This is a genomic window from Nostoc sp. C057, assembly GCF_013393925.1.
Classification (GTDB): domain Bacteria; phylum Cyanobacteriota; class Cyanobacteriia; order Cyanobacteriales; family Nostocaceae; genus Nostoc; species Nostoc muscorum_A.
This window is the reverse complement of sequence record NZ_CP040288.1, coordinates 115,343-230,685: the sequence shown is the minus strand read 5'-3', so window position 1 is coordinate 230,685 and position 115,343 is coordinate 115,343. Positions and strand designations below refer to the sequence as shown.

Below are 115,343 nucleotides of genomic sequence, written 5' to 3'. Positions count from 1 at the left end.
TTGAAGAGGCTCTCACCAGTTATGATAAATATGACCAAGTTTGTCCAGACGACTCCGACACTTTTTATAGTAAGGCTTGCTGTTATGCTCAGTTGCTTCATATAGAGCAAGCAGTCTTTAACCTGCAACAAGCTATCAATCTGAGTCCTAACCAATACCAAGATGTGGCGAAAACTGACTCATATTTCCATAAGATTCGTTCAAATGAACAATTTCAGGCGTTGATAAAGTCGTTGTCAGATGCGAATTTCAGCAGATTAGGCAATACATCTGCGCTTGAAAAAATGTTCTTGTGGTAGTGATAGCGATCTCACAAGTCAACTCATCCACTCAGTCCACTGTCGCGTATGGACAAGCAGTTGAGCAAATTTGTCAGGGCAAGCGTCTTCAAACTCCAGCATCACGCCGCAACGCTCATCACTCATTATCATACTGAGTAATTCTTTAACAAGGTTTCCCCCGAACTCAAATACAAGGGTGTGTTTCTCAGCAATAGGAGTAGCCAAGAAGTTACGTGATTTGTCACAAAATTGCTCCTTAAACCTAGCCCCTAGTTTTTTTTTGCTGTCACCTCTATCTTAATCCGCATTCTAGGATCTGAAAGTCCTGCAACAATCATTATTGTTGCTGGTCTGACATCTTCTAAATATATACGAATTACTGGTCAGCTTTATTTAAAGTCTTCTGGAATGGGTAAGATGTTTATATCTTGATTATTTTTTCACAAATAGATTGGTCATCGGCTTAACTCCTTTAGTCGTGTCATTAGCAGAGTTTAAGTATTCATAGATGCCAAAAGCATCTTCAGTAGTTCGTAGCAATGAGTAGTGATTATAGGGTGTGTTATCTACAATGCCCCGTGAGGCGTGATTAGTAATCACAATCGTTGCAATGTGACCGCCGCCAAAGTTAGCCTTGCTATTAGGGTCGAAACCACAGCAACCTTGAATTTGAGCTTTGTCATGAGGATTACTATCTTCATCCCAGGTAATAATAATTGCATTATTGCCAGACTCAGCCCACAACTTAGAAGTGGTAATTTGATTCACAACTTTTCCAATCATCGTGTCACCGATTTGAATCAATTTTTGCAATTGGGGACACTCTGCTAAACCGTGCATTTCATGACATTGGTTGAAGATGATGTGGCTGTAGTTGGGAACTTTATTACTTTTCAGGTCGGTAGTAAGTTGGTCAATCCCGACTATTTTACTGGGTAAGTTCGGGTCATCTTGCACGTTTTTGAAGTTCATAAAACCATTATGTTTGACCGCATATAATGCACGATTGAGACTGGGAGCGACAACGGACTTAGAGCCTGGAGAAGGAATATCTTCAAAATACCCTTTCCAAGTCAGCCCCTTTTGTGACAATTGGTCGATTAAACTAAAAGAGGTAATGGTATGGTTGGCATAGTCAACTTGACGAGAGTTGTGGCAAAATTGCTGATTACTATTAGCAAAGCAATAGAAAGCATCATCATCATGAATCCCAAAAGTACTACCGCTTAAAATGGCAACATAGTTAGCTTCGCTGGGATGTACTTCGCCATAGAAGTTACTAGCCAAACCATAGGTTTTTGCCAGTTGATTGATGATGGGTGCATTGGGATTGCCAATAATCTGGTCGTAGGATTTATTTTCTTCAACAATCACAAAGATATGGTCATATTTAGGGATGGCTTTGTCGTCTGGTGTCGGAGTTGAAACTACTGCTGCTGTATTTTCAACTGCTTTCGGTGGGTTAGTAGCTGATTGACTAGATTTTTGTGAGTTGGATAAGCAACTATTGAGTGTGAGGCTCAAGCTGAATAAGCAAATATGATGAAGAGTTGTTTGAAATCTAGAGTGTAATAACATAGATACTGAGTATAAATGTTAAGTATATGTCGAATGATTTGTCGGATCAATAGAAAAAGAATGGCTAACTACCGAAACACCGATTCGCTCTAAGCGCAGGAATTACTAGAAACTGATGTGGTATTTAACACATCAGTTTCTTCATTTGGTGTTTTTTTAGTCCTCGTACTCCCTGCGCTCTTTATCTATTCGGTATTTTTCTATTTGCAAGTCCCTACAGTCCAGTGGTAATGTCTGGGTTTTATCAATCTGAACACCTTGCAGTCGTTGAGGATTTAAACCTAGAACCTGTAATGTAGTTGGAGCAATTTGGGTGGTAGAAACGGTTCGACTGATAGTTTTACCTTGCAGATTGCGGGAAAATCCAGTGCTACCGACAATTAGGGCTACGTGGGTGTCAGCATTAGTAAATCCACCATGCTCTGCACGCTTCTTGGTAGCATTACCAAAAAAATAGCCAGTTTTGAGTGGAACAATAATATCAGGGGTGCGTTCGCTTGTCCTTGGATCTCCCAATCCAGCATTGATGATGCTCTGACCATACAATACCTGACCCTGAGCAGCAGCATCCTCAGTTGAAAACGCCACCCCAGTATTTGGATCAATCGTATTATCAAATGAGTAATTTTTGGACTTCAGCAGGGCTACTGCTTTTCGGACATCAGATGGATTTTTCAAGAAGATCAGCGATGAAGTATCCTGACCTCGCTCAGAAGCAATCTGGATGCCGTTTCTTACTAAGAGAGCGGCAACAGCAGTCAGGTTTCCATCGCCACCAGCAACACCAGTAATACTATCAAATGTACTGCTCAAACCAACAGTTGGATCTTTGACGGGATTTTGCCCGTGCTTGGCGGTCAAAATCACCAAAGTTGAACTGTCTAATCCTTTCTTTTTCAGTTCATCCAAAATCAGACCAATGCTGGCATCAGTGTGAGCTACTGCACTTACGAGGTCAGGACGAGCATTTCCATCTTTGTCAATTCCGCCACCATTAAACTGAGAGGCAGTCTCTTTCTCGCCGACGCTCACAGCTTGGAAATTCAAGCCGAAAATTGCCGGAGTGCCTACTCTTATAGAGCCGGAATCGTTCAATCCATCAATCTCGTTTAATATCTGCTTAACCTTGAGATCGTCATAGGCTGAGGTTGTTGCTACACTTGTGAATTGGTGGGCGCTAAAGCCAGCAGGTGGAGCCTTAAACAGAGCCGGATTACCCTTTGTCCCGTCATTAAAGAAAGTAGACGTGATTTGAGAGTTGGTGTTGGAGTAAGGAGTACCTGTTGATTGATCGACTAAAGCCCCAAGGGTGTTGGGGAGAAGTCCTGGCTTAGTTGGATCAATCGCCACTGCTGCGTTAATTTCTAGTGAAGAGTAATCGCTAATGCTACCGACTAGACCCGTTGCCAAATTAAATTTAGTTGGGTCTTGTGTATTTCCAGCTAGGATGGTGTAAGCTGCGGGATGCTTGTCAGACCAAGCAGTACGGAGTCCTGCCGCGCTAGCTACGTCAAAAATGGTATTTACTTTCAGGTACTGGTTGGGGTAAACAGGGTTGCCATTGCGATCAATAGGCAATTGGGTTTGATCAAATCCCTGACCGCCATCTAAGGTGCCACCCTTACCATTAGTCCAAGATGCATCAACGTTTTCAGCAAATTCTACGACAGTACCCGGTTTAGCGATGCCTGTGGTGATTTGGGCAACAGTAGTGCCTGGGGCATACAAGGCGCGACTGTAGGATTTATCATAAAATACACCTGTCGTACCGGGGTTAGCACCAGTGATATAGTTTAGCTCCCCAGGAAAGGAATCTGATGGTGCAGAAGCGAAAGCATTAGTGTATGTCACACCTTCTCTCTGCAACCGCTTGATATTTTTCAAAGAAGCTTGCAGATTAGCAACTGATAAATCGGAGTTGTGCAATCCATCAATCGAAATAATCAGAACATGACTAAAGTGGGCAGTTGTATTTCCGGGAATGATTGCTTGGACACCAGGAATCAGGGTGTTGCTAACAATCGCCGTCATCAACACCCCAAAAAGCGTTTTCTTCATTGTGTGTAACTAAATTGGAAAAATGGCTTGTAATTTCAAAAATCTGCAAAAATTATGAATTCAAGGGTTACTTCTTTTGGCAATGGCTCTCGCCTAGCATTTATCAAAGACTCCAAGAATCAACCCATTGAGAGCATTGAAGAGACAGAGCGAAATATATTCACAGATATTGATTACAAATATGCGCGGGTAATAAATGCTTGCAGTGGGTTTTACGTGATTTTGCTGATTATTGGTCAGCACAAATTTGATTAAATCAATAACAACGTAAGCAATGCAAGTAGACTGAATCTTGCTTTACCAAGTCTTTATAATTACTTCAGATGTAGCAAAAATAAATTCAGGACTATTTTACCCCGTTTTAACAATCATCCAGATGATCAATAATTGTTAATCCCGCTTTTTATAAGGCTTTCAGAGTTATAGAATTTCAAATTTCGGTAATAATTTTCTGCCTGAGTTTTTAAATTTTCAGTAAAGTTAAGGTTTTGTTAATGTTTAAGTAATGTGATAATGCAGACACCAATGGCGTTGTTGTACGAATCGGAAAGTGAAAAATTTTGGGGGAAATGGCCAATACTTTTCGGATAAACCCAATAATCTCTCTTTTGGTCTGGAGAAAGGTTATTGGGCTTTGGGAAAAGGGAAATTCAAACCCTTTCCCCAAAAATCCGAAAAGTATTGGAATCACTCGCTTCTCTGCGGTAGGGAATATTAGGGCAATTCAAGTCTCCCGAATTGGGTGGAATGTAAATATCCGGTAAGACGGATCGCACTGTTGCACTTGCGGCGATCGCTTCGTTGTAGGCTAGTATTTTTCTTACCCCGCCGAAAATACCAAGGCATCACGGGCTGTGATTGATTCCAAAAGCCCAGTTTCTTACTTTTTTGTAGGGTGACAAATTAAATGGCATTGAGACAAATTCCTGTCATCAAGCTAACGCTTACCTGCTTTATGTTTGCAACAATTTGTGTTGGTATACCCTGTAAGTTTTCTGTGCTGGTTCTAAGCTGAACGCTAGAGAGTTCAGGTTTCACATCCTCTATGACATTAATTTGGTATTACGACAAATAAAAAGTCACTGTACAATTTTTCTCCAAAAACTCACACAAGAGCAAAAAAGTTACTTATTGCCAGGAATCAGTAATTGGGGTTGCATTAGTGGCATTATTCAATCCAGGTAATCCATAGCTTGCTTCAATCGTGCGTAACACATTGTAGTGATTGATATTCTCACTATATTGTCCCGTTATAACGTGAGCGCCATAAAAGATAGTTGCAATCCGATTGCTGGTTGTGCCATTATCTTCATCAAAGGTAACAATCAGCAAGCTGTTGTGAGTTTTAGCCCACTGTGCATAGGCATCCAGATTATTTTTCAGCCAGGTATCACCTTGTTGAATCGTGCCATTGTGCATATCATCTAGTTGGTTAGGAACAACAACGGAGACAGTAGGCAGATTAGCAAAATTCGCAGACGAAGGAAAACTTGTAAACGGTTGATTTAGGGAACTAGCAACATTAGTGAAATCAACCCAAGGGTTGTGTTTACGATAGTAACCATTAGACCCGCCGGAGTTACAACCTATATAACCAACACTGGGCAGACTCTCCGAATAACCTATAAAAGTCTTGCCAATGCCCAATAACTGAGTAGTCAGATTAGCTCCGCTAAATGTTAATGGACAATTATCGTTTGTCACACCTTGTGTAGAGCCACTAAACAAGGCTAAGTAGTTGGGTTGGCTTGGGTGTGTCACACCGTGGGAATTTGTGAAGAGAGCGCCTTGCTTTGCTAGTGAATTGATATATGGAGCGCTACTCGAACCGATAATTTGTGAATACCCGTGGTTTTCTTCAATGACGAGGACGATGTGATCGAAAGTTGGCACTGTGGCTGCTAACGCTGCTTGGCTGCTTATAGCGACGCTCGTTAATACTGCTAATCCATTACTAATTCCGGCAATCAATTGCCAAGGATATCTAATTGTTCTCAACATATATGTATGCTCATTTTCTCAAATTTATCAACAGACAATTAGCCCCTTTTTAAGTAAGAAGCTAATAATTTACGTTACCCATTTTGAATTGTTATTAAGCTCAGTTCTTTCTCGGAAGCAGAGTAACCACTGTAAATTACATTGTTAAATTTAAGATGAAATTAAATTAGCATTAATTCTGAGATTTAATTTATCTAGTTGAAAAAGAAATATTTTCGGTCGAATTCCCTTATTCTAGTTTCTCCTATGCTGTTTTCTCCATTTACTAGGGGGGATACTTGACGAATCTTCCCATACTCCTAAGTGTTTGTTGTCATATTCAGATTCTCAAACTCCAGCATTACGCCGCGACGCTCACCACTCTTGCCCAAAGTATTGCCCATCTCTTCTTTTGAGTGATGGCGCTGTTTCGCCCGCCTTCTTGCGATCGCAAGCAGAGGTTAAAAATGCTTTTCAAAAGCTCAAAGTAAGAAACTTTAGAGCTTAAGTTTTTACTTGGGTTGCCACAGTGGAGTGATATCAAGGTTTTCAGCAGCAGATACGGCATTTCTAACCTACGTCGGTACGGTTTACACACCTTTGGTTTTTGTAAAGTTATCGTAACATTTATTTATATAAAACAATATTTGCTTAACTTAGCAAACTCAAATAAAAGCAATGAATCAACCCATTGAATTATCTTTAGAACAAGAATTTAGCCTTAGAACTTTCTCTGATCAAGTGCAGCAGATGTCCCGTGAACAAGCTCAAGAGTTTTTGCAGATGCTGTATAAGCAGATGATGATAAGGGAAGCGACTTACCAAGAATTGCTCAAACATCAGTGGGAAGTTGGTTCAGGTTCAATCTTGGATTAATACAAACTTGTTCCCGTTACTTTAAGCGACTCAGAAGATAACGAACACAAAATTGTCTTTTTCAATGCCTGCGGCGGGCTACGCCTACGCTTTACACTCAGCAGTATACAATTCCTGACTTGCTGCTTTAACCGACTCGATTACTGCGCTAGTCTCATCATCGTCGGCATCGTCGGCATCAACTTTAAATAAAAATATCGATTACAAACTCTGTACCTTTGCCTGGTGCGGAAGAGCAGGTTAAATGACCTCTATGTTGTTCCACTACAATGGAGTAGCTAATCGATAATCCCAAACCCGTACCACTGCCCACAGGCTTGGTGGTAAAAAAAGGATTAAATATTCTCTTAAGTGTTGATTCACTCATGCCTAGACCATTGTCAGCAATGCGAATCAGCACTTTATCAGTATGAGAAATTTCAGTGCGAATGCGAATTGTCGGGAGGGAAAATGTTTCACTTGTGATTCCCCACTTGCTAGTCCCCATTTCTAAAGCATCAATTGCATTACTCAAGATATTCATAAATACCTGATTGAGGGCACCGACATAGCAGTTAACCAAAGGCAGTTGACCATATTCTTTAATCACTGCGATCGCTGGGCGGTTAGCATTAGCTTGGAGTCGGTGTTGTAAAATTAACAGAGTGCTTTCAATGCCGGAGTGAATGTCTACTGGTTTAATTCCCGCTTCATCTAAGCGGGAGAAGTTACGCAGTGATTCAACAATATGTTTAATACGCTCAGTTCCAGCTCGCATTGAGTCGAATAGTTTAGGTAAATCCTCCATTAAAAACGGTAAATCAATAGACTCTGCTATAGTTTGGATCGCCTCCACTGGAGTAGGATAATGTTCTTGATAAGTTTTGATGAGTTTTAACAGAGACTGCACATAAGTTTCTGTATGAAACAGGTTGCCATAAATGAAGTTTGTGGGATTGTTAATTTCATGAGCAACGCCTGCAACCATTTGCCCCAAAGACGACATTTTTTCTGCTTGAATTAGTTGAGCTTGAGTTTGTTGAAGATGGTCTAGGGCTAGGGTTAGTTCAGAATTTTGGTTCTCTATTTTGAGGATATTACCGTAGGAACGAAGGGAAGAAATCACGACTGTAATCAGCTTTTGCCGTGTCAGTTCTGTTTTGAGCCGATAGTCGTTAATATCGTAGTCCAGAATCACTGAGGCTTCCGGCGCTTCTCCAGGCTGACCTGTACGTAAAATAATTCGTACTTGGTGGTTGTGCAATTCTGCACGAATATACTGAACCACTTGCAATCCAGCATCATCTGTTTCCATAACGACATCGAGCAAAATTAACGCCGTATCGGGATGTGTCTGGATTAAGTACTTTGCTTCTGTAGCAGAGTGGGCATGGAGAAACGTCAGAGGTTTACTTTCAAAAGTGCAATCTTCGAGTGCCAGGATTGTAGCTCGATGGACTAATACATCGTCATCCACAATCAAGATTTTCCAAACTGCTACAGGTGCTGGTGGAGAGTTTGGAACCGCTTGGGAACCCCTATCAACTTCATTGATTGGTTGTCCACCATTGTCATCTGCAAAGATAAACGTATCATCATTGCCTGCAAAGACAAAAAAAGCATCAGTTTCTGAGTTGGAAACCCTTTGATTTTCGCTGGACATACTCGCTCATCCCTAATTCTGGCGTTCATGGAGTAACCTGTGGCTCAAGTGGAAGGGTTACTATAAATAGAGTTCCCTTCCCCACTTCGCTTTGCACATTGATTCTTCCCCGCAATTTTTGGGTGACTAGATTGTAGACAATATGCAATCCTAGTCCTGTTCCACCGCGATGCCTTGCTGTAGTAAAAAAGGGTTCAAAAATGCGGCTGTGATACTCTTCAGGAACACCACAGCCATCATCACGGTACTGAATAATGACTCGATCGGCTTGCCGTAACACATGAAAGTGCATTTCCCCAGCTTCTTCGGGCTGATATGCGTGCATGAGAGAGTTCATCACCAAATTGGTGACAACTTGTGCCAATGCTCCTGGATAAGTGCTGATAGTTACAGTATTATCGCCAGTTATAGTTACTGTATGTAGGGTTTTTCTTAAATTTGGTGCCAAACTAAAAAGCGTTTCTTCCAGATAAAGTTTAACCCTAATAGTGCGTCGCTCCAGGTTGGTTTGATCGACAGCAACCTGTTTGAAACTTTGCACCAATTCTGCGGCACTATTAAGGTTTGTCAAAATAATGTCTCCACATTCTTTAGCAATGTTCAGGTAGTTGGTTAAATCTGCCCGTTTCAGCTGTCCCTGCTCAACTGTTGTGATGAGAGCGGTAGTTTTATCAATCAGGGTTGATACCAGTGTGATGCTAGTACCAACAGGGGTGTTGACTTCATGAGCAACCCCTGCTACCAAGCTACCTAAAGCAGCCATTTTCTTGGATTCTACAAGCTGATCTTGAGTCGTTTTGAGTTCTTCTAGGGCTTGGGAAAGTTGTTGAGTGCGATCGCTAACTTTCTGTTCAAGAGTATTGTAGAGATTAGCATTTTCAATCGAAATGGCAGCTTGGGATGAAAGAAGCTTGACAATTTCCAAGCGATCTGGTGTAAACGCTTCCGTAGCCAGGTTATTTTCCAGATATAAAATTCCCAGCAGTTTACCCTGATGCACGATGGGATTACACAGTAGGCTTTTGGGCTGGTGCTTCGTGATGTAGAAATCAGCCACTAGAACAGCCTCTATTCTGGCATCAGCGATCACAAGGGATTGTAGACTGCGTTTGACAGTGTAAATCAGACTGACAGGAATATCAAAACTTCGATCTATTGGCAGTGCTAGTCCAATGCTGGGTTCAAGTCCAAGTTGAGCGATCGCTTCTACTCGCAAGTCATTCTCCTGCATCAACATCAGTACACATTTACTGGCTCCAGCATTGGTCATAATCGCATTAAGCAAGCCTTGGAGCAATTTGTCTAACTGAATCTCGCTAGAAAGGCTCTGGGAAGCTTTGAGGATGGTGGCAAAATCTAAGGCTTCAGAGATAGAAGTGCTACTGGAGCTAGATGTTTGCGCTGGTTGATGAATCGTGCGGGCAGGTATAGCAAGGGTTTCTAAGGGTTGGAGAGTGAATTGCTTTTGTTGCAGAATAGATTGTAGTAATTGGGGATAACGTGTTTCCAAATGATCAATTTTAGCTTTGGCATCCCAACGAGCGTAGCAGTAGTAGGCTTCTTGGATGTAGGCTTGGGCCACCTTTTCTTTACCCCACTTGAGGTAGAATTTGGCTGCTAATTCATTGCTAAGTGCTTCTTCGTTGAGGTAGCCGTTTTCTTTAGCTACTGCAATGGCGCGATCGTAATACTCCATTGCTTTAAGTGTATCTCCCATCACCCGCGCTATCTCTGCTTCAACTAAATCATACTTGTGCTGGTAATTACTTCTAGCAAGATCAGCCCAGTAGCGCATGAGTTTTTGGTTGGTAGCTACTTGATTTAAGCAATCTTCCTTTTGATTCTTATCGCGCTCAGAATACCATGCAAGTAAGGACAAAGAGTAGTAAAAGTTATGTCCGGCAACAAGTAGTGGGCCAAAGGCTCCATCTACAAACTCAGTGGCTTGCTCTGCATTAATTACAGCCTGTCCATACTTTTCAAAGTTATAAAGCACAATTGTTTTAGCTACATAGGTGGCAAATAGTGATTGATGATTATGAGTTTTATGAAAATGTAGTAGCATTTCCGTCTCATTAAAATCAGTACCAGTCAATTGAAAGTGGTCAGAAGTTTGTCCGAGGAAGTTTAAAGTGAGTTGTCTCCAAATCTGGGCATAATCAAGACAATGCTTTTGTTTGAAGTTTAAAAGTAAATCAATATATTTTGCTTGCCTTTTATCAACAGAATTTAGAGGTTCTCCAATCAGGAATAAATGCGTACACTCAGCCATCATTGAATAGCTAGCGTATTCGATGTCTCCGACCTCTAGACCACACTGCATACCTTCTCGTAACAATTTAAGTGTATTTCGACCATGCTCCTTACAAGCACAGATAAAAACACCAAAGAGCATATAAATTTTGGAACTGAGTTCTTTAGCATGGTATTGCTCTAGTAGCTCTAGAGATATCTGACCTGAGTGATAAGCAGTGTCTACATCTTTAATTACAGCAGACAGAAATAAGCCATAAATACCATAGACATAAGCAGCCAAGGATGAATGTCCCTGCTCAAGACAAAGATGGTGCATTGTCAGCGCTACTGACGGAAACATCTCCGGTTTGACATGGTGAACAGGAGGAGTAATGCTAATCAGCAATCGCAGTGCAGCCAGAGATTCAGGATTGCTCATTTCTGGAATATTAGCTAAACTTGTCAACTCTGGTAGTCGCTTTAAATAATTTTCCTGCTCCACTTTAGGTAATATCAATGGAATTTTTAATTGCTTTAATGCTTTTAAACCTGTTTCAATAGCTTGAACTTGCTGATCTTGAGCGATATAAATTTGAACTTTTAGCTCATAGGTCTTAATTCTGTCCAACAGATGCGTGGTTTGCTGCAATATCAAATCTGCTAGACTGATAGCTTGTTCAAAGTGGGTGTTTAAATATTCTGCTTCTGCGGCTTCCTCATACAGTGCTAGCGTCAAAGCATACTGATTTTGCCATCTGTCTGCTGCTAACAACTCTATTCCTAGTGTTAAATATTGAACCGCAGCAGTGTAGGCAGTAGAAGCTTTGGCTTTCCGTCCAGCGACCAGATTTAATTGAGCTAGTTGATTGCGTTCGGTCTGTTGAGTAAGTAACCCCAAACCCATATTCAATTGACTAACAATTTGAAAAATTCTCTCTTGTTGATCGCTTGGAGAAATATTATTTAATAGTAGCTGCCCCAGCCTTAAGTGAGTAGTCTGTTTCTCATCGTCAGGTATCAGGGAATAAGCAGCTTGTTGGACGCGATCGTGGGAAAACTTATAAGTAACTACTTGTGAGTTTTGCCCTGCAATTGTTTGAGTCTCTTGACCTATATAAAACTTATAAACTTCAGTTTGAGGTAGAATTAAGCCCTCTTGTAAAGCTTTCCATAGGGCTGTTGCAGTTTCAGCTTCTGATGTTGTGGGCAGATTATTTGAGCCTGCGCCTCGTGCGATCACCAAGGTTGCTAAGTCAAATTCATTACCAATGCACGCTGCTAATTTCAAAACATCCTGGGTCGATGTTGGCAACTTCTGCAACTGCAATGCCATGAATTCAACAACATCATCCGTTAGAGCTAACGCTTTCACTTGAGGAATATCACACTGCCAAATTCCCCGATCAAAATCAAACTGAATTAGTCCATCTTCATGCAGTGCTTTGAGAAATTGCGTACTAAAGAATGGATTCCCTTTGGTCTTTTGATACACCAGTTGACTTAGTGGTTGTGCGACTTCTTGCGAACAACTTAGGGTATCGGCAACTAGTTGATTTAAGCTGACTGTACTCAATGGTGCTAGTGTAATAATGTTAATTGTGACTTTGGCTTTAGCAATCTCTTCTAGTGTCAACATCAAAGGATGAGCAGCAGAAACCTCATGATTTCGGTAAGCTCCAATTAATAATAAATATCCCCTCACTGAATCATCTATCAGCAACTGCATTAACTTCAAAGATGCTGAATCTGCCCACTGTAAATCATCCAAGAAAATCACCAGAGGATGTTCTTTGGTAGTGAATACTTGGATAAAATTTTGAAAGAGTAAATTAAAGCGATTCTGTGCCGCAGTTCCAGATAAATTAGGTGATGGTAGTTGTTGACCAATAATTTGTTCTAGTTCTGGAATTACCTCAATAATAACTTGCCCATTATCACCCAGCGCTGCTAATATTTTGGTTTTCCAAGCTGATAATTGAGTATCATTTTCACGTCTCAATTGCCCCATTAAATCTCGAAACATCTGTACAAAGGCAGAAAAAGGAATATTCCGATTAAATTGGTCAAACTTGCCTTTGATGAAATAGCCTCGTTGTTGGGCAATCGGCTTATGAACTTCGTTAATAATCGCTGTTTTCCCAATCCCAGAAAACCCTGCGACTAACATCAGTTCCGTTTGATGATTAGTAACACGGTCAAATGCTGCTAGCAAAGTTTTGACTTCCTCTTCCCGACCATAGAGTTTTTCGGGGATAATGAAGCGATCGCTAACATCCCGTTGCCCAATAGGGAAACTTTCAATTTTGCCCGTTTGCTGGAGTTGATGCAAGCAAGTTTCTAAATCATATTTCAGTCCGAATGCGCTCTGATAGCGGTCTTCGGCATTTTTCGCCATCAATTTGCTGACAATTTCTGAGAGTATCGGTGCAATTTCTGGATTAATTTCATGTACTAGAGGTGGAAGTTTGGCAATATGGCAATGCACTAACTCCATTGGATCGTTTGATTGAAAGGGTAATTGCCCTGTCAGTAACTCATAAAAAGTTACACCCAGAGAATAGAAATCAGTACGGTAGTCTATACCACGATTCATTCGTCCGGTTTGTTCCGGTGACAAATAACCGAGTGTTCCTTCTAACACATTGGGACTTTTCAGGGTTTGGGTTTCTCGTGGTAGCAGAGATGCAATACTAAAGTCAATGAGTTTGATATCACAAGTTTCTGGATTAATCAGAATATTGGCAGGTTTAATATCTTTGTGAATAATCCGATGACGAATGAGAATATCTAATATATTGCACAGGGCGATCGCTAAAAGCAAAAATTCAATGACACTTGGTACAGTTCCCCATTGCTTTAGGGAAATTCCTCCAAAGTCTTCCATTACCAATGCATAGCCATTCTGGTACGTTTCCAAGCTATAGGTTTGAATGATTCCAGGTAAGTTGAGATTTTTAGCTATGGTGTACTGATTGCGAAACGACAAAAGTTCGATGAAACTAGGGTAAGGATTTTTCAGCAGCTTAATGACCACAGGCTGTTGGTCAGTCTCTCGAACTGCTTGATAAACCAAGGTTCTAGAACCGTTGTAGAGTTCTTCGCTGACTTGATAGCCGGGAATGGTAACTACACTGCTAATCATAATTCTTTTGAATTTTTAAGACCTTAGCATTTAGTATTCCCAGATTCGCCCCCATCAGTGAGAGATTAGGGTAATTGCATTTTTTCAAGAGGGCGCAGCCCAAGGAGACAAATCTAGCTTCGAGGCTAGAAATTTCTTAGCTTTGACTACTCCTAAATTTTGATTCTCTTTGGCAGCGAAATATTTAATCGAGTCATCTACTATCCTTTTGTAACAGATAGCGATCGCTATTTGTGCCCGACAAATTATCTCATCCATTCCATCCAATCGGGCGCTCCTTTGCCCCTCTGCGTAATTGCAAGTCCATACTGAGTTATATATTTTATCTGCGTAAGCCGCATCTCGTTCAAGTTACTCTTGGGGACGTACTTCTGCCTTTATAATTGTCCTCTTTTTACTACGATTTCCAACAGATGGATATTATTAGAAAGAGGAATGTTACATTACCTAAAGAATAGGGAATCCTAGATTTAAGTACCAAGCAAATATATTAGTCAGTTAGAGCAGGATGAACTTTCAACAGCAGGGCATTCAATCCGGTAACAATTTTTCTGTCAAGCAAGTGCTAAAAGTTGATAAAGTCAGTAGAAATGGTCAGGAGATTGAAAATCAATTAGCAGAGCCAGATTTGAAACAGTTGCAAGATAAACTTTTATTACTTATAGAACGAAATCCTTTGCCTTTAATTGAGTGGAATACAGCATTTCAAGTAATAGAATGGAATCCGGCTGCTGAACAACTATTTGGATACAGCAAAAGCGAAGTACTTGGTTGTCAGGTATCAGAAATAATTGTGCCAGAAATTGAGAGAGTAGAAGCCATCAAAATAATGGAGTTATTAATTGAAGAGAAAGTGGGAGGTAATAATCTTAGTAAGAACCTGACAAAACATGGAACAGTGATTATTTGTGATTGGTGTCACACTCCGATAACTAACGTGGATGGCAAGGTAATTAGTATTGTTTCAACAGTGCAAGATATTACAAAAGTAAAGTCTTTTGAAAGCGCTCTGCGCGAAAACGAAAAAACCTATCAGCAAATTCTTGATGCAATTACAGATATGGTACTGGTTAAAGGTGCTAAATCTCGAATTATTTGGGCAAATAAGGCATTTCGTGATTATTACGGGATGAGTGAGTCACAGCTTCAAAATATGATTGATGCACCTTTTAGCGAACCAGATCATACCCTGCAATATATCAAAGATGATGCTTACGTATTTGAAAGTGGACAGACCCTAGAAATTCCCCAAGAGCCAGTAAATCGGTACGATGGCGAAGTCCGCCTATTCCATACAATCAAATCTGCGATCCGTAACGAACTGGGTCAAGTGATAATGACTGTTGGTGTATCTCGTGATATTAGTGAGCATAAACAAGCCGAGAAAGAACAGGCGAAGTTGTTGGCAATTCTAGAAGCAGCACCAGACTTTATCAGCACTGCTGACTTAACTGGGCAGGTTCTTTATTTTAATAAAGCAGCTCGCCGAATGTTAGAAATGGGGGAAAAAGAATCGCTTCAGGGGAGAAATTTGTGCCAAAATCATCCGAAATGGGCAAATGAAATTATCCAGAATCAAGGATTACCAGAATCAGTTCGAGTCGGTGATTGGGTCGGGGAAACGGCTCTTTTAAAAGCAGATGGGCGAGAAATTCCCATATCCCAACTAATTGTTGCTCACAAATCACCTGATGGAGAAGTTGAATATTTCTCGACAATCGCAAGGGATATCAACGAACTCAAAGCAAGCGGAAGAAACTTTACGGCAAAAAGCGAAAGATTTAGAGCAAACTCTTCAAGAACTACAAAACACCCAAGCTCATTTGCTCCAAAGCGAAAAAATGTCCTCTATTGGTCAATTGGTTGCGGGAGTGGCTCACGAAATGAATAATCCTTTGGGCTTTATTGCTGCCAGTATCAAACAAGCTAAACCCACCTTTGATGATATTGTTGAACACTTAAAGCTTTATCAAGAAAAGTTCCCCACTCCCGGAGATGAAATTCTCATCCATGCTGAAGAAATTGACTTGGAATATAGCTTATCAGATTTACCAGAAATGATTGATTCGATGACGATAGCCTGTGACAGACTAAAAGATATCAGTACCAGTCTCCGCACTTTCACCCGTTCCGATCAAGACTACAAAATACCTTTCAATATCCACCAAGGCATTGATAGTACCATTCTAATTCTTAAACATCGTCTGAAAGCAAATGAGCAACGTCCGAAGATTGAAGTTATCACAAACTACGGGAAATTACCGGAAGTAGAATGCTTTCCAGGGCAATTAAATCAGGTATTTATGAACATACTAGCGAATGCTATTGATGCCTTGGATGAATCAAATACAGGCCGGAGTTTTAGGGAGATTAAAGCCAATCCTAATCAGATTATGATTACCACCTCATTGAAAAACAAACAGGTTGAGGTGAAGATTGCTGATAATGGTCAAGGGATGAGTGAATCAATTAAACAAAAAGTATTTGACGACTTGTTTACTACCAAAGGTGTTGGTAAAGGAACAGGATTAGGATTAGCGATCGCTCAGTCTATTGTTGTAGAAAAACATGGCGGAACTTTGGATGTGAATTCTACCTTGGGTGTTGGAACAGAATTTGTGATTACCTTACCGATTCTGGCTCAGGCTCAAAGTGAACTTGGTCGAAAGTGTGATTTCAGTTAAGCACAGCCAACCAATCGCACACCACAGACCTACACTCGTCTGCAAACTTAACCCAAATCTGCCACTGCCCCAGATAGCCATTCCAGTAAGGCTCACCATCAGCAACGCCAACAGCCTCACCAAGCTGGGAAACCAGCTGTTGGTAGAACTGTTCAACACTGTCGAGTCCTTGGCGCATTTTCAGCTTCAGCCCCTTCCATCCTTGGACAGTCGGACTTTCTACTGGCGTAAATGTTTGAGTAATATCCTGGGATTGGGTGTCAATGACTGGTGTAGTTGTACTTATATTATTGCTGACTGACACCGAATCACAGTTTAACGCTTCATCCCGATTTAACCATTGTCCAAAAATCGAATCACGCTGATCATCAGGGGCAACAAACTGGTAAACGCACTCCCGATTTTCACGCTTACCCAACCGACCAACATAATCCAACTTCAAGTCAATTTTGGCAAGTAGTTTCTGTGTGATCGCTATCGGTGTGTGTTTTTCAGAAATCGTTACATTCAAGTAATTCTTGATAACGTGCCTGTGTTGAACAGCCAGCGCTTTAAACTCCAGCATCTTCTCATCAGACCCCCGCAACTGAACGTCTGGCGTAAGAAACTGTAACAGATTCAGATTTTCCAGTAACAGTACAGCAGGTAATAGCTGCCCCTTGTTAAAATCCGGTTTCCAAATCGAATTCTCTCCTGCCTCTAACTGCGCTGCTGCCCGTTTAGTATCACGGTTCCTCAGAAACTCTCGCCCCAGCGTCAAATAGTAGTGCATCCGCAGTTGAGGATACCACCCGTCATCATCCTTCTCAACCAAATCAGGGGTTACGTCAATTTCGTAGCGACGGGATAATTCAGCTTTACGCTGCTGATGTCGTTCAGTTTTCGTTTTCGCCCTTGTGTCAAGGAGCTTCTTGAGTTCGGCATCAGAGATGGTTGGAGAATCCGCGATCGCCTGACACTCAGCAGTATACAATTCCTGACTAGCCGCTTTAACCGACTCGATTACTGCGCCAGTCTCATCATCGTCAGCATCGTCAGCATCAATAACGGTGTATCCATCCTCGACCAAACCCGCAAGCACAGACTCTCGATAGCGCCGCATCTCAACGTTAATCACAGAACCACGCTTACCCCAAGTCTGCAAAGATTCGGGCTGGAAGTTCTGGTCAACATAGCTGTAGTCATCATTATCTGCCGCCGATAACAGCGCAATGTTCGCCCTTGTTGCGACGTGCTGACTTCTGAGCAATCCTCCTATTGTTGTGGAACCATTCCCTACAACCGACATCCCCCACTCTCTCACCCAAATGTGGCGGTCAACTGTCTCACGTAATCTTGCCAACATCTGCCGCACAGAGTTAACCGGTTGCACTCCCTGAAAAATTCCCCAAACAGCATCAAAATGTCCTCGAATGTCAATTGATACCCCAGTTTCTAAACTTGGGGAAGCGATAACCAAATCATACTGGGTGAGAATTTCGTTCAAGTGAGCGATACAGCCAAACGCTGGATGTGATGGGTCAGTAACAGATTCACTGTCAATTCTGAGGATTCGCAGATGTGGGAATTTGCGACGAAAGCGTTCCTCCAATGCTTGCGTCCCCCATTTGGACTTGGCTTTCTGAGCAGAGCAGCATAGTAAATGATGCCCCCCTTTGGAAATGGCTTTATCCAACGCCGCGATAAGATTCTTTGGGTTACTGCCAGAGTAGTTGTAACAGTTTCCAGCTACGTGGCGATAATTGTTGACAATTACAAACGGGTTAACTCGATATTCCCCAGCGAGTGATAAAACATACTTCACATCAGTATCTGACACATCCGCACTAGATAGATAAATCTTTCCTTGACTACTGCCCAAAACATTCTGTACCAGTTGTTTCAAGTTTTTGAGAACGGACACGCGACGCTTCTGCACTTCAGTACCAGAGTTGAGCAAATGCCAGAATACTTGGTCACACTCGTCAATAATAATCACATCATTCGCCCAGTCATTAGGGTTGAATCGCGCCTGACTCTCTTGATGCAAAGAGTCTACACAGACCCCGTATCCTAATAATGTGCCTGTTTCATTCGTGCGAACTTCGGTAACATAGTTAACACCAAACCGATTACACAACGCCTCACCCAGTTGAATACGGTGGGTGATGATTAATACCCTACGTCCAAGGTCATGTGCTTTTGCCACCTGAGTTGCCAGCCATTCAGTTTTCCCCGTGCCTTTGGGAGCCTTGAGGATAATCAGCTTTTCACCCTCTGGTACAAGCAGATGGCCGAGGAATCTTTGGTTGAGAGCGATCGCAGGCGGATAAGTCAGCAGAGTAAACAGCTTAATCTCCCACAACTCCAGTGCAACGGCTGTATTGTAGAGTGCGTCAAAAGCTTCCCCCCCTTTGGCAACGATAAAATCATCAACCCCTTTCTCTGCCCCGAATGGTAAATCAATCACTCGCAGCGAACAACCCTCATTTACTAGCAGCCGTCCCATGCGACTGATGGCGGTTCTGACACGTTGTACAGTTTCGGGCTTATTATCTTGGTCAAAGCAAATGTTAACCTGTCTCCCCTGTGTTGCAAAATGTTTCAAGTCGGGAATCAGAAAGGGTTTCCCGATGGCAGTACCGTACTCATCAGTAGGTGTGCGGTATCCAGCGTTAACACCGGGGATAGCGATCGCTGCATAACCCGCAGTCAGTAACGCCCCTGCTTTTTTGACACCTTCCACGATTGTGACTGGTACGTTATGCCTCCAAACCCAGTGCCAGAAACCACCGGGATGCTGCAAGTCTTCTTCAGTAATGGGAATGCCGCTACGATTGGACACTTTTACCCAAATGCGATTCGGAACTAAGAGGAAGAAAGCGCGTGTCTCTTCTCTGAATGGGTGTTCATACTTGATGAACTTGTGGATCTTCTGGCGGTCGCGTCGGGGATGGTCAGGTTTGAAACAGCCCCACATCATACTGACGTAGTTGTTGAGGGGGTCAATTCCACTGCACCACCAGCCGCCTAATTCAATGTGCTGGTATTTCTTCAAATCGCGATCGCGTAATCGTCCATCGTTGCGACGGGAGATTTTGGGACTGTAGAGCAAGTATTCGTAAGGTGTTGTGCCGTAGAGCGAACGCACATTCAGGGCAATGATTTCTTCGTCAACGCCACTATCCAACCATTCTTGTTGATGTTTAGCTTGAGAATCAGATTCAATTATACGCATATTCCCTCTGTTTTTTGACGCATGGAAATGAAGCGGCACTTGAGACTGTGCCGCCGATTTAAGTTTTTGCAATACTTGTGCTGGCTATGAAATCATCAACACGCCAGCTACAGCGTTATCTCCCGCCTCCGGTGTGCGGTCGAAATGTAAGATTAATTCGGGTACTAACCACTTTGTTAGTCTTGGGAACTTGATGCAGATGAGTCGATTGACAGCCAGGGTGCATCACAAGCAAACTCCCGTGTTCCAGCCAGAAGTCCGTTGCCCTGCCATTTCTCGGTTTGATTTGAAATTTGCGACATGAACCCAGGCTTACCGATGCGATTGCAGGGTTAGATCCCATCGATGCTTCATTGTCAGAATGCCACCCGATAGAATCAGTCCCCGTGCGGTATTGATTGCCGATGACGATGCGGAATTTGTAACCAGTTAGCGCAGTGATTCTGTCCCGCAAGTAAGCGAGTTTTTCTGTCCAAGTCAGGGGTTTCAAAAATACGCTGTTGGAGTAGAGATAATCGCAGCCGTAGTCCCCGTAAATGCACTCCAGGCGGGGGACAGGCATTGTTTTACCCATGATCCTGATTTGGTTCTGCTGCCACTCCAGTTTCAAGCAGTGTTGGTAGAGTTCGTTTGCTTGTTCTAGAGTTAAGAAATCAGGATAGTAAGTGACTGGAAGAACAGGAATTGATTCAGTGAATAAATTCAGTTGTTGCATGGTACTTTTCTCCAATTAAAGAAAGTATTCTGAAGACCATTGCTGTTAGTTTTGACCACTAGAGAAAACCTCAATCAACACACTCTCTGGATACAAACCAACTTTTCCAAACCGTGGGTCATGAATGCGTTCTATTTCTATGCCTTGTTTCCGACACAATGCACTTGCCTTTCTACCTTTAGTACCGGCTTCTTTAACCGATATTTCTAAACCTTGAAGATTTGCGAAACCGACAACACTATATTTGTGGCCGCATGGGGTGTTTACTCTGTCTTGCTCAACTTCAACAGCTTTTAGCCGGTGCAAAATTTCGGTCTGTTGCTGCTGCTGTTGGAGTAAATGCTGTTCTTGCTCTGCCAAGTGTTTAGCTAGAGCAGCGAGTAACTGTATTTCTGTCATTCCTGTTTTGTTGTCAGTGACAGGTTTAGTCCAGCCCAATTTATCTTGAATCCATGCCCGAATGCCGATGGTGTTGAATGAACGGCATACCAATCTGGCTTGTTTAGTGCAGTATCTACCAGCTTCGTAAGCGTAGTACTCTAAGATAATTGCGATCGCAATGTCGGGGATACCGTCGGTTCTCCACTGGCTGAGGTCGGCGGCTGAAAATCCTTGTAGCATAAGCTCTTTAGCTAATTTCGAGGGTGCTAGGTCGGCGCTTGATTTCAAAGCTTTTCTGATCGATTCATCATCAACCCCAGCCAGTCTTGCAGTTGCTCTAACACTGGCTTTCGCTTGACCATTAGCGTCAACTTCAATCTCTTGAGAGATTTGTTCGATGATTTCGGCGATTTGAATTGCTGACATAATTTTTCGTTGTGTAATGATTTGTGGTTGTGTGATTAGAAAAACTCAAGTATTTACCCGCACTAAACTTTTTTCACCAAGCAGGGAGAAGCGATTCGATATAGTTGGTGTCTTAATTAACGTTGGTGACATCAATTCAACAAGGTAAAACCAAGAATTATGTACCAGCGCAATCCCTAGAATCAGCCGTTGTTTTGTTCCTTTATCGTGAGAGCAGAGGATCACTCTTTCACCCAGAACAAAAGTAGGTTTTTGCACGTTGAGGGCTTCTAACTCTCCAGTGGCGATAATTTGGTTTTGTGTAGCGTGGAGTATTTCATTACGGCAATCAATTGAATAAATCCAACATTCGTGTTTCCATTGCATACCGCAGCAGTAACCAAATCTCCTTGTAGTTCGTAGGAAAACTCTCTCCAGTAAATTAACTGCAACAGGCGGAATTGTTTGTCCCCAAGGCGGGGAGAGATACCAGCTTGTTTGAAGTGCGTTAATGTGGTCAATCATGCTTGTTTCCCTAATAGGTAATTAATCGCTTCAACATCAAGAGCAGCAATACGTTTTTTAATGGATTGTGGGGGATTCTCAAAAAACTGTTTTAAATCCCATTTCCGAATTTGGTAATGTCTGGCAGAGCGTCTTGTAGCTTTGAGCCATCCTCTTTTGACCCATCTTGTGACAGTTGAGAAATTCAATTGAAGAACCTGAGCAATTTCTTTACAAGAATAGTTATCAAGAGTGGGACGGGCTGAATAACCTAAGTTGTTTAACTTCAGGTAAATTGCAACTGGTGTGCGTTGATATCCTCGCCTTTTTAGGATTGAAGCTATTTGTTTGACTGTATAGACTTCAGCTTTTTCTTCAATAATTGCGAGTTCTTCATCAGTCCATTTGATACTCATCTGATTACTTTCCCTATTGATGCAGATTTAGTAGAAGAATGTTCTGGTACAATCCGAGCGCTGATAGATTCAAAATCTACTTGGAAGATGTTCATATCTGTGGACATTTCCCCAGCGTTGTAGCAGTTTACGATGTGCTGTCTAATTGCGGATTGATTCAGCCCATCAGGGATATCGATATGTGCTTCGCTGGTGATTCTTTCAACAACTGTAACGATGACTTTCATGGTTAATTCCTATCTGATTAATTGAGGATTCAGAAGTCAGAATGATTCTGAATCCTGATTTCTGATTTACACTGCTCCGGCTTTTGCTGTTTGCAACTGTTGCATCCATGCGTTGATTGCTGTTAACTCATCCGCACCACTAGCAACAGCATCAACAACGAGATTTTGATACAAAGATTCGGCATGATTGGGATAGTCGCACTTATCTGCTGCCCAAGCCAAACACATTGTTTTTACTAATTCATTAATCTTGCTAATATGAAGTAGACTTGGGCGGTCAACATCCTGAAATTGCAACCACTCTCTGACTAAATCAAGAGGATAATCAAGCAAAGTGCGAATATTTTTAACTCGCAAGTCTTGAGGATGTACTGCTTGAGGGACTACGCTAAGTTTTGGTGTAGATGAAATGGTTGAGGAATTACCACCTAAAACAGATTGAATGTCACGAATGATTGTTGCCCAATCCAAATCTCTACTCCATTCTCTGTAAATCTTGGTTTTGGTTGCAGCATCGTAAAGATTACAAAAAACTGTGTTTTCGTCGCCAGCAGTAGCAACGATAATCAGTGGTTTGGAGAAATCTTGGATTAATGAGGCAGCTAAAAGGAAGCTTTTAGCAAAATTGGTTTCAATGCCAGTTCTCACTACATAAAGTTCATCAGCACTGACAACAATATCCAGCTTCAAGTTGTCCTTGCCTTTAAACTCTTTAGTCGTTAGGCGGAGTTCAGACAAATATCCAGTTAATGCTCTCTGGGCAACAGGGATTTTCTTCTCCTGGCTGATATTGAACTTGTACCAAACGAAAGATTCTCCATCTACTTCACCCTGATTGACATATAAATAGATGGGTTCGGGAGGGTTGCATAAACCTAGTTTAATTTCAGTAAGCATATTTTGCTGGGGTGTGTGATAATTAGTGGTTTGTAACGTAAACTTTCAGTGCTTTACGATTGCTTGAAGAAAAGCTGATATTCAAGCAATCGCTTTTTTACTAAACAGAAAGTTATCGATTCCGCTCTAACTCCCATTGCAGATAAGTCAAAGCAGTTTGAGCATCAGCAATGTTTAAATCTGGCTGATACCCTGCTGACAAGAGTTGTTTGTAATCTGGGTGCGTAGCAATCTGGGATATCAAATTTTGGGCTTGTTCAACTAAGTAGTGTAGATTTGGGTTAGACATTTCTATACCGAGCCTGGAACATAAATCTTCCGCTTTAACTCCGAAAGTCCCTGGTTCAATCTCGGTTTCTAACTCTTCAAGCAGAGATTGAAAATTAGGGTGTTCATCATTAATTTCAACCTCAAATAAATCTGTACTCTTTGTAACGAGAGTTGCCCAATCGGGTAAAGTCTGTGGAATGGTTTTTGCGTAAAGTTTCATCATTGTGTCCTCTGGTATTAATAACCTAAAAATCCTCGGCAATCTCCAACAAAAAGCCGCGTCCCGTGTTCTGCACTTTCACCAGTTCTTTATCCAGCAAGGTTTGAATAACTGAATCGGAGAATTGGAATTGCAAACGGTGCAATGGAACGCAACCACCACAAAGCTGAATCGAACGCAGCAAATGATTGGCTCTACGGTCAAAGTTTTCGTCAACCGTATTAGGCATTTGTGAAACCTCCGGTGACTATGGCTAACTGTTGTTGCAGAATTACTATTTGCTGTTGATCAATACCTTTGCCAATTTACGAGGGTTCAACGCCTGTAGAAACGTTATGAATCCGTCCCAAAGAAGTAATCTTGGCAAAAATCTGGGTTAATAAAATAGGCTCAGGCATTTCCGGAAGCATTTTTAAGATTTCACGGACATATCGAAAACCACGATAATGAGTCTTCAGGTCAATAATGCCAGAGTCGGGATTAAGGAGACGAAAATCCAAGAGAAGATGATGGGACAAGTTGACCATGAAAAATGCTAAATTAACAGCATTAGTCACAGCAGTTTGGCTTAAGTTCATGAAATCTTCCAGTCCCCAAAACTGCTTGGCATCACGGAAATTAAACTCGATTTGGAAGCGCAATTTGTAGTAATCTATTATTTTTTCGTAGGACAACTTTAGGTCACTAGAAAATAGAATTACATGACTACGAGCATGAGTTTTAAGATTAATTTTAACTAAAATAACTACATTTAGTGCTTGGGCAAATTCCTTGTGAAGGAGAGTGCATTGATAAACATCAGTTTGAATTTCATCCTCTATGCTACTTTTACGCAAATACTTATCAGGTATGTTATGGTAGTCAATCTTATCACCGTATTTACGACGAGAGCGTTTATGGGAGTCAGGATGTTGATATGGGATATACAATGCAGAATCGTGGCGCAACTTAGAAATTATGTGTAAGTTAACAAGACGTGCCATCTGCAAAGCATTATTGTTACCAAAATGCCCATCTAGCACTAAGTAAGTAAGCGGCACAAATCCAGCTAATAATTTGAACAGCGAATTAATCATCTTTTGAATTCGCACTAATTCAGATGTTAAAATCACCTCGGCTTTATTCTTATTCTTACTTCCTTTTGGTCGTCCACGCTTACGTTTTTCTTTAGGCTTTATTTCTGAGGCTAATGTTGAACTACTTTTTTCTACATCGCTCTTAATCACCTGTTCTATTTGAATGGGAAATGAGTGCCTTTGTTCAACACTTACTAATGATAATGTAAAGAAAGACAGTCCTAATATCGGTTTACTTACTAGGCTGGAAAAGAATCTATCCAAACCATAAGTTTTTTTACCTGATTTACTCACTACAACTTCATCTCCTGCAAGCAAATACACCTCATTTGCACGGAATAAATGCTTACGGAAAAATAGCCAAAACAACGTCGCCCAAGGTATTACTGTCTGAAAGAATCTTAATATCGTCCGATAACTACCACCAGTGCCTGCCCAACGCGAGATTCCCAACATCGTGACTCGCCCGCTCATCGTTAACATAGCCAGGATTATTTGGTTAAATTGCCGCATTGTTGTCGCGTTGATCTGCGGTAGCAGGCATTGTAGCAGTGATAAGATATCAGGCATGGGCTGCTTGTAGTGTTTGATTTATCGTTGTGAGAGACAATAAATCTACTACGAAATGCCCTACCTCTTCATACTCTTATTTTGGCAATGGTATTGGTTGATAAAACTCAATTTCTGCGGTAATTTCTGAGAATAATTCCTGTGGGGAAAGCGGCTGAATTTGATTCTCTTGCAAGTACGATATCTCCTCAGAATTCTTGTTAGGCATCAATACGTAACGCCATCCTTCATCAAATTGTTCAGCCAACTCTGTGCCAGAGGGATAGTAGTAAAGTCCTAGAATCGTGCCTTGTTCTGTACGCTGATCCAAAGCAAAGCGAGGGTAGCCCCAGTGTTGAGGGATTGATATCGTGGGTTGCATAGATTTAATTGGGGATTGGTGAATAAATAATTAGGGGAAGGGAATGAAGAAATTTACCTTTCCCCTTTCCCCTTTAACCTTTTCCCAGGCGAAGCCCAAGACTTACGCTGTGACTAACTCCGTTCTCTCCAGCAGCCGTTGCAATTTATTGCCAGTTAGCTGTTCTAACGGCTGATCTAAAAAATATTCCTCAAAAATGGATTTACCATCAGTAGACATGTCCACCATCGACAATGAGCGCACAGCATCAAGCACCGAATTAGAATACTGTTGCTGGACTGAATAACGCCTCTTCACCCACCAGTTCCCGTCAGTGCATCCGACTTGCCCCAGTTTCACGCCGTTGTTGTTGTAAATGCCATCATCGAGAATTTCAAACCCGTAATTCTGGCACTCGTTGAAGATATGCGCCATGATTTGGTTTTCGGTCGAAGAGGAAAGCATGGGGGCAGAGGCGCAGAGGGGCAGAGGAGAAAGTTGTTGTAAGTTTTTCCCCTCTGCACCCCTGCTCCCCTGCACCTCTGCTTCTTCTTGCACAGGTAATGAGCCGTCTTTGTGGTGAGTACAGATGAAGCGATCGCAACGCATTAGAGTGTTGGCACGAAATATTTCTTTACTGTTGACCATTACTACCCAGCGTTGGGTTAAGTGGTTGTCGTCATGGCTGATGCTGGCTACCAGTTTGTCATCAGCGTAATATTCGTGATGGTCAAACGAGATTTCGACTATTGTGAGGAGTTCGGGAGCTACGGCTTGGGCTTGGTCAGCGATGTAGTTGTCGAGTTCAGCTTGGGCTTTGCTTTGTTCGTCGGGGGCAGCAAGGGTGACTTTCTGAATCTTGCTTGTCTGATATTCAGCGATCGCAGTAATCCAAGAATCCTTACAGCGTTTGTCGCTTACTTCGACTGTGCAGGCGATTTCGCTGTAGATTTGCTTGAGTCGGGCAATCGATTTCAGTTGCAGCTGTTGTTGGCTGTAGATTTGGTATGTCATGATAAGTAAACTCCTTGAAATTAGGATTAGAGAAGCGCTCTAGATTGGTAGTCGGGGGCGCTTTCTCTACATCTTTATAGTACACTACTAGTTTACAGTGTGTCAACTAGTAGTTGGTAGTGTATAGTAAAACTAATAGTTAACGCTTTACTCTAAGGAGGTGGTAGTGTGATTAGTGCAAAAATGCGAATAAGACAAGTCAAGGAAGTTGAAATTGAGGGGCTAGGAGAGCGGATTAAGCAAGCTCGATTAGATTCGAGTAAGTCTCTAGAGCAAATATGTGATGAAGTTGGTTTGTCGCGCACTTACTGGTACGACATCGAAAAGGAAACTCTTAAAGGGGCGCTTTCAATTGAAAACCTTCGCAAAATCGAAGAAGTTTTGGGAGTTTCCTTTGGTGTAAACCTGGAGGAAGATTGTGATATTTAATCATGCTACTGCTAATCCACAGGTTTTTTTGATGAGTACTTTGGGAGAGATTATCGCAACTAAATATCACACTTTGAGCAAATGCCATTGAACTAAAAGAGGTGGAAACATGAATAAACCAACCTCTAAGCGTAAAAAGCCCACCCCTGCTTCATCCAGTGATGACACGCCACCAGATAACCTGACCCAAGAAGAAAACCCAGCTACAGCAACAATTACGGTTAGTGCTGTTGAAATTCCTGAATTAACCGAGCAGGAGCAAAGCGATCGCCTACTCCTGGAGAGGAAAGTGGAACGGGCGTTTTTTGAGGCGGGGAAAGCGCTGACGGAATTGAGGGACAGACGGCTTTATCGCTCCACGCATAAAACATTTGAAGATTATTGCCGCGATCGCTTTGGGCATAGTCGTCGGCAATCTTATCTTTTAATGGATGCGGCAGTTGTTTTCGATAATTTGATGAAAAAATGTGATCCAATGGATCACATTTTGCCAACTAACGAACGTCAAGTCAGACCAATGACAAAGCTTGAACCCCACCAACAGCAAGAAGTGTGGGTAAAAGCAGTGGAGCAGTCAGGGGGTAAGGTGCCACCAGCTAGAATCGTTAAAAACGTAGTGCAGCAAATAATGGAACGCACCCAAGTACCCAACACCTACCAGCTAGGAGAAGTGTGCCAAATCCTTACCAAAGACAATCCCGAACTCAGAGGCAAAAGTGGCTGTTGGGCTATTGTCAGCGCAGTGAATGACTTTAGTTGCACGGTGAAAATGTGGGATAGCGAGTACGCCGTTGGGTTGCAACACCTGAAGTCTTTCAACTACCTGCCCGAAGAATGTCAGCAGATGCAATTAATCAGCGATCGCATCAGTCGAGTGTATTCCGATTTACTGGAGGAGACAGTCAAAAGTCTGTTGCAGTCGTTGGGGAAACTGAATCGACCCTATCTTACTGCGGTGGAAGAGAAATTGTTGAGTGTTGTGGAGTTGGAATATGGGAACGAGATAAAGTTTTAAGAATTATGGTCGTTTTTATATAGTAAGTGTGCAACAGGTTCTCGTTAGGCATCATGGTTGAAGTGTAATGCCAGATGCTCCTCATCAAAATATCTACCATCAATAAATAAAGCATCACGCTCTAAACCGAAACGCTCAAAACCCCGTGAGCGATAAAGAGAGGCGGCTGGTAAATTGTTTGTAGTGACCGTGAGAACGATCTGTCGCAGACCATCAAGCCGTCGAGCATGGGATAATGCCTCATCAAGAAGCGCGGCTCCAACACCTCGCCCTCGATTCTCAGGTAAAACATACATACTCCAGAGAGAACCAATGTGAACACGCTTCAAACGGTTCTCGCGTGAGAAGCCAAGCATACCAATAAGTTTGTCTCCATCGCTGAAAGCACCGAAAATGCCGTTAGCAGAATTATCGTGAGGGCGAAGTCTGGCAGCAAAGTCGCTCAAAGAAAAACAGGATTCCTGCTCATAACTCGAACCAAAAGCCGTTGGCGACTCTCTCAATGCGAACAGACGCAGATCACGGTAAACGCCGATATCTTGGGTGTTTAAAAATCTGATTTCCATAGATTTATGCACCATCTTTTAAATTAATCTGGCACTCAATTAATTCAAAGAATTGCGAAATTTCTTTAGTCGAGCGAATATGATAAACATTTTTCATGCTTTGAGTCTGCTCGATAAACTCACGATATTTTGGGGTCAAATATTTGTGACATAACCAAAGCGTGCGGTAGCTAGTAAGCGAACTCCTCAATATTGGACTATTGTCAGGCCAGCCTGATGGCGGTTTAAAGTAACCTGTAATGAATCGTTTAGTTACCAACCATCCATGCACATATAGAGGTAGATCGACAAAAATTAGAGTATCTGCCTCGTTCAGTCTTAGCCAGAGAGTTTCCATGCAGCCAAACCCGTCAATAATCCATCGGTCAGTAGCTAAAATTTGCTGATGGACGCGCTTATAATCTTCATGTGGAACCTCAGTTCCCCCTGATTGATATTTGATCTTGTCCAAGATGTGAAGTGGTAAATCAGTAATTTGGGATAATCTTTTGCTTAGAGTTGATTTACCGCCTCCAGCATTGCCAAACACCGCTACTTTTTTCATTCCCACTCTCCTTTTAGGGCGATCAAGTTCAAGCTGGCACAAGTTTGTTACGAAAGAATAAGAGCTTTACTTGTATTACCTTTATAATACAAGATATATTACAGAAAAAATGTATTACTTTGCCCTGGTATCATGCACTGTCAAAACCTGGGGTGGCTAGTACGCTGTTGGTTTGCAGCATCTCAAATCTTACAATTACCTGCCTGCCGAGTGTGAGCAGATGCAGGTGATTTGCGATCGCCTGGGTCGGGTGTATTCGAGTGGGCTGGAGGAGTCAGTGCAGAGGTTTTTGGAGTCGCTGGGGAAGCTGAATCGGGCTTATTTGACGGATTTGGAAGAGAAAGTGTTGAGTGTTTTGGAGTCGGAAATTACACATAAGGAAGCCTGGGGGTAAGGCAGGGATTTATGTGAGCGATTAAGTCATTGTCAATGAAGTCTGCTGTTCGAGCCGACTTTGTAAATCTACAATCAGGTTTTCTCCACTGCGTCGGGCTTCCCATACACCAGAATACTGCAAACCTATATTCCACTCTCCTTGCATATAATCTTCATTTTCTGAAACCATGCCTGTATATCTAACTGGTACAGGTGAGGTAACTAAATAACGTTTAGTAAAACTGACAGTGCGCCCAATTACCTCGCCATTGACCTGAGCTTCTCCTAAATAGTTGTCATCCAAAATGGAACCACTAAAAGTATTTCCACTCTGAACAAAGGTTGCTTCAAAGCGACTAGGAATGTCATCTTGCCAGTAAGTTCCTAACCAATTACCATTAAGGTCTGCCATATTGTTTCCTAGTAAGGATGTCTATGCGCTCACCCGAATTGAAGTAATTGACGCAGCAGGTAGTTTACTCACTATTGTTAAGCTGAAACCGTCAACCGCCCAATTGTATCGATATTATCGCTGTTGAGTATCGCAGTAAACCCTAGTAAAATACGACAGTAGAAGGGGGAAGATAACGGCAGTATTCATTGGTGAACGATTATTAGGAATGGCAAGGATTACTCACAGGCGTACTATCATTATGAATTTTAGAGTCAGGGCAATCGCTTGGTCGAGTCGTGGAAGTACATTCCCAAGCGGTTACTGAAGCGGATTTAGGAGATGGAGTGGGAAAAAACGGCAGTGAAGGAGATATTGCAGTTATTGGGAGCGAAAAAATGATAATTCTGAAGCTGTCACCCTAACGGCTGTTGAAATCTCTGGGCTAATCAGCCAAAACAGAGCAATCACTTTTTATTAGAGCGAAAAGATATATCCCGCTTGAAAACGTGAAACTCCTGCTGTGGCTGGGTGTAGACGGTTGGGTGCAGGGTGTAGGAAAAAAAATCAGAAAAGCCAAAACTAAGTGCAACCTTAATAAATTCCTTTATTACTAAACCCCACACCCATAGGTCTTATAGTCGATTTAGCTTTAAGGGGCGTGCCATTGGGTTTTATGACAATGTGCTAAGGATGAATAATGCCGAAGTAAATAGCGACGACACTTAAAATAATCACGCTAGTAATCAGGGTGAGGGCAATACGAAACCCCCTGTTAGGCAATTGTTCACGGGTCAGCACGCTATCTGCTTGTACCTGAGTTAATGGCTCAGTTTTTGATTTGGACTGAATAGGGGAAGTAGTATCCTTTGACAAAGGAGCTTTACTCTCGAATTTTGTTGTTTCCGCTTCTGGTGATTGCATAGATTTTTGTTGATTTTTTGGGCTATCTTTACAATTGTTAATAAAATTTTTAATTAATACCTCTTTCTTAAGAAAAGTTTTGCTAGAGAATATACTTCTACTAAAGGATTAGTAAAGCTAAACCTAATTAATGTGATCTGGGCGAAAACAAGAGGTTTAGCAGACGGTGTACAACGAGCCGATGGTAAAGTACCACTTATCGCATTGTTAAATATGGGTGTAACAAATTATGGAACGCACCCAAGTACCCAACACTTACCAGTTAGGCGAAGTATGCCAAGTTTTAGCCAAGGACAACCCCGAACTCAGGGGGAAGGGTGGGTGTTGGTGTGAGGTAAAGGTTATTTGCAGCCGCTCAAGCGAACCGTTAGCAGTAGTTACGATGCACTTCAACAGACTAAGGACAAGCAACTAAATCGAAATTACAATCATTACGAGACAAAGTAATCATGGAATTCAACCCAAACAACAATGTTGTTAAACTCTGTCTTCAAGGTATGGGCATGGAAGAAAAAGGCAAACCAGAAGAAGCAAGTAAACTGTTTCTTCAAGCCTGGAACGAAGCGACACACGACTTTGAAAAATTCATTTCAGCCCATTATGTAGCTCGATATCAGAAAAATATTTCTGACAAATTAAAATGGCTCGAAACGGCTTTGCAGTTTGCATTAAAAATAAATAACAACACTGTTAAGAGTGCAATACCTTCTCTATATTCAAACATTGCCAAATGCTATGAGGACTTAAGCGACCCTGACAAGGCAAGAAAGAATTATGAATTAGCAACTTCGTTTAAGGATAAACCTTCTGACAAAGGCCCCTTTTATCATGGAACGAAAGCAGATTTGCAGGTTGGCGATTTGCTGAGGGCAGGGGGCAGTTCTAATTACAAACTTGAACTCAAAATGAATCACATTTATTTCACAGCGCTTGTCAATGGGGCGGGACTAGCTGCTGCATTAGCAAAAGGCGATAACCGTGAACGTGTTTATATCGTTGAACCAACAGGGGAGTTTGAAAATGACCCGAATGTTACAGACAAAAAATTTCCGGGCAATCCGACACGCTCATATCGCTCCCAAGCACCATTAAAAATCGTTGGCGAAGTCACAGATTGGGTGAGACAAACACCTGAAGAACTCCAAAAATGGCGTGAAAAGTTGGCCAATAACAAAGGAGAAATTATTAATTAATTTCTAAGATTCCCACATCCTGCTCACCGATTGAAATCAACGGCCTTATTTAACGGCTGTCGAAGAGAAATTGTTGACGCTTCTAGAGTCGAAGTATGGAAGAATACCCTGAAAATTTTGGCAATTTGGCATCCAATGTCTTTGGGTTGCAGTTTCAATGGAGTTAGCAACGCAACGGGACAGTCAAAAAGTTGTACGAGGGAAAAGATAAAACTTCCCGCTTCTTGACATCCAGCTATGCCAGTTGTTTAGTTGAGTGCTGTAAAACCCCTCTACATGATTGATTCATACAGCGTTCAACAGAGTTCAGTTCCCACTCTACAACTGGCTAGAAATGAACAAAACTCAATAGAATCTCAGAAGATGTAAATAACTGGCATTTCTCTAAGAGCGATCGCACGGCTGCGGGAAAACGAGGACTTGGAAGATGCCCCAACTGCTATGCTGAAGCATCTGGGGGAACTGAAGCGACCGTATTTGAAGGCTATAGTGAAGAAGCTGTTGAGTGTGATTGAAAAAGAATACGGCATCATAGATGAGATACCACGTAATTTTCAATCAACCAAGGACTAGGAGAAAACAGTAATGCAAAGTATTAAGTTATGTTCTCATGTTGGGGCTGATGGCATTTTGCACCTTGAGATTCCTGTTGGCATAACAGACAAAGAAATGGAAGTCGTAGTGATTTATCAACAAATAGAACCATCAGCACCCCCAAAAACACCCGAAGAATTGGGATGGCCAGCCGGATTTTTTGAGCAGACTTACGGTAGTTGTCAAGACGATCCAATTGTTATTGACTATGAAGGTGATTTTGAGACAAGGGAAGAAATTGTGTGAGGTACTTATTAGATACCAATGTTTGTGCTCGTTATCTCAACGGTAGGTCACTCTTGATTCGAGAACGCTTACAGTCAACAAATGTAAAAGATATTGCTGTGTGTTCGGTCGTCAAAGCAGAACTATTTTATGGTGCAATGAGAAGCAATAATCCCCAAAGAACATTAGCTAGACAGCAAGAGTTTCTTAACTTATTTGTTTCTTTACCATTTGATGATTCTACAGTACTGGTTTACGGTAGAATTCGTGCAGAATTAGCAGCAAACGGTACTCCAATAGGCCCCAATGATTTTCTTTTCAAATAGCTGCGATCGCTTTGACGCATAGCTTAACGCTAGTCACGCACAACACCAGAGAATTCAGTCGCGTCAGTGGATTGGTGATTGAAGATTGGGAGTAAGAGCAATGAAAACCAATGCTGCTCGACTACTGGATAAACTAGGTATTCCCTATCAAATCCTCAGCTATGAAGTAGATCCTGATGATCTGGCTGCTGAGAGTACAGCCCAGAAACTGGGTCTTCCGCCAGAGCAAGTTTTTAAAACTCTAGTAGTCAGAGGTGACACAACAGGTATCTGTTTTGCTGTTGTGCCAGGAAATGCTCAGTTAGATTTAAAAGCTTTGGCGCGGATTTCAGGAAACCGCAAGGTTGAGACAGTTGCTCTTAAGGAAGTCCAGCCACTAACAGGATACATACGTGGGGGTGTAACAGCTTTAGCTAGCAAAAAAGACTATCCAGTTTACCTTGATGAAACAGCAACCCTATTTGAGCAGATCACTGTTTCTGGTGGGATGCGAGGAATGCTGCTTCTGCTATCCCCATCTGACTATTTACGTGCGGTTAATGGCACTTTGGGAGCAATTGTATAAAATTAGTACAGAAATTTTCGTAAGTTAAATTCTAAAAGCATAAGGCGATCGCTACTTGAAGAAAGCTACACCGCAAAGATTCCGTGGGTAGATTGTGACTGCTCGAAAGCAACTAAGGTTAAGGTCAGTTATATGCTTAAATAGTCGAATTAAATGCGATTGATGAGTACTTTTAAGAAAAACTATTTAGTCAATATTACTGTTGTTATGTATGAAACTCTGTAGTTAAAGTGTTAAGTGTATGAAAAAGCAGCAAGCAAAAAATAGTCTAGGTTTTGAATAAGTTACTTAAAAACCGTGTTAAAAATCATTTGGTGCTTGATCGATGTTTGATTTTTTCTGCTGTTGCATATTCATACAACAAACCTTTTTTATTATAGAACCGAGCATGACTAAGAAGAATAGAGGATTTCTGAAACCAGTAGGGTTAGTAGTGGCAGCTTTACTTAGTACAACTCCTTTACCAGGAAATGCCGCTTCTAGTGAACGTTTGAGTAATGCTTTTAGTAAATTAAGTGTAGAGAATGCACAGGTTACTAAAAGTGATAACTTAGATGAACAGCTTGTGATCGCACCATCAGCAGGAATAAACAAAGAACAACTAATAGCAAGACATTACTCACACCGTTCTCATAGCTCTCATCGTTCACACAGCTCCCATTATTCCAGTAGCAGGTAAGTAGCTTGTTATGAGAATTTATGTATAGAAATCATATTTGATTTTTGTAATCTACGTAGGGTGAGTTATGCTTTGCTATAACCCACCCTTGTATTTTATATTTAAAAAAAATTTAATCGGATTGTTATTGAATAATCAGTGTTGCTAGGTTGATAGTTGTTTACTGTTAGACATATACATCCCTGCGTATTGTCTCGTATTTTTTTGCAGAAATCAAATATGGTTCCTATATTCAGCAGACTCACTTACCTGTGTATTTAGTATAAGTAGTAATATTACTGAGGGCAAATGTTGTTTTTCACTACTATGCTATTAGCCTGAATCCCACAAGTAAAAACAAAAAATAATTAGCCAATTATGACTAAGAAAAACCAAGAGTTTTTGGAATCTGTTGGATTAGTATCGGTAATTTTACTTATACAACTTCCTTATTATCTGTAAGTAGAAATTGAGGACAGTTAATAGCAATAACTTACCCACAAATTTTTTCCTAGCTCTCAGTATTATCACTATTCAAATTGTTAGTAAATATGGCATTATCAGATAACAGTTTTATCTTAGAAGGTAATCAGGCAAAACTATTTATCAATTTAGATTTATACAGTCTGAGTGCTATTAAAAAGACAGCTTATAAGTTTGCCTCTCAATGTTCTGTGTTTTTACAAGATAAACAGGAACAAGAATTATGCGTTCTATTCACTTTTGCTGAACCCACAGTTTCTGAGAAAATACAACAGGTCATTGCTGATTTTTCGGATGAACTTATGGATCAAGACTTGCGAGAAATCATTGCTAAAGAAAGCGAGGCAGTACGCAACTTAATACTAGCTCAAGCATTCTCCAAAACTTCATTAATAGCTTAATTAAAATAAAATGGGATTACCCGTTTCGCAACGATTTAAACCTCTAGATTTTTACAACCAGAGCTTAATATCAGGGTATCAACTCTTACCGTTTCGCTTTATCCGGCTTGATGCCAAGCGATACGTACTGACTAATGAAGTAGGGGAATATGTTGTCCTGCCCCAAAACCTATTACAGGACTTTGTACATAAACTACTGGTTCCCAATTCAATAGTCTATAACCAGCTTAAATCAAAACATTTTCTATTAGATGCTGATTCATCGGTTGCTTTAGATTTACTAGCTTTAAAGTACCGGACTAAAAGTATGCAGATTGCTAACTTTACCAGCCTGCATATGTTCGTTGTAACCTTGCGCTGTGATCACTCTTGTCCTTATTGCCAAGTTTCTCGCCAAAGCCATGATAGAACTGCTTATGATATGTCTGCTGCTCATGCCCACAAAGCATTAGAGTTTACGTTCCAAAGTCCAGCGCTAAACATCAAGATAGAGTTTCAGGGTGGTGAGCCGCTACTTAATTTTGATTTGATCAAAGAGATTGTTTTGGCAGCAAAACAAAAAAACTTGACTCACCAAAAGAACCTACAATTTGTTATTGCTACTAACCTCTCACAGATTAATGAAGAAATCTTACAGTTTTGCCTAGAACACGATATATTAATTTCTACTTCTCTTGATGGTTCGGAAGACTTGCATAATGCGAATCGTCCTCGTCCCGGAATGAATAGTTATCAGTTAACCATTGAAGGTATTCAGCGAGTACGGTCAGTTTTAGGTATAGATAAAGTTGGCGCACTTATGACTACTACTAAAGCCAGCTTGCCCAGAGTAACAGAAATTATTGATGAGTACATTCGTCAAGACTTCCACAGTATATTTCTGCGGCCTTTAAGTCCTTATGGTTTTGCAATCAAGACTAAAACATATGAAGCTTACACTACTTTAGAGTGGTTGGAATTTTATAAGAAGGGACTTGATTATATCCTGCAAATCAACAAACAAGGATACCAATTAGTAGAGGATTATACTAGCATCTTTTTAAATAAGATGCTGACACCTTTTGGAACTTCCTACGTTGATTTGCAATCACCATCTGGTATTGGTATTAGTGCCATCATTTTCAATCACGATGGAGAAGTATACGCTTCAGATGAGTCTAGAATGTTAGCAGAGATGGGAGATAAAACATTTAGGCTAGGTAATTTACAGACCGACACTTATGAGCAAATGATGCTCTCAGATGCGCTTCTCGACCCACTAGAGCAATCCCTGTGTGAAAGTAGTCCAATGTGTCAAGATTGCGGTTTCCAAGCTTACTGTGGCAGCGATCCAGTTTATCATCATGCTACCCAAGGAGATTATGTTGGACATAAGGCTTTTAGTGGTTTTTGCAAGAAAAATATGGAGATTTTACGGCATATTATCACTTTACTAGAAGATGATCCAGAAGCCAAGGAAATATTATTTAGTTGGGTAAGCCATTAAGTATGCTAAAACTTTACTCTCGGAAAATTGAATCTATCAGTAAGTGGACATCTGAGCCTTTTATCGCTCGTTTAACCGACAATATTAACCTTCCATTTGCTTTAAGGCATGAGGCTATTTTATTAGTGAAACAGCCCCTCTCTGGTGGACTACCCACAGGTTTCAGGGCTTACTTTTTGATTGATAATACTAAATATGATACTAATCAAGTTAATAATTGTTTTCGCCTAAGTGAAGAACTGCATTATTTGAGTGCTGAAGATGTAGTTCGCTTTGACCCAGAGCAGCATACTTTGAGTGTTATGTACCGCCGTCATTCAACTTCTAACTCTTTGTTAGTAACAGAACGTTGTAACAACTATTGCTTAATGTGTTCTCAGCCTCCTAAAAATATAGATGATGGATACTTAGTCAAAGAGCTATTGACTGCTATTCCTTTAATAAGTAGAGAAAGTAAGGAAATTGGTATTACAGGAGGTGAACCCACCATGCTTGGGGAGGATATGTTAATTTTGATAAGGGCATTAAAAAACTATTTGCCTGAAACTTCTGTGCATATGCTTTCCAATGGTAGAAAGTTTGCCTATGAGCAGCTTGCTTCCCAAATTGCTCAAATCAAGCACTCTGATTTAATGATTGGGATACCCTTATATTCAGACATTTCTAATATTCATGACTATGTTGTTCAGGCAGATGGAGCCTTTGATGAGACAATTCGCGGAATTCTTAATTTAAAACGCTATAAACAAAAAGTAGAAATTCGAGTTGTTATTCACAAACAAACTTATTCTCGTCTGCCGGAATTGGCTAGCTTTATTGCACGTAACCTTCTATTTGTTGATCACGTCGCTTTTATGGGTTTAGAGATGATGGGTTTTACCCGCCCTAACATTGATGACTTATGGATTGACCCAACTGAATATCAGCTACAGTTGGTGGAAGCGGTTGAAATTCTTACACGAAACAAAATGGTTGTTTCAGTTTACAATCACCAGTTATGCTTACTTGATCCACGTCTATATCCTTATAATCGCAAGAGTATTTCTGATTGGAAAAATGAATATATGTCAGAATGCAAGGCTTGCGTTGAAAAAGACCACTGTGGTGGCTTCTTTAGCTCTGCAATGTTTAAATATAGTGAAAATATAACACCTTTCCTTACTAAATAGTAGATAAGCAATGTTAGAAAATAGTTCCAATAATGAATCTGTTAATCTATCAGAAATCGGACTAAAAAACACTAATTTAATAGATGAAGCTTTTGGACAAGGCATTATTACCGTTAATGAATATCGGTTGCTTCTAGGGTTGCCTGCATTTGTTGGAGGAGATGTGACCTTAAAAAAGAAAAGCTTGGTAGAACAGTGGAAATCTTAGGTTTTATAAAACAGGCTTTTTAGCATACGGTAGTAATAATGCCATTTCTTTGTGAGGCTGCGCCAAATTTTCTTTCTTCCTTTGCACCCTTTGCGGTTCGTTCCTTATATAATTTGGCGCATCTTTATACAGAATTGGTATAAGGCGCAAAGAAGTAAGATTACCAAGTTTTAATGATCATGCTGGCAATAATCTCAAGGGAACTCTAAGTTGCTTTGGCTCCACACTCCAGCCTTTGATGTGATCGCTATCCTCTGGGCATTCTCGAAAGCTATTTGATTAGGGCATTCCACTTCACCAAGCCGCGTTTTAGCCAAGCCGCTTTTAAGCAGTTCTTCCTGAAAACTAATCTCAGTATCGCCCTGTCCGTGAGCCATCACTTCAGCAACAGTGTGCCCATCGCTGTCTTTTGCTACTGGAATAATCATCAGTTGGTTATCGGCAGCAGCGACTAGCTTGAGTAGTTTATCTTTTGCTTCATTGCTCAATGCTTGTGCTGGCACTTCACCTTGTTTCAATTCCGGGGCATCAATTCCACAAAGCTCAACTGACATTTGGCTGCCATCGGTTTGGCGGACTGTAATGCTGTCCCCATCTGCCACTTGAATAGCTATCCATTCTTCAGTAAGCGCGATGGATGGCTGGTTAGCTTTTTGGAAAATCGAGATAGCGCTGATGGTAGCTCCAGCGATCGCAGTTAAAATTATGCCAGTTATCCACGATGGCTTCATGTTGCTAGCTCTGTTATTGCAATATAAGAAACCACAATTTTAACCGGGAATATTTCTCCGGGACAGTTGTCACTGTTTGCCGAAAGGAAATGTTAGCTAAAATTTAGCGATTTCAGGCGTGAGCGCTCACTAAAACTTGCTTTTGTTGTTGCGATCGCTTCTAGGGGGTACTTTGTGTCATCGCTCAACTAGGCAATTTTTAGTTGCAGTCTGCTAAAGCTAGATTTTAAACACTAAGTAGACAAAGTAAAAATAAGTTTCTCGGCTCAAAAACTCCATTTGACTGTGAAAACTGCGATAGCGAGTAGTCGGTGTAGGAGACGAATGTGCATCCATTCCTAAATTTCGCGCCATCAATACTGCTCGTTTCATGTGCAATGGATCGCTAACAATAAGAAACTTGTTTAATTGGTGAGCTTTCGCTACTTCCAAAGCATTTGTGAGGTTCTGGTGAGTTGTACGAGATTGAGTTTCAGTGAGAATATCAGCAGCTTTTACCTGTTGCGCGAGTGCATAATTTTTTCCAACTATAGCTTCAGGTGGTTCATTACTCTCGCCAACTCCGCCAGTAAAAATGATTGTTTTAACAGATCCATTTTTATATAAGTTGATGGCGTGGTTAATTCGCTCTCTGAAAACAGGAGATGGTTCTTCTCCCCAAACTGCCGCTCCTAAAACAATTGCTGCATCTGCCTTGATATTATTAGTACTGCTGCCATATAAATAAATACTTGAGGCAGAAGAAGCGATCGCCAGCAACAAGGCAGATATCAAAGCTAGTGTCACCAAAATTAACCATTTTTTGGAAATTTTGTAATTGAGCATGGGGCGTTGTCTTATTTTTCATTCTTAGTTTCAATATCAAGTTAAGTGCTTAAGTTCTATACTGTTATATGCTTCACCATTAGATGCAGTTGTGAATCTGGTTTCTACCGTGCAATCAAAAACTGCCCTAGACGGAAGCTAGAGCAGTTTTTGATAGAAGTAAATTATATAGGAGACTTTTAGTGTTGTCCCCAGTTTATCCATAATAGATACCGTTATATAATACTATTCACCTCAAGTTTCGTGCTTTACGCAAAAAACGAATAATCTTGAAGTTGGCATTACAAAGGTTAGAAATCAGCACAAGCTAGCGTATTACAGACGGCATCCGCTTCTCTACTGTTTACCTCTGATTTTCCTCGATTGGGCTAGGACTTACAGATAGGGAGCGATCGCACTAAGCTCACTGGCTTCAGGCGATCGCAACTGGGATATTTTTATTGTGGAATGCGTTCAGCTCCGAACTTGCGCTGATGCCAGTAAGGATAGATTGGCGCGGTGGCACTAACCTGATTGAGCCGATTTACTTCCAAAGAGTGTTAGCTCCCACTGAGCAGCCCCAAGGTTGTCTCGAAAGTCAAGTGAACATTTTCTCACAATGGATAGTTTCTGTGGAACAGCTTATGATATCTTCTCAAGAATCTGATTACTCATCTGAATTTGGTTTTTTCCGATATTACGTTTGAGTAAAAAAATACCCGCATCATGTGCTTGCTGACCACCAACACTAAAGCAAGCATCCTCGATAATTACTGGTTCAATACCGCGCTCAAAAGAGTCAATTGCTGTCTTCAAAATGCAGCTATCAGTTTCAACTCCACAAAGATATATTTTACTGATTTGATTAATCAAAATAAAACTCGAAAAACAGTCCGTAAATGCAGAGTAATAAGGTTTATCAAAAATATTATGTATATATGGCTGAAGTTCATCAATAATGTTCGTTTCTGGTTCATGTATCAAGCTTGACCAATGAATTAGCTTCACATAATTACTGTCAGCAGTATTGATAAATTTTGTGAATTCAACGAGTTTACCAGCCTCTAAAAAACGCTCAATTAGTTTAATGACAGTAGGAATAATATGTCTGCATTTCTCAGGCATAAAACCATTTTGCATATCTACTACAAGAAGTATTTCGCTCATTTGTGCCAGAATTTATTTAGATTAAGAGTTAAGACATTAAATAAAGCAATATTATAAAAGATGACAGCGACTTTGAGCTTCTTCCTTGGTGGCCCACAGAACGTGATTGCTGGTGATGGGGTAGTGAGTAAGGAAATCTGGGGATGGAGAAAGTAGCGATTGCTAGACGGAGCGTAGTCATCGCCTCCCATCGATTCTTTCTCTTATTGCCGAAAGCCCTGCTGATGTGGGCAATTGGAGTGATGAGTAACGTGTTGTTTATTCAAGTTAATCAGGATAATATACCTCGATTAAGAATAGGAAACTTCAAATGAGAATTTTTGTTCCAGGCCGTCTTTGTTTGTTTGGAGAACACACTGACTGGGCAGGAGAATATCGCAGTGTTAATCCTCTTCTCGAAAAGGGCTACACCTTAATTGTTGGTACTAATCAAGGAATTTATGCCAATGTCTTGCCTAATTCTACTGAATTAATTATTCGTACTTCTCTCAATGATGGCAGGAGTTATGAACCGTTGAGATTACCTATGGAATCTAATACCCTGAAATCCATAGCGGCAAAGGGTGGTTTTTTTAGTTATGCTGCTGGTACAGCATATCAAATTCTGAGTCACTATGATGTTGGCGGACTTGAGGTTGATAATTATCTAACCGACTTACCCATCCAAAAGGGATTATCTTCGAGTGCTGCCTTTTGCGTTCTGATTGCGAGGGCTTTTAATCGTCTGTATGGTTTGAAGATGACAATTCGTTCAGAGATGGAGTTTGCCTACAAAGGAGAAAGAACCACTCCTAGCCTTTGTGGTCGTATGGATCAGGCTTGTGCTTATGGAAATCGCCCAATATTGATGATATTTGATGGTCAAAAAATCGACCTACTTGAATTGAAAGTGAGTCATGATTTGTTTTTTGTGATTGTCGATCTTGGCGGGAGCAAAAACACACAAGAAATACTAAGACGATTGAATCAGTGTTATCCTTTGGCTACTAATTCAATAGAGCAAAATGTCCAAAAATATTTTGGTTCTATTAGCTCTGAAATTACCCAGGCAGCAGTTGAAGCAATACAACTCGGAGATGCCCAACTTCTTGGAGCTTTAATGACAAAAGCCCAAGCGGAATTTGACCGATACGTAGTTCCAGCTTGTCCCGAGCAATTAACTGCAAAAAAGCTACATCTGCTTCTCCATCACGAGCCACTTAAGCCTTATATCTTTGGAGGAAAAGGCGTAGGTTCTCAAGGGGATGGGACTGCACAACTGATAGTTAAAAATCAAGAGAGTCAAAGAAAAGTTATCGAAATTATTAAACGTGATTTTCCTCAAATGCAAGCGTTACAGTTAACTATTTCAAGACTAGCAACTCCAATGATTGACTTTAAGTAAACATCGCTAATTAAATTTTCTTATTCTTCCTGTACTGATTGAGTAAGTATTGGGGATTGCTGATATACATTTCTGTATAACCGCACTGACCACAAATATATGCTGTTAATGTCCCAGTGTGAGTTCCTTTAAATATGAGCGCTTTTGGATTTTCGTAAATTTCTACTTGCAGATCCTTTTTAAACTCTTCTGTGTGGGTGACAATACGAACGTTTGGAATTATATTTTCAGAACCACATTTAACACACGCCAAAAGTTCAACTTCTTGTTGATCTGGATACTCGGCTAGCCCTGTTGATGTGACTAAGACTGGCTGACCTTTAATGCTAGAAGGAGCAATTTCGTCAACTCCCTGGAATGACTTATCCTCGATTCCATCGTTTGAGGTACCACAATTCCAGCAGAAAGAGAAAGTTTCTTCATTCTGCTCATGGCATTTGCAACATTCCCACATCTGTATTACCTCTGCAAAACAGTTGACGTGAGACAAGTTTAAACCAATAACAATTTTACTCACATCAAGCGAAGCAAAAAGGTTAGAAAAATTTTTGATAAGTTGAAAACAGGCAAGCAGTCAGCAGCCAAGGTAATTGACACTTTTATTGAGAAGCTGGGTGCTGTCAAGGAGCAACAACAGCCAGCAACAGTGGAATTAGATGTAACGAGTTAGGATTTTTGTGCTGGCGACTATTAACCAGTCAACTTAATCACACCTTGGCTGAGTAAATGTTCAAGCTGAGAATGATGCTGTGTTTGCTCCCGTAGCAACTTGAGTTGCTCGTAAGTGAGAATGTGTAATCCGGGACGGACAACATAACCTTGAATAGTAATGCTTTGTGGTTACTGGCTATCGGTGCGGTTGTAGGAAATTGAAGGCATATTTACAATTACGTAAGTTAGAACTGATTAGTAGAAGAAAGTTTAACGAACAGAATTCAGGAGTCAGAAGCCAGAATTCAGAATTGAATTCTGTGCGAGTGGCGGATGAATAAACGGCGTTTTTGCTCCCCCACTAAATCGGAGATTTAGTAGTGCAAGAATCGAGTGGTGGGTCTGAATCCCCCACTCATTCATTCTGACTCCTGAATTCTGACTTCTGAATTCTTCTTTAATTCTTCATTCTCTTACAGCTTCACACAAGTTCCTCTTAAAAGGTGACAATAGGATGAATCGATGCCAAAGTATACATAAAATTCCTAATAGAAGCGCCCATATTATACAGGTTCTGTAAAAAAGAGGATCAAAGGATTAGGTTACGATAAATTTATACAACAAGGCTGTTATATTATAGCGTGGCAAAACTAGCTAGAGCAAAAACTTAAACGTAGTAAATTCGTTATTATTGAAAATTTTGATTTACCTATTTACGCCTATTTCAATCATGAAAAATCTACTCTAGCGAGTTTTACCACTCTAGGGAAAAGTTCAATCACTTGATAAGCGTTCACTAATTGCTTTAATCATTCCTGCCTAAATTACTTTTTAAGTATGGCTTGATATTCAGCACTTATTTCAATCATAAAATCAACTTGTGGAATGTACACACCAGCCGCGATCGCTATGTTCAAAATCTGTTCAAAAGTGAGATAATTCGGGAATTAACCCCAGACTTACGCGTTTTAGCCACCCCCATACAAGCAATTCTTGTTGAAAGCTGACACGGAGGTACTTTCATCTCAGCAATGCCAAACGCGCAGAGCGTCTCGTAGAAAAGGCTGGCTGCGCCTACGCATTCTACTTTAAGTATTCCTGTTTCATCCTCTGTACCCACTCATTCACAGTAATATGTTTTCTAGAAAACTCCAGTTTTCAAGCTGGATGAGGTTTAGATAAATTCTCATGCAATTGCAACCGAAACAAGTTAATACAAACAAGCAACGCCTTGAATGCGTGATTTGTCATTATCATCTTGATGCAAATGATAAATCTGCATTTTTTACGTTCCCTTGTAATGTTAGAGCTTTTATAGGCGAAAAGTTTAAGGTTTGGAGATGTCCGCACTGTAAGACGATTCATTGTCTAGATACGGTGGATCTCGACCATTACTATGCAAAATACCCTCTTTCTCAAGCTAAATTAACACAGGGATATCGATCTTTGTGTAGCAATGTATATCGTCAGTTGACTAAACATGGGTTTTCTAAAACTCACTCTTTGCTCGATTATGGTTGTGGTGGCAACGGTCTGTTTGTACAATATTTTCGGGAACGCGGCTTTACCAACTCCTACGGTTATGATCCTTATGCATCAGAGGATAGCTTCGGCAATCCGGCAGTTCTTGGGCATGGGCAATTTGATTACATTTTGCTCCATGAGGTCATCGAACACGTTGAAGACCCTAATGCATTATTAAGCCAATTAAACAGCCTGCTATCTTCTAAGGGTTATATTCTAATCACTACACCTAACGCTGCTAATATCGACCTAAATCGACCCGACTTACCCGATCATTATAACCCTGTGCATGTCCCCTACCACCTTCATATATACACGCATGAAATCCTCGAATTTTTAGGCACTAGTCAGAGATGGGAGCTTGTAGATTTCTACGAGCGCAGATATGGCGATACACGCAGGTTCGGCTTTAATGTTCGAGCTTGGAACGCTTACGTGAGTCTCTTTGATGGCTCATTGGACGTTCTTGTTGAGCCGCTCCAAATAGTGAAAGCATTGACCTCTTATAAATTTCTTTTTTACGCTATTTTCGGCTATTGGCTAAGTCTTCATTGTGGGATGGCTATCATGTTCCGCAAAGGCATTTAATCAAGCGACACCGGACAGCCTGTCGTAGACATCGCTCAAGCAGAGCATAGTCTATCATCTCCCCAATCGATTCCCTCTCTTATTGCCAAAAGCCCTGCTGATGTGGGCTATTGGAGTGATGAGTGGCGTGTTGATGGGAAATCTGGCGCAAAGATCCAGTTTGGGAGCTTTTGTGTTAGAGAAACCATTGCTGAGGGCAAACTTAAAGAATTAATTTTAATGGTAATAAATCACGAGAGAATAGCGTTTAGAGATATGTGCATAATAAATGATAGCTCTACTAAAAAGATAACAGGAAAAGTTAGGCTTCTGTTTGGCAGGATTAACGACTTGATACTAATCTCAGTCCCAGTACACCTGCACAAATTAAGCCAATGCAAATAAAACGCTTTACAGAAGCAGGTTCACCAAATAAAAATACTCCTAAGAAAGCCGTACCCATTGCTCCTATGCCAGTCCAAACGGCGTAAGCAGTACCTACTGGTAATGTGCGTAGTGCTATCGATAGAAAGAAAAAACTCAATATCATACAAACAACTGTGGGAATGCTGAAAGCCAGTTTAGTAAAGCCTTGTGAATATTTCAAACCAATTGCCCATGCAATTTCTAACAACCCTGCAACCAACAAATACACCCACTCCATTATTTATTCTCCTGCACATTGTAGAAATTAAAACTTTTATTTTTTAACGATTTTTCTTGTATTAAATATAAAGAAATATGGCGGCTTTGCCAGATTCAATTAGCTGCATAAATTCCAAAGACACAATTAATTGAGTCCTATAGTATCTCTCTGTTAATGCTAGAAGTTTTATAATGCAGCCAGGATTTAACTAATTGATAGTTAAATCCTGGCTGCATTGTAAATTATGAATCCTCTGCTCGTTGTCGCTCAATAGGTAGAGCTTCTAAATTTGGAAAAGGTAACATAGTTGCTCAAGGCATAGCCTCTATATGCTGCGATTGCTGCCAGAGGAACGAAGTATCGATTGCCTATTGAACGTTCCCTGGCTATTTATAGTACTTGTGTACTAAATAGATGTCCTATCTCTTGTGGCTGAATATGAAGATGGATTTACCTAATCGAAAACAAAACCGTTACACCAATTAGACGGTTTTGGAGCAAAATAGCGATTATATATCGTGCCAAATCGACACAGTAACAGTCGTCGTGCTTTGTTAATTTTCGCGTGTTGCTAGAAAATTATTCCTTTTCCCCTTTCTAGATAAGAGGTAATAATGCTAGATTTCGATTACTTGCAATGATTCAGGGTGATTTATGAACAAAGGTGAACTAGTGGATGCTGTAGCAGCAAAGACCAACATCACAAAAAAGCAAGCTGATGAAGTAATCAGTGCTTTTTTGTCAGTTGTTACCGAGGCTGTAGCGAATGGAGATAAGGTAACGCTGGTAGGGTTTGGGTCATTCGAGCGACGCGAACGCTCAGAACGTGAGGGGCGTAATCCCAAAACCAATGAGCCAATGACTATTCCAGCTACTAAAGTGCCTGCGTTTTCTGCTGGGAAACAGTTTAAAGAAAAAGTAGCGCCATAGATGAATTGCTTTACCACTAGCAATTCAATCACTCCAAAGCTGTAGCGTTCGCTGTTCTCAAGGCAGCGTGGGGCAACGTTAGAGGAAACGTGAGTGTTGAATTGCAGATGTTACACAAGTGCGATGGCGTAACCGCCCGCCGTAGGCGATCGCTGCATTTATTTTGGGCATTCTGAAAAGATAGCGTTTACTAAAGAAAGTAATGTTTAAAGGATTCGGTGGCCCAAAAAAGAAAGCAGTACTTGAGGACAATGAACTGACCACAGGGATTGTTCAGCATCCAGTTACGGGACTTTGGCAGACATGGATATCATTTACAGGTAATGATATTCAATGTATTACCGCCCATGCCAATCGAGATGATGCTGACCAGGTAGCGAAACAGATGGCTTCAGCTTGGAGTGAGGGGAAATACAAAACTGGGCAAGAGATAACAGCTTTTATTAAATCTCTGCCGACTGATGCAGTCATAGACCCATTACCCCAAAATATTGTGATGCAATTAAGTCAGCAGGCATTAAGCGCAAGGAAGTAAGAAAGAGCGAACGCTCTAAATTGAATCATCCATCCAACCACACTCACAATCCCAATGCACCCGTGCTGTGTAGTGTCGGTCAAACTCAACATTGCACCGGGGACATCTACCAGTAAACATCGGATGCCAATCAAGTAACTCCAGTTTTTGCTGTTGTGTCCACCGCTGTTGTGGTTGCACAATTAACTCGCCGTTGTAATAAGTGGCTCCTTCTGGTTCCCATAGTTCTACTGGTTCGGCGTTGGGGTTTTCTCGAAAGTCCAAGCAGATGTCAGCAACTGATCCATTAGGATGGACGGTACAGACAAGGTGAGGATTATGTGAGTATAAGAGACAGCAATCGCACTCTCTTTAGTTTCGGCATAGTACCAGTTTACTTCCTGATCCAAGCGATCGCTTGTTAGTTTGACTGTATGGTTGTTTCGAGCGTCACAAAGAAAAAGGGAATTGTTGGGTCACGAATCAACTACAGGTAATCCTGCCAGGGCCATTGCTACTTCTTCTGCACTATATTCAGTATCAACAAGCCGTCCAGCTTGATAATCGATATAAGCTTGCATATCAAAATGTCCATGACCGCAAAGATTAAACAGGATAGTTTTGCTTCTTCCTTCTTGTTTGCAGAGCAGAGCTTCGTCAATTGTTGCTTTGACAGCATGATTAGCTTCCGGTGCTGGCAAGATTCCTTCAGAAGTCGCAAAAGTTAATCCAGCAGCAAAGCAAGCGAGTTGGTATTCAGCACGTGATTCAACTAATCCCAAATTCACAATATGGCTAACAAGGGGAGCCATACCGTGATAGCGCAAGCCTCCAGCATGAATTCCTTCGGGAACAAAACTACTACCTAAAGTATGCATTTTGGTAAGTGGGGTTAAGTGGGCAGTATCACCAAAATCGTAAGCATATTTTCCACGAGTCAATGATGGACAAGCAGCAGGTTCGACAGCTATTACTTGTATATCTCGTTCTCCTCGCAGTTTAGCACCGAGAAATGGGAAGGCAATTCCGGCAAAGTTGCTACCGCCACCAGTGCAGCCAATAACAATATCAGGATAATCTCCTGCCATTTCTAATTGAGTCAATGCTTCTTGACCAATCACAGTTTGATGTAGCAGTACATGATTGAGAACACTACCTAAAGCATACTTAGTTTGTTCATCAGCAGCAGCTACTTCTACAGCTTCACTAATAGCAATCCCCAAACTGCCATTACTATTGGGATTTTGTGCAAGAATTTTACGTCCGGCTTGGGTTTGAGTACTTGGGCTAGCAACGACCCTCGCGCCGTAGGTTTCCATTAAAGCTCGGCGGTAAGGCTTTTGCTGGTAGCTAACCTTTACCATATAAACTAAGACTTCTAAACCGAATAGCGCACCAGCAAAAGCTAGAGATGATCCCCACTGTCCGGCTCCCGTTTCAGTAGTTAGCTTTTTGACTCCAGCTTGTTTATTGTAGTATGCTTGGGCGACCGCAGTATTGGGTTTGTGGCTTCCAGAGGGGCTAACACCCTCATATTTGTAGTAAATTTTGGCAGGTGTATCTAAAGCTTGTTCTAAACGACGGGCACGATAAAGAGGAGTTGGTCGCCACTGGCAATAAATAGAGCGGACAGCATCTGGTATTTCAATCCATCTTTGTTGGCTAACTTCTTGCTCAATCAGTGCCAATGGAAACAAAGGTAATAATTCATCTGGTGTAATTGGCTTACCAGTACCAGGATTTAAAACTGGTGGTAAGGCTTGTGGCAAGTCAGCTTGGATGTTGTACCAAGCTTTTGGCATTTGGTTTTCAGTCAGAACGTATTTAATCGTGTCCATATCCATATAATTAGGTGATGCCCAACAGTAAAATTGTACATTTACGATTCTCCAAGAAAAAAGTTAACTTTTATTGTTCTTCAAGAGGTTAGTTATGACAAAAGAATATATGGAGTCTTTAGAGGCAATTGTTGATCAATTAACATTAGCCGCAGTTCTAGAAATGTTAGAACGAATCAGTCATAAAAAAGCAGAAAATCTCAGAAATCATTGGAAAGATGAGGCTTCTGCAAAGCTTTGGGATAAAGCTGCCAGACAGATAGAACAGATAAATATTGATATCTAATTAAAATTTTGGTTGTATTGCAAAGCTTTGCAGAAACCTTACAGCCCTTCTCTAGAATTGAGGCACTGTTCGCATTCGGGTATCCTGCGGCAGGCGGTGGCGCAGCTATCGCTGTATTAAATAGAAGCTGTGATTTATGGCAGGTTCAACCGCTTGCGGGCACCAAATCGAAACAAGTTATCTGGCAATATTGCTTTCAATCGAGGCAACCATTGTGCCTCATTACCAACACGATACCGTAATCGTGGCGAACGGCTACGAGCAGCAAAGGCAATGGTCTGTGCAACTTTCTCAGGATCATCGCCCTGTGCAATTGATTGACTAACAGTTGAGCGAATCACATCACGTACATTGTCGTAATCAACATAATTGAAGGTGGGTGGTAACATAGCATGGTTGAAGTTAGTCTTAAAGTAACCAGGCTCAATTAAAGACACTTTAATCTTAAAGGGGTCTAGTTCCACGCTCAGTGCTTCGCTATAACCTTCGAGGGCAAACTTACTTGCACTGTAAAAACCTTGACCGGGTGCGCCAATCAATCCTGCGACTGAACTGATATTGATAATATGTCCACTCCTCTGCTGTCTCATAATTGGTAAAACGGCGTTAGTGAGGCGGACAACCCCCCAAAAGTTGGTTTCAAAGATTTCTTTGGCTTGTTGTAAAGAAGTTTCTTCCAGCATACTGGCATGAATTTGTCCAGCATTATTAATCAGTAAATCAATGCGATTAGTCCGTGTGAGCAACTGTTTAATACATAATTGTACTGAGTCATCAGAGGTAACATCGAGCTTCAACATTTCTACATCACCTGATGCTGGATATGACTTGCGACTGGTACCGAAGACCCAATAACCTACAGCAGCAAGCTTTTTAGCAGTTAATTGCCCAAATCCAGATGATGCTCCTGTAACTAACACGACCTTTTTATAAGTCATCTATTTTCCTTTTTAGAATATAAATACGATTTCATGCAACTTTTTATAGCTAAAGAAAGATTTGATTTTTGTATCAATTTAGCTTTTTTACACTAGCTTTAGTGAAGAACAGCTAAATTCTTCCTAGTGAAACTTTTAAAATAAGCTGCTACGCAGCTTGATTGTATAATATAAGATCAAGTAACTAAGCTATTATCGGCGACGTATGCCAGCAAAAAACCATCTTTCTCAAGAGCAGAAGGAAAGGCTACTGAAAACGCTAAAAGAGCATGAAAATCCTTATGTAAGAGAGAAGATTCTGATTATTTTGTTGATAAATGATGGAAAAACCTATCAAGAAATTAGCAACTTTTTAGATGTTGCATATCCAACAGTAGCTTATTGGGCGGTTCACGGAGACCCAGATAATTTAGAAAGTTTTTTGGATGGTAGAAGAGAAGGTAACTTCCGCAAAGTCACTAAAGAATATGAGGAATTGCTATTAGAAGTAATTGAGAAAGAACCAGTAGAATATGGATATGAATTTGGTCGATGGACAGCGGCAAGACTAGCGACATATCTCGAAGAGATAACAGGAATTAAGTTAAGTGGCTCTCAAGTCAGGAGAATATTAGAGCGAAAAAAGTACGTTTACCTTTGGGCAAAGTATAGCCTAGAGGACAAACAGAATCCTGAAAAACGTAAGGTATTTAAAGAAAACTATCAGAATATTTAAGAATAACTAAAGATACTCCAGAACGTTTACAGGTATGGTTTTGGGACGAAAGTGGATTTAGTTTAAGAGTGATAAGAAGAAAGAACTGGGGTAAGAAAGGTACAAGGAAACAAGTCACAGGACAAAGGAGAAGAGGAAGAGTAAATATCATGGGAGGTCTACGTTATCACGACAAGAAGAGAATAAACTTTGTGATTAAAAAAGGAAATGCAGATGTATTTTATGAACAGATTAAATCTTTGAACGATTTCCTATTACAAGAATGGATAGAGCAAGGAAAACCAATTGAAGAATTTAAAGATGGTTCGGCGAAAATAGTTATTATCCTAGATAATGCTAGCTTCCATAAAAGGAAAGATATTTTAGATAAAATTGAGTCAGAAATGCCAAATATTATTCTAGAATTTTTGCCGCCATATAGTCCAGATTATAATTTAATTGAATTGGTTTGGCATTCAGCAAAAGAATATATAGCTCATAGATTATTTGAATCCGTATCACAGCTAGAAGAATTATTAAATAAATTGCTAAATGAAGGAGGTCTTATTATTAAATGGGAGCGCAAGATTAAAAACAAAGGTAATGCTGTTTATTAAATTTAGCTGCGTAACAGCTTATCATCTTAAACTAAATTAAAAATTCCCAATATTCAGAAAGTGTAAAATATGTTGAGATGTGATTTGTGGCTGTTCAATTTGAGGGGTATGACCGCAATTTTTGAGCAATATTAGTTGAGAGTTAGCAATAGATTGCTGAAATTTATCTGCATCTTCAGATGGCAGCATATCATCAGTTTCTCCCCATAAAATAAGTGTTGGTTTGTCAACTTGGGCAATTCTATTTGCTAAATCACTATAACCACCAGATTTTACATAAGAAATCATGGTATCATTCCAACCAGGCATTTCTTGGTGTAACATGGCGCATTGAATAGCCAAAAGTATTTTGGTATCTAGATTAGGTAAGATACTACATATATTTAATGCCAAGATGTGGCGTTGACGTAGATATTCCACAGCCAAGAAATCAAAAGGAGGAAGCAAGTATTTGGTAAAGACGGGAGAACTAGTGTAACCTAAACTATTAATCAATATTAGTGATTTTACAACTTGAGGGTAAGTAAGAGTAAAATCAATTGCAGTTGCACCTCCCATTGATGCGCCCACTAGTGTTATTGGTCTGTTGATTAAAGTTTTCCAAAAATCGTAAAGGTGAGTTCTGATTGTAGTTGGACTGTAGGTTATTTCTTTTTGCCTTTGTGTAAAGCCAAAACCTAACAAATCTACTGCCCATGTTTCATTTTGAGTAGCAAGTAATGGCAACAGAAGACGGAACTCTAGGATGGAACTGTCGAAACCGTGTAGCAGCAGAATTGGTGTTCCCCCACTACCTTTTTGAATATAGGTTGTGAGGATTTGGTGTTCGCTCAGGGAGGTTGCAAGAGCAATTCTCTCAATACTTTGGGCAAAAGCGATCGCTTTTGGGTCTGTTAATTGATTAACTTGTGATGGGAGAAAATTAGTCAACATTACTTTTCACTCCAAACTAATTTTCCACAACCCATCTAGTGCATTGGATTGGGGAGCAATGCGGTTTTGTCAGATCCAGTAAACAAGGTGCGATCGCTAAATTATTTTCCCCGTAATACAAATAAAATTATACTTAGTAGACCGGATTAACACTTAAAAAGTTAAGATGAGTTTGAGTCACAAGTTGCAAGACTCTCTTTTTTGACCCCAAAAAAGCTAGGATTCCCTTTGAGCAATAATTTTGAGACAGGGATTATCTAACTTAATGGAAAAAAGTATATGTGCAACTCTAGATTTGAGCAAATCATTATCAAACTTTTCTTCCGAGGTGACAAAATGTTTAGAATTGACGAATATCACGGAGTGGAATGGGAAAATTCTTGAAGAAAGAGAAGGAAAAATTAGAGAGATTGCACTTATTTTAGCTGGTCAATGTATTTCTATTTTGTTGTATAACCTTTCACAATCTCAGTCAGCCAATCAAACAGCTATGATTCAAACAAGAGGCTGGTGGGATAGTAAAATGCAAAAGCATGGTTATAGAAAACGGCAAATATTAACAGTTGGGAACGTTTTAGTTACTTTAAATTTACCATATATGGTAAGAAAAAAGTCAACAAACAAGTCCACAAATAAAATAGCGATTCAAGGATTCTGTCCCTTATTAAAGTGGTTGGGAATGTCATCCGGCTTAACCCCATTAGTATGGGCAACAGTTGCCCAATACGGCGCAATCACTAGCTCATTTGAAGCCGCCTGTACAACTTTGACAGGTTGGGGAATTAACCTTAGTTTAAAACGAATTGAACGTTTAACATATAAATTTGGTCAAATTGGGATCAACTTACGTCAATCTAAAATCTTAAATCGCCAATTAGGGAATTTAACCGAAGGTAATATTCTTAAAGGTCAAAGAGTTGTCATTGCCGTAGATGGTGGTCGGAGTCGAATCCGACTTAATAAAAAGGGAAGAAAAAATTCCAAAACCAAGCGACACGGGTTTACTGGCAAATGGGTTGAGCCAAAGTTATTCACAATTTATGTTGTTGATGAGCAAGGTAAAAAAATAAATAGTTCTGAAATTCCTATTACGAATGATGGCACTTATGAAGGATATAAAGCGCTTTTGGAGATTTTAGAAGCGGATTTAGTTGACTTGGGAATTAGTCAAGCAAAACAAGTCTTATTAATTGGGGATGGAGCGGAGTGGATCTGGATACATATTCCCCCACTTTTGGCAAGATTAGGATGCCCAGTTGAAACTTATCAGCTATTCGATTTTTATCATGTTACGGAAAATATAAAAGTATTTGCAGACGCGGCTTTTAATGAAGAAGCACAGTCTAAGGAATGGTTTGTAAAAGTTAGAAAGAGTTTAAAAAAAGGTAAAGCTAAATCCTTAATTAGCCAGATGGATGAGTTAATTGCTATAGCTACTGGAGAGCGGTGTAAGATTATGGTAGTTAAGCGGAATTATATTTTAGATGCTTATCGTAAAGGGCGTTTAAATTACGATAAAGCAATAAATAAAAAACTACCTATTGGCAGTGGTGCAATTGAGAGTTTAATCCGCCAAGTTGTAAATTTAAGAATCAAAGGAAACAGTAAATTCTGGTTGAAAGAAAATGCAGAAATTATGTTACATCTGCGTTGCCAATGGATAGCTAAAAGTTGGGATAATTTTTGTGCTTCCATCTTTAATTCCTTTCTCAAACCAGAAACTGCTTGATAAATTTTATACTTTAGTTCTCCTCTCAACTTATTATTTGGTTGAATTAACACTAAGTATAAAAGCTTAATTGTAGATATTTTTGTTAACAATCGTCAAATGACTTGCTAGTAATCTTTTTGAGATATCTCATCAAGATGAATTCTCGTGGCTATCAGCATCTTATTAGTAAATAAAGTTACTTCTTACTTAGATTTAATTTTTGCGTAGGCGTAGCCCGCCGAAGGCATCGCTTGTTTTTTACCGGATCTGACAAAACCGCATTGCTCCCATTGGATTGTTGCAATTGACTATCATTGCTACCAAGCCAATTATTGTCATACACCAATCCAAGACTGAACGTGCTATTTACAGGATATTGCCCTATTTTTCCAAAACCTTCAATATTGTTTGAGTCAGTAATTACCTGTTGGTTCAACTGTATAGTTGTTTGGTTGCCGTCATCAAAGTAAATTGTGGCCCGCTTGTTGTGAAAGCTGACCTGAACTTTGTAGACCCCACCAGTTGCATAATAGTAAGCTTTGGCAGGCAGCTTTTGACCATCAATATTTTGCCCTTTGAACTCAACTGCCATTGCAGGCGTGCCTAGCAGCAACAAGGCTGGTAGGACTAACCTTAAAACTTTCATTGGTACTAACAATCACTTTCAATAAAACTATTTTCTACTTTAAAACATAAAAATAATTTGTGAGTTAACTAGCGATCGCTTGGCTGAAATTGGGAATCCTAAAAGAAGAAGTTAAGAGTGATTTTTAGTACAAATGGTTTTTAAATTTCGCTTGATTGGTGTTGCGGCTTTGCTTCTAGCTCAAATGTCGTTACCCGTATTTGCCAACAATCTTACCGCTACAGTTGTAAGCGTAGGTGACGGTGACACCATACGGGTGAGAACTGGTAACAAAACTGTAACAGTCCGTCTTGCTTGCATTGATGCACCAGAGATGAAGCAAAACCCTTGGGGTCAGCAATCATCAGCAAGACTTAAACAATTGCTGCCAGTGGGACAAGGAATTACCCTACGTGCTATTGAAACTGACAAATACAAGCGCTTGGTTGCAGAGGTGTTTGTCGAGAATCGCAGTGTCAATGTGAGTATGGTGCAAGAAGGGCAAGCTGTTGTTTATCGCCAGTATCTCAAAGGCTGTCCAGAGTCTAAAGATAGTTTGTTGCAGGGTGAAAACACCGCCAAACAACAACGTTTAGCATTTTGGAGTCAGTCCAATCCTGTAATGCCTTGGGACTTCCGCCACAGAGCTACCCAAAAGACAACTTCACAGGCGATTCAACCGCAGCAACAGAATAACTGTGATCCTGCTTACCCAGATTTTTGCATTCCAAAGAATTCACCAGACTTAAATTGCCGAGATATTAGCCAACGAAGGTTTAAAGTGCTGCCACCAGATCCTCATGGGTTTGATCGAGATGGTGATGGGATTGGGTGCGAACGGTAAAAACGAAAACAATAGTGCAATTCTCAAAATTTAGTAAAAAGTAATTGAGAACAGAAGGGTTGTAGGGCGATCGCACCATTTAAGACTATGCACTTATAGATTCAGAAGTCAGCAAACCAGACAAAGCCAATATTTGTTGTGACCAAGTAGACGCAATATCTGCAATATTTGCAGTTTCGCTTGAGTTATTCCAAATATTGAGCCAGTTTTGTTTCCAGCCTTGCAACAAGCCAAGAAGTTGATCTAATTCAATATTAATTTGGCTTTCTCGCTGGATCAAAGACAAATACAGTAAAATTTCGTCTAACAATACGGGAACTACTTCAAGGCTTGCACTTTTTTGTGACCAAGAGTTAAGACGTGCCAAACTAACGGCCAACTCTCCCAACTGTTGTGCGTGGGATAGGCTTAGAAAACTAGCTTCAATTGTACTCCAGTTGGGCATTATAATCCTCCTAGCAATTGCTGGGTAATCTGGGTGACGCGTTCTCGAATTTCGGGGGATCTAATTACCATACTACGGTTATTTTGGCTGGGGCGGATGTTGATGATTGACTCAAAGACAATTTCCTGAGTCGAAGGAGACCAATCAGCACCTCAAATATCTCGTTGTCTGCTTCCGTCTTTGAGTAACTCTTGTTCACATTCGTAATGGCGAACGCCACCACCTGCAATAACTTTGCGTTCGATGTCTACTGCTATTTTAATAAAAACCTCCCAAGTTTTCAGCATTTCTTCTATCTCTTCACTCGTAGCAGGCTCACAGATGATTAAAATCAATTGAAATTAGTCCTACTTAGCAATCAATAACGTTAACTTATACACTACTTGGTTATGTCAAACAAATGAAGGTAAGCAATTAGTAATTAGTTGCTCTGGTGCTAAAGCGCCAAGTCAAGATTATTGCAGCGAGGGCTAAACCAATAGCCAATCCCCACCAAAGACCAATAGCTCCATAGCCCGACGTGATTCCAAAAGTATAACCAGTGAATAAGCCAACACACCAATAAGCAAAAATTCCAATCAACATCGGGATTCGAGTATCTTTAAGTCCGCGTAATGCTCCCGCCGCAGTCACTTGCACACCGTCAACTATTTGAAAAATCGCTGCCACTCCCAGCAATTTCGCTGCTAGGGCAACCACCTGTGCATTGTTCTGGTCATTAATGTCAATGTAAAGAGAAATAATCGACTTTGGCACTAACCAAAATGCAATAGCTGTTACAGCCATAGATAAAGCTGCAATGGCAATGCCGACATATCCAGCCAGACGAGTGCCAGCTAGGTCATTTTGTCCGGCTAACTGCCCAACACGAATTGTTGTCGCAATAGAAACGCCCAGTGCAATCTGGAATGACATAGAAATAGTTTGTAAAGCAATTTGATGAGCAGCAAGGGCATTTGTTCCTAATTGCCCGATCAAGAAAGTGACGACAGTGAACAGTCCTACTTCTACTGCAATCAGTCCGCCGATGGGCAGCCCAACCTGAAAAATCTCGCCAATAATATGGCGATATTCTAAGGTAAAAGCCTTGTAAAATGAGGGTTGAAAAATACCATACACTGCAAGTTGAGGTTGATTACATATATAAACTGTCAAAGCAATAAACATACTCCAAAGTGAGAATGTGCTTGCCCAACCGATACCAGCTAACCCCATTGCTGGAAAACCTAGCTTGCCAAACATCAGCACATAGTTAGCAGCGATGTTGAGCAAAGTACCCAAAACTACAGTCACCATCACTAATCGCGGTTGCAACAGAGCAGAAAGAAAACTTTTAAGTACCGCAAAGCCTAAAGCAGGAATGAAACCCAGTGCGATCGCTCTTAAATAAGTCTGTGCTAATGCTGCTGTATTAGCATCCTGCCCTAGCAGCAGGAGTAAACTACCCCCATTGCAAAACAATAAAGCAATCGGTATTGCTAGTATCAGAGATATCCCTAGTCCTAGCCGTACAATTGTCCCGACTTTCTCTTGATTTCCAGATCCGTATGCTTGGGCAGCTAAGGGGCTAACAGCAGAAACAATACCAGTAAACAGTAGCAGACAAAAGCCAAAGATACTAGCTCCTAAACCTCCAGATGCAATGGTCTGGCTTCCTAGCCAACCCATCATTACCGTATCCACAAAACCAGTCGCTCCCTGAGCCACTTGTGCCAAGGAGAGAGGTATGGCCAACAAGAGGCATTTCTTTATTTCAGAAAACATCATAACCCAATGGGAAAAACAGAGGGTTTTTGAAAAATGTAAACCTGATGAGTGGAAATGTTGCTTTTTTGAACTAAAGCCTTTGCTGTAACTGCCATGTGCGTAAAGAGTGAAATACGGATTATATAGCAAGCAATCGCCTTGGCTCAATTCATCCTACTAATAGTTGCAATAATTACTTGTAAAGGAAAAGCGAACTGCCTGCACCTGAACGCAAAAAGGGATCGCAAACTAATTCAACGAACATTGACGAACCAAAACTGAAGTGCCGCTATTTAAAGTAGCCAGAGCTAAAACCGGAATAGCCGGAAGTAAACTTCTAACGCTGGAGCCGCCAGGGAGATCCCGATGACCAAACCAAGTCTGAAAACTGGTTGCAAAAACTTCATTCAATCGTTCCAGAATCAAAGCGTAGTTTACCGCCGCAGGCATCGCACTCTGGCATTGCCCTCAATCAGCAATCGTGTACAAGCGTATGCGATTGCTCTGGCACTGCTCAAGGAGCGTAAGACGTTTGGTGTTATTGGCAATCGCTTTTCTGTCGAATACCAGTCTAAGTTCGAGGAAAAGCCTTAGCGGCCTTAAGTCGATCTGTCACTAAAGCAATTGTCCATAAATAATTTTGGGCATTATCAACCAGGACAAAAGCTTTTAGCACCATAAATTTATGGTGTAACACGAGTTTATTTGGTTGAATTATGGTTGACACCAATATATTAAAGCGAGTAGGATTAAATGCCAACAGGTGAGCGCAATAACAAGGTAGATTTACAAATGAAGATTAAAATAGATGTTACTCCGGTAGCATCTTTCCGTTGGAATGAAGAAAACGCGCAGAAATTAAGAGAATTAAGGGAAAAGGCTGGATATAGCCGGAAAGCACTATCAGAGATAGTAGGTATATCTGCTACTTACATTCAGCAATTAGAAGCTCCACACTTGTTTGTTAATCGTCCTAAAAAGCCCAAAGAAGTAACTGTTAGTACTGAAATCCTACAAAAGCTTTGTGTTGCATTAAATGGTGACGTATCTTCTTTAATTTGGGATATAAACTGCACTGTGCAGTAGTTGCGCTGCGTTACTAAATAGTCTTGACAAATTACAGGTGTGCGTTATAAAATACTAAATATAAGGGCGAAGGAGAGTAAATCACCAGCGCCCCCAATACCAAAGACTTACAAACTAAATCAACTAAATCGAGTACTGATACCAAACCAATAAAACTAGTAGCCACCGGGACTAGCAGCCGGAAGCCTTAAACTTGTAATGGCCAAGCCACCGCGAGATGATTCCGATGACCCACCAAGTCTAAAAACTGGTTGTAAAAACTTCAATCTTTTCAAAATTAAGGCGATTATTACTCCTCAGTATGTAATCGCCTTTTCAATTGTTTCGACATGGCTGTACAGAGGGCACGATAAATCCAATATCTTCTCTACAGCTTAGTGCTGTCTAGTGTTTTGACCATCAGTTAATACGCTTTACCCTTGAACACTTTTATAAGGCTTCGCCAATTCTAGATTGAGAGTGTTGTGCTGAAGGCACAACAAACTGACCAATAAAATAGGGCGATCGCCCCGTCGGGAAAACTGTGCGATCGCCCTTTTACCCATTTAAGAGGTATTTGCTAATGATTACACAAGTTTCAGCCCCCACGCCAACAAAAGATCCGTTAACCACGCGCGATCGCCAAATCATTGCAACCATCGTCAATCAGTCGGACTACTCAAAAGAGTGCCAGCCCGAAGATGTAGTGACTATCTGGATCAACAGTGATGATATTGTGTGGGTAAAAATGATCCACGGCTATGCTCGTTACCACAAACAATCATTCAAACGCGCTGTTGCAGAGGTAAAAGCGAGTATTTCTGCTCCAGTAAAGTGCAATCACAAAGAAGAAAAGGAATTAAAACAAGCTTCTGAGAAAATTGGCTTGTTAGGTGATTGTGATTGGCTATCGTTGAGCGTCCAGTACCATTCTGATAAAGTAATCGGTCACGCTGGTTGTTATATCTCTCACAAGGCTCGAATATTAACCCCACCGGCTGAATGGGATTTCACCCTGCCAAAGTGGAATATGCCTGCTGCTATCTGCCCAGACTGCGAAGGACATGGGTGCGGAAACTGCTCCTATCGCGGGACTCGTGCAGAAGACTTGTGCGAACCAGTGGACAACTATCGTTTGATGTATGTGGGTAAGAATAACATCGAGACTGCTCACAACGTATATCTAGATGGTGAATTCTTGGGAATTATCTTCAAGGTCAGAAATGCTGATGAGTTATGGGAAAACGACCCTAAAACTTATTATTGGCGGTGTGGCGATGGAGTGCAGCATTGGAGCGTCAAGGAGGCTGTTGAATCTTTTTCCATAGCTCCGGCGACTAATAAAGTACCACAGGTTAGCTTAGAGTTGGCGGTAGCGTAAAATTAAAGAAATCTGAATAGTGGACAGGACAAATTAGAAAAACTGTCCACTTACTGATTTGAAAACGAGATCCTTTATTTAAATATAAAGATAGAAGCAAATCTGAAATTTTTGCGCGTTCAAACATTCCGTTGGCATCAGTTCAAACTTGAAGAGATAATACGATGTTTCAAGCTTTACCAGAACCAGTTACTTTTGAAGAATTTCTAGAGTGGAAACCAGAAAATGGCAGATATGAACTATACAAAGGAGTAATAGTAGAAATGCAACCAACAGGAGAACATGAGCTAGTTAGAGCATTTTTGATTAGAGAACTCAATTTTGAGATTCGCAGGTTTAATCTAGCTTATACTATTCCTGGTCAAGTATTAGTCAAATCAGTTGATAGGAAATCTGGTTATATTCCAGATGTATTAGTATTGAATCTTCCTAACTTGGTCAATGAACCCCTCTGGAAAAAAGCATCAACAGTTACTCAAGCAGAATCAATTCCATTAGCCGTGGAAGTTGTAAGTACAAATTGGCGTGATGATTATTTCCTTAAATTTGGTGAGTACGAGGAAATTGGGATTCCAGAATATTGGATTGTTGACTATGCTGCTCTTGGTGGAAAGCGGTTTATTGGGAATCCTAAACAACCGACAATATCAGTTTATGCTTTAGTCGAAGGTGAATATCAAGTTACTCAATTTCGAGGAAATGATCGGATTCAATCACCTACTTTAAGAGAGCTAAATTTAACTGCTGAACAAGTTTTTCAAGCTGCTTTAGGACAGTATTGATTTCTGCAAGCCGCACACTCGTGACTTCCAGTCATGAGTTAGGCGATCCATATTTCTATATTTAGATGCTTGTGTATTATGGTAAAATCATTGTAGCGAAATATTAAAAGACAAATGCAGAGAGCGTTTAAAGTTACACTTATCCCTAACCACAACCAACAAGTCTTAATTAACAAGACAATTGGTTGTGCAAGATATGTGTATAACCGCTTTTTGGCACTAAGACAAGAGTTATATGCCACGGAGCAGAAGACTTTAAACTACAATGCTTGTAGCCAGCAGCTAACTCTACTCAAAAAGGAGATTGAGTGGTTAAATGTTGTAGATAAATTTGCTCTGCAAAACTCACTCAAGAATTTAGAGACGGCATACAAAAAGTTTTTTACTGACTTGAAGAAGTCTAAAAATAAAAAAGGTGTCGGTTTCCCCAAGTTCAAAAAGAAGCATGGTTGCAAGCAGTCTTACAAAACGAATCTTACTAACGGTAACATCCAGGTAATAGAGAATCGTTTAAAGCTTCCGAAGTTAGGATGGATAAAGTTTCACAAATCACAAGATATTAGCGGGAAGCTTACAAACGTTACGATAACCCGGACTTCTGAGGGTATTTATATTGCTAGTATTTTGTGTGAAACTGAGATAGAGAAATACCCTCAAGTCACGCAAAATATTGGATTAGATTTAGGTATCAAATCTTATCTGGTTACTAGCGATGGTGAAGTTGTAGAAAATCCTAAATATTATAGAACCCAGAAGAGGAAGTTACGCGCATCTCATAAAAAACTATCTCGCAGTCAGAAAAGTAGTAGCAATCGAGTCAAAGCGAAAAACAAGCTGGCTCGTACATACCAACGCATTACCAATCTCAGAGATGACTTTTTGCACAAGTTGTCAACTCGATTAATTAAAGAAAACAGCATTATCTGTATAGAAGATTTACGAGTTGCCAATATGGTGAAAAACCATAAATTAGCCCTGAGTATTTCAGACGCTAGCTGGTCAAAGTTTGTCGCCATGCTTGAATACAAAGCTCTGTGGCATGACAGAATCGTACAGAAAGTTGGCACCTTTTATCCCTCATCTCAGACTTGTAATGACTGTGGTTTTATCAACCCATTGGTTAAGGATTTAAAGTTGCGCGAATGGTCTTGTCCTAATTGCACTAATTACAACTTGAGGGACAAAAATGCAGCGTTAAATATTTTGAGTGAAGGGTTGAGAATTCTAACAGCGAAAAGCGGGGGTGTTAATACTGCTGGGGTTTCCCCAGCAACCCCCCGACTTTTCAAGACAGCAGCCGTCGGTGCGCCGGATGCTATATACGCCTGTGGAGAACTTGTTAGTCCTGAATTTCTTCAGGCAAAGATCGTTGAAGCAGGAATCACGCGACTTTAAGTCGTGTGAGGTTCAATAAGACTAATACTTTCCAAGTCAACGAAAGCGATTTTGGTATTGGTATAAACTATCCTTTGCAATTTGTCCTTTGAATGACCCAAAAATTTTATAGTCTGTTTGTTGAGCATTATCTTGAAGGCTTGCTTTCACCATTAGGTAGCGTAGAAATTAGTGGCGTAATAACCGGTTCAGAAAGGCGGGGAATTGTTCTGTTTTTTCCGAAAGGGACAATTCAAACCGAAAGACACTCACTTGGATTACTTGCTAAAGTTGCTCAAAGTGATTGTTCAATAGAAGTTTATTATGAGCAAATTGGTGAAACAGAAGTCCGAAGCTGCCTACATAAACTTTTAAATGTCTTTTCAACTTTGAACTGTCGGGCATCGGCAGAAGGAAAAACTTTAGATGATGATGATGATGATTTACCTCGTTTGTGGATTTTAGTACCATCAGCTTCGCCAGATTTACTCAAAGGTTTTGGCGCACAATTAGAGCTAGAAAACTGGTCTACTGGAATATACTTTCTGCCTAATGTTTTTAGAATTGCAATAGTAGCTATTAACCAACTACCAGTTACTTCAGAGACGCTATGGTTGAGGCTTTTGGGACGGGGAAAAGTACAAATTCAAGCAGTAAGTGAACTGGTTGCCCTTCCACCAGAGAATCTTATCCGCCGTAATATTCTTGAAATGGTTTACAGATGGCGTATCAGTGTGATGACGCAAACAGATTTAACCGAAGATGACCAGGAGTTAATTATGAATTTAACAGAAGCTTATCAAGAAGCAAGAGCGCAAGCGGTACAAGAAGGAATAGAGCAAGGAGTACAACTTGAACGCCGTCAGGTTGTAGAAAATTTGTTGAGATTCCGGTTTGGTTCTGTGGATGAAGAACTCTCAAGAGTAGTTAATACTTTGTTGCAGTTATCACCAGATGACTTTGCAAAATTTTTACTGGAATTGTCTAGTTTATCTCGTGAAGAGTTGTTAGCAAGATTTAATTCACACGAATAACCTGTAACTACAAATAATTAGTAATAAAAAGCGCTTTTGTGAAATCAAGAGCGCTGTTTTATTGGCTCTACGCTTCACATATCACAATCAAACGGCTACGCCAATGCAAAAGTGAAAATGCTTTTGGTACAAACAAATGAACCCTCAAGAAACATCGGATTTACTTGCTGCTTTGATGCGCCAGGAAGAATTGCTCAAGCAGTTAGTTGCAACAATCAATAAGCCAAAACTGGGATTGCACTCTGAAGCTGGCAATTGTAAAATCTACTGCAATCGTCAGCACGGAGGATTGTGGTACACACTCAATGGTGAACCGAGTGATGTCCCTCAAACTGCCTTAACTGGATATCTTAAAGAACTACGTTTTGAGAATACAGAACGCCGCAAAAAAGAAACCTGCAAGTTACTGATAACTATGCAAGCAGACAGGACGTATATCTTAGAATCAGGTTACGATACGCATTTCTCAAAGTGCATACTTGCAGCGATCGCAACTTTGACCCCAGAACAATTGGGCGTTGCATAAATGCGGGATGAATCAGTTAATCACGAGTATTTCTCTATACTTTAAGTAGTGAAGTAACAAGCGGATTGAGTATTTAAGCATATCTACAGACTTGGAATAGCATAATGTTTTGCGATGTAAGCGTGCCAGATAATGACGTAAACGTGTATTTTCACCTTCTACTCTGGTCATATATGTTTTACTGACAATATGATCGCCTGGCTCAATAAAACTGGGGTAAACTTTCCATCCATCGGTAACATAAAAATAGCACTGCCAGCAGCAAACAATGTCCCACAAAGGTTTAAATGTTTCAGCACTATGATCTCCTAAAACCCAAGCTAAAATTCCTGGGCGAAAGTGGTTTACTGCTGTCCATAACCAAATTTTGTTTTTTTTGACCCTACGAAAGTTTCTAGTTCATCCAGTTCTCCCACTTCAGGAATCTCCTCGGTTGGTGGTGCGTCTGGCAATTTTTCACCAATTTGTTTTAGCCAATAAATTACAGTTGTGTGGTGAACACCTTTGGAGCGCTCAATAGCTCGGAATCCCTCACCATTAAGGTATGCTTTTAAGCATTCAATTTTTATCTTATCTGAGTATCCTTTTGGTGGACTGTATACATCTATAAATTGACGACCACAACTGACACAAATGTGATTTTGTTTACCTCTTCGTTTACCATTTTTTCTTATCCCCGTAGACTTGCAGTATGGACAATGCACAGTAGTGAATCCTAATTCATCCCTCTATTATGCAACGCCAACAATTGTATTCTCCCATCACACTACAGCCGCAACCAGGAACGACAGATGAAAATGTATTGTTCTGTCGGGTATGGGTAGAGTCGGAATTAGTTATGGCATCCTACAACGAGCAAAGCGACTGGCGAGAAATCAGTAAACAGGCGATTGCTGTTACAAAGGCTGCGGCAGAAATGGTGTTCTAACTTGTTGTAAACAGGGTTTGGGCAACTGTAATTAGAAGTTGCTCAAACTTTGTCTACAGCTAATACGTGCTGTTCAACTATTCACAACTAATCACACATGACTATTACAATTGTTCACCCCAATGTCGAAAATCTGCAATCATTTTCTGACTTGTTTGACCTGGAAAAACTTTTGCAATCTAAAGGAATTCTGCCGTGGCTTTTAGCAAATGGCTGGAACTATGACAATGAATCTTGTTTGATTGCAAACATTATTGATGAATCTACAAGCTTGGATCAAGTTTGGGAATCAGACGAGTTTGATTTTAATGCTCTGTCAGATGAATTAAAAGAAAAACTCAATCAGATTTTTGAGCATTTCTATCTGTAATCGAATGGCACTCTCAATCAATAATTAACGCGAAGGGAAGAAAAATGCAACCAACAATCACACTTCCACGTGGCTACGGAATTCCAAAGTTTAATGTTGGGCAACGTACTCAACAAGGCAAAATTATTGGTATTGAAGTATTACCACATGATAGTTTGCTAGCCGAAAATTGCGGTCATGGCTACCGCTATCTAGTCATGGTTTCTCGGATGAGAGAAGAAATTAAATATCTGGAATCAGATCAGATTACGCCGCTCTCACCGGCAGAAGTAGAAGCTGAGATTTTAGAAGAGGTTGATTACTATTTGACTCAGCTTGTATTACTGCAATCTGAGTTGAAAGCTGACCTCAATATCCAGACTCCATTCGGTCAAGTTAATCCACCTATTTCAACAACTAAACGTACTTCTGGTAGCGGTTCTAGATTGTCTAAACCGAATAAACAAAAAGTTGCCGCTTGACGAAAAAAAGAATCAGGTTATGCGTGAAAAACTCTCTAGTCAGACTGATTAAATCTGACTAGGGAGAAAAATCGATTCCACAACAAATTATGGCACACTTCACTGCTACTAAGATGGAAACAAATTTGATCAAAGTGTATGACGCGACACTGTTAAGCTCATCAAAAGTTTACCAAATTAATGGTACACATTGTCGATACTTAGGCGATGCAGGTACTATCCAACATCCACAGTATCTGTTTCTACCTCTGCCAAATCAAAAGAAAAAAGCCAGCTTTCGGCTAAATCGAAACAAACTTATGACTCGCTGTTATGAAGTCGAAGGCATGACTTATAACAAGCCTGTGGTACAAGATAATTCGCAGCAACTTCAACTATTTTGAGCTATGTCAATACATAAACCACCAGTCATTAAAAGGCATATTCGGCTACAAAAAAGCTCTAAAAAAGTAATCTATAGGGCTACTACGGACATCCACAAATTGAGAAATAGCCACAAAGAAAGCTTCGCTTAATTGAGAGTGAAAAATAATGATTGAGGTCAATAATAATGGTACAAGCAATTGACAACCCTATTGCTACAAATTTCCTAACTGATGCAGTAGTCGAGCGCCACAATTTCTCGCAATTAAATAAAACCCGCATTCGCTTTCGTATTCAACTAAAGAAAAGTACAAAGTCTGCCGCACCCAAATGGGCAGATGTTTTAAAAGCTGAAGTCTCTGAAATTGAATCAGACCTCGTTAAAGTCACAAATTCCGAAGTCGGTTTGCGAGGTATAAAGGTATTTAAAAAGCTTGATGAAGCTGCTGCCCAATTGCGTCAAGAGATTGCTTCGGTTCAAGAGTGGATGTCTGCTGATACTGGTGATTGGGTCTGTCCTATTGATTTGGCTCCACTCGTTTGGAATCAGCTAATCAATATCAGAGATAATATCGCCCCTGGTTTACGCAATCAATTAAAAGCTGATTACGAAGCGGGACTTATTGATTATCAGGAACGGATTGACCAGTTTCTCTCACTTAACACTTGGGAATTAGCGCAGGATAAGCAAGAGTCAGTTAAAGCCAACTTGTTAAGAGCATTCCCGACTCTGACCGATCTCGAAGACTATTTGCAAGTCGTCATTGGTCGCCCGGTGATTATCCCGGCATTGTCCGAACAACTGAACCAGCAACAAGCTGAATGCTTAGACCAAATCACGCGATTCATCCAACAGTATGACCAAAATCTGGAGCAAAGGCTACGGGAATCAGCGATCGCTGGCGGTGAACAACTCGCCGCGCAGCTTCTCTCTGAACTAGCCGATTGGGAGCCAGGACGGAAGCCCGTACAGTTCAAGAAGAAAATGCAACGCCATCTGATGAAGGTTCAGGTGCTACTAGCGAATGCTGACCCGGAGGCTGGCAGTAGCTTGGAGGCGATGATGGCGCACTTGGACTCTATTGTTAATGATCCAGCGATTGAGTCTAAGAATCTGGGTTCAGATACACGCAGTCAATTGCAGCAAAAGATGGAAGAAATTCGGATCAAGTTGTTAGACGAACAGCGCAATCTCCAAGAGCTAGCAACTGGTGAGGTGGGTTTATCGAAAGCTACCGTGATGTCGTTTAAGTTCCGGTAAAAAACAGTCTTGGGCGAGGGTGAATTCGCTCAAGACTGATCCCAATGGATTTAATACGTAGTTTCCAGAATAACCCAAAAAGAATATCGCACCCCTACTATTTCTCAAACCAATTTGAAAGCCTTCCGTAGCCAGGTTATTTCCCAGATATGTAAATTCCAAAGCAGTTTACCCTGATGCACGATGGGATTACACAGTAGGCTTTTGGCTGGTGCTTCGTGATGTAGAAACCAGCCACTAGAACAGCCTCTATTCTGGCATCATCGATCACAAGGGATTGTAGACTGCGTGCTTGACAGTGTAAATCAGACTGACAGGAATATCAAAACTTCGATTCATTGGCAGTGCTAGTCCAATGCTGGGTTCCTAAGTCCAAGTTGAGCGATCGCTTCTACTCGCAAGTCATTCTCCCGCATCAACATCAGTACACATTTACTGGCTCCAGCATTGGTCATAATCGTGCATTAAGCAAGCCTTTGGAGCAATTTGTCTAACTGGAATCTCGCTAGAAAGGCTCTGGGAAGTTTTGAGGATGGTGGCAAAATCTAAGGCTTCAGAGATAGAAGTGCTACTGGAGCTTTTCAGATGTTTGGTGCTGGTTGATGAATCGTGCGGGCAGGTATAGCAAGGGTTTTTAAGGGTTGAGAGTGAATTGCTTTTGCTGCAGAATAGATTGTAGTAATTGGGGATAACGTGTTTCCAAGTCATCAATTTTAGCTTTGGTATCCCAATGAGCGTAGCAGTAGTAGGCTTCTTGGATGTAGGTTTAAGTTTCTACCCTTTTCTTTGCCTGCACTTGAGGTAGAATTTTGGCTGCTAATTCATTGCTAAGTGCTTCTTTGTTGAGGTAGCTGTTTTCTTTAGCTACTGCAATGGCGCGATCTTAATACTCCATTGCTTTCGGAGTGTAGAATTTTGTATCACTATGTCTATCTCTGCTTCGACTAAATCATACTTATGCTGGTAATTACTTTTAGCAAGATCAGCCCAGTATTGCATGAGTTTTTTTTGCTGGTAGCTACTTGATTTAAGCAATCTTCTTTTTACTTCTTATCGCGGTCAGTATACCATGCAAGTAAGTGACAAAGAGTAGTAAAAGCTATGTCCGGCAACAAGTAGTGGGCCAAAGGCTCCATCGCAACCTGTGGCTTGCTCTACTAATTGGCAGCCTGTCCATACTTTTCAAAGTTATAAAGCACAATTGTTTTAGCTACATAGGTGGCAAATATGATTGATGATTATGAGTTTTATGAAAATGTAGTAGCATTTCCGTCTCATTAAAATCAGTACCAGTCAATTGAAAGTGGTCAGAAGTTTGTCCGAGGAAGCGAAAAGGAGTTGTTCAAATCTGGGCATAATCAAGACAATGCTTTTGTTTGAAGTTTAAAAGTAAATCAATATATTTTATTTGCTCCTTTTATCAACAGAATTTAGAGGTTCTCCAATCAGAATAAATGCGTACACTCAGCCATCATTGAATAGCTATGATCTGATGTCTCCGACCTCTAGACCACACCCGCATACCTTCTCGTAACAATTCTAAGTGTATTTCTGACCATGCTCTCCTTACAAGCACACAGATAAAAACACAAAGAGCATATAAATTCTTTTGGAACTGGAGTCCTTTAGCATGGTATTGCTTTAGTAGCTCTAGAGATATCTGACCTGAGTGGGATAAGCAGTGTCTACATCTTTAATTACAGCAGACAGAAATAAGCCATAAAATACCATAGACATAAGCAGCCATGGGATGAATGTCCCTGCTCAAGACAAAGATGGTGCATTGTCAGCGCTACTGACGGAAACATCTCCCGGTTTCGACATGGTGAACAGGGAGTGAGTAATGCTAATCAGCAATCGCAGTGCAGCCAGAGATTCTTATAGGATTGCCATTTCTGGAATATTAGCTAAACTTGTCAACTCTGGTAGTCGCTTTAAATGAATTTTCCCTGCTCCACTTTAGGTAATATCAATGGAATTTTTAATTGCTTTAATGCTTTTAAACCCTGTTTCAATAGCTTGAACTTGCTGATCTTGAGCGATATAAATTTGAACTTTTAGCTCATAGGTCTTAATTCTGGTCCAAACAGATGCGTGGTTTGCTGCAATATCAAATCTGCTAGACTGATAGCTTGTTCAAAAGTGGGTGTTTAAATATTCTGCTTCTGCGGCTTCCTCATACAGTGCTAGCGTCAAAGCATACTGATTTTGCCATCTGCCCTGCTGGTAACAACTCTATTCCTAGTGTTAAATATTGAAACGCAGCAGTGTAGGCAGTAGAAGCTTTGGCTTTCCGTCCAGCGACCAGATTTAATTGAGCTAGTTGATTGCGTTCGGTCTGTTGAGTAAGTAACCCCAAACCCATATTCAATTGACTAACAATTTGGAAAAATTCTCTTGTTGATCGCTTGGAGAAATATTATTTAATAGTAGCTGCCCAGCCTTAAGTGAGTAGTCTGTTTCTCATCGTCAGGTAAGTCAGGAAGAATAAGCAGCTTGTTGGACGCGATCGTGGGAAAAACTTATAAGTAACTACTTGTGAGTTTTGCCCTGCAATTGTTTGAGTCTCTTGACCTATATAAAACTTATAAACTTCAGTTTGAGGTAGAGAATTAAGCCCTCTTGTAAAGCTTCCATAGGGCTGTTGCAGTTTCAGCTTCTGATGTTGTGGGCAGATTATTTGAGCTCTAGCGCCTCTAAGTGATCACCAAGGTTGCTAAGTCAAATTCATTACCAATGCACGCTGCTAATTTCAAAACATCCTGGGTCGATGTTGGCAAACTTCTGCAACTGCAATGCCATGAATTCAACAGCATCATCCGTTAGAGCTAACGCTTTCACTTGAGGAATATCACACTGCCAAATTCCCCTGATCAAAATCAAACTGAATTAGTCCATCTTCATGCAGTGCTTTGAGAAATTGCGTACTAAAGAATGGATTCCCTTTGGTCTTTTGATACACCAGTTGACTTAGTGGTTGTGCGACTTCTTGCGAACAACTTAGGTATCGGCAACTAGTTGATTTAAGCTGACTGTACTAATGGTGCTAGTGTAATAATGTTAATTGTAGACTTTGGCTTTAGCAATCTCTTCTAGTGTCAACATCAAAGGATGAGCAACAGAAACCACATGATTTCGGTAAGCTCCAATTAATAATAAATATCCCCTCACTGAATCATCTATCAGCAACTGCATTAACTTCAAAGATGCTGAATCTGCCCACTGTAAATCATCCAAGAAAATCACCAGAGGATGTTCTTTGGTAGTGAATACTTGGATAAAATTTTGAAAGAGTAAATTAAAGGCGATTCTAAGCCGCAGTTCCAGATAAATTAGGTGATGGTAGTTGTTGACCAATAATTTGTTCTAGTTCTGGAATTACCTCAATAATAACTTGCCCATTATCACCCAGCGCTGCTAATATTTTGGTTTTCCAAGCTGATAATTGAGTATCATTTTCACGGCTCAATTGCCCCATTAAATCTCGAAACATCTGTACAAAGGCAGAAAAAGGAATATTCCGATTAAATTGGTCAAACTTGCCTTTGATGAAATAGCCTCGTTGTTGGGCAATCGGCTTATGAACTTCGTTAATAATCGCTGTTTTCCCAATCCCAGAAAACCCTGCGACTAACATCAGTTCCGTTTGATGATTAGTAACACGGTCAAATGCTGCTAGCAAAGTTTTGACTTCCTCTTCCCGACCATAGAGTTTTTCGGGGATAATGAAGCGATCGCTAACATCCCGTTGCCCAATAGGGAAACTTTCAATTTTGCCCGTTTGCTGGAGTTGATGCAAGCAAGTTTCTAAATCATATTTCAGTCCGAATGCGCTCTGATAGCGGTCTTCGGCATTTTTCGCCATCAATTTGCTGACAATTTCTGAGAGTATCGGTGCAATTTCTGGATTAATTTCATGTACTAGAGGTGGAAGTTTGGCAATATGGCAATGCACTAACTCCATTGGATCGTTTGATTGAAAGGGTAATTGCCCTGTCAGTAACTCATAAAAAGTTACACCCAGAGAATAGAAATCAGTACGGTAGTCTATACCACGATTCATTCGTCCGGTTTGTTCCGGTGACAAATAACCGAGTGTTCCTTCTAACACATTGGGACTTTTCAGGGTTTGGGTTTCTCGTGGTAGCAGAGATGCAATACTAAAGTCAATGAGTTTGATATCACAAGTTTCTGGATTAATCAGAATATTGGCAGGTTTAATATCTTTGTGAATAATCCGATGACGAATGAGAATATCTAATATATTGCACAGGGCGATCGCTAAAAGCAAAAATTCAATGACACTTGGTACAGTTCCCCATTGCTTTAGGGAAATTCCTCCAAAGTCTTCCATTACCAATGCATAGCCATTCTGGTACGTTTCCAAGCTATAGGTTTGAATGATTCCAGGTAAGTTGAGATTTTTAGCTATGGTGTACTGATTGCGAAACGACAAAAGTTCGATGAAACTAGGGTAAGGATTTTTCAGCAGCTTAATGACCACAGGCTGTTGGTCAGTCTCTCGAACTGCTTGATAAACCAAGGTTCTAGAACCGTTGTAGAGTTCTTCGCTGACTTGATAGCCGGGAATGGTAACTACACTGCTAATCATAATTCTTTTGAATTTTTAAGACCTTAGCATTTAGTATTCCCAGATTCGCCCCCATCAGTGAGAGATTAGGGTAATTGCATTTTTTCAAGAGGGCGCAGCCCAAGGAGACAAATCTAGCTTCGAGGCTAGAAATTTCTTAGCTTTGACTACTCCTAAATTTTGATTCTCTTTGGCAGCGAAATATTTAATCGAGTCATCCACTATCCTTTTGTAACAGATAGCGATCGCTATTTGTGCCCGACAAATTATCTCATCCATTCCATCCAATCGGGCGCTCCTTTGCCCCTCTGCGTAATTTCAAGTCCATACTGAGTCTATATTTTATCTGCGTAAGCCGCATCTCGTTCAAGTTACTCTTGGGGACGTACTTCTGCCTTTATAATTGTCCTCTTTTTACTACGATTTCCAACAGATGGATATTATTAGAAAGAGGAATGTTACATTACCTAAAGAATAGGGAATCCTAGATTTAAGTACCAAGCAAATATATTAGTCAGTTAGAGCAGGATGAACTTTCAACAGCAAGGCATTCAATCCGGTAACAATTTTTCTGTAAACCAATTGCTAAAAGTTGATGAAGTTAGTAGAAATGGTCAGGAAATTGAACATCAATTAGCAGAGCCAGATTTGAAACAGTTGCAAGATAAATTTTTATTACTTATAGAACGTAATCCTTTGCCTTTAATTGAGTGGAATACAGCATTTCAAGTAATACAATGGAATCCGGCTGCTGAACAGCTATTTGGATACAGCAAAAGTGAAGTACTGGGTTGTCAAGTACCAGAAATAATTGTGCCAGAGAGTGAGAGAGTAGAGGTCATCAAAATAATGGAGTTATTAATTGAAGAGAAAGTGGGAGGTGATAATCTCAGTAAGAACCTGACAAAACATGGAACAGTGATTATTTGTGATTGGTGTCACACTCCGATAACTAACGTTGATGGCAAGGTAACTAGTATTGTCTCAACAGTACAGGATATTACAAAAGTAAAGTCTTTTGAAAGCGCTCTGCGCGAAAACGAAAAGACCTATCAGCAAATTCTTGATGCAATTACAGATATGGTACTGGTTAAAGGTGCTAAATCTCGGATTATTTGGGCAAATAAGGCATTTCGTGATTATTACGGGATGAGTGAGTCACAGCTTCAAAATATGATTGATGCACCTTTCAGCGAACCAGATCATACCCTGCAATATATCAAAGATGATGCTTACGTATTTGAAAGTGGACAGACCCTAGAAATTCCCCAAGAGCCAGTAAATCGGTACGATGGCGAAGTACGCCTATTCCATACGATCAAATCTGCGATCCGTAACGAACTGGGTCAAGTGATAATGACTGTTGGTGTATCTCGTGATATTAGTGAGCATAAACAAGCCGAGAAAGAACAGGCGAAGTTGTTGGCAATTCTAGAAGCAGCACCAGACTTTATCAGCACTGCTGACTTAACTGGGCAGGTTCTTTATTTTAATAAAGCAGCTCGCCGAATGTTAGAAATGGGGGAAAAAGAATCGCTTCAGGGGAGAAATTTGTGCCAAAATCATCCGAAATGGGCAAATGAAATTATCCAGAATCAAGGATTACCAGAATCAGTTCGAGTCGGTGATTGGGTCGGGGAAACGGCTCTTTTAAAAGCAGATGGGCGAGAAATTCCCATATCCCAACTAATTGTTGCTCACAAATCACCTGATGGAGAAGTTGAATATTTCTCGACAATCGCAAGGGATATCAACGAACTCAAAGCAGCGGAAGAAACTTTACGGCAAAAAGCGAAAGATTTAGAGCAAACTCTTCAAGAACTACAAAACACCCAAGCTCATTTGCTCCAAAGCGAAAAAATGTCCTCTATTGGTCAATTGGTTGCGGGAGTGGCTCACGAAATGAATAATCCTTTGGGCTTTATTGCTGCCAGTATCAAACAAGCTAAACCCACCTTTGATGATATTGTTGAACACTTAAAGCTTTATCAAGAAAAGTTCCCCACTCCCGGAGATGAAATTCTCATCCATGCTGAAGAAATTGACTTGGAATATAGCTTATCAGATTTACCAGAAATGATTGATTCGATGACGATAGCCTGTGACAGACTAAAAGATATCAGTACCAGTCTCCGCACTTTCACCCGTTCCGATCAAGACTACAAAATACCTTTCAATATCCACCAAGGCATTGATAGTACCATTCTAATTCTTAAACATCGTCTGAAAGCAAATGAGCAACGTCCGAAGATTGAAGTTATCACAAACTACGGGAAATTACCGGAAGTAGAATGCTTTCCAGGGCAATTAAATCAGGTATTTATGAACATACTAGCGAATGCTATTGATGCCTTGGATGAATCAAATACAGGCCGGAGTTTTAGGGAGATTAAAGCCAATCCTAATCAGATTATGATTACCACCTCATTGAAAAACAAACAGGTTGAGGTGAAGATTGCTGATAATGGTCAAGGGATGAGTGAATCAATTAAACAAAAAGTATTTGACGACTTGTTTACTACCAAAGGTGTTGGTAAAGGAACAGGATTAGGATTAGCGATCGCTCAATCTATTGTTGTAGAAAAACATGGTGGAACTTTGGATGTGAATTCTACCCCAGGCGTTGTCACAGAATTTGTGATTACCTTACCGATTCTGGCTCAGGCTCAAAGTTAACTTGGTCGAAAGTGTGATTTTAGTTAACCTCCACCAACCAATCGCACACCACAGACCTACACTCGCTCCCAAAGTTAACCCAGACCTGCCACTGACCCAAATACTCATTCCAAAACGGTTCGCCATCAGCCACCCCAATAGCTTCGCCCACTTTAGAGACTAGCTCAGTGTAGAAGCGACCAGCACTGTCCAATCCCTGCTTGATTCGCAGTCTTAGACCCTTCCATCCTTGGACAGCCTCATTTTCTATGGGATGTGGTGTTGTGTCAGTGAGTGGTGTTGTTACTACTATATTATTAGTCCCTGACACCAAATCTAAATTATGTGATTGTTGTGTTGTGTCAGTGAGTGGTATTTTTCTATCTATATTATTAGTGACTGAATTATTAGTGACTGACACCAACTCCCGATTTAACCACTGCCCAAAAATCAAGTCGCGTCCATCATCGGAATAAGCAAACTTATAAACGCTTTCCCTATTTCCCCTCTGACCCAATCGTCCAACATAAGACAACCGTAAATCAATCTTGTCCAACAACTTCTGCGTGATCGCCACAGGTGTAAGTTTGTCCGAGATAGTGACATTCAAGTAATTCTTGATGACATAGCGATTCTCCACAGCCCTTGCCTTAAACTCCTGCATCGCCTCATCAGACCCCCGCAACGGAACGTCTGGCGTGAGAAACTGCAACAGATTGAGATTTTCAAGTAACAACACAGCAGGTAGCAACTGCCCCTTGTTAAAATCAGGTTTCCAAATCGAGTTCTCCCCAGCTTTTAACTGCGCTTTTGCTCTTTTAGCATCACGGTTTGTTAGAAGTTCTCGCCCAAGTGTCAAATAACCGACTATTGTTTTGGTCAACTTACCTTGCTTAAAGTACATAACAGCAGGAATACGCCGAATATATCTGAAGTTGCGTTGGATGTGATATCATCTGCTGAGAAATTTTAAATAGCATACCCCTTCCATGAATCAAGTTCGACTCCCCAAGGTTAGCGTCGCCCTGATTGGTTTGGTAGTAGCAAGTATATTTCATGCTACTCCAGTGCTGGGAGCTATTCTAACTAGACAAGAATTTTCAGGCGATTTTACCTTAGTCGATGCTACTACCCGATTCCTTACGAACTTTTTGCCAGAAGAGAGCGAATATTCGGGATTCGTGGTTTACTCAAAGGACGCGACTTTGAGCGATTGGGAGCTTAATGTCAACAATCTAGACCTGAATTTGCAGCCAGGCTCTAATTCCGACGATTCGCCTTAAATTTGAGGCGTGATTAAAATGGGTTGTAAATACAATACCTTTGCCAAAATAAGAGCCTAGATAAATTTTGGCAAAAGTGGCAAAATCAAGCATACATAAGCGTTTCGATAAAAATGTAGTTTGTCATCTAAAACCCTTATCCTGCTGTCAATACGTTAAAAAACCCTTGTAGGAAACTGATTGTTTTTGCCAAACCTCAAAGAAATGGGAGTTAATTGTTAAAGCATCATCATCTCACCCTTGTAAATTGGCGAAGGTATTGCAAATAAATTCGGTTAATTATAAATGATTAGCTATTGAAACTTATGATTTTTACAAACAAGTTCTCTGAGCTACACAATTCTCAAGCCGACACATTGCAATTAGAAGAAGAGTTGCAATTTAGCAAGTTTTTAATGGAACGTTTAACAGATCCAGTTTTCTGGATAAGTTCAGATGCACGAATTATATATGTCAATCAGGCAGCTTGTAATTTTGTAGGTCATTCCTACGAGGAATTACTTTCTATGACCATATATGATGTAATATTAGACTTTTCACTAGAAGTATGGCCCAACTGCTGGAAAACTATTAGACAACAGGGTTCCTTATATTTTGAATCTATACATCAGACTCAAGAAAACCAGTGGTTAACAGTGGAAATCACTGCTAGCTATATGGAATATGAAAGCAGAGAGTATGGTTGTATCTTGATCCGATATATCAGCAAACGCAAGCATGTTTCATTCGTCTTGTCTAAGGCTAATCAGGTACTAGAATACAGAGTAGAGAAGCTTTTAACCGAAACAAAATACGTCAACCAGCAATTATCTCATGAAAGGGCTGAGTACAAGTGGTTAAAAGCAAAACTGGAGAATTCTCTTTCCTTACTTCAAGCAACTCTAGAATCTATCGATTGCGGTGTTATTGCTATTGGATGTGACGGAGATATTATTAGCTCCAATCGGAAGTTTGCTCAGATGTGGCAGGTTCCAGATTCTATTATTAGTTCATGTAACTATCAGCAATATCTAACTTTTTACATAAGCCAAATTAACAATCCAGAAATATTGTGCAGAAATATCCAACAACTCAATAGCCAAAAAGATTTTGAAAGCTATGATATTCTGGAATTGAAAGATGGCAGGTTTTTCGAGCGATGTAGTAAGCCTCTACAGCTCAGTGAAGAAATTATTGGCATAGTATGGAGTTTTCGAGACATCACTGAACGTCAACAAGCAGAATTAGAAAATCGCCGACTTCTAGAACAAGAAAAACAACTTGCTGAAGGTAGAGCGCAGTTTGTCTCTATGGTTTCTCATGAATTCCGCAGCCCCCTGAATGTAATTTCGTATTCCACTAGTTTATTGAAACGTCATAGTCACCACTGGAGCGATGAGAAAAAACTCCAGTATTTGCAGCGTCTTCAAACAGCAACTGAACAGATTAGTCACTTAATGGATGAAGTTCTTTTGATTGGGAGTGCGGAAGCCGGAAAGCTACAGTGTGAGATGAAACCGCTTGATTTAAACTTATTTTGCCGTGAGATAGTAGCAGAAATAAACCTGCAAACAAATAGCCTAAGTGCAGTTAACTTCGTTAGCAAAGGTGATTGTAAACCAGTGTGGGCAGATAAAAAATTGCTGCAACCAGTTCTAATGAACTTACTTTCAAATGCGATTAAATATTCTCCAATAAATACTAAGGTTGATTTAATATTGTCTTACCAAGATGAAAAAGTTATTTTTCAAGTTAAGGATAAGGGAATTGGTATTTCGCTAGAAGATCAACAACAGTTGTTTAAGCCATTTTATCGAGGTGGAAATGTAGGTGACATACCAGGTAATGGATTAGGGCTGGCAATTGTCAAAAAACTTGTAGACTTGCATCATAGTCAAATTGATGTGGTGAGTGAAGTTGGGAAAGGTACTATTTTTACAGTTACATTACTCTTAAAACAACCACTATAGCAATCTTAAATCATTTGTGAGAGAGTAAAAAGCTGACAAGAGTAATGACTATAGTACGAGACTTCTGCTAAGAAAGCTAAAAAAGCGCTAGTTTCGTTTAAAGAAAAAGCATTGTCATTGAGTTTGGCATTCGTTAATGTAAAAAGACCGATAAACTGGTAAATGATGAAAAAAATCTTAGTAATTGAAGATGAGGCGCAAACGCGAGACATATTAGTAGAAAGCCTGCAAGCAGAAGGTTTTGATACCATTTGTGCAGAAAATGGTCGTGTTGGTGTCAATAAAGCACAAGAGTACTTGCCTGACTTAGTGATTTGTGACATTATAATGCCAGAACTTGATGGTTACGGTGTTCTGACTACGCTGCGCCAGAACTCTTTGACAGCAAAGATTCCGTTAATTTTTTTGACTGCGAAGACTAGCGATGTGGAACGGTACTATGGCATAGATCTAGGAGCAAATGCCTATGTTACTAAACCTTGTACAGTAGAGAGTTTACTAGCAGCGATCGCTAAAGTTTGTAAACTTTGCACCGGGGTCAAATTAATATGATCTATGAAATGATTTTTGTGTATAATTTTTGTGCTTTTGATTGACTAAGAATTCATCAGTTAACATCAGAGCCAACTATGACAAAAGTTTTGGTAATTGAAGATCAGGCCGAAACCAGAGATATCTTTGTAGATAGTCTAGAGACAGAAGGTTTTGAAGCCATCGGTGCAAAAAATGGTCTTGTTGGTGTGCAGAAGGCGCTAGAAAATCTACCAGATTTAGTGCTTTGCGATATTATGATGCCAGAACTAGATGGTTACGGCGTTCTCTCAACTCTGCGCCAAGACCCTACCACAGCTATGATCCCCTTCATTTTTCTGACTGCTAAGGCTACTAAGGCTGAACTTCGCCAAGGTATGGATTTGGGAGCTGATGACTATCTTACCAAACCCTCAACGGTAGAGGAATTATTGGCGGCGATCGTAACTCGATTGCAAAAACAAGCAGCAATGAAAGAGTATTACGCTGCACATTTCCCGCAAACTCTAGTTTCACCTTTGTCTGAAACTACAAAATCGGTAAACTCCCAATCGATATTTCCTTCTGACTCTCATCTGAGTCAAGTCTTCGAGTACATTGAAGCAAATTACCATCAATCAATTAGCTTGCAAGATGTGGCTATTGCTGTTGGTTACTGTCCTGCTTACTTAACTGACTTAGTACGCCGTCATACGGGACAAACAGTGAATCATTGGATTGTCGAACGTCGGATGGTAGCAGCACGTACCTTATTACTTGAAAGTAGTTTGTGCGTGAATCAGATTGCTGAAACAGTAGGTTATCAGCATGAAGGTCATTTTTTCCGCCAGTTTCGCCAATATCATGACACTACTCCCCAAGCTTGGAGAAAAGCACAATTATTAACAATTAAAAATTCAAAATGACGCTCTCTACGAGACGCTACGCCTAGCTTGTCCTCCGCAAGAGTACGCGGACTCGCTAACGCTGCGCCATCTGCTTTTTCGTACAGAAGTCAGAATTCATTCTGACTTCTGAATTGTGTTGAGGTAAAAACTAAAAAAATGTGAGTCCTATACAAAGATTGTGCATTGAAGTAGTTAGTTAGCTTTCCTAAGCTGCTAAAGATGAGGAGCAGTAAAACAATTTTGGCATTAAAGCTTCCTATTTATACGGTTATGTAAAAAATTTAGCTCAACAGGTATTACATTTTAAAATGAAGCATTTTCATCGTTTTTTTTACCCTCCAGCTTGGCCGATCGCTGCTAAGATTTCGGCGGCATTGGTTGCGGCGGCGCTGATACCGATGAGCTTCATTTCCTATTACAATCTGCGACAGAGCTTAGATAGTGTAGAAGCTGGAGAATACCGCAAGTTAGAACTATTAGCTACTAGTGTTGCTAGTCGTCTTGACCAATTAATTATTGATATTCGGCGGATTGTGGTTCAAGTTAGTAGCGATCGCAATGTGGTAAATTTCCTCGCTGCTACCTCCTCTGGAGAACGAGCAGGTTTGCGTAATGATATGCAACAAACGCTACAAAATGTCTTCCGCTCTAATCCAGACTTTGATGCTATTTTTATCATGGATAAAGAGGGACGTGCTGTTGCAGCTACCGATCCCACATTTGTTGGTCAAAATTACGCTTTCCGTGAGTATTTCCGCTCTAGCATTCAGGGTAACTCCTATATATCTAGTATTCTGGTGGGTAAAACGACGAAACGACCAGGAATGTTTCTCTCTCACCCAGTGCGATCGCCCAGTGGTGAAATTGTCGGAGTATTAGTACTTAAAATTAGAGGAGCAGATATTTGGGCAATCGTCAATACATTACAAGTAGGTTCTCAAAGCTACGCATTTCTAATTGACCAACAGGGAGTAATTATTAGTCATACCAATAAATCTCTGCTGTACCATAGCCTCATCCCTCTTTCCCCTGAGATTTTAAAGCAGATTGCCACCGACAGACGTTATGGGCTGGAGCAGATTCAGAGCTTAAACATTGCAGAGTTGAAAGTGATGGTGAAAGCTAAACAAATAGGTCACGCAACCTATCGCTTTCCACCCCAAGATATGCCCCGCATAGTTGGTTTTGCACCTTTAGCAGAACAATCCTGGGTTTTAGGAATCAGCCAACCCAAAGCACAGTTCGCTGTACCTTTGAACCGGCTGATTTGGCTGCACGGCAGCAGTGTGATAGTTGTGGGCGGTATCACAGCGATGATGGCGTTACTGTTAGCAAGAAGAATTTCTCAACCGATTCATGCCCTTACAGAAGCAGCTCAAGCACTAGAACATGATGATTTTGATTCTTATGTATTGGAACTGCATCAGAATTTGGCGAAATCAACTCATAGCCAAGATGATATCGGTCAATTGGTGCGTGTTTTCTTGAAGATGGCTGAAAAAGTCAGAATGCGAGACCAGAAGTTGAAAATGCAAGTCCAAGAACTTCGCATTGAAATTGATGAAACCAAAAGAGCTAACCATGTTGCGGAAATTACGGAAAATGAACACTTTCAGCAGTTACAAATGAAAATTCAAAAGCTGAGAGAACAGACGGTAACTGTTAGCGAAACTGAGACAGAGTACTACCGGAGATTGCAGAGTAAAGTCCAATCTTTGAAAGAGCGATCGCTAAATACTGAGGTATAAATCATGTCATCCGACGACGAACTGATATCACGGGAGGAAGTGCTGGCGGGTTTACCTGCGAGACGAGCGAATACGCTACTGTTTTTGATCGAGAGTCGGACGGCGCAAATAGTGGCGCGATCGCTAGTGGAGTTTTCCTTAACAGAGCAAGCTACCAATGAGCGTGATTTAGCTTTCTTAGAAGCCTTTGCTTTAGGAAATGCGCCACCACTGCACCCCACTATTCAGCACTTGGAACGCTACGCCAGTCAGTGGGCATCCCTAGTACCAGAAAATCCTAAATTGAAAGCTGCGATCGCCCATGCTTTGGGACAAAAATACACTTTCACTGAGAAAGTAGTGCCTCACATCCGCGCCGCTTTGGGTTTGGATGAGAAAACGGTACAGGTGGCTTATTCCCGCTTTTATAGAAAACAAATTTTAACTATTTTTGCATCCCAATTGCCACTGATTGAACAGTGGCGTTGGATGAGTGCAGCGATCGCCCAAAGTCTAGAATCTCTGCCCCCCTTCTGGCTAGCTTCCATACTCACCGTTGCTTTAGGGCTTCCCCAAGCCTTCTTAGCCTTGCCCATTGCTGTGGCTGATGTTGGGCCATTAGTTACCATTGCCTTTTTGCTGATTATTGGTACTATCAACATCTTGACGATGGCTTGTATGGCAGAAGCCGTTGGGCGTAGTGGTGACTTCCGTTATGGGAATTCTTTTATCAAACAATTAGTATCTAATTATTTAGGAAATGCAGGTTCATTTATACTTTCTATTGCAGTCGGTATCCGGGTTTTTCTGATTGCATTAGCTTGTTATATTGGTTTGTCGGTGACGATGGCCAGCTTTACACCCTTGCCAGCAGCATTGTGGGCAGCATTGCTTTTTGGTGCAGGATTGTATTTGCGATCGCGTAAATCTTTGAACTTCACCGTCGCCTTAATGGTATTTTTGGCAGTAATCAACGTGAGTTTGCTGCTGATCCTTTCACTGCTGGCATTGGGTCATGTTCAACTAGAAAATTTATTATATGTAAAATTGCCCTTTCTTGATGGTCATTTCCAACCGGGGATACTACAGAGGATTTTCGGTGTCAGCCTGATGCTTTACTTTGGTCATGTGTATGTCGGGGAATGTGGCAAACTCATACTTCCTCGTGACTCTAGCGCCACCTCCTTGATTTGGGGTAGCGTCGCGGGAACAGCTTTTTTGACTATATTGTTTTGCATTTGGGTGTTAGCAGTCAATGGAGCGATCGCCCCCCAATTGCTAGCAGGACAATCAGGCACCGCTTTAGAACCACTAGCACGAGAAGTAGGTTCCATCGTCACAGTTTTGGGTGCAGTTTTAGTCACCCTACTTTTGGGAATGGCTTGGCTACGTAGTTCCAGTCTCCTAGTAAACTTAGCTAAAGAGTGGTTGCCAGCCCGACCGAAATCTGTATTAAGCTTACCTCGCCAACAAGGAATGTTAATATTACATCCCTCTGGAGAATCCAGCCAGATTCCCCATATTGGTTTAACCTACTTGGGACAATCAGACACTCAATCTAAGTTTCGTGTAGATATTCAGTTAAGCGGCAAAGTTGATTCTGTAGAAATTACCATCGCTGAATATTGGGATATTAAAGAGCTATTTAATCAATTTCCCGACTTACGCAAGTGGGATACCCGCTTGGCTTTAGATGTCAAATCAGCTAACCAGGATAGAGCTTGTCTACAAATCATTTCACCGATGCTTTTAGTTTATGAAGGAGGTTTGAAAGCTGATGCCGGAAATTTTGCTTTTGAGCATCAGAGTCAGACGAAAAAGTTTTGGACAACCTTGCTCAACCAACGTCGCTTCTTCTTATCCATCAGCCCCTTACTGTTAGTCTTCCTGTTGACAGAGTGGCTTTTCTTAGCTGGTGTCCAATCCTTTACCAATATACTCGCCTTCGCCGGCATCCTTGGCAACTCCCTTGTTGGTGGTATTTTCCCAGTTTTATTATTAGTTTCTAGTCGGCGCAAAGGCGAACTTATACCCGGAGTAGTTTTGAAGATTCTCAACCATCCATTGTTCAGCGTGGGTGTATACAGTTTATTCTTAGGCATCTTGCTGATCCACGGCTTATTTATCTGGGAAAATTCCCTGGCGCGGTTCACTGCATTGTCAATTGCTGCGCTATCTTTAGGAGCAACTCTAGTTATGAAAAACTATGGAGCCTTTGCTTCTCGTGTGGTTGTAGAACTACGAGAAGATCAACATCTGGGAGGTAGTTCCGTATTCACAATCACAGCAGGCGGACAACCAAAAATCGCCCAAGTGCTGTTGGGATATGCCGATGGTGAGCAACATCACCAAGCAGCCACAATTGAGATTCCATCACTTTCAGCCCTGCGCTATGCCACCTTTCAGTTACCAAACAAGCAAGAAAAAGAACTCAGAGTGTGGGCGCATACAAGCAACTCCAAAGTTGACTCCAAAAGTTTGCCTGCACTAGTAGAAGTCCAGAGTGGGGACAAGAATATGCAGTTTAACTTGCAGCTATCCAACGGACGAGTTTTGCTGCCTTTGGGGGGCGATCGCTGCTGGTTAAAATTTACCTTCCCCATGCCCAATGCTCAATAAATATTAATTACGAGGTAATCTATGGCACAAATTATCGCAGTTCATTCATTCCGTGGCGGTACTGGTAAATCAAACTTGATTGCCAACATAGCAGCTACTATGGCGCTTCAAGGACAACGTGTAGGCATTATTGATACTGACATCCAATCACCAGGAATTCACGTTATTTTCGGACTCAACGAAAATAAAATAGAACGCGCACTCAATGATTATCTCTGGGGACAATGCGATATTAAAGATGCTGCCTACGACGTGACTGATACTCTCATTGCAGAACAAGGAAATGCAGGTACTATCAAGGGTAAGCTTTACCTAGTACCTTCTAGTATTAAAGCTGGTGAAATCGCCAGAATTCTCCGTGAGGGGTATGATGTAATCCGACTCAACGATGGTTTTCAGCAACTTATTCGCAGCCTGAAACTAGACTATTTATTAATAGATACACATCCAGGGCTGAATGAAGAAACCTTACTTTCCATTGGTATTTCCAATGTTCTAATAATTCTTTTACGTCCAGATAATCAAGACTTCCAAGGTACTGCGGTAACAGTGGATGTAGCCCGGAAGCTCAGAGTGCCAAAAATGTTGTTGGTAATCAATAAAGCGCTACCAAGCCTAGATTTTGCAGACTTGCAACAAAAGGTAGAAAAAATCTACAACGTCCCAGTAGCAGGTATTTTGCCCCTTTCCGAAGAAATGATGCAGCTAGCAAGCCTTGGTATTTTCTCTCTACGTCACTCTGAACATCCCATCAGTAAGACAATTACAGGAATTACCGATCAGATTGCTGGTTTAGTCGTTACTCGTTAGTTATTGAGCATTGGGGAAAGAATTCTTATAACTCCTAACTCCCCATTCCCCACTCCCTACTCCCCCATCGCCTATGATTAAACAATCATTTCGTACCGATATCCTCACCTACTTTGGAGCTACTGCTACAGAGGCGGAGGAATTATTGGTATACAATCAAAACGTTTTCGATCGCAACACATTAACTTATCCTCTCAAGTTCCCTCTTACTCCTGAATTATATGTCGCTGCTTGGGAAGAATACGCCGTTGCAGCCAGAGTTGTAGGAGTATTTGAAGTACTCAAACAACGACTGGTTCAGTTGCGATTCCCCATTAAAGAAGGTATCAGCCAAACTGAGGCGTATCTGTCTGCTACTCGTAGGGGCATTGCTACGGATGGAATGCCTGAAGCGACTGGTTTAGTTTTACAACAACCTGAAAAACTCCAATTAATACTGCATCAAAGCTTGGCTGGCATCATACCAGTATTACTAGCTGGAAACCGAGAGGACTTTCTTTCTTTAGTACAAGCCCTGACAAAGCGAAATGAACCCCAGCCAATCCCTACCTCAATGGGAGCTTGCATAATTAGCGGTTTTAATAACTGGGATCGGATTCGTCAATATCGCCAAAAATGGGAGACGGAAAATTTTGCTAGCTCAGAAATTAGTTGGGCAAAAGAATTTCAACGGTTGATACCACAGAAGCAACTTTATCAGGATAAGTTGATTATTTTGAGTAATGGCGTTTATAGCAACGTTTCAGCCAACGATATAGGACTTGAAGAATCCCAATGGCAGCAGCTATCACTAACAATTCGGCTGGAACATGAATGTACACATTACTTTACACGCCGCTTGTTTAACTCCATGCGAAACAATATCCTTGATGAGCTAATTGCCGACTACAGGGGCATTGTAGCTGCTACAGGTTATTATCGAGCCGACTGGTGTTTGCGATTTCTGGGCTTAGAGTCGTTTCCTGATTACCGAGAGGGAGGTAGACTGCAAAACTATCGGGGTAATCCACTACTTTCTGATGGGGCTTTTAGGATTATACAGGCATTAGTGAAAGCAGCCGCCGAAAATTTGCAGCGCTTTCACGCTGAGTATGCACGGAAATTAACTGATCCTAATATTCAACCCTTGATGTTAATGGCATTGACTTATTTAACATTGGAAGAATTAGCTTCAAAAGAGGCGAACTCGTTTATTCAAGAATATTTAGATAGATTGATGAAAACTTCGTGTGTAGAGACGGAAAATTTTGTGTCTTTAGAAGAATCCAAAATATAAATATAAGGTATGCGAAATCATGAAAAAACGAACCGCCCTCCGGGTTCACCAGTCGCCTACAGAAGGAAACCTTCTTGCAGCGCTAGTTCACCAAGTACGCCAAGTGCGCCAAGGTATAAGAGTTGCAGAGGGTTTTTTCGTAAGTCCTGATAAAATTAAAAGTAGGTATTAGTTATGACAGAAGTTTTGCTCAAAGAATTAACTACCAGTGATATTGATTGGATGATTGCGACAGGTCATCAACGAGAAATAGCTCCTGGCACTATACTTATCCAAGAAGGAAAAGCTACCGATTTTTTACACATTTTGCTTGATGGCATTTTAACAGTTAGCATTTCTCAACCAGATAATAATCCTTTAACTCGTGCTTTTGCAGCGATCGAAGGAGATGAAGTTTTTAGTCGGGAGATTGCCAGATTATCCAGTGGCGAGGTAGTAGGGGAACTTCCATTTGTAGGGAATCGCCTTACAGCTACAACTGTGAAAGCTGTAGAAAAATCTTTAGTAATGTCGATTTCACAACAGAAATTGGCAGCAAAATTGCAACAAGATGTTGGTTTTGCTTCGCGTTTTTATCGTGCGATCGCAATTATCCTCTCTGATAGAATTCAAAGCACCATTAATCAACAGGGACGTAACAATTTAGCACAAAGTCAACCTTTGAGGGATGTACTATTTGTGTTAGGAGGATTACATGATAGTGACATCGATTGGATGACAAATTGTGGTAAAATGCAAAAAATTCTTGCTAATACCGTACTTATCCGTGAAAGTGGGCTTGTGGATGGGCTGTATATTCTTTTAGATGGAGCCATGTCTTTATCTATTGATGAGAATGAGCGTAACCCCTTAGCTCGTGCTTTTGCTGCTATAGAAGGTAGTGAAATTTCTGGTAGAGAAATAGCCAGATTATCCAAAGGCGAAATCATCGGCGAAACACCCTTCATTGATGGGCGGCTGCCTTTAGCAACGGTTAAAGCTATTGAAGATTCAATTGTTTTGTCAATTGAACGACAGCAATTAGCCGCAAAGTTACAGCAAGATATAGGATTTGCATCTCGTTTTTATCAAGTTATTGCAACTTTGCTTTCTCAAAGATTGCAAGGAATGTTGAGTCAGCTTGGTTATGGTAGACGGGTTTATAGTAAAGGTTTACCGTTAGCTAAAGATGTACAATACGAGGATGAATTGAATGATAACGTTTTAGACCGTGTGGCACTAGCTGGAAAAAGATTTGATTGGATGTTGGGGCGGCTAAAAGTAAGTTGAATTACTGAAGGTAAAAAGGTTGGTCGATAAATCTACTAGTTTGTATAAACTCTAGTGAATCCATAGTGGTACAAAGCAAAACGAAAAAAATCATAGTATTATCCAAAGATTGTGCATTGTAGCCTTAGCTAGTTTTTCCTAATGTGTTAGGTATTCATAGGAGAAAATTATATGTCTATTGAAAGTGCAAAAGCTTTTTATCAGAGAGTTACAACAGATGAACATTTCCGCACTGAAGTTGAAAGCTCTCCAATAGAAGAACGTGGTACTTTCTTACAAGCAGCAGGATATTCTTTTACTCAAAGAGAATGGGAAACTGCTAGCGCTGAAATTTTAGAGACGACCTCAATTGATGGGGAACTCAATGAAGCTCAACTGGAGGCGATCGCTGGTGGAAGAGGATCAATTGCTCTGTATGGTTTACCACCCGAGCTTTTTTAACAATGGCTTTTGTCTAGTTAATAGATCCATAAAAGCTTTTGACTTCCCAGCCCAAGACCAAAACGCTAGGCAAAGCAATGTCTAACAAATACCATCGAACCAGTTATGCCGTTTGGGAAATCACTCTGAAATGCAACCTTGCTTGTAGTCACTGTGGTTCGCGGGCGGGACAAGCGCGGGATAGAGAACTTTCTACTGAAGAAGCTCTTAACCTTATTCAGCAGTTAGCCGATGTTGGTATTAAAGAAGTAACTCTCATTGGAGGAGAAGCTTTTTTACGTCCAGACTGGCTTGTGATTGCAAAAGCCATTACCCAGGCTGGTATGCTCTGCGGTATGACTACCGGGGGCTACGGCATCTCGCTGGAGATGGCACAGCGCATGAAAGAAGCCGGAATTGCTAAAGTTTCCGTTTCTACGGATGGAATGGAAGCAACTCACGATCGCCTCCGAGGAAAAAAAGGCTCTTGGAAATCTGGACTAAAAACCATGAGCTACCTTAAGGAAGTCGGCATCCCCTTCGGCTGTAATACCCAAATCAATCGTCTGTCTGCCCCTGAATTCCCTCACATCTACGAGCATATCCGCAATGCAGGTGCGCGAGCATGGCAAATTCAACTGACTGTTCCGATGGGAAATGCCGCAGACAATGCGGATATTCTTCTCCAACCCAGCGAGCTATTAGACCTTTACCCTATGGTGGCTCGTGTCGTTCGACAGGCTCACCTTGAAGGAGTAAAAGTTTTTGCTGGTAACAACATTGGTTACTATGGGCCCTACGAACGGTTGCTGCGGGGACAAGGTGATGAATGGGGATTTTGGCGGGGTTGCGGTGCTGGACTGTCTACTCTAGGGTTGGAGGCGGACGGTACAATTAAAGGTTGTCCTTCACTGCCAACAACTGCTTATGCTGGTGGTAATATCCGCGATCGCTCTTTGCAAGAAGTCATTGAACAAGCTGAAGAATTGCGGTTCAATCTCAATGCTGGTACACCCGAAGGAACAGCTCACTTATGGGGATTCTGCAAGACTTGCAAATTTGCTGAGTTGTGTCGTGGAGGCTGCACTTGGACAGCACACGTATTCTTCAATCGTAGAGGCAATAATCCTTACTGCCATCACCGCGCTCTCGAATTGGCAAAGCACGGAATCAGGGAGCGGGTTTATCCCAAAGTTCCAGCACCGGGGATTCCCTTCGACAACGGCGAGTTTGCCATTATTGAAGAACCGCTTGGCACACCTTGGTCAGAGAATGACCTACTTCACTTTACTGCTGACTCCATCCAATGGCCAGAAACTTGGCAAGACAAACCGGAATTTTCTTATTCTGTAGCAAAATGAATCATTTAAACAAAGAAAGTGATGAAAAGCTTTTTACAGTTCTGCTAGAAAGTTTATCTGAAGAGGTGTTAATTTCTCAGCCCCTCTTACCTCGCTCTGGTTGGCAAGATGAACAAGCTTTTTTGAGAGCGATCATTAGGGCTAAACAAGCTTTGGACATGGCAGAATTGACTGTCATTCTTTGGCAACCGAAAACTTTTTCAACTAATTAGAGAAGCTGAACAATAGCCAAACACTATATAAAAAATAGAATTTTTAGGTGGCATATTTATAGAGAAAGTATCTCAAAAATTGCCACCCTATGTTAATAGAAATTTAAGTTAATAATGCCTACTTACTGTACGGATCTCCTACTTCCTGGAGAATCTTAGATGAGTAACCGTTATCCGTCACCATTTGCGGACAGCGATAACAAGCAGCTTTTCCTTCCTGCTGCCACCAACGGCAACTAGAGCGAATCTGGCAAGCTGGTAAAGTTTCCACAACAGTTGGTAATTGCTGGACTATACGCACAGCTAAACGACAATTCGCACCATCAAAATGCCTACAAGCATCAGCTTGGCAAGACGATGCAATTCGGAAAATTTCTGTAGGCTTAACTGAGTCTGATAAAGCTAGAATTTCCTCTGTAACTGGCTGAGACTCTGTTAGATAAGCGATACTTGGTGCTTCGACAGTACCGCCTACAACACCAAACACAACAGTATTACCTATTTCTGGTTGTCCACTCGGACATAATGGCAACTTAGCCGATTCAACTACTTGTTCTAAGGAATTAGCACTTTCATTATATCTTGTTTGAAACTCCTTGGATTGAGTACTTAAATTAAGAGGCTGGTTAATATTTTCAAATAGGCTTTTCCACCCTCCGGTTTCATAAAGAGAGTGAGACTTTTTCCAAGGACTAATTGTTTGACGTGCTTCAATAGCTCTTTGTTTAGCATGAAAGGTGGCATTTTCTAACTCTTCTGATTCAATGCTCTGAGGCTTTAAGATATATTGGTTGTGACATACAGATATTGATTCTTGCATAGAGTTTAGTTTTGTTTATCTATATTGAAACTAAGGTTTTGGCTGCCAAATTGTAAAGAAATGAGGAGTTCGAGTTATATCGAACTCCCTAAGTTTTTAAGTTAAGGCAAACCTAATTAAATGACTTTCAAAACACAAAAATTTTACAAAGTGTTTACTCAAAATCATTAAGAAAGTGAGTCTAAGACTAAACCAATAGGTTGGCGAATAATACCACCTGCAACCGTCATCAAATCTAATTCACTCAGTTCCTCATTGGCAGCATTAACTGGCACAACCAGATGCTTAACAATTTTCGTGTCTTCATAAACACAAATTTTTAAAGTATTGGATAAGTCTGTACCTGTTACCTTTTGAATTGTGGCTTTGGGATTTTGTAGCAGTTGAGATTTGAAACTTTCATCTTGCCAAGCCTGTTGTATTACTGCTTGAAATCCAGGTGCTGATTCTGCAACATTACCTACCTGAGATTCTGACTTTAACGGTAAAACCAAATTTTTTAATTCTAAAGTATCTTCATGAACTTCAACTGTAATTGAATTAGAAATATGAACACCCATCTCAGTCAATATGGCTTTTGGGTTAGCAATAAAGTTATTTTTGAGTTGTTCATCAGCCCATAAACGCTCTAGAAGAGCTTCATAACTTTTGATTTGATTTGCCATTGTTCTGTTCCCTTCATAATTATGATTATCTTCTGATATTAAAATTCCGAATAGCAATGCACATTTTTTAGATAATACTCACATTTTTTTCGTTTACTGGTTATTTCTATAAAAAGCATAAACCTAATTTGGATGCTAGGAAGATTAATTAACTAGTCTATATACGGTATGCGTTTATTATCGTCATCTAAAAATATGTGAGGATTATCAAAAAATTGTGTATTGTGTTCTAATCTTGTGGATTTTATTATTTAGCTTGATAACCACAAAGAGAGAAAAGTTATGACCAACGCAACAAGTCAGGTACAACAATTTTTCAGCGAAGAAGTTTCAAAATCTCCAGCAGTAAGAGAGCAGCTTAAAACAGCAACAAACTTGGAAAACTTCAGCGAGATAGTTGTTGAAATAGGAGAGGAAAAAGGTTATAGCTTTACGAAAGAAGAAGTCAAAACTGCAATGGCTAATGATTCTTCTCTCGTCGCTGGACAGGCTAGTGATGAGTTAGAAGAATTGGAGTTAGAAAGTGTGTCAGGAGGCGTGAAGAAAATTTCGCTTTGTACTGCATCAGTGGAATTTTGATGAATTACATGTCTATTGATAATTGACACTGTTTCTAGTACTACACAACAAGTTATTTCAATAGTTTTAAATGCTCATAAAATCACGATTAATCGCGTTTACTAAGGAATGATTTATGTTGTGTTGTACTAGATTAAGGGACTTTTTTAGGTGAAAATACATCAACACAAACCTTTTTTTATGTTAATTATATAAACAAGAATGTTCAATAAACCCAAATTTAAATATCATTTTCATGTTGAGGTTGTAGAGCCGGATACAGTGTACCTTCTCAGCGAAAAAGGACATACCGCCCTCATCGGTCGCTTTTATACTCAGTTAGCACCATTGCTAAATGGTAGCTATACAGTTGATGAAATTTTCCAAAAACTACAATCGGAGGCATCAATTTTCGCGGTTTATCATGCTATCATGCGCCTAGAAAGCCAAGGCTACCTTACTGAATCTGAAGATAATTTACCACCTCAAGAGTCAGCCTTTTGGAATTTGCAAGGTATAGATTCTACAAAAGTTATAAATAAACTAATAAATGCAAAAGTTGCTGTTACAAGTTTTGGTAAAGTAAAAAAAAATACGTTTATATCTGCCTTAGAAACCCTGAAGATTAGCGTCAGCGAAAATGGAGATTTTACGGTAGTTTTAACTGATGACTATTTACAAATAGGTCTAGATGAGTTTAATCGTCAAGCCGAAGTAACTAAAAAACCTTGGTTACTAGTGAAACCTGTAGGTGCAGTTATTTGGGTTGGTCCTCTGTTTGTGCCTGGTAAAACTGGGTGTTGGGAATGTTTAGCTAAACGTCTGCGTGGTAACAGAGAAGTGGAAACATCTGTTGGGCAGCAAAAAGGAATGATTTCTACATTTCCTACTTCTCGTGCAATTCTCCCTACTAGCTTGCAAATGGGGGTAAACTGGGCAGCAACAGAAACAGCGAAATGGATAGTTACAGGAGAGCATCAACAATTAGAAGGTAAGGTATTCACCTTTGACATAACATCACTGTCAATAGAGCAACACACTTTAGTAAAGCGTCCTCAATGTGGGGTGTGTGGTGTTTCTTCTCCACAGCAAAAACCTCAACCTCTAATACTTCAGAGCCATAAAAAACAGTTTACAGCCGATGGTGGACATCGCTGCTTATCTCCACAAGAAACTCTCAAAAAATATGAGCATCATATAAGCCCAATTACTGGGCTAGTTAGGGCGTTACCCAAGCTAGAGAGCGATAGTAGTTTGATTAATGTTTACGCTGCTGCTCACCAGTCTGATAGAAAATTTGACAGTTTAAATAGCTTGCGCCAGGGGTTAGGTCATAAGAGTGCTGGTAAAGGTAAAACTGATATACAATCAAAAGCCAGTGGTTTTTGTGAAGCAGTTGAACGCTATTCTGGTATTTTTACCGAAGACAAGTACCGCATCAAAGGGACTTATACTCAACTCAAATCGGAAGCTATTCACCCAAATAGCTGTATGCACTACAGCACTAATCAATATCAAAAACGCGAAACCTGGAACTCACAACATGGGCATTTTGCTTGGGTGGCTGAACCGTTTGATGAAGATAAGGAAATCGAATGGACACCAGTTTGGTCATTGACCACTCAAACATTTAAATATCTACCTACAGCTTTTTGTTATTACGGTTATCCATTAGATAAGGGTCATCGTTTTTGTGTAGGAAATTCTAACGGGAATGCGGCTGGAAATACCTTAGAAGAAGCGATTCTTCAAGGGTTTATGGAGTTAGTAGAAAGGGATTGTGTGGCATTATGGTGGTATAACCGGTTGAGACGGCCTGCATTGGATTTAGACAGCTTTAATGAACCATATCTGCAAGCCTTACGAGATTATTACCAAACAAAAAATTACGAATTTTGGGTACTTGATATCACTAACGACTTAAATATTCCCTCTTTTGCTGCTATTGCTCGCCGTATTGATAAACCAGAAGAGGAAATAATGCTGGGGTACGGTACTCATTTTGACCCAATAATGGCAATTAATCGGGCTGTCACTGAGTTAAATCAGATGTTTGCAATGCTATCTCAGCATGACACCATGAACAATTTTGATGACGTTGATAAAGAATACTGGTTTCAAAATGCTACCTTAGAAAACCAGCTTTATCTTGCCCCAGACACCAACGCTTCACTAAAAATATCTACTGACTACCAGCAGTATTGTTGTGAAGATGACTTAAAGCAAGATGTTCTTAAGTGTGTGGAAATTGCTGCCAAACACGGCATGGAAACCTTAGTTATCAACCAAACTTGCCCAGATATTGGATTAAGTGTAGTCAAGGTGATTGTTCCAGAAATGCGTCACTTTTGGCCCCGTTTTGCCTCTGGAAGACTTTATGATGTTCCCGTTCAAATGGGTTGGCTATCAGCACCACTAAAAGAAGAAGAACTCAACCCAATACCAATGTTTTTCTAAAGTAGCTTTGCTTATGTCACAGCAGTTAGTCTTCAGTTTTAAAAAAGAGATTTACTTCACCGAACAGCCAGAAGTCGAAGCACTTGTTCTTGAGTCATCAGATTATAGATTAACTTTTAACTCAAAAAAATGTGGATTAAAAATGGCATTTCATTGCTTGGCTAATGAAGGTGCAAGCATAGAAAAGCTTAATAGTTGGGTGCAAGGAGATGAGGGAATATTTGCAGTATTAAAGTTTTATAGCTACCTGCAAAGATTCTCCTACCTTGGTTGGCTGTGTCATTCTGTCTATGCAGAAGAACTCCTAATCGCTACTGCTGTACCAATTGCTATAAATAATCAATTTGCTGACACTATAATTTCTGCCAAATCTAGATATATACTTTCTCGATTTGCTTATATCCATCAAGTTGAAGGGCAGATGATCTTAGAGTCGCCTCTATCAAAAATGCAGGTGCATTTATTTAATTGGCAGGGTGTTGCTGTTCTTGCACAGTTAGCTCAACCGTGCAATTACACAGAGTTGGCAACTCAAATACCTAGTATTTCCGTAGACACTGCCGAGCAGTTGCTTAGTTTACTAATGAATGCCCAGATGCTCTCAGAGGTTTCTTCAGACGGGAATATCTTAGAAGAAACTAATTGTGGATTTGCTCAGTGGGAGTTCCATGATTTATTGTTCCATACACGTAGTCGAATAGGGAGACATTCTAATCCTGTGGGGGGGACTTATCGGTTTTTCGGCAAAATTGACCCATTACCTGCTGTCAAACCTCGGATGTCGGATGATGTAATTAAGTTGTATAAACCCGATTTGGAATCACTCAAAAATATAGATTTTTCTTTTACTCAAGTTTTGGAATCAAGAAAGTCTATCCGGGTATATGGAAAAAAACCAATTACCGCTCAACAACTAGGGGAATTTCTCTACCGTACAGCCAGAGTCAAGGAAGTTATCCAAACAAAACGAGGTGAAATAGCTAGTCGTCCTTATCCCAGTGGTGGTGCGCTTTACGAACTAGAACTATATTTAGTAATTAATCAATGCCAGGATATTCCCTCTGGTTTATATCACTATGACCCTTTAGAACATCAACTGTGTCTGCTTTCCGAAAAAACCGAAACAGTAGAAGCCTTAATCAGGGATATCTCACAACCAATGAGACAACAGGATTTACCTCAAGTCTTGATTGTTATTGCGGCTCGCTTCCAACGGGTGGCATGGAAATATGAAAGTATTGCTTATTCCATAATTCTTAAGCATGTTGGCGCACTGTATCAGACAATGTACTTGGTTGCAACGGCAATGGATCTTGCTCCCTGTGGTATTGGTGCGGGCAATTCCGATCAATTTGCCGAGGCATCAGGATGTGACTACTATGCTGAAACATCTGTAGGAGAGTTTGCTTTAGGCAGCAAGCTAAACACTCAGAGTTGCTTAAAGTCTTTCTACGAAAAAAAGAAGGCAGGATGACTTTTTATTTAAGCATTAGTAATTAGAGGGCTGACTTATGGAAATTCACATGATTGGACATGCTTCGATATTTGTTGAAACGCAAGATTGCAAAATTCTAATGGATCCTGTACTTTGGGATACACACAGCGAAGGAATAGAAGATGTATGTCCAAAGCGAGAGGTAAATCATGAAAGACTTCCAGAATTTGATTTGTTAATCATATCTCATCGCCATACAGATCACTTTGACATTCGCTCCCTTGCCTATCTACCAAAAACAGTCGATGTTCTGATTCCTAAAGATAAACTGTTAGAAAACTGTCTTCGTAAATTGGGATATTTGCATATCTATCCTTTAGGAGATTTTAGTGAAGTTAAGATAGGCTCCACTAGTCTGCTGACTACTCGTTCAGAGAACCGCGTGCCTGAATATGGAATGGTATTTGCCGACCCATCAGGCATTTTTTGGAATCAGGTAGACTCGGCTGTTAGCCTAGATACAATTCGTTATGTAAAATCTTTATATTCGCAGGTTGACTTCCTATTGGCAGATTGGCAACCAATGTTAGAAACTAACTACCAATATAATCAAACTTTATCCTTTCCTTATTCTTCATATAACAAGTTCCTTGACAACATCAGTGTAATTCAACCAAAGGCTATTGCCCCTGGTGCCAATGGCTTCAAATTTATCAATGAGTCATCTTGGCTGAACCAAATTGTATTCCCAGTAACGCGAGAACAATTTTGTAAAGATGTAAGGCTGGTTTATCCAGAAATAGGAGAAAACGTATTTGCTCTCGATCCGAGCGACATTTTGATATTCAAAAATGGCGAGTTTAGCCATATTAAAGAAATGTGTCAATTTGTTCATAAAATTGAAGATGAGAGAGAAAGCTTAGATTTCTCACCCGTAAACTTAGACGCTCATCTAATCGATAAAAATCCAGAAAAACATAACGTTTCCGAGATGAAAGAGGCAATTGAAGAAGAAATTTTTTTCAATTTGCCTAAATTTATTATAGAAAATAAAGATCCTTTATTCCTTGAACACTTTCGCTGGAATGTACTTTATCAGCTAGAGATAGTTTTTCCTGATTCCTCTCACAAATGGTTCTTTGATTTTTCGGATAAGAATATTCAAGTTTGCTCCGGGCGTAATCCTTTAGCTAATTTCTCTACTACCATTACAGCTTCAAGTTTTTATGGTCTTTTAAAACGTATTAAAGGATGGGATTATATTTGTATGGGTGGCTATCATCGCCGCTTTAAAAAAATTTATATAGCAACACCTCATGGAATTATTAAGCCTGATACGAAAATAGAAGATCCTCTTGAACTCAGATTTCCTTACAAGGAGATTTTCGAGAGTATTCGGCAAAAAGAAGTAGAAGAATGGGCGCAACCTAATAAAAATGGAGCAATAGTCGATGAGAGCAAAACTATCATGATTGAGATAGGAAATACTCTGCTCAGGTTAGCAAAGTAAACGAATGAATAAAAATTTGTAAAAAGATTAGGTCTACATAATTAAACACGATGTGCTATTTCTCAAACTTAAAATTAGTAGGTGAGTGTATATTTAAAGATTCAGGTAGGGATAGATAATGGTAAACCAAAAAACCAGTATATTCCGTAAAGAATCCTTAGAGCGGCTATCTTCGCCTGAAAGACTAGACCAACTCATGCAGGTAGTCAGCCCCAGAAGTTGGCTACCTCTTGTCGCCTTGGGTTCGGTGGTGGGAGTAGCTGTTATCTGGAGCATTTACGGTCGCATTCCCGTCACTGTCCAAGGTCAGGGGGTACTAATTTACCCCAGCAATGTTGTGCCGTTGCAATCAAAAAGTGCAGGGCAGTTAATGACTTTTAATGTCAAAGTTGGGGATGTCGTCAAAAAAGGGCAGGTGTTAGCGACGATTGACCAAGCTGAACTCCGCAAGCAATTGCAACAGCAACAAGCTAAACTAACGGAGCTAGAGTCACAAGACCAGGCAGTTGGTTCATTGCAAGGGCAAAGATTAGAACAAGAAAAGCGATCGCAGCAACAACAAAGCCAATACCTCCAACAACGTATACTGGAACTGCGAGCTATCACGCCTCTGCTCAAAACCAAAGGTAACACCTCTATTGGACAGCAACGCCAAGGTTTAGAACAGCGCCTCAAGCAAGCCCAAGCTCTAACTCCTGTTTTCCTCCAAAGAATGGAAATCCGCAAACAGCTATTCAAAAAAGAGGGGGCGATTTCTGGTGATGAAGCACTCACGGCTGAACAAGAATATTTGCAAAACCAGGAAAAAATTGTTGATATCCAAAATCAGTTGAAAGAACTGGATGTAAAAGCAACGCAAACAGAAAAAGATTATCGGGAAAACCTCAGTACCATTTCTGACTTACAAGCTCAGTTGAAAGAATTAGACAGCAAACAGGCTTCTGTGGCTCAACAAGACCTGGAAAGTGTCACCACCCGACGAAAAGAGATTCAAGATGTTAAGCGACAAATTGCCCAATTAGAAGTGCAATTAGGCAATGATAGTCAGATTATTAGTCAATATAGCGGGCGCGTTTTAGAAATCACGTTGACACCAGGACAAGTTGTTAGCGCCGGAACTCGCCTCGCAACCATTGAGGCGGAAAATCCCAAAAGCAAGCTGGTTGGCGTTACCTATTTTCCTGTTGCTGATGGTAAGAAAATTCAGCCAGGGATGAAAATACAAATTACTCCCCAAACTGTGAAGCGGGAACGCTTTGGTGGCATTGTGGGTAATGTCACCAGTATCTCACGCTTTCCTATTACCAAAGAAGCAGCCGCTAACGAGGTAGGCAATTCAGAAGTGCTAGAAGGCTTAGTGTCTCAACAACAAGGACTGATACAAGTATTTTCTGACCTTGATTTAGATACCAACACACCAAGCGGCTATAAGTGGTCTTCCTCCACAGGGCCAAACCTGAAAATTTCTTCGGGAACTACTACTGTTGTGCGAGTCAACGTGGAAGAACGCGCTCCTATCACTTTCGTTTTACCTATTTTGAGGTCGGTCAGTGGTATCTATTAAATCTACTTTAGTAACACCTTTTAATCCTTGGCAGTATTTACAAAAATTACTACCACGCCGTAGCATTCGGGTAAAAACACCTACGCTTTTGCAAATGGAAGCTGTGGAATGTGGTGCTGCGGCTTTGGGAATTATTTTAGGTTACTACGATCGCATTGTACCACTGCCACAACTGCGGCGAGATTGCGGAGTTTCCCGCGATGGCAGTAAGGCATCTAATATGCTCAAAGCTGCCAGAAGTTATGGACTTGAAGCTAAAGGGTTTAAGAAACAACTCAAGCAACTGCAAGAACTACGTCCTCCCTATATTGTTTTTTGGGACTTCAACCATTTTCTTGTAGTAGAGGGATTTCGCAAAGAGCGAGTTTATCTCAATGACCCCGCTACGGGGCCGCGTCATGTATCTTTACAGGAATTTGACGAGGGGTATACGGGTGTGGTGCTGGTGATTGAACCAGGGGCGGAGTTTGTTAAAGGTGGTCGTAAACCCAGTATGATTTTATCTCTGTGGTCACGGCTACAGGGGGCTGGAGATGCTTTAGTTTACTCTCTAGTTGCGGGATTTTTCTTAACGGTGATTGGGTTGGTAGTCCCTGTGTTCAGCCAAGTGTTTGTAGATGACATCTTGGTGGAGGGACGGCAATTATGGCTGCGTCCTTTGCTTGTGGGTATGGCGATCGCTGCTATACTCCAAGGATCGCTAACTTTACTACGGTTGCGCTATCTCCGCCGCCTAAAAATCAAACTGGGTGTAGGGATGTCCAGCCGCTTCCTGTGGCATATCCTCCGCTTACCTGTCAGCTTTTATGCTCAACGTTTTGCTGGAGAAATCAGTAACCGAACTACTCTCAATGACCAAGTTGCTGATGTTCTAGCAGGAAAGTTGGCAACTACAATTATTGATACTTTGATGGTAGTTTTTTATGCCTTAGTCATGGTGCAATATGACTGGGTGCTGACCTTAATGGTGGTCAGCTTTGCTGCTGTAAACGTCTTAACCTTGCAGTGGATTTCTCGACAACGGGTAGATGCTAATCAAAAATTGATACAAGAGTATGGTAAAGCGGCTGGGTTATCCATTGCTGCACTTCAAAGTATTGAAACACTCAAAGCATCAGGCTTGGAGTCAGATTTCTTTTCGCGGTGGTCAGGTTATTACATCAAAGCTCTAAATTCTCAGCAGGAATTAGGAGTAACAAACCAGACATTCTCAGTATTACCCACGCTCTTATCCGCCCTTTCTTCGATGTTTTTGTTGGTAGTCGGTGGTTTACGAGTAATGGATGGACATCTCAGCATTGGGATGCTTATCGCTTTTCAAGGTTTAATGTTAGGTTTCCAACAACCTGTTAATAATCTCGTCAACTTTGGTACTACTCTCCAGGAATTGGAGGGGAATTTGATTCGGCTGGATGATGTACTGGATAATCCGATTGGGGAGGGAGTGGGGAGTGGGGAGTGGGGAGTGGGGGAAGCAGAGGAGCAGAGGAGCAGGGGAGCAGGGGGAGTAAATTCTTCCTCATCTCCCTATATTCTTCCCAAACTACAGGGATATGTGGATTTGCAGAATATCACTTTTGGTTATAGCCGGCTGGAAGCGCCATTGATTGAAAACTTTAATCTTTCAATTAAGCCTGGACAGCGAGTAGCTTTGGTAGGTGGAAGCGGTTCTGGGAAATCTACTATTGCAAAACTGGTAAGCGGACTTTATGAATCTTGGGCGGGTGAAGTTTGCTTTGATGGTAAACCGAGAAAGGAGATTTCCCAACAACTACTAACCAACTCTGTTGCAATGGTGGAGCAGGAAATTTTGCTGTTTGGCGGTACGGTTCGGGACAATTTGACCCTCTGGGATACTACTGTACCAGATAAGAACCTGATGCGGGCTTGTCAAGATGCCGCGATCGCTGATGTAATTCTCTCTATGTCTGGAGGATTTGATGCTGAACTCATAGAAGGTGCTGCTAATTTAAGTGGCGGTCAGCGACAACGCTTAGAAATCGCTCGCGCTTTAGTGAATAATCCTTCGATACTCGTCATGGATGAAGCCACCAGCGCCCTAGATGCAGAAACAGAACAAATCATTGACCAAAATCTTCGCCGCCGGGGATGCACCTGCATAATTGTCGCTCATCGATTAAGCACTATCCGCGATTGCGATCGAATTATTGTTCTAGAGCGCGGAAAGGTTGTACAACAAGGCACTCACAAAGAATTGTGGCAAGTTGACGGTGTATATTCGCGGTTAATTCGCACTGAAGGAGAAGCGGTGGAAGCATGAAAAAGGGACTTCCAAGAAATAAATTATCCAAATAAACGAACCACAGAGACACAGAGAACACAGAGAGAGGACAAATAGAGAGAGTTTTTGCGTCAGTTTTGGAACATTTTTTTATTTGGAAATCCCTTCTTCTCTTTGTGTCCTTCTCTGACGAGACGCTGCGCGAATGTGTTCTTTGCGGTTTGTTCAAAAAATTGACTTTGACCAAGCGTATTGAGACTTAATGTTCAAACTTAAAGACTTAATGTTCAAGCCTAAAGACTTGATGCTCAAGCTTAAAGACTTAATGCTCAAGCTTAAAGACTTAATGCTCAAGCTTAAAGACTTAATTGTTTAGGTTCAAAGTTCGGTTAAACCAAGAGACGTGATTTATCGCGTCTCTACCAAGGACTGATTCTTGTAAAAACGGCGATTTATCGCGTCTTTATAATCTTGCCACACTCCCCATTTTAAAATGCTAATAGGTCAAATTTACATAATTAATGGCAATGAACCAATTCTACTGAATGACCCTTCTAAAGTTTGGGTAGTTCAGTCTGGCTCTCTGGCTTTGTTTGCTGTCACACTTAAAGATGGCATTATCGAAGGAACTCGCCGTTATCTATGCACTATTAATCAAAGTGAAGCACTTTTTGGAACTGCTCATCAACAGTGTCAAATTTTAGCAGTTCCAATTGGCGAAACTGAATTACTACAAGTGCATCAAGAATGTTTTCGGGAGTTAGTAGCGAATGCAGATGCAAAAGTGTTTGCTTGGATAGAAACATGGCTGTTGCAACTAGGTGGTGTATTCTCCCAAGTTACCATGCCAAAAATTCAGGTGAAGGCTCAGGAACAAACACAATTTTCTTTAAATAATGCTCAGACTTTCCAGCCAGAAGCAGGCATAACCTGTTGGGTACAACTTCAACAAGGAACTGTCCGCTTTTTGGGGTTTGAGGAACTTACCTTAACGCCAACTACTGCAACTTTTCCCCTGACTGATAAAATGTGGTTGGAAGCCGTGGAGGGAGTTCAACTTACAACTAACACTACCAGCAAATTATCAAATCCAGATACACTGCTGGCTGGGTTATCTCACTTGCATACTCAACTCTTGCAATGCATCAATATTATAGATGAGCAAGAGGCACAAACAGAAATAATGCGGTTGCGCGATCGCCAACGCCTAAATCGCCAAGTCACAATGGAAGCTTTAGGCGAACTAGCATTAACCCTGAATCCTCAAGATGGGGACTTTTTCTTAGAAGGTACTCCTTTGCTGGTGGCGGCTGGTGCGGTGGGTAGAGCAATGGGGATAAAAATTCGTCCCCCGTCTCGTTCGGAAAACCTCAAGCGGCTCAAGGAACCTTTAGAAGCAATTGTTCGGGCTTCCCGGATTCGGATGCGGCAGGTGCTATTGCGAGATAACTGGTGGGAAAAAGATTCTGGGGCTTTAATTGCCTACACCCAAGATAACCGCCCAGTCGCACTACTGCCGATTTCTCCAACTCGTTATCAAATTTTTGACCCGATTGAACGTACCCGTGTCAAAGTAGATGAACAGATAGCTGCAACATTGGCTCCTATTGCTTATATGTTTTATCGCTCTTTGCCCGATAAAGCACTGCAAGCTATTGATATACTGAAGTTTGCACTTCAAGGACATAGCCAAAGTCTACTGGCAATTGTATTTAGTGGTATTGCCGTGACGCTGTTGGGGATGATTACACCTTATGCCACGTCAATTATTATAGACAATGCAATTCCCGATAGCGATCGCGATTTATTACTGCAAATCGGCTTAGGTTTGCTGGTTGCAGCTTTAGGTACAGCTTTATTTCAGTTAGCACAGGGTTTTGCTCTGTTGCGGATGGAATCGGCTGGCGATGCTTCCACCCAAGCGGGGGTATGGGATCGGTTGCTCAACTTGCCAGTGTCTTTTTTCCGACAATACACAACCGGGGATCTACTATCCCGCATCACATCGGTAAGTACAATTCGCCGCAAACTCAGTGGGACAAATCTGATTAATTTGATTACGAGTTTGTTTGCACTGTTTTATTTGGGACAGTTATTTTATTACAACTACAAATTAGCTCTGATTGCCGTTGCCGTTGCAGTAGTTGCGATCGCTTTCACCACCCTCTCTGGTATGCTGCTGTTAACCAAGGTGCGTCCGCTACTGGAAGTCCAGGGTAATATTTTTGGGCAGACAGTACAGCTAATCAATGGCATTTCTAAACTACATATTGCTGGTGCCCAAGAACGCGCCTTCGCTGCTTGGAGTAAAAACTACACTCGGCAAATTAAGCTGGAACTGAGTACACAACGCATAGAAGATGCCGTTGTCCTGTTCAATACAGTCATGCCCATACTGACTTCTGGAGTACTTTTCTGGTTTACGATTAAACTGCTGGAAGCTCCGCAAACTTCAGGAACAGTTGAATTATCTCTTGGCACCTTCCTGGCTTTTAACACAGCTTTTGGTAACTTTACCAGAGGTACTACAAACCTCAGCAATACAATTACAGAAATTTTGCAAGTTATCCCCCAGTGGCAACGCACACAGCCAATTTTGGCAACTATCCCAGAGGTGGATATGTGCAAAGCTGATCCTGGTAGACTCATAGGGAAAATTACTGTAGACCATGTTACCTTTTGCTATCGCAGTGATGGCGCACTAACATTAGATGATGTGAATATCTCTGCGGAACCAGGAGAATTTATTGCTCTAGTAGGTGCTTCTGGTAGTGGGAAATCGACCTTACTGCGATTACTACTGGGATTTGAAACTCCAATTGCAGGTGGTATTTACTACGATGGTCAAGATTTATCTGGGTTAGATGTGGATGCAGTGCGCCGACAATTGGGCGTAGTTTTACAAAATGGTCAGCTAAATTCAGCTTCCATTTTCGAGAATATTGCAGGTGGCGCACAGATGACCTTAGATGAAGCTTGGGAAGCAGCGCGGATGTCTGGATTTGCTGATGATATCACCGCCATGCCCATGCAAATGCATACTGTGGTCAGCGAAGGGGGTAGTAATCTTTCTGGAGGACAACGCCAAAGATTGTTGATTGCTCGTGCTTTGGCATTAAAACCCCGGATTTTATTTTTTGATGAAGCTACCAGTGCCCTTGATAATAAAACTCAGGCAATTGTGAGTGAAAGCTTAGATAAATTACAAGTTACCAGAATTGCGATCGCTCATCGACTTAGTACCATCCGTAATGCTCACCGGATCTATGTACTCCAAGCAGGTAGAGTTGTCCAACAGGGAACTTTTCATGAGCTAGCTGCTGTTGAAGGTCTATTTGCCCAGTTAATGGCTCGGCAAATGGGCTAGTTACTTGAGATATTGAGATTTATGAAAGCTGCGGATACATGAGAACTCTTGCATAAATATTTTGTGGTATAATTAAGGGTTATTTTTATTTTCAATTTAGGGACATTAAAATAGTAAGAGATTATGATTTTCTTCTAACAAGTATTATCTGGCGATAAGCCTACGGCATGGCTTTGCTTACCGCTAGTCAAGAAGATGGCAGTAAACATCACTTCAGTTATTGATTAATACTGAAGTTATTGGATTAATTCGATTTTTTTATCCAATTTATATCCGATTTATATGGCTAATTCGTGATTATAAATTCCCGCAATTAAATTCGATCTTAACCCAAAACGTCGATGACGATTTCGATATCTATCAGACAAAATTTTAAATATCTTTAAACGACGATTTACGTGTTCAACAACAATTCTTAATCGATTGAGTTCCCGATTGTATTTTTTCTGTTCTTTCGTCAACTTTTTTCCTTTCGGTTTTTTAATTGGTGTTTCACTTAATTGATGAATTTTAGCAATTCCTTGATAGCCTTTATCCGCTATTACCTTAACTAATTCTCCAAATTTTATTCCACTATTTTTAAATAAGCGAAAATCATGGATTTTTCCCTTATCATGCCCCAAACAGATGATTTGGCTGCTTTTTTGGTAGATTACTACCTGCGTTTTTAAAGTATGTTCTCCCTGTTTTCCGCTAAAAATCCTTTTTGACCTTTCTGAGGTTTTTCAATTGGACTCTCGGTAACATCCATTACGACTAAACCTTCCTCAGATGATATTTTCCATAATTGTTTTTTCCCTGGTAGACTAAACTTTCTGGACTTAATTAAAATATTTTCGATTTTAAAAACTATTCGGCAAACCGCAGATTCTGAAAGCTCAAAATCTAATCCAATATGATAGTAAGTGCGGTACTCTCTCCAATATTGGATGACCATTAAAACTTGGTCTTCAATAATTAATTTAGGACGGCGACCAGGCTTCTTCTTCTTTTGAGCATCAGCTTTAACTACATCAACCATTAATTCAAAGGTTTTACGGCTCACTCCAGTCATTCGCTTAAATTTTTTTGCAGTAAGCTGCTTGGCTTTCTCTATTTTCACTGCTCCTCAAAGTCCTAATCACAAATTGCCAAACCCCTAATTATACCACAAAACACTTTTGCAAGAGTTCTAAGCTTTTACTGTAGACGAGGCACAGCATTTATTTATGATGGCAGGCGGACACCAGATGTTACAGCAAATGAACTGGATTAAGTCTATTGCTAATCTTACTGGTACAGTACATATTTTATTTGGAACTTATGAACTGCTTAACTGTCCTACCTTGAATGGGCAAATAGGGCGGCGTAGCGAAGATATTCACCTGTTACCTTACCAAGCTGATAACCCAGAAGATATTGCTGAATTTATCAGAGTAATTAGAACTTTTCAACGCCACATTCCGCTTGTACAAGAACCAAAATTAGAACAACACTATGAGTATCTTTTTTCTGGCTCAGTTGGTTGTGTGGGGCTATTGAAGAATTGGTTAACTCGTTCTTTGAGAGTTGCCTATTCTGAAGAAGCTCGGACTCTTAATAGCAAACATCTTAAATTAGGTGCTTTTTCTGCATCTCGTATCAACAAAATTAAGGAAGAAGCACAACAGGGATTTAAACGCTTTCAAGAAGAATCCAGTTTTTTTGAGCGGCAATATTCAACAGAACATGGAATAAAAATGCCAGCCAAAAATTCCCTACTCAAAAAAGGTCGTGTTGGACAAAGAAAACCTAAAAGAGATGATGTAGGGGTAAATTCAGATGATGACTAACATGGCGGTTAACGATGAATTGTGGCTCAAAGAACCAGAATTTACTCCCAGTCCTAGCCGTTTGTTTCATCTGGAACCGATTGGACTTGGTACTTGTTATGTTGAAAGTCTGACTAGCTATGTTGCTCGTCTAGCCGCAGCTCATAGCGTATTGCCTGGAACTTTATTGGCTAGAGAGATAAAACCAATAGTTGGGCATAACCATACTACTAATCCCTTGAATTCTAAAAGTATCGTAAGTTTGTATGGACAAGCTTCTGTAAAAGCTTTAAACGGAACACAAATTGGAGCTAAACAACTGGTTTTTGCTCTAGAAATATTGACAAAACGTACTGACTTACAGTTTTTGACAATGCTACCTTGGGCAAAAGTCTTCCCAGTTTTGGGATTGCTCAAGCATTCTCATGCTTGGTGTCCTTATTGCTATCAAGACTGGTTAAATAATCAACAAGTCATTTATTCACCTCTGCTGTGGGCTTTGAAACCAGCTAAAATTTGTCCCATCCATTATCGATTTTTAGAATCAAAATGTCCTCACTGTGACCTTGAATTTTTACACCTGTGGCATAACTCACGACCTGGATTTTGTCCCAAATGTGGTGGTTGGTTGGGGATGAACTATGAAGTATCTTTGCCAGATAAGAGATTGTTCGAGGAGATACCCAATTTACAGCCAGAGATTTGGATAGTTAAGACTTTAGGAGATTTAATTGCTCAAGCTCCTGAATTTCCTTGTCCACCTCCAAGAGAGACTATTAAAACAATCCTAGAAGCTTACGTCTATCAATATACTCAAGGTAATGTTTCCGCTTTTGGTCGTTGGCTTGGGTTATCGAGATATGAAATTCTACATTGGTATTCAGGTGTAGCCATCCCAAATTTAGATAAACTTTTGAAAATCTGCTACGCCTTATCAACTAATCTTGTCGATTTTCTTCAACTTAAAATACTACCTCTTACTCTTAACCAGCTAGTTTCTCTACCTGCTCCTAAACAGAAAAAATTATCATCACAGTCTGCTTTAGTTACTTCAAATAGTAGTCCTAAGTGCGAACGAGTTATTCAGGCGATGCAACTAGCTCAAGAAGAAGAACCACCTCCTTCTTTAACTCAATTAGCTGTTCGTTTAGGATTCAAAACTCCTAGTAGTTTAACTGCTTGCTCAAAATCTTTATCAGCATCTTTGGCTACTAGATATAGTGAATATCAACAGCAGCTAAGATTTTTGCACATCAGAAACATACTTGAATTAGCTTTGTTTAGCGACGAGTATCCACCACCTTCTCTAAGAAAAATAGCTAAGAGAACTGGTATTGGTTTGGCTACTTTCTACCACTATTGCCCTATTGTGTGCCATGCTATTTCTTTACGCTATAAAGATTACCGCAAATTCGTCCATAAACTAGCTATTGAGCAAGGCTGTCGAGAAGTGCGCCAACTCGCTCCAGTACTTCATGCACAAGGCATTACCCCTACTGCTAAAAATCTCAGAAAATTTATGCCTCATCCCTCTTCGCTGTGGCAGGCTGAGGTAATTGATGTTTTGAGGCAGATAAGACTGGATCTTTCACAGTAAATCTTATTTATTCTCCTTTCTCTAAGGTTTTACTACTGCGGCCACTTTATGCTTTAAAAACGGCCACATTATCCTTTAAGTGACAGGTTGCAGGCTGAAATACTTATAACTTCGTTAAGAGAAGAATAAAGCCATTGTCCATTTGGAAGAAGAAAATGGACATAATAACAAAAATAGAACAAGAAAGTGGACACAAATGCAATAAACTGAAAAGGAGAATTAAACTCCAATCAATGCTTACATTTGAAGAGTTTGAGCAATGGTGTAGTCAACTCAAACTGACTCAGAATACCCGTAGTCTTATAGCTCAGATTCGCTTATCTCCACCATCTCGGAGGGTACAAGGGAATTATGGCAATGTTTGTGGGAATTATTGCAGTCAAAAGATGGGTCATACCATTCAGTTTGAATCCCATCGGGGAGAACTAGCACATATTATTGACAAATTAGAGCATAACCGACAAGTTTTAGAATATTACGACCAACCGCCACCAATAGAATTAAATTACATTTCAAAAAGTAATCGCCAAGTTCGTACAAGCCATACTCCAGATTTTTTTGTAATCGAAGTCAACTGGGTAGGATGGGAAGAATTTAAACCAATTAGTGAATTAATCAAAAAGCACAACAACAACCAAACCGCTACGTCCAAAATGAAGCAGGAAATTGGCTTTGTCCACCTGGAGAAGAATATGCTCAAAAATACGGACTTAACTATCGGCTGAGGACAGATATCGAACAAAATGTAATTCGGGTTGAGAAATTATCAATGGTTGGAGCCATATTTTCAAGACGAAGAGTTAGAAAAAAATCAGAGTAATAATCAAAGAATAGTATCTATAGTCAAAGGGAATCCGGGAATAACTTATAGTGAATTGCTATTAGCCATAACTGGAATTAGCCCTGACAAAATCAATAGTTTAATTGCCCAAGAAAAGTTGTTTATCAATTTTAATACTGCCCCATTAGCCGAACCAGACCTTGTTCATATTTTCCCCACATTAGAACAAGCCGAATTTTATGAGAAAGAAGAATTATCAGGTCTAACGAAAGATACCTCAAGTCAGGGCAACAAAGAAGTTCAACAACTACTGCTCAAAGCACGTTCTGAAGATTTAGAAACCGCTAATGCTCGATATGAGGCCATAAAGCCATACTTAGAAGAAAATTCTCCACCTATTACCAAAGCCAGTCGCAGTATTCGTCGTTGGCGTCAACAATATCAGCAAGCACAAAAGCTATATGGAGAAAATCATGGTTATGTAGGCTTACTCCCTAAACATTTAGATAAAGGGCATCATCAAAAACTAGAACCAGCACTCTTAGATTTTATGGCAGAATTCATTAAAAAACATTACTTTACTGCCAAAAATAGACGAGTGAGTGGAGTTTATCGAGAATTTCAATTAGCCTGTAGTCAACAAGAACCTGTTTTTAAACCCCCCTCAGAAAAAACATTTCGTGAACAGATTAAAAGACAAAAAAATTACCAACTCACTCTAGCCCGCCAAGGCTCAAAAATAGCTAAACAAACTAAACCATTTCACTCAAACAGTGAAATACCCAAAGACGGAGAGTTACCCTGGGAAAATGCTCATATTGACCACACTTGCTTAGATATTAACCTAGTGAGTTCCTTAATTTCTCTAGCAACTTGCAATATTAGTAGTGCTATTGACAGCGAAAAAAAATGAGCTTAGGTCGCTGTTGGGCAACTTTTCTAGTAGATGGTTATAGTAAACGAATTTTAGCAGTGTATATTTCCTTTGAGCCACCTAGTTACCGTAGTTGTTTAATGGTAATTCGGATTTGTGTCAAAAGATTTAGCCGATTACCTCAAACCATAATTACCGATAATGGAAAAGAGTTCCATAGCGTTTATTTTAAACAACTGTTGGCTTATTACAAATGCAATCATAAATACCGCCCATCAGGAGAACCTCGTTATGGAAGCCCTGTGGAAAGAGTGTTTGGCACAACTAACACGTTATGGTTGCATGAATTACAAGGAAATACTCAAATTCTCAAAAACACCAGACAAATAACCAAGTCTGTTAACCCCATCCATCAAGCCGTCTGGACAATTGGTGAGCTTTATCAATCATTAGAAACATGGGCTTATTCGATTTATGATAACCGACTCAATTCAAGTTTGGGACTTTCCCCATTTCAAGCTTATGAAACTGGTATCCAATTAGGAGGTTCAAGAGAAAGTCGTCGTTTGGAATATGACCAAACCTTTTTAATTTTAACCTTACCTTCCCCCCATAGTGGCGATACCCGAATCGTACAGCCCGGAAGAGGAGTGAAGGTAAATCATATTTATTACTGGTGTCATGCTTTCCGTAATCCAGAGGTGGAGAAAACAGCAGTTTCGCTCAAAATTGACCCGTTCAATGTTAGTGTTGCCTATTGCTATGTTAAGGGGCTTTGGCATGAATGTACGTCGAATCATTATCCCTATCTCCAAGGACGCACGGAAAAAGAACTACAAGTTATTAGTACTGACTTACGCCAACGCAAAAACATAAAGGTCAGGCGATAGTTTTATCTAATACTGAATTGATGGAGCATTTACAAGGGGCTTATCAAGTCGAGGAAAAACTGCTTAAACAACGCTTACAAGCATTAGAAAATAAAACGGTACTTAATTTAATTGAAGGGAAAGAACTTTCTCCAAACAGTCCTCAATTGACTCACTTTGATGAAATAGAAAATAATTCATCAGTCTTGATAAATAACGCTAATAATGAAGAAACTCTTGAATCTTACGGAGAATTTTAACGGATGGAACAACAGCGATTACCTCAAGAATTATTAAAGGCTCCTATATCTGAAAGGGTGACATTTTTTGTGAATTATACAATGGCTCATCCTCATCTAATTCAGACTTTTAATCAGGTGATGCAATCAGTTTATCAAGCACCAGGGATTTCCTTAATTTTCGTAGTAGGAGCAACTGGAGTAGGGAAAACTACCCTACTGCGACGTTTAGAGCAAAAACTAACCGAGAAAGCCTTACCTGAATTAAAGCACAATCAGGGTAAAGTCCCTGTAATTGGTTTAGAAGCTAAAGCTCCAGAATTTAGTCAGTTTGATTGGAAAGATTTTTATATTCGTCTATTAAAAGTACTAAACGAACCTTTAATCGAAAAAAGATTAATTATGGGCAATCTTGCTCCTCGTGGCGGAGTGCAGTGGAATCGGCTTTGATTCATCGTTCTCCGGATGCTTTTTATATTGATGAAGCACATCATCTTGCTATGTTACCTAGTGGTCGGAAATTAAAAGATCAACCCGAAACTCTCAAATCTCTAGCCAATCTAACTCAAGTGAAAATTATTCCCACTGGAACTTATGACTTATTACCTTTAATTGATTTAGGAGATCAGTTATGCCGACGTAGTAAAACCATTCATTTTCAACGGTATCATGCTGATAATTCGCAAGAAGCTAAAGCTTTTAAAAGTGTGGTGCAAACTTTTAGTCAATATCTTCCTTTACCTCAACAGCCAGATTTATTATCTAATTGGGAATTTCTTTATGAGAGGAGTTTAGGTTGTGTAGGTATTCTTAAAGATTGGCTTTGTGTAACACTTAATGATGTTTTAGAGAGTGATGGAAACGCTCAGACTATTACTTTATCTGACTTGCAACGTCATGCTTTAGAGGTACGTCAATGTTTGGTAATGCTGAAATCTATTACTATAGGTGAACAACAACTACAAGAGTCATCAGAGGATTTACTCAAACTACAAAAAGACTTGAAATTAATTCCCTCATCTCATGGTACTGCTCAGGAGAAACACAATCAAAGCAAGAAAGAGAAAAAAACTACTCATTCGCCGATTGCACAAACTTCTCCTCGCCGTTATCAGGGCAAACGCATCTAAAGTATAAGAATCCTTTAATAGCAAGGGTTTTGGCGTTTTTTAATTTAGCCTATTTTTTCATCAAGATCCTTGCCCAGCAAGGGTTTCAGAAATCCCGTGCGTTCGCCCTGTCGCCGTTATCCCTTAAAAAAGCAGGAATCAGAAAAGGAGGATAAAGAAACAGATTTTTTTCATTCCTTTTGATTTAGGAAATTTTACAATTCAAAACCTACCTAAAATCAGTCATCTTTATCCTCTACAACCAATAGGTTTAGGAACTCCTAATACTGAGAGTTTAAGTAGCTATTTACAAAGATTAGCACAACAGCATTGCCTTCGCTCTTGGCAACTTTATACTTATGAACTTGTTCCTTTGATTCAACATCAGGAATATTTATTGCATAAAGATACTAAAAAACTTCTCTTAAACAGATATTTTTAACTAACAAAAAAAACTGCATCTAATTTATCAGTTATAAATGGACTTCAATCTATTACTCCAGTCATTGTGACAGCTATAGAGCAATTAACATCACGTCAAGATTTATATTCTTTAACTTTAATGAGTTGGCTGAAAGTTTTTGATTCAGCAGAGTTGCTTTTGAAACCTTCTTGTGCTTGGTGTCCTTATTGTTATCAAGCCTGGCGAGAGCAAGGGCAAGTTATTTATATTCCTTTGCTCTGGTTAATTGAATATGTTAAATTCTGCCCTCAACATCAGATTTCTCTAGAGAATACCTGTCCTTCTTGCAATCAAAAAATGCTAAATTTTTGTCAACCAGGTTATTGTTCTCATTGTGGAGAATGGTTAGGTCAAACAAAGTATCCCTTGAAGTTGACTACTTATTTTCGCTCGATGGGATGTTTGTCAACCTATCAACGTAACATCTCTTACTTACAAGAGTTAATTGCGATTACACCTTATTTGTCAAAACAACCTCAGATTAAAGATGTCTATTCGTACCTTCATGAACGTTGCGTGCATCTTGATGAACAAGGGTTAAAAGACCTCTCTTTTTCATTCTGGATGAGTTCCCACTTAATCGCTAAACCTCAAAGCTCTGACACTGCTTATAAACCACGTATTTCTTTGCATTTTCTTTCTGAAGTTTTTCGTTGTTTTAATATAACTCCTCGTCAACTTTTCCTTTAATTCTCCCGGTTCGCCCATTTTAAATTGAGTTAGAAAAAAGCTGGACGATTTAATGGGGGTTATAGCCCATAATACAAATGTACTCTCCTCCCGACTTTGCGCGTAGTTTACCGCCGTAGGCATCGCATAAAAATAGAGTTTTTAGAGCAGGGTGGTAGTTCAAGGTAAATTTATAGTAATGGCTAAAACCATTACTACACCTAGATTTTCTGGTTTTCGGCAATTTCTCGAACTCCAAAAAAAATGAGCGAACCGGGAGTTAATTTTTCTAGATGTTATCTTTTTCATGTTTTTGGAAGGTAAAGTTGGACATCTAGTTTTGGAAGGTAAAGTTGGACAACCTGTCCAAAATCTTCTTCAAGTCACATGTGAGCTTGGCTGAAGTTGGCGCACACCGGGGAGGCGTGGAGGTAATCGGGGCGGCGGGGAAAACCAATAAATCCTGACTGTACTACTTCTTGAACTGTTAGTTGGATTATTCTACAGCCATACTCGCTAAAGTTGTAGTGATGGCTTTTGGCGATCGCCCTGCTCAAGTCTGGTTTATTTGGGTCATGTTCCACTGCAATGACTGGGCGAATACCAGCCTGTAACATCCCCGCTTCAATCCCACCGCCACCAGCGAATAGTACTACGGCGATCGGTGCATCATCTGGGAGTACTGGTTTTAATTTTGTGTTCTCAAAATTTTTGCAGACATCTAATTTTGGTGATAGGTTTTTGGTTTTCGCTTTTTTGATGAAGGCGATGATGTCTTCTCTTGTTGCCCCCTGTTGTTGCATTAGACGGATCATTGTCACAGCGCCAGGGGAATTGAACCTATACTTCGCCCTTTCCATATTCCATCAACTCGTTCTTCCCAGTTGTATCCCCATCGCCACTGAATCGGGTTGTTTAGGTCACGCTCACCTATAACTCGTGGGTAAAAAACTATTGAACCATCAAGTAGCTTTTTCTTTTCGAGATACGGATAGAGGCATCCTTGACCATGAATTTGTGAGCTTTTAAGGTCGTCCTCTAAGAATTTTTCGGGTGTTGCAGATAACTCAGCTATTACTGATTTTGCTTTCGGAGGTAGGGTATTGCTTGGGGCTGTTTTAATCATGCAGCCACCTCCATCACCAAATCATCTGGCACTTCAAAAATTCCTAACCGCCCAATGTAGGGAATTGGTGTAATCTCTCGCGGATTCTCCAGCTTCCAGTGGTATTGCCCAGCCATTCCCCAGCCAGATGCAACTTGTGAAAACTTGCAATCAACTATTGTGACAATGCCAATAACTTGGCCGCGACGTAGAGAGATTAACTCTGGGATTACTACCCCCATCCCTTGGCAAAATTCTCTCGCTAGCTGGTACTCTTTCTTGGTACAGGTTTTGGCGGCGTGGATCAGAATGTCGCCGCGATAATGAATGGGCCAGCCTCGGTTTTCAATATTTTTAAGAGCATAAATAATTGCCCATGCCCAAGGCTGACGAACAGATAGCGCTTTCATGAGTTTTAATAGTTGGATTTAGCTAAGTTTTTAAACTGTCCAAATCTTTCGTCAAACAAGAGATTAACAGTCGTCTCACTACTAAACCGACTTTTCAAAACTGAAACTTCAAAAATGCCTTTTTGGGTGGTCTGTTTATCGTAGTAATCTTCTCGATACAAACCCAACATCACAGCAGCTTCTTGTTCAAATCCTCCAGATTCTCGAAAATCAGCTTTGGTTGGACGCTTTTCGGAACGGGAATCAACTTCTCTTTTTAACTGCGCTAAACCCAAGACCGCGCAATTGAATTGTTTAGCGATCGCCCTGAGTTGTTTCAAGATGGAGTCGATTTCTTGTACACGATTTTCCCCACGTTCACGGCGCATTGGTTCAATCAACTGCACATAGTCCACAATCACCAAACTGACTGAACCGCAACGAGCTTGTATATCTTGCAAATCACCTTTGATTTGTGATGTGGTGATTACAGGGTTGTCATTCAACCAAAATGGTAGTGCCATCGCATCAGCACAAGCTTGAGCCAAAGGATTCCAGTGAGATTCCCGGAGTGCATTGCGTTTAAAAAGCAGATCAGCAGGAACATGGGGCGCTGCCAACCTTGCGAGAGTCTTTTTGACCATTTGTGAGGCAGACATCTCTAAAGCGAAATAAGCGGTGTTAACCCACTAGCAGCAGCCCGAATACCAATATCTAATGCCCAGGTGGACTTGCCGATGCCGCCGCGACCTCCAACAACGGTCAAAGAACCGAAGGGCATCCCGCCAATTACCGAATCCAAATCATAGAATCCGGTGGGGACATTCACCTCAATTGCATCTTCACCGTTATTGGCCAATTCAATCTCGGCATAAACGTCAGGGATGATGTCAGCCATTAGCTTCATCTGACAAGGCATAGTTAATTGGCGCAACTCTAAAAGCTTTTGTTGTCCCATTTCGATGACTGAAGTGGCAGTAGTTTCAGTCAAAGGAGCATCCATCGCGTAGCGTGCCATTTGTAAAGCCGTTTGGATTACCGCTCTCAATTGTGCTTTTTCTCGAATTAATTCTGCTAAGGCATCGATGTTAACTGCTGACACGCAAGAGTTGAGCAAGGACGCAAGTTTATTTCTCCCGCCAACATTATGCAACAGTCCATGAGATTCCAGCCAACTGGTGACAAACAATAAATCCGTTGGTTGCTGAGACTGGTGCAATCGCACTGCGGCTCGGTAGATGTCCTTATGCGAACCAACGTAAAAATCCTCTGGTTGCAAAATCTTAATTACACGAGCGATCGCTTCGGGGTCAAACAAAATGCCACCGAGTACTACTTCTTCAGCTTCAATCGCCTGGGGTGGTAAGTGGTTAGGCATTGAAACTACGTTATCTGGGGCAAAATCTGGTGAAAACATTTTTGTTCTCCTGCTATGCTACTTTTGTAAATCTCCGCGCCTGTCTGATTTCGGGTAGTACTGCCCTCAACTCATTAGGGGCAGCATGAGCCGTTTGTATGGCTTTTTGTTGGGCAAGACGTTGAGTTTCGGCACTATAGGCTTGGCTTAAACGCTGATTCAAATTCGTCCATCCCCCTTTGGTTTTCTCCCAGGTGTTCATGACTGCAACAGCATGAGTAATTTCCTGTTGTGCCGAGAGTTTGGACTTAGTGGCTAATTCTTTTGCCAGGAAATCCACGACTATGGGGTTGAAGTTCTGGTACAAGTTATTTAGCTTTCGCTCTCCACTGCGCCAAGGTAAAACCCAGCGATTCCACTTGATTGAGTCTCTGACAAGCAGGGGCACACAATCATCGCTCATAGCAGTCGGG

At 40.6% G+C, this 115,343-nt stretch carries 111 protein-coding genes and 5 pseudogenes (2 of these 116 running past the window's edge); 66 read left to right on the top strand and 50 right to left on the bottom strand.

What is annotated here, in order from left to right; translation table 11 throughout:
* A protein-coding gene (locus FD724_RS35685; RefSeq protein WP_179076382.1) for a tetratricopeptide repeat protein crosses the window boundary here: on the top strand, positions 1–299 show its final stretch. 892 nt of this gene lie to the left of the window's left edge; 299 of the gene's 1,191 nt are visible here — the last part of the coding sequence; its start codon lies beyond the left edge, outside the window; the stop codon is at positions 297–299.
* A 414-nt stretch (positions 300–713) separates the two neighbouring features.
* Here the strand turns inward: FD724_RS35685 and FD724_RS35680 are convergent, their stop codons facing one another.
* Both FD724_RS35680 and FD724_RS35675 read right to left on the bottom strand, forming a co-directional pair.
* The gene (locus FD724_RS35680) at positions 714–1,859 is read right to left on the bottom strand and encodes an alkaline phosphatase family protein (protein WP_179076381.1); all 1,146 of its coding nucleotides are present in this window, start codon (positions 1,857–1,859) and stop codon (positions 714–716) included.
* A 156-nt stretch (positions 1,860–2,015) separates the two neighbouring features.
* A complete protein-coding gene (locus FD724_RS35675) occupies positions 2,016–3,917 on the bottom strand; it encodes an alkaline phosphatase family protein (protein WP_256874712.1) in 1,902 nt (633 codons plus the stop codon).
* A 54-nt stretch (positions 3,918–3,971) separates the two neighbouring features.
* Here FD724_RS35675 and FD724_RS35670 point away from each other — a divergent pair, with 54 nt between their 5' ends.
* Positions 3,972–4,172 carry a hypothetical protein gene (locus FD724_RS35670; protein WP_179076380.1) on the top strand — a complete coding sequence of 67 codons (201 nt, stop codon included), beginning with the start codon at positions 3,972–3,974 and terminating at the stop codon, positions 4,170–4,172.
* An 873-nt stretch (positions 4,173–5,045) separates the two neighbouring features.
* Here FD724_RS35670 and FD724_RS35665 read toward each other — a convergent pair.
* Positions 5,046–5,918 (bottom strand): alkaline phosphatase family protein, encoded by an 873-nt coding sequence (locus FD724_RS35665; protein ID WP_179076379.1) that lies wholly within the window; start codon positions 5,916–5,918, stop codon positions 5,046–5,048.
* Between the two features lie 340 nt (positions 5,919–6,258).
* Positions 6,259–6,465: a hypothetical protein gene (locus FD724_RS35660; RefSeq protein ID WP_179076378.1), complete on the bottom strand. Its 207-nt coding sequence runs from the start codon at positions 6,463–6,465 to the stop codon at positions 6,259–6,261.
* A 110-nt stretch (positions 6,466–6,575) separates the two neighbouring features.
* On the opposite strand from FD724_RS35660, the gene FD724_RS35655 reads away from it, so the two are divergent.
* Positions 6,576–6,773 (top strand): NblA/ycf18 family protein, encoded by a 198-nt coding sequence (locus FD724_RS35655; protein WP_179076377.1) that lies wholly within the window; start codon positions 6,576–6,578, stop codon positions 6,771–6,773.
* A 184-nt stretch (positions 6,774–6,957) separates the two neighbouring features.
* On the opposite strand, the gene FD724_RS35650 is transcribed toward FD724_RS35655, so the two are convergent.
* The 3 genes from FD724_RS35650 to FD724_RS35640 form a co-directional block, all read right to left on the bottom strand.
* Complete coding sequence (locus FD724_RS35650; RefSeq protein ID WP_179076376.1) at positions 6,958–8,415, bottom strand: ATP-binding protein; 1,458 nt, start codon at positions 8,413–8,415, stop codon at positions 6,958–6,960.
* A gap of 25 nt (positions 8,416–8,440) precedes the next feature.
* The gene (locus FD724_RS35645; RefSeq protein WP_179076375.1) at positions 8,441–13,792 is read right to left on the bottom strand and encodes an ATP-binding sensor histidine kinase; all 5,352 of its coding nucleotides are present in this window, start codon (positions 13,790–13,792) and stop codon (positions 8,441–8,443) included.
* A gap of 84 nt (positions 13,793–13,876) precedes the next feature.
* Positions 13,877–14,050: a hypothetical protein gene (locus FD724_RS35640; RefSeq protein ID WP_179076216.1), complete on the bottom strand. Its 174-nt coding sequence runs from the start codon at positions 14,048–14,050 to the stop codon at positions 13,877–13,879.
* Between the two features lie 250 nt (positions 14,051–14,300).
* On the opposite strand from FD724_RS35640, the gene FD724_RS41360 reads away from it, so the two are divergent.
* On the top strand, positions 14,301–15,683 hold the full coding sequence (locus tag FD724_RS41360) for a PAS domain-containing protein (RefSeq protein ID WP_372726548.1): 1,383 nt from the start codon (positions 14,301–14,303) through the stop codon (positions 15,681–15,683).
* Positions 15,565–16,476, top strand: a pseudogene (locus FD724_RS41355) (sensor histidine kinase); the annotation flags it as partial. The gene FD724_RS41360 and the pseudogene FD724_RS41355, both read left to right, overlap by 119 nt.
* Here FD724_RS41355 and FD724_RS35630 read toward each other — a convergent pair.
* The 12 genes from FD724_RS35630 to FD724_RS35575 form a co-directional block, all read right to left on the bottom strand.
* A complete protein-coding gene (locus FD724_RS35630) occupies positions 16,469–19,693 on the bottom strand; it encodes a plasmid replication protein, CyRepA1 family (protein WP_256874711.1) in 3,225 nt (1,074 codons plus the stop codon). The pseudogene FD724_RS41355 and the gene FD724_RS35630 sit on opposite strands and share 8 nt — an antisense overlap.
* Before the next feature lie 115 nt (positions 19,694–19,808).
* Positions 19,809–20,408, bottom strand: coding sequence for an alpha-ketoglutarate-dependent dioxygenase AlkB (locus FD724_RS35625; protein ID WP_179076374.1), 600 nt, complete (start codon positions 20,406–20,408; stop codon positions 19,809–19,811).
* A 45-nt stretch (positions 20,409–20,453) separates the two neighbouring features.
* Entirely contained in the window at positions 20,454–21,215 is a 762-nt protein-coding gene (locus tag FD724_RS35620) for a hypothetical protein (protein ID WP_179076373.1), read from the bottom strand.
* Between the two features lie 45 nt (positions 21,216–21,260).
* Complete coding sequence (locus FD724_RS35615) at positions 21,261–21,719, bottom strand: DUF1392 domain-containing protein (RefSeq protein ID WP_179076372.1); 459 nt, start codon at positions 21,717–21,719, stop codon at positions 21,261–21,263.
* Complete coding sequence (locus tag FD724_RS35610) at positions 21,716–22,114, bottom strand: helix-turn-helix domain-containing protein (protein WP_179076371.1); 399 nt, start codon at positions 22,112–22,114, stop codon at positions 21,716–21,718. Before FD724_RS35610 ends, FD724_RS35615 begins: the two co-directional genes overlap by 4 nt.
* A complete protein-coding gene (locus FD724_RS35605; protein ID WP_179076370.1) occupies positions 22,111–22,341 on the bottom strand; it encodes a hypothetical protein in 231 nt (76 codons plus the stop codon). Before FD724_RS35605 ends, FD724_RS35610 begins: the two co-directional genes overlap by 4 nt.
* A gap of 66 nt (positions 22,342–22,407) precedes the next feature.
* The gene (locus FD724_RS35600) at positions 22,408–23,238 is read right to left on the bottom strand and encodes a hypothetical protein (RefSeq protein ID WP_179076369.1); all 831 of its coding nucleotides are present in this window, start codon (positions 23,236–23,238) and stop codon (positions 22,408–22,410) included.
* A gap of 112 nt (positions 23,239–23,350) precedes the next feature.
* Positions 23,351–23,731, bottom strand: coding sequence for a hypothetical protein (locus tag FD724_RS35595; RefSeq protein ID WP_179076217.1), 381 nt, complete (start codon positions 23,729–23,731; stop codon positions 23,351–23,353).
* Between the two features lie 22 nt (positions 23,732–23,753).
* Entirely contained in the window at positions 23,754–23,957 is a 204-nt protein-coding gene (locus FD724_RS35590; RefSeq protein ID WP_179076368.1) for a hypothetical protein, read from the bottom strand.
* Between the two features lie 76 nt (positions 23,958–24,033).
* On the bottom strand, positions 24,034–25,374 hold the full coding sequence (locus tag FD724_RS35585) for a transposase (protein ID WP_179071337.1): 1,341 nt from the start codon (positions 25,372–25,374) through the stop codon (positions 24,034–24,036).
* 76 nt (positions 25,375–25,450) lie between these two features.
* Complete coding sequence (locus FD724_RS35580; protein WP_179076367.1) at positions 25,451–25,735, bottom strand: hypothetical protein; 285 nt, start codon at positions 25,733–25,735, stop codon at positions 25,451–25,453.
* Positions 25,736–25,837: 102 nt separating this feature from the next.
* Positions 25,838–26,728: a hypothetical protein gene (locus tag FD724_RS35575; RefSeq protein WP_179076366.1), complete on the bottom strand. Its 891-nt coding sequence runs from the start codon at positions 26,726–26,728 to the stop codon at positions 25,838–25,840.
* Between the two features lie 183 nt (positions 26,729–26,911).
* Here FD724_RS35575 and FD724_RS35570 point away from each other — a divergent pair, with 183 nt between their 5' ends.
* Both FD724_RS35570 and FD724_RS35565 read left to right on the top strand, forming a co-directional pair.
* On the top strand, positions 26,912–27,157 hold the full coding sequence (locus tag FD724_RS35570) for a helix-turn-helix transcriptional regulator (RefSeq protein ID WP_179076365.1): 246 nt from the start codon (positions 26,912–26,914) through the stop codon (positions 27,155–27,157).
* 109 nt (positions 27,158–27,266) lie between these two features.
* Positions 27,267–28,172, top strand: a complete 906-nt coding sequence (locus FD724_RS35565) for a hypothetical protein (RefSeq protein WP_179076364.1) — start codon at positions 27,267–27,269, stop codon at positions 28,170–28,172.
* 44 nt (positions 28,173–28,216) lie between these two features.
* On the opposite strand, the gene FD724_RS35560 is transcribed toward FD724_RS35565, so the two are convergent.
* Both FD724_RS35560 and FD724_RS35555 read right to left on the bottom strand, forming a co-directional pair.
* Entirely contained in the window at positions 28,217–28,738 is a 522-nt protein-coding gene (locus FD724_RS35560; RefSeq protein ID WP_179076363.1) for a GNAT family N-acetyltransferase, read from the bottom strand.
* 4 nt (positions 28,739–28,742) lie between these two features.
* The gene (locus tag FD724_RS35555; RefSeq protein ID WP_179076362.1) at positions 28,743–29,282 is read right to left on the bottom strand and encodes an adenylate kinase; all 540 of its coding nucleotides are present in this window, start codon (positions 29,280–29,282) and stop codon (positions 28,743–28,745) included.
* Positions 29,283–29,454: 172 nt separating this feature from the next.
* Here FD724_RS35555 and FD724_RS35550 point away from each other — a divergent pair, with 172 nt between their 5' ends.
* Complete coding sequence (locus FD724_RS35550; RefSeq protein WP_256874710.1) at positions 29,455–29,676, top strand: hypothetical protein; 222 nt, start codon at positions 29,455–29,457, stop codon at positions 29,674–29,676.
* A gap of 21 nt (positions 29,677–29,697) precedes the next feature.
* Here FD724_RS35550 and FD724_RS35545 read toward each other — a convergent pair whose 3' ends face one another.
* Together FD724_RS35545 and FD724_RS35540 are read right to left on the bottom strand one after the other, a co-directional pair.
* Positions 29,698–30,069 carry a hypothetical protein gene (locus FD724_RS35545; RefSeq protein ID WP_179076361.1) on the bottom strand — a complete coding sequence of 124 codons (372 nt, stop codon included), beginning with the start codon at positions 30,067–30,069 and terminating at the stop codon, positions 29,698–29,700.
* 666 nt (positions 30,070–30,735) lie between these two features.
* Complete coding sequence (locus FD724_RS35540; protein ID WP_179076360.1) at positions 30,736–30,972, bottom strand: hypothetical protein; 237 nt, start codon at positions 30,970–30,972, stop codon at positions 30,736–30,738.
* A gap of 132 nt (positions 30,973–31,104) precedes the next feature.
* Here FD724_RS35540 and FD724_RS35535 point away from each other — a divergent pair, with 132 nt between their 5' ends.
* From FD724_RS35535 to FD724_RS35490, 10 genes and pseudogenes are all read left to right on the top strand, one after another.
* A complete protein-coding gene (locus FD724_RS35535) occupies positions 31,105–31,305 on the top strand; it encodes a hypothetical protein (RefSeq protein ID WP_179076359.1) in 201 nt (66 codons plus the stop codon).
* A 389-nt stretch (positions 31,306–31,694) separates the two neighbouring features.
* A complete protein-coding gene (gene arr / locus FD724_RS42230; protein ID WP_372726549.1) occupies positions 31,695–32,165 on the top strand; it encodes an NAD(+)--rifampin ADP-ribosyltransferase in 471 nt (156 codons plus the stop codon).
* Positions 32,166–32,750: 585 nt separating this feature from the next.
* Positions 32,751–33,005, top strand: coding sequence for a hypothetical protein (locus FD724_RS35525; protein ID WP_179076357.1), 255 nt, complete (start codon positions 32,751–32,753; stop codon positions 33,003–33,005).
* A pseudogene (locus tag FD724_RS35520) lies at positions 33,002–33,405 on the top strand (type II toxin-antitoxin system VapC family toxin). Before FD724_RS35525 ends, FD724_RS35520 begins: the two are co-directional and overlap by 4 nt.
* Positions 33,406–33,410: 5 nt before the next feature.
* Entirely contained in the window at positions 33,411–33,875 is a 465-nt protein-coding gene (ybaK, locus tag FD724_RS35515) for a Cys-tRNA(Pro) deacylase (RefSeq protein ID WP_179076356.1), read from the top strand.
* A gap of 388 nt (positions 33,876–34,263) precedes the next feature.
* Positions 34,264–34,554 (top strand): His-Xaa-Ser repeat protein HxsA2, encoded by a 291-nt coding sequence (gene hxsA2, locus FD724_RS35510; protein ID WP_179076355.1) that lies wholly within the window; start codon positions 34,264–34,266, stop codon positions 34,552–34,554.
* 530 nt (positions 34,555–35,084) lie between these two features.
* On the top strand, positions 35,085–35,417 hold the full coding sequence (gene hxsD / locus FD724_RS35505) for a His-Xaa-Ser system protein HxsD (RefSeq protein WP_179076354.1): 333 nt from the start codon (positions 35,085–35,087) through the stop codon (positions 35,415–35,417).
* Between the two features lie 10 nt (positions 35,418–35,427).
* On the top strand, positions 35,428–36,903 hold the full coding sequence (gene hxsB, locus FD724_RS35500) for a His-Xaa-Ser system radical SAM maturase HxsB (RefSeq protein WP_179076353.1): 1,476 nt from the start codon (positions 35,428–35,430) through the stop codon (positions 36,901–36,903).
* Positions 36,888–38,072, top strand: a complete 1,185-nt coding sequence (gene hxsC / locus FD724_RS35495) for a His-Xaa-Ser system radical SAM maturase HxsC (RefSeq protein WP_256874709.1) — start codon at positions 36,888–36,890, stop codon at positions 38,070–38,072. Before hxsB ends, hxsC begins: the two co-directional genes overlap by 16 nt.
* Before the next feature lie 10 nt (positions 38,073–38,082).
* Complete coding sequence (locus FD724_RS35490) at positions 38,083–38,280, top strand: hypothetical protein (RefSeq protein WP_179076352.1); 198 nt, start codon at positions 38,083–38,085, stop codon at positions 38,278–38,280.
* Positions 38,281–38,474: 194 nt separating this feature from the next.
* Here FD724_RS35490 and FD724_RS35485 read toward each other — a convergent pair whose 3' ends face one another.
* From FD724_RS35485 to FD724_RS35475, 3 genes are all read right to left on the bottom strand, one after another.
* The gene (locus tag FD724_RS35485; protein ID WP_179076351.1) at positions 38,475–39,011 is read right to left on the bottom strand and encodes a thermonuclease family protein; all 537 of its coding nucleotides are present in this window, start codon (positions 39,009–39,011) and stop codon (positions 38,475–38,477) included.
* 219 nt (positions 39,012–39,230) lie between these two features.
* Entirely contained in the window at positions 39,231–39,836 is a 606-nt protein-coding gene (locus FD724_RS35480; protein ID WP_179076350.1) for a YdcF family protein, read from the bottom strand.
* Positions 39,837–40,457: 621 nt separating this feature from the next.
* Entirely contained in the window at positions 40,458–40,982 is a 525-nt protein-coding gene (locus FD724_RS35475; protein ID WP_179076349.1) for an isochorismatase family cysteine hydrolase, read from the bottom strand.
* 310 nt (positions 40,983–41,292) lie between these two features.
* Between FD724_RS35475 and FD724_RS35470 the strand changes: the two genes are divergently transcribed.
* Positions 41,293–42,366, top strand: coding sequence for a mevalonate kinase (locus tag FD724_RS35470; RefSeq protein WP_179076348.1), 1,074 nt, complete (start codon positions 41,293–41,295; stop codon positions 42,364–42,366).
* 10 nt (positions 42,367–42,376) lie between these two features.
* Here the strand turns inward: FD724_RS35470 and FD724_RS35465 are convergent, their stop codons facing one another.
* Entirely contained in the window at positions 42,377–42,883 is a 507-nt protein-coding gene (locus FD724_RS35465; protein ID WP_218651555.1) for a hypothetical protein, read from the bottom strand.
* Between the two features lie 1,322 nt (positions 42,884–44,205).
* On the opposite strand from FD724_RS35465, the gene FD724_RS35460 reads away from it, so the two are divergent.
* Positions 44,206–45,129 carry a bifunctional 2-polyprenyl-6-hydroxyphenol methylase/3-demethylubiquinol 3-O-methyltransferase UbiG gene (locus tag FD724_RS35460; RefSeq protein ID WP_179076346.1) on the top strand — a complete coding sequence of 308 codons (924 nt, stop codon included), beginning with the start codon at positions 44,206–44,208 and terminating at the stop codon, positions 45,127–45,129.
* Between the two features lie 322 nt (positions 45,130–45,451).
* Here FD724_RS35460 and sugE read toward each other — a convergent pair whose 3' ends face one another.
* Positions 45,452–45,772 carry a quaternary ammonium compound efflux SMR transporter SugE gene (gene sugE / locus FD724_RS35455; protein WP_179075697.1) on the bottom strand — a complete coding sequence of 107 codons (321 nt, stop codon included), beginning with the start codon at positions 45,770–45,772 and terminating at the stop codon, positions 45,452–45,454.
* A 636-nt stretch (positions 45,773–46,408) separates the two neighbouring features.
* Here sugE and FD724_RS35450 point away from each other — a divergent pair.
* Both FD724_RS35450 and FD724_RS35445 read left to right on the top strand, forming a co-directional pair.
* Entirely contained in the window at positions 46,409–46,684 is a 276-nt protein-coding gene (locus FD724_RS35450; protein WP_179076345.1) for an HU family DNA-binding protein, read from the top strand.
* Positions 46,685–46,886: 202 nt separating this feature from the next.
* The gene (locus tag FD724_RS35445) at positions 46,887–47,219 is read left to right on the top strand and encodes a hypothetical protein (RefSeq protein ID WP_179076344.1); all 333 of its coding nucleotides are present in this window, start codon (positions 46,887–46,889) and stop codon (positions 47,217–47,219) included.
* 15 nt (positions 47,220–47,234) lie between these two features.
* On the opposite strand, the gene FD724_RS35440 is transcribed toward FD724_RS35445, so the two are convergent.
* Together FD724_RS35440 and FD724_RS35435 are read right to left on the bottom strand one after the other, a co-directional pair.
* Positions 47,235–47,483 carry a hypothetical protein gene (locus tag FD724_RS35440; protein ID WP_306297118.1) on the bottom strand — a complete coding sequence of 83 codons (249 nt, stop codon included), beginning with the start codon at positions 47,481–47,483 and terminating at the stop codon, positions 47,235–47,237.
* A 191-nt stretch (positions 47,484–47,674) separates the two neighbouring features.
* Positions 47,675–49,036: a TrpB-like pyridoxal phosphate-dependent enzyme gene (locus FD724_RS35435; RefSeq protein WP_179076343.1), complete on the bottom strand. Its 1,362-nt coding sequence runs from the start codon at positions 49,034–49,036 to the stop codon at positions 47,675–47,677.
* A 94-nt stretch (positions 49,037–49,130) separates the two neighbouring features.
* Here FD724_RS35435 and FD724_RS35430 point away from each other — a divergent pair, with 94 nt between their 5' ends.
* Positions 49,131–49,322: a hypothetical protein gene (locus tag FD724_RS35430; protein WP_104899669.1), complete on the top strand. Its 192-nt coding sequence runs from the start codon at positions 49,131–49,133 to the stop codon at positions 49,320–49,322.
* 134 nt (positions 49,323–49,456) lie between these two features.
* Here FD724_RS35430 and FD724_RS35425 read toward each other — a convergent pair whose 3' ends face one another.
* Positions 49,457–50,260, bottom strand: a complete 804-nt coding sequence (locus FD724_RS35425) for an SDR family NAD(P)-dependent oxidoreductase (RefSeq protein WP_179076342.1) — start codon at positions 50,258–50,260, stop codon at positions 49,457–49,459.
* Between the two features lie 205 nt (positions 50,261–50,465).
* On the opposite strand from FD724_RS35425, the pseudogene FD724_RS35420 reads away from it, so the two are divergent.
* Positions 50,466–51,571: pseudogene (locus tag FD724_RS35420) on the top strand (IS630 family transposase).
* Between the two features lie 36 nt (positions 51,572–51,607).
* On the opposite strand, the gene FD724_RS35415 reads toward FD724_RS35420, so the two are convergent.
* Positions 51,608–52,504, bottom strand: coding sequence for an alpha/beta fold hydrolase (locus FD724_RS35415; RefSeq protein ID WP_179076341.1), 897 nt, complete (start codon positions 52,502–52,504; stop codon positions 51,608–51,610).
* Between the two features lie 265 nt (positions 52,505–52,769).
* On the opposite strand from FD724_RS35415, the gene FD724_RS35410 reads away from it, so the two are divergent.
* Positions 52,770–54,233 (top strand): ISLre2 family transposase, encoded by a 1,464-nt coding sequence (locus tag FD724_RS35410; RefSeq protein WP_179076340.1) that lies wholly within the window; start codon positions 52,770–52,772, stop codon positions 54,231–54,233.
* Positions 54,234–54,411: 178 nt separating this feature from the next.
* Here FD724_RS35410 and FD724_RS35405 read toward each other — a convergent pair whose 3' ends face one another.
* Positions 54,412–54,861: a hypothetical protein gene (locus FD724_RS35405; protein WP_179076339.1), complete on the bottom strand. Its 450-nt coding sequence runs from the start codon at positions 54,859–54,861 to the stop codon at positions 54,412–54,414.
* A gap of 133 nt (positions 54,862–54,994) precedes the next feature.
* On the opposite strand from FD724_RS35405, the gene FD724_RS35400 reads away from it, so the two are divergent.
* Entirely contained in the window at positions 54,995–55,684 is a 690-nt protein-coding gene (locus FD724_RS35400; RefSeq protein WP_256874708.1) for a thermonuclease family protein, read from the top strand.
* 85 nt (positions 55,685–55,769) lie between these two features.
* Here the strand turns inward: FD724_RS35400 and FD724_RS35395 are convergent, their stop codons facing one another.
* From FD724_RS35395 to FD724_RS35380, 4 genes and pseudogenes are all read right to left on the bottom strand, one after another.
* Complete coding sequence (locus FD724_RS35395) at positions 55,770–56,129, bottom strand: hypothetical protein (RefSeq protein ID WP_179076338.1); 360 nt, start codon at positions 56,127–56,129, stop codon at positions 55,770–55,772.
* Positions 56,129–56,464, bottom strand: a pseudogene (locus FD724_RS35390) (DUF5674 family protein). The gene FD724_RS35395 and the pseudogene FD724_RS35390 overlap by 1 nt, the downstream one beginning before the upstream one ends.
* Before the next feature lie 79 nt (positions 56,465–56,543).
* Positions 56,544–57,866, bottom strand: a complete 1,323-nt coding sequence (locus tag FD724_RS35385) for an MATE family efflux transporter (RefSeq protein WP_256874707.1) — start codon at positions 57,864–57,866, stop codon at positions 56,544–56,546.
* A gap of 258 nt (positions 57,867–58,124) precedes the next feature.
* Positions 58,125–58,325: a hypothetical protein gene (locus FD724_RS35380; RefSeq protein WP_179076336.1), complete on the bottom strand. Its 201-nt coding sequence runs from the start codon at positions 58,323–58,325 to the stop codon at positions 58,125–58,127.
* A 303-nt stretch (positions 58,326–58,628) separates the two neighbouring features.
* On the opposite strand from FD724_RS35380, the gene FD724_RS35375 reads away from it, so the two are divergent.
* From FD724_RS35375 to FD724_RS35350, 6 genes are all read left to right on the top strand, one after another.
* Entirely contained in the window at positions 58,629–58,961 is a 333-nt protein-coding gene (locus FD724_RS35375) for a helix-turn-helix domain-containing protein (RefSeq protein ID WP_179076335.1), read from the top strand.
* Between the two features lie 562 nt (positions 58,962–59,523).
* A complete protein-coding gene (locus FD724_RS35370) occupies positions 59,524–60,321 on the top strand; it encodes a hypothetical protein (protein ID WP_179076334.1) in 798 nt (265 codons plus the stop codon).
* A 164-nt stretch (positions 60,322–60,485) separates the two neighbouring features.
* Positions 60,486–61,103 (top strand): Uma2 family endonuclease, encoded by a 618-nt coding sequence (locus FD724_RS35365; protein WP_179076333.1) that lies wholly within the window; start codon positions 60,486–60,488, stop codon positions 61,101–61,103.
* A gap of 114 nt (positions 61,104–61,217) precedes the next feature.
* Positions 61,218–62,498 carry an IS200/IS605 family element RNA-guided endonuclease TnpB gene (gene tnpB, locus FD724_RS35360; RefSeq protein WP_179076332.1) on the top strand — a complete coding sequence of 427 codons (1,281 nt, stop codon included), beginning with the start codon at positions 61,218–61,220 and terminating at the stop codon, positions 62,496–62,498.
* A 92-nt stretch (positions 62,499–62,590) separates the two neighbouring features.
* Positions 62,591–63,511 (top strand): hypothetical protein, encoded by a 921-nt coding sequence (locus FD724_RS35355; protein ID WP_179076331.1) that lies wholly within the window; start codon positions 62,591–62,593, stop codon positions 63,509–63,511.
* A gap of 136 nt (positions 63,512–63,647) precedes the next feature.
* Entirely contained in the window at positions 63,648–64,037 is a 390-nt protein-coding gene (locus tag FD724_RS35350) for a hypothetical protein (RefSeq protein ID WP_256874706.1), read from the top strand.
* A 12-nt stretch (positions 64,038–64,049) separates the two neighbouring features.
* On the opposite strand, the gene FD724_RS35345 is transcribed toward FD724_RS35350, so the two are convergent.
* Positions 64,050–64,741, bottom strand: a protein-coding gene (locus FD724_RS35345; RefSeq protein WP_179076330.1) for an IS1 family transposase whose coding sequence is annotated in 2 segments (ribosomal slippage) — positions 64,050–64,403 and positions 64,406–64,741 — 690 coding nt in all. Because the reading frame shifts where the segments join, the coding sequence is not laid out codon by codon here.
* 29 nt (positions 64,742–64,770) lie between these two features.
* Between FD724_RS35345 and FD724_RS35340 the strand changes: the two genes are divergently transcribed.
* From FD724_RS35340 to FD724_RS35320, 5 genes are all read left to right on the top strand, one after another.
* The gene (locus FD724_RS35340; RefSeq protein WP_256874705.1) at positions 64,771–64,965 is read left to right on the top strand and encodes a hypothetical protein; all 195 of its coding nucleotides are present in this window, start codon (positions 64,771–64,773) and stop codon (positions 64,963–64,965) included.
* A gap of 97 nt (positions 64,966–65,062) precedes the next feature.
* Entirely contained in the window at positions 65,063–65,335 is a 273-nt protein-coding gene (locus tag FD724_RS35335; RefSeq protein WP_179076329.1) for a hypothetical protein, read from the top strand.
* Positions 65,336–65,379: 44 nt separating this feature from the next.
* A complete protein-coding gene (locus FD724_RS35330; protein ID WP_179076328.1) occupies positions 65,380–65,796 on the top strand; it encodes a hypothetical protein in 417 nt (138 codons plus the stop codon).
* 89 nt (positions 65,797–65,885) lie between these two features.
* Positions 65,886–66,179 carry a hypothetical protein gene (locus tag FD724_RS35325; protein WP_372726547.1) on the top strand — a complete coding sequence of 98 codons (294 nt, stop codon included), beginning with the start codon at positions 65,886–65,888 and terminating at the stop codon, positions 66,177–66,179.
* 167 nt (positions 66,180–66,346) lie between these two features.
* The gene (locus tag FD724_RS35320) at positions 66,347–67,420 is read left to right on the top strand and encodes a hypothetical protein (protein ID WP_179076327.1); all 1,074 of its coding nucleotides are present in this window, start codon (positions 66,347–66,349) and stop codon (positions 67,418–67,420) included.
* A gap of 1,983 nt (positions 67,421–69,403) precedes the next feature.
* Here the strand turns inward: FD724_RS35320 and FD724_RS35315 are convergent.
* Positions 69,404–72,032: pseudogene (locus tag FD724_RS35315) on the bottom strand (AAA family ATPase); the annotation flags it as partial.
* Between the two features lie 84 nt (positions 72,033–72,116).
* Complete coding sequence (locus FD724_RS35310; RefSeq protein ID WP_179076216.1) at positions 72,117–72,290, bottom strand: hypothetical protein; 174 nt, start codon at positions 72,288–72,290, stop codon at positions 72,117–72,119.
* Positions 72,291–72,539: 249 nt separating this feature from the next.
* Here FD724_RS35310 and FD724_RS35305 point away from each other — a divergent pair, with 249 nt between their 5' ends.
* Positions 72,540–74,687, top strand: a complete 2,148-nt coding sequence (locus FD724_RS35305; protein WP_179076326.1) for a PAS domain S-box protein — start codon at positions 72,540–72,542, stop codon at positions 74,685–74,687.
* A gap of 19 nt (positions 74,688–74,706) precedes the next feature.
* Here the strand turns inward: FD724_RS35305 and FD724_RS35300 are convergent, their stop codons facing one another.
* A complete protein-coding gene (locus FD724_RS35300) occupies positions 74,707–75,549 on the bottom strand; it encodes a hypothetical protein (RefSeq protein WP_179076325.1) in 843 nt (280 codons plus the stop codon).
* Positions 75,550–75,655: 106 nt separating this feature from the next.
* Between FD724_RS35300 and FD724_RS35295 the strand changes: the two genes are divergently transcribed.
* From FD724_RS35295 to FD724_RS35240, 12 genes are all read left to right on the top strand, one after another.
* A complete protein-coding gene (locus FD724_RS35295) occupies positions 75,656–75,949 on the top strand; it encodes a hypothetical protein (RefSeq protein WP_179076324.1) in 294 nt (97 codons plus the stop codon).
* Positions 75,950–76,254: 305 nt separating this feature from the next.
* Positions 76,255–77,898: a PAS domain-containing sensor histidine kinase gene (locus FD724_RS35290; RefSeq protein WP_179076323.1), complete on the top strand. Its 1,644-nt coding sequence runs from the start codon at positions 76,255–76,257 to the stop codon at positions 77,896–77,898.
* A 162-nt stretch (positions 77,899–78,060) separates the two neighbouring features.
* Entirely contained in the window at positions 78,061–78,450 is a 390-nt protein-coding gene (locus FD724_RS35285) for a response regulator transcription factor (RefSeq protein WP_306297117.1), read from the top strand.
* Between the two features lie 77 nt (positions 78,451–78,527).
* Positions 78,528–79,334: a response regulator gene (locus tag FD724_RS35280; protein WP_179076322.1), complete on the top strand. Its 807-nt coding sequence runs from the start codon at positions 78,528–78,530 to the stop codon at positions 79,332–79,334.
* Between the two features lie 290 nt (positions 79,335–79,624).
* Positions 79,625–81,064 carry a cache domain-containing protein gene (locus FD724_RS35275; protein WP_179076321.1) on the top strand — a complete coding sequence of 480 codons (1,440 nt, stop codon included), beginning with the start codon at positions 79,625–79,627 and terminating at the stop codon, positions 81,062–81,064.
* 3 nt (positions 81,065–81,067) lie between these two features.
* Positions 81,068–83,662 (top strand): hypothetical protein, encoded by a 2,595-nt coding sequence (locus tag FD724_RS35270; RefSeq protein ID WP_179076320.1) that lies wholly within the window; start codon positions 81,068–81,070, stop codon positions 83,660–83,662.
* A 21-nt stretch (positions 83,663–83,683) separates the two neighbouring features.
* The gene (locus FD724_RS35265; protein ID WP_179076319.1) at positions 83,684–84,472 is read left to right on the top strand and encodes a MinD/ParA family protein; all 789 of its coding nucleotides are present in this window, start codon (positions 83,684–83,686) and stop codon (positions 84,470–84,472) included.
* Positions 84,473–84,545: 73 nt separating this feature from the next.
* The gene (locus FD724_RS35260) at positions 84,546–85,748 is read left to right on the top strand and encodes a hypothetical protein (RefSeq protein WP_179076318.1); all 1,203 of its coding nucleotides are present in this window, start codon (positions 84,546–84,548) and stop codon (positions 85,746–85,748) included.
* A 174-nt stretch (positions 85,749–85,922) separates the two neighbouring features.
* Positions 85,923–87,017, top strand: a complete 1,095-nt coding sequence (locus FD724_RS35255; protein WP_179076317.1) for a cyclic nucleotide-binding domain-containing protein — start codon at positions 85,923–85,925, stop codon at positions 87,015–87,017.
* A gap of 171 nt (positions 87,018–87,188) precedes the next feature.
* Positions 87,189–87,458 carry a Nif11-like leader peptide family natural product precursor gene (locus tag FD724_RS35250; protein WP_179076316.1) on the top strand — a complete coding sequence of 90 codons (270 nt, stop codon included), beginning with the start codon at positions 87,189–87,191 and terminating at the stop codon, positions 87,456–87,458.
* 77 nt (positions 87,459–87,535) lie between these two features.
* Complete coding sequence (locus FD724_RS35245; protein ID WP_179076315.1) at positions 87,536–88,798, top strand: nif11-class peptide radical SAM maturase 3; 1,263 nt, start codon at positions 87,536–87,538, stop codon at positions 88,796–88,798.
* Positions 88,795–89,010, top strand: a complete 216-nt coding sequence (locus FD724_RS35240) for a hypothetical protein (RefSeq protein WP_179076314.1) — start codon at positions 88,795–88,797, stop codon at positions 89,008–89,010. Before FD724_RS35245 ends, FD724_RS35240 begins: the two co-directional genes overlap by 4 nt.
* Positions 89,011–89,128: 118 nt before the next feature.
* On the opposite strand, the gene FD724_RS41780 is transcribed toward FD724_RS35240, so the two are convergent.
* Both FD724_RS41780 and FD724_RS35230 read right to left on the bottom strand, forming a co-directional pair.
* On the bottom strand, positions 89,129–89,830 hold the full coding sequence (locus FD724_RS41780; protein WP_242060920.1) for a hypothetical protein: 702 nt from the start codon (positions 89,828–89,830) through the stop codon (positions 89,129–89,131).
* Positions 89,831–89,997: 167 nt separating this feature from the next.
* Complete coding sequence (locus FD724_RS35230; protein WP_179076313.1) at positions 89,998–90,495, bottom strand: NHLP leader peptide family RiPP precursor; 498 nt, start codon at positions 90,493–90,495, stop codon at positions 89,998–90,000.
* Positions 90,496–90,777: 282 nt separating this feature from the next.
* On the opposite strand from FD724_RS35230, the gene FD724_RS35225 reads away from it, so the two are divergent.
* The 7 genes from FD724_RS35225 (at position 90,778) to FD724_RS35195 (ending at position 103,628) form a co-directional block, all read left to right on the top strand.
* Complete coding sequence (locus FD724_RS35225; RefSeq protein ID WP_179076312.1) at positions 90,778–91,074, top strand: Nif11-like leader peptide family natural product precursor; 297 nt, start codon at positions 90,778–90,780, stop codon at positions 91,072–91,074.
* 201 nt (positions 91,075–91,275) lie between these two features.
* A complete protein-coding gene (locus FD724_RS35220; protein ID WP_179076311.1) occupies positions 91,276–93,510 on the top strand; it encodes a TOMM precursor leader peptide-binding protein in 2,235 nt (744 codons plus the stop codon).
* 13 nt (positions 93,511–93,523) lie between these two features.
* Positions 93,524–94,984 carry a SagB family peptide dehydrogenase gene (locus tag FD724_RS35215; RefSeq protein WP_179076310.1) on the top strand — a complete coding sequence of 487 codons (1,461 nt, stop codon included), beginning with the start codon at positions 93,524–93,526 and terminating at the stop codon, positions 94,982–94,984.
* 37 nt (positions 94,985–95,021) lie between these two features.
* On the top strand, positions 95,022–96,455 hold the full coding sequence (locus tag FD724_RS35210) for an MBL fold metallo-hydrolase (protein WP_179076309.1): 1,434 nt from the start codon (positions 95,022–95,024) through the stop codon (positions 96,453–96,455).
* A gap of 118 nt (positions 96,456–96,573) precedes the next feature.
* Positions 96,574–98,019: an NHLP bacteriocin system secretion protein gene (locus tag FD724_RS35205; protein ID WP_179076308.1), complete on the top strand. Its 1,446-nt coding sequence runs from the start codon at positions 96,574–96,576 to the stop codon at positions 98,017–98,019.
* Positions 98,006–100,300, top strand: a complete 2,295-nt coding sequence (locus FD724_RS35200; protein WP_179076307.1) for an NHLP family bacteriocin export ABC transporter peptidase/permease/ATPase subunit — start codon at positions 98,006–98,008, stop codon at positions 100,298–100,300. Before FD724_RS35205 ends, FD724_RS35200 begins: the two co-directional genes overlap by 14 nt.
* Positions 100,301–100,754: 454 nt before the next feature.
* A complete protein-coding gene (locus FD724_RS35195; RefSeq protein ID WP_179076306.1) occupies positions 100,755–103,628 on the top strand; it encodes an NHLP bacteriocin export ABC transporter permease/ATPase subunit in 2,874 nt (957 codons plus the stop codon).
* Positions 103,629–103,906: 278 nt separating this feature from the next.
* Here FD724_RS35195 and FD724_RS35190 read toward each other — a convergent pair.
* Positions 103,907–104,730, bottom strand: a protein-coding gene (locus FD724_RS35190) for an IS5 family transposase (protein WP_179076305.1) whose coding sequence is annotated in 2 segments (ribosomal slippage) — positions 103,907–104,331 and positions 104,331–104,730 — 825 coding nt in all. Because the reading frame shifts where the segments join, the coding sequence is not laid out codon by codon here.
* A 139-nt stretch (positions 104,731–104,869) separates the two neighbouring features.
* On the opposite strand from FD724_RS35190, the gene FD724_RS35185 reads away from it, so the two are divergent.
* The 9 genes from FD724_RS35185 to FD724_RS35145 all read left to right on the top strand — a co-directional run bounded on the left by FD724_RS35185 (position 104,870) and on the right by FD724_RS35145 (position 112,040).
* Positions 104,870–105,439 carry a hypothetical protein gene (locus tag FD724_RS35185; RefSeq protein WP_256874704.1) on the top strand — a complete coding sequence of 190 codons (570 nt, stop codon included), beginning with the start codon at positions 104,870–104,872 and terminating at the stop codon, positions 105,437–105,439.
* Entirely contained in the window at positions 105,429–107,015 is a 1,587-nt protein-coding gene (locus FD724_RS35180) for a TniQ family protein (RefSeq protein ID WP_179076304.1), read from the top strand. Before FD724_RS35185 ends, FD724_RS35180 begins: the two co-directional genes overlap by 11 nt.
* Before the next feature lie 233 nt (positions 107,016–107,248).
* Entirely contained in the window at positions 107,249–107,740 is a 492-nt protein-coding gene (locus FD724_RS35175) for a TnsA endonuclease N-terminal domain-containing protein (RefSeq protein WP_179076303.1), read from the top strand.
* A 48-nt stretch (positions 107,741–107,788) separates the two neighbouring features.
* Complete coding sequence (locus FD724_RS35170; protein ID WP_179076302.1) at positions 107,789–108,709, top strand: hypothetical protein; 921 nt, start codon at positions 107,789–107,791, stop codon at positions 108,707–108,709.
* The gene (locus FD724_RS35165) at positions 108,706–109,560 is read left to right on the top strand and encodes a DDE-type integrase/transposase/recombinase (protein ID WP_179076301.1); all 855 of its coding nucleotides are present in this window, start codon (positions 108,706–108,708) and stop codon (positions 109,558–109,560) included. Before FD724_RS35170 ends, FD724_RS35165 begins: the two co-directional genes overlap by 4 nt.
* A 20-nt stretch (positions 109,561–109,580) precedes the next feature.
* Entirely contained in the window at positions 109,581–109,799 is a 219-nt protein-coding gene (locus FD724_RS35160) for a hypothetical protein (protein ID WP_179076300.1), read from the top strand.
* Positions 109,800–109,802: 3 nt separating this feature from the next.
* Positions 109,803–110,228, top strand: a complete 426-nt coding sequence (locus FD724_RS35155; protein ID WP_179076299.1) for an ATP-binding protein — start codon at positions 109,803–109,805, stop codon at positions 110,226–110,228.
* Positions 110,225–110,908 (top strand): hypothetical protein, encoded by a 684-nt coding sequence (locus FD724_RS35150; protein ID WP_179076298.1) that lies wholly within the window; start codon positions 110,225–110,227, stop codon positions 110,906–110,908. Before FD724_RS35155 ends, FD724_RS35150 begins: the two co-directional genes overlap by 4 nt.
* 487 nt (positions 110,909–111,395) lie before the next feature.
* Entirely contained in the window at positions 111,396–112,040 is a 645-nt protein-coding gene (locus tag FD724_RS35145) for a TniQ family protein (RefSeq protein ID WP_179076297.1), read from the top strand.
* Between the two features lie 362 nt (positions 112,041–112,402).
* Here FD724_RS35145 and FD724_RS41350 read toward each other — a convergent pair whose 3' ends face one another.
* The 6 genes in view from FD724_RS41350 to FD724_RS35120 are tightly spaced (at most 17 nt apart) and all read right to left on the bottom strand, a layout consistent with a single transcriptional unit that may run on beyond the window.
* Positions 112,403–112,834, bottom strand: coding sequence for a DNA cytosine methyltransferase (locus FD724_RS41350; protein ID WP_256874703.1), 432 nt, complete (start codon positions 112,832–112,834; stop codon positions 112,403–112,405).
* A 2-nt stretch (positions 112,835–112,836) separates the two neighbouring features.
* A complete protein-coding gene (locus FD724_RS41345; protein WP_256874702.1) occupies positions 112,837–113,145 on the bottom strand; it encodes a hypothetical protein in 309 nt (102 codons plus the stop codon).
* On the bottom strand, positions 113,142–113,534 hold the full coding sequence (locus FD724_RS35135; protein ID WP_179076296.1) for an ASCH domain-containing protein: 393 nt from the start codon (positions 113,532–113,534) through the stop codon (positions 113,142–113,144). Before FD724_RS35135 ends, FD724_RS41345 begins: the two co-directional genes overlap by 4 nt.
* A gap of 5 nt (positions 113,535–113,539) precedes the next feature.
* Complete coding sequence (locus FD724_RS35130) at positions 113,540–114,157, bottom strand: DnaB-like helicase C-terminal domain-containing protein (RefSeq protein WP_179076295.1); 618 nt, start codon at positions 114,155–114,157, stop codon at positions 113,540–113,542.
* 17 nt (positions 114,158–114,174) lie between these two features.
* On the bottom strand, positions 114,175–114,930 hold the full coding sequence (locus tag FD724_RS35125) for a DnaB-like helicase N-terminal domain-containing protein (protein ID WP_179076294.1): 756 nt from the start codon (positions 114,928–114,930) through the stop codon (positions 114,175–114,177).
* Positions 114,931–114,943: 13 nt separating this feature from the next.
* Positions 114,944–115,343, bottom strand: partial view of a hypothetical protein gene (locus FD724_RS35120; protein WP_179076293.1) — the 3' end only. It continues 836 nt past the right edge of the window; the window shows 400 of its 1,236 coding nt (coding positions 837–1,236); its start codon lies off the right edge, out of view — the gene reads right to left on this strand; the stop codon is at positions 114,944–114,946.

Bases quoted from the DNA above. Each gene is read 5' to 3' on its own strand.
- FD724_RS35680 (WP_179076381.1), bottom strand. From the start codon at position 1,859: ATGTTATTACACTCTAGATTTCAAACAACTCTTCATCATATTTGCTTA.
- FD724_RS35675 (WP_256874712.1), bottom strand. From the start codon at position 3,917: ATGAAGAAAACGCTTTTTGGGGTGTTGATGACGGCGATTGTTAGCAAC.
- FD724_RS35670 (WP_179076380.1), top strand. From the start codon at position 3,972: ATGAATTCAAGGGTTACTTCTTTTGGCAATGGCTCTCGCCTAGCATTT.
- FD724_RS35665 (WP_179076379.1), bottom strand. From the start codon at position 5,918: ATGTTGAGAACAATTAGATATCCTTGGCAATTGATTGCCGGAATTAGT.
- FD724_RS35660 (WP_179076378.1), bottom strand. From the start codon at position 6,465: ATGCCGTATCTGCTGCTGAAAACCTTGATATCACTCCACTGTGGCAAC.
- FD724_RS35655 (WP_179076377.1), top strand. From the start codon at position 6,576: ATGAATCAACCCATTGAATTATCTTTAGAACAAGAATTTAGCCTTAGA.
- FD724_RS35650 (WP_179076376.1), bottom strand. From the start codon at position 8,415: ATGTCCAGCGAAAATCAAAGGGTTTCCAACTCAGAAACTGATGCTTTT.
- FD724_RS35645 (WP_179076375.1), bottom strand. From the start codon at position 13,792: ATGATTAGCAGTGTAGTTACCATTCCCGGCTATCAAGTCAGCGAAGAA.
- FD724_RS35640 (WP_179076216.1), bottom strand. From the start codon at position 14,050: ATGGATGAGATAATTTGTCGGGCACAAATAGCGATCGCTATCTGTTAC.
- FD724_RS41360 (WP_372726548.1), top strand. From the start codon at position 14,301: ATGAACTTTCAACAGCAGGGCATTCAATCCGGTAACAATTTTTCTGTC.
- FD724_RS35630 (WP_256874711.1), bottom strand. From the start codon at position 19,693: ATGCGTATAATTGAATCTGATTCTCAAGCTAAACATCAACAAGAATGG.
- FD724_RS35625 (WP_179076374.1), bottom strand. From the start codon at position 20,408: ATGCAACAACTGAATTTATTCACTGAATCAATTCCTGTTCTTCCAGTC.
- FD724_RS35620 (WP_179076373.1), bottom strand. From the start codon at position 21,215: ATGTCAGCAATTCAAATCGCCGAAATCATCGAACAAATCTCTCAAGAG.
- FD724_RS35615 (WP_179076372.1), bottom strand. From the start codon at position 21,719: ATGATTGACCACATTAACGCACTTCAAACAAGCTGGTATCTCTCCCCG.
- FD724_RS35610 (WP_179076371.1), bottom strand. From the start codon at position 22,114: ATGAGTATCAAATGGACTGATGAAGAACTCGCAATTATTGAAGAAAAA.
- FD724_RS35605 (WP_179076370.1), bottom strand. From the start codon at position 22,341: ATGAAAGTCATCGTTACAGTTGTTGAAAGAATCACCAGCGAAGCACAT.
- FD724_RS35600 (WP_179076369.1), bottom strand. From the start codon at position 23,238: ATGCTTACTGAAATTAAACTAGGTTTATGCAACCCTCCCGAACCCATC.
- FD724_RS35595 (WP_179076217.1), bottom strand. From the start codon at position 23,731: ATGATGAAACTTTACGCAAAAACCATTCCACAGACTTTACCCGATTGG.
- FD724_RS35590 (WP_179076368.1), bottom strand. From the start codon at position 23,957: ATGCCTAATACGGTTGACGAAAACTTTGACCGTAGAGCCAATCATTTG.
- FD724_RS35585 (WP_179071337.1), bottom strand. From the start codon at position 25,374: ATGCCTGATATCTTATCACTGCTACAATGCCTGCTACCGCAGATCAAC.
- FD724_RS35580 (WP_179076367.1), bottom strand. From the start codon at position 25,735: ATGCAACCCACGATATCAATCCCTCAACACTGGGGCTACCCTCGCTTT.
- FD724_RS35575 (WP_179076366.1), bottom strand. From the start codon at position 26,728: ATGACATACCAAATCTACAGCCAACAACAGCTGCAACTGAAATCGATT.
- FD724_RS35570 (WP_179076365.1), top strand. From the start codon at position 26,912: ATGCGAATAAGACAAGTCAAGGAAGTTGAAATTGAGGGGCTAGGAGAG.
- FD724_RS35565 (WP_179076364.1), top strand. From the start codon at position 27,267: ATGAATAAACCAACCTCTAAGCGTAAAAAGCCCACCCCTGCTTCATCC.
- FD724_RS35560 (WP_179076363.1), bottom strand. From the start codon at position 28,738: ATGGAAATCAGATTTTTAAACACCCAAGATATCGGCGTTTACCGTGAT.
- FD724_RS35555 (WP_179076362.1), bottom strand. From the start codon at position 29,282: ATGAAAAAAGTAGCGGTGTTTGGCAATGCTGGAGGCGGTAAATCAACT.
- FD724_RS35545 (WP_179076361.1), bottom strand. From the start codon at position 30,069: ATGGCAGACCTTAATGGTAATTGGTTAGGAACTTACTGGCAAGATGAC.
- FD724_RS35540 (WP_179076360.1), bottom strand. From the start codon at position 30,972: ATGCAATCACCAGAAGCGGAAACAACAAAATTCGAGAGTAAAGCTCCT.
- FD724_RS35525 (WP_179076357.1), top strand. From the start codon at position 32,751: ATGCAAAGTATTAAGTTATGTTCTCATGTTGGGGCTGATGGCATTTTG.
- ybaK (WP_179076356.1), top strand. From the start codon at position 33,411: ATGAAAACCAATGCTGCTCGACTACTGGATAAACTAGGTATTCCCTAT.
- hxsA2 (WP_179076355.1), top strand. From the start codon at position 34,264: ATGACTAAGAAGAATAGAGGATTTCTGAAACCAGTAGGGTTAGTAGTG.
- hxsD (WP_179076354.1), top strand. From the start codon at position 35,085: ATGGCATTATCAGATAACAGTTTTATCTTAGAAGGTAATCAGGCAAAA.
- hxsB (WP_179076353.1), top strand. From the start codon at position 35,428: ATGGGATTACCCGTTTCGCAACGATTTAAACCTCTAGATTTTTACAAC.
- FD724_RS35490 (WP_179076352.1), top strand. From the start codon at position 38,083: ATGTTAGAAAATAGTTCCAATAATGAATCTGTTAATCTATCAGAAATC.
- FD724_RS35485 (WP_179076351.1), bottom strand. From the start codon at position 39,011: ATGAAGCCATCGTGGATAACTGGCATAATTTTAACTGCGATCGCTGGA.
- FD724_RS35480 (WP_179076350.1), bottom strand. From the start codon at position 39,836: ATGCTCAATTACAAAATTTCCAAAAAATGGTTAATTTTGGTGACACTA.
- FD724_RS35475 (WP_179076349.1), bottom strand. From the start codon at position 40,982: ATGAGCGAAATACTTCTTGTAGTAGATATGCAAAATGGTTTTATGCCT.
- FD724_RS35470 (WP_179076348.1), top strand. From the start codon at position 41,293: ATGAGAATTTTTGTTCCAGGCCGTCTTTGTTTGTTTGGAGAACACACT.
- FD724_RS35460 (WP_179076346.1), top strand. From the start codon at position 44,206: ATGCAATTGCAACCGAAACAAGTTAATACAAACAAGCAACGCCTTGAA.
- sugE (WP_179075697.1), bottom strand. From the start codon at position 45,772: ATGGAGTGGGTGTATTTGTTGGTTGCAGGGTTGTTAGAAATTGCATGG.
- FD724_RS35450 (WP_179076345.1), top strand. From the start codon at position 46,409: ATGAACAAAGGTGAACTAGTGGATGCTGTAGCAGCAAAGACCAACATC.
- FD724_RS35445 (WP_179076344.1), top strand. From the start codon at position 46,887: ATGTTTAAAGGATTCGGTGGCCCAAAAAAGAAAGCAGTACTTGAGGAC.
- FD724_RS35435 (WP_179076343.1), bottom strand. From the start codon at position 49,036: ATGGACACGATTAAATACGTTCTGACTGAAAACCAAATGCCAAAAGCT.
- FD724_RS35430 (WP_104899669.1), top strand. From the start codon at position 49,131: ATGACAAAAGAATATATGGAGTCTTTAGAGGCAATTGTTGATCAATTA.
- FD724_RS35425 (WP_179076342.1), bottom strand. From the start codon at position 50,260: ATGACTTATAAAAAGGTCGTGTTAGTTACAGGAGCATCATCTGGATTT.
- FD724_RS35415 (WP_179076341.1), bottom strand. From the start codon at position 52,504: ATGTTGACTAATTTTCTCCCATCACAAGTTAATCAATTAACAGACCCA.
- FD724_RS35410 (WP_179076340.1), top strand. From the start codon at position 52,770: ATGGAAAAAAGTATATGTGCAACTCTAGATTTGAGCAAATCATTATCA.
- FD724_RS35405 (WP_179076339.1), bottom strand. From the start codon at position 54,861: ATGAAAGTTTTAAGGTTAGTCCTACCAGCCTTGTTGCTGCTAGGCACG.
- FD724_RS35400 (WP_256874708.1), top strand. From the start codon at position 54,995: ATGGTTTTTAAATTTCGCTTGATTGGTGTTGCGGCTTTGCTTCTAGCT.
- FD724_RS35395 (WP_179076338.1), bottom strand. From the start codon at position 56,129: ATGCCCAACTGGAGTACAATTGAAGCTAGTTTTCTAAGCCTATCCCAC.
- FD724_RS35380 (WP_179076336.1), bottom strand. From the start codon at position 58,325: ATGCCTGCGGCGGTAAACTACGCTTTGATTCTGGAACGATTGAATGAA.
- FD724_RS35375 (WP_179076335.1), top strand. From the start codon at position 58,629: ATGCCAACAGGTGAGCGCAATAACAAGGTAGATTTACAAATGAAGATT.
- FD724_RS35370 (WP_179076334.1), top strand. From the start codon at position 59,524: ATGATTACACAAGTTTCAGCCCCCACGCCAACAAAAGATCCGTTAACC.
- FD724_RS35365 (WP_179076333.1), top strand. From the start codon at position 60,486: ATGTTTCAAGCTTTACCAGAACCAGTTACTTTTGAAGAATTTCTAGAG.
- tnpB (WP_179076332.1), top strand. From the start codon at position 61,218: ATGCAGAGAGCGTTTAAAGTTACACTTATCCCTAACCACAACCAACAA.
- FD724_RS35355 (WP_179076331.1), top strand. From the start codon at position 62,591: ATGACCCAAAAATTTTATAGTCTGTTTGTTGAGCATTATCTTGAAGGC.
- FD724_RS35350 (WP_256874706.1), top strand. From the start codon at position 63,648: ATGAACCCTCAAGAAACATCGGATTTACTTGCTGCTTTGATGCGCCAG.
- FD724_RS35340 (WP_256874705.1), top strand. From the start codon at position 64,771: ATGCAACGCCAACAATTGTATTCTCCCATCACACTACAGCCGCAACCA.
- FD724_RS35335 (WP_179076329.1), top strand. From the start codon at position 65,063: ATGACTATTACAATTGTTCACCCCAATGTCGAAAATCTGCAATCATTT.
- FD724_RS35330 (WP_179076328.1), top strand. From the start codon at position 65,380: ATGCAACCAACAATCACACTTCCACGTGGCTACGGAATTCCAAAGTTT.
- FD724_RS35325 (WP_372726547.1), top strand. From the start codon at position 65,886: ATGGCACACTTCACTGCTACTAAGATGGAAACAAATTTGATCAAAGTG.
- FD724_RS35320 (WP_179076327.1), top strand. From the start codon at position 66,347: ATGGTACAAGCAATTGACAACCCTATTGCTACAAATTTCCTAACTGAT.
- FD724_RS35310 (WP_179076216.1), bottom strand. From the start codon at position 72,290: ATGGATGAGATAATTTGTCGGGCACAAATAGCGATCGCTATCTGTTAC.
- FD724_RS35305 (WP_179076326.1), top strand. From the start codon at position 72,540: ATGAACTTTCAACAGCAAGGCATTCAATCCGGTAACAATTTTTCTGTA.
- FD724_RS35295 (WP_179076324.1), top strand. From the start codon at position 75,656: ATGAATCAAGTTCGACTCCCCAAGGTTAGCGTCGCCCTGATTGGTTTG.
- FD724_RS35290 (WP_179076323.1), top strand. From the start codon at position 76,255: ATGATTTTTACAAACAAGTTCTCTGAGCTACACAATTCTCAAGCCGAC.
- FD724_RS35285 (WP_306297117.1), top strand. From the start codon at position 78,061: ATGATGAAAAAAATCTTAGTAATTGAAGATGAGGCGCAAACGCGAGAC.
- FD724_RS35280 (WP_179076322.1), top strand. From the start codon at position 78,528: ATGACAAAAGTTTTGGTAATTGAAGATCAGGCCGAAACCAGAGATATC.
- FD724_RS35275 (WP_179076321.1), top strand. From the start codon at position 79,625: ATGAAGCATTTTCATCGTTTTTTTTACCCTCCAGCTTGGCCGATCGCT.
- FD724_RS35270 (WP_179076320.1), top strand. From the start codon at position 81,068: ATGTCATCCGACGACGAACTGATATCACGGGAGGAAGTGCTGGCGGGT.
- FD724_RS35265 (WP_179076319.1), top strand. From the start codon at position 83,684: ATGGCACAAATTATCGCAGTTCATTCATTCCGTGGCGGTACTGGTAAA.
- FD724_RS35260 (WP_179076318.1), top strand. From the start codon at position 84,546: ATGATTAAACAATCATTTCGTACCGATATCCTCACCTACTTTGGAGCT.
- FD724_RS35255 (WP_179076317.1), top strand. From the start codon at position 85,923: ATGACAGAAGTTTTGCTCAAAGAATTAACTACCAGTGATATTGATTGG.
- FD724_RS35250 (WP_179076316.1), top strand. From the start codon at position 87,189: ATGTCTATTGAAAGTGCAAAAGCTTTTTATCAGAGAGTTACAACAGAT.
- FD724_RS35245 (WP_179076315.1), top strand. From the start codon at position 87,536: ATGTCTAACAAATACCATCGAACCAGTTATGCCGTTTGGGAAATCACT.
- FD724_RS35240 (WP_179076314.1), top strand. From the start codon at position 88,795: ATGAATCATTTAAACAAAGAAAGTGATGAAAAGCTTTTTACAGTTCTG.
- FD724_RS41780 (WP_242060920.1), bottom strand. From the start codon at position 89,830: ATGCAAGAATCAATATCTGTATGTCACAACCAATATATCTTAAAGCCT.
- FD724_RS35230 (WP_179076313.1), bottom strand. From the start codon at position 90,495: ATGGCAAATCAAATCAAAAGTTATGAAGCTCTTCTAGAGCGTTTATGG.
- FD724_RS35225 (WP_179076312.1), top strand. From the start codon at position 90,778: ATGACCAACGCAACAAGTCAGGTACAACAATTTTTCAGCGAAGAAGTT.
- FD724_RS35220 (WP_179076311.1), top strand. From the start codon at position 91,276: ATGTTCAATAAACCCAAATTTAAATATCATTTTCATGTTGAGGTTGTA.
- FD724_RS35215 (WP_179076310.1), top strand. From the start codon at position 93,524: ATGTCACAGCAGTTAGTCTTCAGTTTTAAAAAAGAGATTTACTTCACC.
- FD724_RS35210 (WP_179076309.1), top strand. From the start codon at position 95,022: ATGGAAATTCACATGATTGGACATGCTTCGATATTTGTTGAAACGCAA.
- FD724_RS35205 (WP_179076308.1), top strand. From the start codon at position 96,574: ATGGTAAACCAAAAAACCAGTATATTCCGTAAAGAATCCTTAGAGCGG.
- FD724_RS35195 (WP_179076306.1), top strand. From the start codon at position 100,755: ATGCTAATAGGTCAAATTTACATAATTAATGGCAATGAACCAATTCTA.
- FD724_RS35185 (WP_256874704.1), top strand. From the start codon at position 104,870: ATGAACTGGATTAAGTCTATTGCTAATCTTACTGGTACAGTACATATT.
- FD724_RS35180 (WP_179076304.1), top strand. From the start codon at position 105,429: ATGATGACTAACATGGCGGTTAACGATGAATTGTGGCTCAAAGAACCA.
- FD724_RS35175 (WP_179076303.1), top strand. From the start codon at position 107,249: ATGCTTACATTTGAAGAGTTTGAGCAATGGTGTAGTCAACTCAAACTG.
- FD724_RS35165 (WP_179076301.1), top strand. From the start codon at position 108,706: ATGAGCTTAGGTCGCTGTTGGGCAACTTTTCTAGTAGATGGTTATAGT.
- FD724_RS35160 (WP_179076300.1), top strand. From the start codon at position 109,581: ATGGAGCATTTACAAGGGGCTTATCAAGTCGAGGAAAAACTGCTTAAA.
- FD724_RS35155 (WP_179076299.1), top strand. From the start codon at position 109,803: ATGGAACAACAGCGATTACCTCAAGAATTATTAAAGGCTCCTATATCT.
- FD724_RS41350 (WP_256874703.1), bottom strand. From the start codon at position 112,834: ATGATCCGTCTAATGCAACAACAGGGGGCAACAAGAGAAGACATCATC.
- FD724_RS41345 (WP_256874702.1), bottom strand. From the start codon at position 113,145: ATGATTAAAACAGCCCCAAGCAATACCCTACCTCCGAAAGCAAAATCA.
- FD724_RS35135 (WP_179076296.1), bottom strand. From the start codon at position 113,534: ATGAAAGCGCTATCTGTTCGTCAGCCTTGGGCATGGGCAATTATTTAT.
- FD724_RS35130 (WP_179076295.1), bottom strand. From the start codon at position 114,157: ATGGTCAAAAAGACTCTCGCAAGGTTGGCAGCGCCCCATGTTCCTGCT.
- FD724_RS35125 (WP_179076294.1), bottom strand. From the start codon at position 114,930: ATGTTTTCACCAGATTTTGCCCCAGATAACGTAGTTTCAATGCCTAAC.